Source organism: Paenibacillus tianjinensis (genome assembly GCF_017086365.1).
GTDB lineage: Bacteria > Bacillota > Bacilli > Paenibacillales > Paenibacillaceae > Paenibacillus_AQ > Paenibacillus_AQ tianjinensis.
This window is the reverse complement of sequence record NZ_CP070969.1, coordinates 3,342,261-3,455,217: the sequence shown is the minus strand read 5'-3', so window position 1 is coordinate 3,455,217 and position 112,957 is coordinate 3,342,261. Positions and strand designations below refer to the sequence as shown.

General features: G+C 49.0%; 139 protein-coding genes and 1 pseudogene (2 of these 140 only partly in view). 125 read left to right on the top strand and 15 right to left on the bottom strand.

Going from position 1 to position 112,957, the window contains the following annotated elements; genetic code table 11:
* The 20 genes from mutS to JRJ22_RS15490 form a co-directional block, all read left to right on the top strand.
* On the top strand, nt 1–2,327 hold the 3' portion of the coding sequence (gene mutS / locus JRJ22_RS15585) for a DNA mismatch repair protein MutS (protein ID WP_206100420.1). The gene continues 511 nt to the left of window position 1, outside the view; the window shows 2,327 of its 2,838 coding nt (coding positions 512–2,838); its start codon lies beyond the left edge, outside the window; the stop codon is at nt 2,325–2,327.
* 263 nt (nt 2,328–2,590) lie between these two features.
* Nucleotides 2,591–4,627, top strand: coding sequence for a DNA mismatch repair endonuclease MutL (gene mutL, locus JRJ22_RS15580; protein ID WP_206100419.1), 2,037 nt, complete (start codon nt 2,591–2,593; stop codon nt 4,625–4,627).
* 33 nt (nt 4,628–4,660) lie between these two features.
* Nucleotides 4,661–5,440 carry a class I SAM-dependent methyltransferase gene (locus JRJ22_RS15575; protein WP_206100418.1) on the top strand — a complete coding sequence of 260 codons (780 nt, stop codon included), beginning with the start codon at nt 4,661–4,663 and terminating at the stop codon, nt 5,438–5,440.
* A complete protein-coding gene (miaA, locus tag JRJ22_RS15570) occupies nt 5,430–6,386 on the top strand; it encodes a tRNA (adenosine(37)-N6)-dimethylallyltransferase MiaA (protein ID WP_206100417.1) in 957 nt (318 codons plus the stop codon). The genes JRJ22_RS15575 and miaA overlap by 11 nt, the downstream gene beginning before the upstream one ends.
* A 200-nt stretch (nt 6,387–6,586) precedes the next feature.
* A complete protein-coding gene (locus tag JRJ22_RS15565; protein ID WP_206100416.1) occupies nt 6,587–6,949 on the top strand; it encodes a YmaF family protein in 363 nt (120 codons plus the stop codon).
* 277 nt (nt 6,950–7,226) lie between these two features.
* On the top strand, nt 7,227–7,466 hold the full coding sequence (gene hfq / locus JRJ22_RS15560; protein ID WP_054940907.1) for an RNA chaperone Hfq: 240 nt from the start codon (nt 7,227–7,229) through the stop codon (nt 7,464–7,466).
* A 137-nt stretch (nt 7,467–7,603) separates the two neighbouring features.
* Nucleotides 7,604–10,222: a transglycosylase domain-containing protein gene (locus JRJ22_RS15555; protein WP_206100415.1), complete on the top strand. Its 2,619-nt coding sequence runs from the start codon at nt 7,604–7,606 to the stop codon at nt 10,220–10,222.
* A gap of 210 nt (nt 10,223–10,432) precedes the next feature.
* Nucleotides 10,433–10,987, top strand: coding sequence for a ribonuclease FAU-1 family protein (locus JRJ22_RS15550; RefSeq protein ID WP_206100414.1), 555 nt, complete (start codon nt 10,433–10,435; stop codon nt 10,985–10,987).
* Between the two features lie 2 nt (nt 10,988–10,989).
* The gene (locus tag JRJ22_RS15545; protein WP_206100413.1) at nt 10,990–11,646 is read left to right on the top strand and encodes a YdcF family protein; all 657 of its coding nucleotides are present in this window, start codon (nt 10,990–10,992) and stop codon (nt 11,644–11,646) included.
* Nucleotides 11,647–11,749: 103 nt separating this feature from the next.
* Entirely contained in the window at nt 11,750–12,721 is a 972-nt protein-coding gene (locus JRJ22_RS15540) for an AAA family ATPase (RefSeq protein ID WP_206100412.1), read from the top strand.
* 44 nt (nt 12,722–12,765) lie between these two features.
* Nucleotides 12,766–14,049, top strand: coding sequence for a GTPase HflX (gene hflX, locus JRJ22_RS15535; RefSeq protein WP_206100411.1), 1,284 nt, complete (start codon nt 12,766–12,768; stop codon nt 14,047–14,049).
* Nucleotides 14,050–14,094: 45 nt separating this feature from the next.
* Nucleotides 14,095–15,348 (top strand): methionine gamma-lyase family protein, encoded by a 1,254-nt coding sequence (locus JRJ22_RS15530; RefSeq protein ID WP_206100410.1) that lies wholly within the window; start codon nt 14,095–14,097, stop codon nt 15,346–15,348.
* 481 nt (nt 15,349–15,829) lie between these two features.
* Nucleotides 15,830–16,240: a MerR family transcriptional regulator gene (locus tag JRJ22_RS15525; RefSeq protein ID WP_019910684.1), complete on the top strand. Its 411-nt coding sequence runs from the start codon at nt 15,830–15,832 to the stop codon at nt 16,238–16,240.
* Nucleotides 16,241–16,276: 36 nt separating this feature from the next.
* Complete coding sequence (gene glnA / locus JRJ22_RS15520; RefSeq protein ID WP_206100409.1) at nt 16,277–17,605, top strand: type I glutamate--ammonia ligase; 1,329 nt, start codon at nt 16,277–16,279, stop codon at nt 17,603–17,605.
* Between the two features lie 507 nt (nt 17,606–18,112).
* Nucleotides 18,113–18,682, top strand: coding sequence for a GNAT family N-acetyltransferase (locus tag JRJ22_RS15515; RefSeq protein ID WP_206100408.1), 570 nt, complete (start codon nt 18,113–18,115; stop codon nt 18,680–18,682).
* A 504-nt stretch (nt 18,683–19,186) separates the two neighbouring features.
* Nucleotides 19,187–19,378, top strand: a complete 192-nt coding sequence (locus JRJ22_RS15510) for a sporulation protein Cse60 (RefSeq protein ID WP_054940896.1) — start codon at nt 19,187–19,189, stop codon at nt 19,376–19,378.
* A 315-nt stretch (nt 19,379–19,693) separates the two neighbouring features.
* Nucleotides 19,694–19,918, top strand: coding sequence for a DUF6199 family natural product biosynthesis protein (locus JRJ22_RS15505; RefSeq protein ID WP_206100407.1), 225 nt, complete (start codon nt 19,694–19,696; stop codon nt 19,916–19,918).
* Nucleotides 19,919–19,992: 74 nt separating this feature from the next.
* Nucleotides 19,993–20,205 carry a hypothetical protein gene (locus JRJ22_RS15500; protein ID WP_206105359.1) on the top strand — a complete coding sequence of 71 codons (213 nt, stop codon included), beginning with the start codon at nt 19,993–19,995 and terminating at the stop codon, nt 20,203–20,205.
* On the top strand, nt 20,202–20,423 hold the full coding sequence (locus tag JRJ22_RS15495; protein ID WP_206100406.1) for a hypothetical protein: 222 nt from the start codon (nt 20,202–20,204) through the stop codon (nt 20,421–20,423). The genes JRJ22_RS15500 and JRJ22_RS15495 overlap by 4 nt, the downstream gene beginning before the upstream one ends.
* 76 nt (nt 20,424–20,499) lie before the next feature.
* On the top strand, nt 20,500–20,718 hold the full coding sequence (locus tag JRJ22_RS15490; protein WP_206100405.1) for a hypothetical protein: 219 nt from the start codon (nt 20,500–20,502) through the stop codon (nt 20,716–20,718).
* 133 nt (nt 20,719–20,851) lie between these two features.
* Here the strand turns inward: JRJ22_RS15490 and JRJ22_RS15485 are convergent, their stop codons facing one another.
* Nucleotides 20,852–21,190, bottom strand: coding sequence for a L,D-transpeptidase (locus JRJ22_RS15485; protein WP_206105155.1), 339 nt, complete (start codon nt 21,188–21,190; stop codon nt 20,852–20,854).
* A 184-nt stretch (nt 21,191–21,374) separates the two neighbouring features.
* On the bottom strand, nt 21,375–22,001 hold the full coding sequence (lexA, locus tag JRJ22_RS15480; RefSeq protein WP_028530732.1) for a transcriptional repressor LexA: 627 nt from the start codon (nt 21,999–22,001) through the stop codon (nt 21,375–21,377).
* A 227-nt stretch (nt 22,002–22,228) separates the two neighbouring features.
* Here lexA and JRJ22_RS15475 point away from each other — a divergent pair, with 227 nt between their 5' ends.
* From JRJ22_RS15475 to JRJ22_RS15460, 4 genes are all read left to right on the top strand, one after another.
* Nucleotides 22,229–22,642, top strand: a complete 414-nt coding sequence (locus JRJ22_RS15475; protein WP_206100404.1) for a LysM peptidoglycan-binding domain-containing protein — start codon at nt 22,229–22,231, stop codon at nt 22,640–22,642.
* Nucleotides 22,643–22,752: 110 nt separating this feature from the next.
* Entirely contained in the window at nt 22,753–22,956 is a 204-nt protein-coding gene (locus JRJ22_RS15470) for a DUF896 domain-containing protein (RefSeq protein ID WP_206100403.1), read from the top strand.
* Between the two features lie 48 nt (nt 22,957–23,004).
* The gene (locus JRJ22_RS15465; protein WP_206100402.1) at nt 23,005–23,532 is read left to right on the top strand and encodes a hypothetical protein; all 528 of its coding nucleotides are present in this window, start codon (nt 23,005–23,007) and stop codon (nt 23,530–23,532) included.
* A gap of 35 nt (nt 23,533–23,567) precedes the next feature.
* Nucleotides 23,568–24,353: an HAD family hydrolase gene (locus JRJ22_RS15460; protein WP_206100401.1), complete on the top strand. Its 786-nt coding sequence runs from the start codon at nt 23,568–23,570 to the stop codon at nt 24,351–24,353.
* A gap of 193 nt (nt 24,354–24,546) precedes the next feature.
* Here the strand turns inward: JRJ22_RS15460 and JRJ22_RS15455 are convergent, their stop codons facing one another.
* The 3 genes from JRJ22_RS15455 to JRJ22_RS15445 are packed head-to-tail and all read right to left on the bottom strand — an operon-like array spanning nt 24,547 to nt 26,820.
* On the bottom strand, nt 24,547–25,809 hold the full coding sequence (locus JRJ22_RS15455; protein WP_206100400.1) for a tyrosine-type recombinase/integrase: 1,263 nt from the start codon (nt 25,807–25,809) through the stop codon (nt 24,547–24,549).
* A 17-nt stretch (nt 25,810–25,826) separates the two neighbouring features.
* A complete protein-coding gene (locus JRJ22_RS15450; RefSeq protein WP_206100399.1) occupies nt 25,827–26,372 on the bottom strand; it encodes an outer membrane protein assembly factor BamD in 546 nt (181 codons plus the stop codon).
* 10 nt (nt 26,373–26,382) lie between these two features.
* Nucleotides 26,383–26,820, bottom strand: a complete 438-nt coding sequence (locus JRJ22_RS15445; RefSeq protein WP_206100398.1) for a hypothetical protein — start codon at nt 26,818–26,820, stop codon at nt 26,383–26,385.
* 99 nt (nt 26,821–26,919) lie between these two features.
* Between JRJ22_RS15445 and JRJ22_RS15440 the strand changes: the two genes are divergently transcribed.
* The gene (locus JRJ22_RS15440; protein ID WP_206100397.1) at nt 26,920–27,252 is read left to right on the top strand and encodes a LytTR family transcriptional regulator DNA-binding domain-containing protein; all 333 of its coding nucleotides are present in this window, start codon (nt 26,920–26,922) and stop codon (nt 27,250–27,252) included.
* 191 nt (nt 27,253–27,443) lie between these two features.
* Here the strand turns inward: JRJ22_RS15440 and JRJ22_RS15435 are convergent, their stop codons facing one another.
* Together JRJ22_RS15435 and JRJ22_RS15430 are read right to left on the bottom strand one after the other, a co-directional pair.
* Entirely contained in the window at nt 27,444–27,689 is a 246-nt protein-coding gene (locus JRJ22_RS15435) for a helix-turn-helix domain-containing protein (RefSeq protein WP_206100396.1), read from the bottom strand.
* Nucleotides 27,690–27,892: 203 nt separating this feature from the next.
* A complete protein-coding gene (locus JRJ22_RS15430; RefSeq protein ID WP_206100395.1) occupies nt 27,893–28,300 on the bottom strand; it encodes a hypothetical protein in 408 nt (135 codons plus the stop codon).
* Nucleotides 28,301–28,458: 158 nt separating this feature from the next.
* Here JRJ22_RS15430 and JRJ22_RS15425 point away from each other — a divergent pair, with 158 nt between their 5' ends.
* The 28 genes from JRJ22_RS15425 (at nt 28,459) to JRJ22_RS15295 (ending at nt 44,775) form a co-directional block, all read left to right on the top strand.
* Nucleotides 28,459–28,707, top strand: coding sequence for a helix-turn-helix domain-containing protein (locus JRJ22_RS15425; protein ID WP_206100394.1), 249 nt, complete (start codon nt 28,459–28,461; stop codon nt 28,705–28,707).
* Nucleotides 28,708–28,722: 15 nt separating this feature from the next.
* Nucleotides 28,723–29,034: a hypothetical protein gene (locus JRJ22_RS15420; RefSeq protein ID WP_206100393.1), complete on the top strand. Its 312-nt coding sequence runs from the start codon at nt 28,723–28,725 to the stop codon at nt 29,032–29,034.
* A gap of 276 nt (nt 29,035–29,310) precedes the next feature.
* Nucleotides 29,311–29,679: an XRE family transcriptional regulator gene (locus JRJ22_RS15415; protein WP_232380857.1), complete on the top strand. Its 369-nt coding sequence runs from the start codon at nt 29,311–29,313 to the stop codon at nt 29,677–29,679.
* Between the two features lie 9 nt (nt 29,680–29,688).
* Complete coding sequence (locus JRJ22_RS15410) at nt 29,689–29,952, top strand: hypothetical protein (protein ID WP_206100391.1); 264 nt, start codon at nt 29,689–29,691, stop codon at nt 29,950–29,952.
* A complete protein-coding gene (locus JRJ22_RS15405) occupies nt 29,949–30,209 on the top strand; it encodes a hypothetical protein (protein WP_206100390.1) in 261 nt (86 codons plus the stop codon). Before JRJ22_RS15410 ends, JRJ22_RS15405 begins: the two co-directional genes overlap by 4 nt.
* 433 nt (nt 30,210–30,642) lie before the next feature.
* Nucleotides 30,643–30,903 (top strand): hypothetical protein, encoded by a 261-nt coding sequence (locus JRJ22_RS15400; protein WP_206100389.1) that lies wholly within the window; start codon nt 30,643–30,645, stop codon nt 30,901–30,903.
* Nucleotides 30,900–32,888 carry a hypothetical protein gene (locus JRJ22_RS15395; protein ID WP_206100388.1) on the top strand — a complete coding sequence of 663 codons (1,989 nt, stop codon included), beginning with the start codon at nt 30,900–30,902 and terminating at the stop codon, nt 32,886–32,888. Before JRJ22_RS15400 ends, JRJ22_RS15395 begins: the two co-directional genes overlap by 4 nt.
* Nucleotides 32,889–33,977 (top strand): hypothetical protein, encoded by a 1,089-nt coding sequence (locus JRJ22_RS15390; protein ID WP_206100387.1) that lies wholly within the window; start codon nt 32,889–32,891, stop codon nt 33,975–33,977.
* 3 nt (nt 33,978–33,980) lie between these two features.
* Nucleotides 33,981–34,688 carry an MBL fold metallo-hydrolase gene (locus tag JRJ22_RS15385; protein ID WP_206100386.1) on the top strand — a complete coding sequence of 236 codons (708 nt, stop codon included), beginning with the start codon at nt 33,981–33,983 and terminating at the stop codon, nt 34,686–34,688.
* 214 nt (nt 34,689–34,902) lie between these two features.
* Entirely contained in the window at nt 34,903–35,787 is an 885-nt protein-coding gene (locus tag JRJ22_RS15380; RefSeq protein ID WP_206100385.1) for a DeoR/GlpR family DNA-binding transcription regulator, read from the top strand.
* On the top strand, nt 35,765–36,103 hold the full coding sequence (locus tag JRJ22_RS15375) for a replicative helicase loader/inhibitor (protein WP_206100384.1): 339 nt from the start codon (nt 35,765–35,767) through the stop codon (nt 36,101–36,103). The genes JRJ22_RS15380 and JRJ22_RS15375 overlap by 23 nt, the downstream gene beginning before the upstream one ends.
* Complete coding sequence (gene dnaB / locus JRJ22_RS15370) at nt 36,078–37,472, top strand: replicative DNA helicase (protein WP_206100383.1); 1,395 nt, start codon at nt 36,078–36,080, stop codon at nt 37,470–37,472. The genes JRJ22_RS15375 and dnaB overlap by 26 nt, the downstream gene beginning before the upstream one ends.
* A 15-nt stretch (nt 37,473–37,487) precedes the next feature.
* Entirely contained in the window at nt 37,488–37,649 is a 162-nt protein-coding gene (locus JRJ22_RS15365) for a DUF6906 family protein (RefSeq protein WP_206100382.1), read from the top strand.
* Nucleotides 37,646–37,831, top strand: coding sequence for a hypothetical protein (locus JRJ22_RS15360; protein WP_206100381.1), 186 nt, complete (start codon nt 37,646–37,648; stop codon nt 37,829–37,831). The genes JRJ22_RS15365 and JRJ22_RS15360 overlap by 4 nt, the downstream gene beginning before the upstream one ends.
* A 138-nt stretch (nt 37,832–37,969) precedes the next feature.
* Nucleotides 37,970–38,503, top strand: a complete 534-nt coding sequence (locus JRJ22_RS15355) for a crossover junction endodeoxyribonuclease RuvC (protein WP_206100380.1) — start codon at nt 37,970–37,972, stop codon at nt 38,501–38,503.
* Between the two features lie 3 nt (nt 38,504–38,506).
* Nucleotides 38,507–39,532, top strand: coding sequence for a hypothetical protein (locus JRJ22_RS15350; RefSeq protein ID WP_206100379.1), 1,026 nt, complete (start codon nt 38,507–38,509; stop codon nt 39,530–39,532).
* A 33-nt stretch (nt 39,533–39,565) separates the two neighbouring features.
* Nucleotides 39,566–39,784 (top strand): IDEAL domain-containing protein, encoded by a 219-nt coding sequence (locus JRJ22_RS15345; protein WP_206100378.1) that lies wholly within the window; start codon nt 39,566–39,568, stop codon nt 39,782–39,784.
* Nucleotides 39,753–40,190 carry a hypothetical protein gene (locus tag JRJ22_RS15340; protein WP_206100377.1) on the top strand — a complete coding sequence of 146 codons (438 nt, stop codon included), beginning with the start codon at nt 39,753–39,755 and terminating at the stop codon, nt 40,188–40,190. The genes JRJ22_RS15345 and JRJ22_RS15340 overlap by 32 nt, the downstream gene beginning before the upstream one ends.
* 15 nt (nt 40,191–40,205) lie before the next feature.
* Complete coding sequence (locus JRJ22_RS15335; RefSeq protein WP_206100376.1) at nt 40,206–40,637, top strand: DUF5348 domain-containing protein; 432 nt, start codon at nt 40,206–40,208, stop codon at nt 40,635–40,637.
* A gap of 1 nt (nt 40,638) precedes the next feature.
* Complete coding sequence (locus JRJ22_RS15330; protein ID WP_206100375.1) at nt 40,639–40,836, top strand: zinc-finger domain-containing protein; 198 nt, start codon at nt 40,639–40,641, stop codon at nt 40,834–40,836.
* 154 nt (nt 40,837–40,990) lie between these two features.
* A complete protein-coding gene (locus tag JRJ22_RS15325; protein ID WP_206100374.1) occupies nt 40,991–41,680 on the top strand; it encodes a hypothetical protein in 690 nt (229 codons plus the stop codon).
* Between the two features lie 4 nt (nt 41,681–41,684).
* Nucleotides 41,685–41,828 (top strand): hypothetical protein, encoded by a 144-nt coding sequence (locus JRJ22_RS15320; RefSeq protein ID WP_206100373.1) that lies wholly within the window; start codon nt 41,685–41,687, stop codon nt 41,826–41,828.
* Between the two features lie 229 nt (nt 41,829–42,057).
* Complete coding sequence (locus JRJ22_RS15315; RefSeq protein ID WP_206100372.1) at nt 42,058–43,125, top strand: hypothetical protein; 1,068 nt, start codon at nt 42,058–42,060, stop codon at nt 43,123–43,125.
* A 22-nt stretch (nt 43,126–43,147) separates the two neighbouring features.
* Nucleotides 43,148–43,276 (top strand): hypothetical protein, encoded by a 129-nt coding sequence (locus tag JRJ22_RS29460; RefSeq protein WP_269751849.1) that lies wholly within the window; start codon nt 43,148–43,150, stop codon nt 43,274–43,276.
* 36 nt (nt 43,277–43,312) lie between these two features.
* Nucleotides 43,313–43,696 carry a YopX family protein gene (locus JRJ22_RS15310; protein ID WP_206100371.1) on the top strand — a complete coding sequence of 128 codons (384 nt, stop codon included), beginning with the start codon at nt 43,313–43,315 and terminating at the stop codon, nt 43,694–43,696.
* A 15-nt stretch (nt 43,697–43,711) separates the two neighbouring features.
* Complete coding sequence (locus tag JRJ22_RS15305; RefSeq protein WP_206100370.1) at nt 43,712–44,245, top strand: hypothetical protein; 534 nt, start codon at nt 43,712–43,714, stop codon at nt 44,243–44,245.
* 35 nt (nt 44,246–44,280) lie between these two features.
* Complete coding sequence (locus tag JRJ22_RS15300; RefSeq protein ID WP_206100369.1) at nt 44,281–44,436, top strand: hypothetical protein; 156 nt, start codon at nt 44,281–44,283, stop codon at nt 44,434–44,436.
* 18 nt (nt 44,437–44,454) lie between these two features.
* Nucleotides 44,455–44,775: a hypothetical protein gene (locus JRJ22_RS15295; protein ID WP_206100368.1), complete on the top strand. Its 321-nt coding sequence runs from the start codon at nt 44,455–44,457 to the stop codon at nt 44,773–44,775.
* Between the two features lie 146 nt (nt 44,776–44,921).
* On the opposite strand, the gene JRJ22_RS15290 is transcribed toward JRJ22_RS15295, so the two are convergent.
* The gene (locus JRJ22_RS15290) at nt 44,922–45,278 is read right to left on the bottom strand and encodes a DUF3889 domain-containing protein (protein WP_232380856.1); all 357 of its coding nucleotides are present in this window, start codon (nt 45,276–45,278) and stop codon (nt 44,922–44,924) included.
* 73 nt (nt 45,279–45,351) lie between these two features.
* Between JRJ22_RS15290 and JRJ22_RS15285 the strand changes: the two genes are divergently transcribed.
* From JRJ22_RS15285 to JRJ22_RS15145, 29 genes are all read left to right on the top strand, one after another.
* Nucleotides 45,352–45,498 carry a hypothetical protein gene (locus JRJ22_RS15285; RefSeq protein WP_206100367.1) on the top strand — a complete coding sequence of 49 codons (147 nt, stop codon included), beginning with the start codon at nt 45,352–45,354 and terminating at the stop codon, nt 45,496–45,498.
* A 37-nt stretch (nt 45,499–45,535) separates the two neighbouring features.
* Entirely contained in the window at nt 45,536–45,736 is a 201-nt protein-coding gene (locus JRJ22_RS15280) for a hypothetical protein (RefSeq protein WP_206105358.1), read from the top strand.
* Nucleotides 45,737–45,833: 97 nt separating this feature from the next.
* Nucleotides 45,834–46,325 carry a hypothetical protein gene (locus tag JRJ22_RS15275; protein WP_206100366.1) on the top strand — a complete coding sequence of 164 codons (492 nt, stop codon included), beginning with the start codon at nt 45,834–45,836 and terminating at the stop codon, nt 46,323–46,325.
* A 592-nt stretch (nt 46,326–46,917) separates the two neighbouring features.
* Nucleotides 46,918–47,163 (top strand): hypothetical protein, encoded by a 246-nt coding sequence (locus tag JRJ22_RS15270; RefSeq protein ID WP_206100365.1) that lies wholly within the window; start codon nt 46,918–46,920, stop codon nt 47,161–47,163.
* A 62-nt stretch (nt 47,164–47,225) separates the two neighbouring features.
* Entirely contained in the window at nt 47,226–47,582 is a 357-nt protein-coding gene (locus JRJ22_RS15265; RefSeq protein ID WP_206100364.1) for a hypothetical protein, read from the top strand.
* A 165-nt stretch (nt 47,583–47,747) separates the two neighbouring features.
* Entirely contained in the window at nt 47,748–48,101 is a 354-nt protein-coding gene (locus JRJ22_RS15260; RefSeq protein WP_206100363.1) for a hypothetical protein, read from the top strand.
* A gap of 256 nt (nt 48,102–48,357) precedes the next feature.
* Nucleotides 48,358–49,176 carry a hypothetical protein gene (locus JRJ22_RS15255; RefSeq protein WP_206100362.1) on the top strand — a complete coding sequence of 273 codons (819 nt, stop codon included), beginning with the start codon at nt 48,358–48,360 and terminating at the stop codon, nt 49,174–49,176.
* Nucleotides 49,177–49,234: 58 nt separating this feature from the next.
* Entirely contained in the window at nt 49,235–50,053 is an 819-nt protein-coding gene (gene terS / locus JRJ22_RS15250; RefSeq protein ID WP_206100361.1) for a phage terminase small subunit, read from the top strand.
* Nucleotides 50,050–51,312 carry a PBSX family phage terminase large subunit gene (locus JRJ22_RS15245; RefSeq protein ID WP_206100360.1) on the top strand — a complete coding sequence of 421 codons (1,263 nt, stop codon included), beginning with the start codon at nt 50,050–50,052 and terminating at the stop codon, nt 51,310–51,312. Before terS ends, JRJ22_RS15245 begins: the two co-directional genes overlap by 4 nt.
* A 143-nt stretch (nt 51,313–51,455) precedes the next feature.
* The gene (locus JRJ22_RS15240) at nt 51,456–52,955 is read left to right on the top strand and encodes a hypothetical protein (protein WP_206100359.1); all 1,500 of its coding nucleotides are present in this window, start codon (nt 51,456–51,458) and stop codon (nt 52,953–52,955) included.
* A gap of 1 nt (nt 52,956) precedes the next feature.
* The gene (locus JRJ22_RS15235) at nt 52,957–54,018 is read left to right on the top strand and encodes a phage minor capsid protein (RefSeq protein ID WP_206100358.1); all 1,062 of its coding nucleotides are present in this window, start codon (nt 52,957–52,959) and stop codon (nt 54,016–54,018) included.
* Between the two features lie 4 nt (nt 54,019–54,022).
* Nucleotides 54,023–54,142 carry an LPXTG cell wall anchor domain-containing protein gene (locus tag JRJ22_RS15230; protein WP_206100357.1) on the top strand — a complete coding sequence of 40 codons (120 nt, stop codon included), beginning with the start codon at nt 54,023–54,025 and terminating at the stop codon, nt 54,140–54,142.
* Nucleotides 54,143–54,145: 3 nt separating this feature from the next.
* A complete protein-coding gene (locus JRJ22_RS15225) occupies nt 54,146–54,376 on the top strand; it encodes a hypothetical protein (RefSeq protein WP_206100356.1) in 231 nt (76 codons plus the stop codon).
* Between the two features lie 26 nt (nt 54,377–54,402).
* Complete coding sequence (locus JRJ22_RS15220) at nt 54,403–55,149, top strand: scaffolding protein (RefSeq protein WP_232380855.1); 747 nt, start codon at nt 54,403–54,405, stop codon at nt 55,147–55,149.
* Nucleotides 55,150–55,164: 15 nt separating this feature from the next.
* Nucleotides 55,165–55,542, top strand: a complete 378-nt coding sequence (locus tag JRJ22_RS15215) for a head decoration protein (protein WP_206100355.1) — start codon at nt 55,165–55,167, stop codon at nt 55,540–55,542.
* Between the two features lie 25 nt (nt 55,543–55,567).
* Entirely contained in the window at nt 55,568–56,653 is a 1,086-nt protein-coding gene (locus JRJ22_RS15210; RefSeq protein WP_206100354.1) for a major capsid protein, read from the top strand.
* Between the two features lie 54 nt (nt 56,654–56,707).
* Nucleotides 56,708–57,061, top strand: coding sequence for a DUF7210 family protein (locus tag JRJ22_RS15205; RefSeq protein WP_206100353.1), 354 nt, complete (start codon nt 56,708–56,710; stop codon nt 57,059–57,061).
* A gap of 9 nt (nt 57,062–57,070) precedes the next feature.
* Nucleotides 57,071–57,454: a hypothetical protein gene (locus JRJ22_RS15200; protein WP_206100352.1), complete on the top strand. Its 384-nt coding sequence runs from the start codon at nt 57,071–57,073 to the stop codon at nt 57,452–57,454.
* A 44-nt stretch (nt 57,455–57,498) separates the two neighbouring features.
* A complete protein-coding gene (locus JRJ22_RS15195; RefSeq protein WP_232380854.1) occupies nt 57,499–57,768 on the top strand; it encodes a hypothetical protein in 270 nt (89 codons plus the stop codon).
* On the top strand, nt 57,761–58,213 hold the full coding sequence (locus tag JRJ22_RS15190; protein WP_206100350.1) for an HK97 gp10 family phage protein: 453 nt from the start codon (nt 57,761–57,763) through the stop codon (nt 58,211–58,213). The genes JRJ22_RS15195 and JRJ22_RS15190 overlap by 8 nt, the downstream gene beginning before the upstream one ends.
* Before the next feature lie 4 nt (nt 58,214–58,217).
* Nucleotides 58,218–58,619 (top strand): minor capsid protein, encoded by a 402-nt coding sequence (locus tag JRJ22_RS15185; protein ID WP_206100349.1) that lies wholly within the window; start codon nt 58,218–58,220, stop codon nt 58,617–58,619.
* A 3-nt stretch (nt 58,620–58,622) separates the two neighbouring features.
* Complete coding sequence (locus tag JRJ22_RS15180) at nt 58,623–58,958, top strand: hypothetical protein (RefSeq protein ID WP_206100348.1); 336 nt, start codon at nt 58,623–58,625, stop codon at nt 58,956–58,958.
* Nucleotides 58,959–58,977: 19 nt separating this feature from the next.
* Nucleotides 58,978–59,529, top strand: a complete 552-nt coding sequence (locus tag JRJ22_RS15175) for a hypothetical protein (protein WP_206100347.1) — start codon at nt 58,978–58,980, stop codon at nt 59,527–59,529.
* An 85-nt stretch (nt 59,530–59,614) separates the two neighbouring features.
* Complete coding sequence (locus JRJ22_RS15170) at nt 59,615–60,022, top strand: hypothetical protein (protein WP_206100346.1); 408 nt, start codon at nt 59,615–59,617, stop codon at nt 60,020–60,022.
* A gap of 35 nt (nt 60,023–60,057) precedes the next feature.
* Nucleotides 60,058–60,321 (top strand): hypothetical protein, encoded by a 264-nt coding sequence (locus JRJ22_RS15165; protein WP_206100345.1) that lies wholly within the window; start codon nt 60,058–60,060, stop codon nt 60,319–60,321.
* 3 nt (nt 60,322–60,324) lie between these two features.
* Entirely contained in the window at nt 60,325–64,800 is a 4,476-nt protein-coding gene (locus JRJ22_RS15160; RefSeq protein ID WP_206100344.1) for a phage tail tape measure protein, read from the top strand.
* Entirely contained in the window at nt 64,797–65,591 is a 795-nt protein-coding gene (locus JRJ22_RS15155) for a phage tail domain-containing protein (protein WP_206100343.1), read from the top strand. Before JRJ22_RS15160 ends, JRJ22_RS15155 begins: the two co-directional genes overlap by 4 nt.
* Nucleotides 65,592–65,606: 15 nt before the next feature.
* A complete protein-coding gene (locus JRJ22_RS15150) occupies nt 65,607–67,364 on the top strand; it encodes a hypothetical protein (protein WP_206100342.1) in 1,758 nt (585 codons plus the stop codon).
* Nucleotides 67,365–67,375: 11 nt separating this feature from the next.
* Entirely contained in the window at nt 67,376–67,654 is a 279-nt protein-coding gene (locus JRJ22_RS15145) for a hypothetical protein (RefSeq protein ID WP_206100341.1), read from the top strand.
* A 17-nt stretch (nt 67,655–67,671) separates the two neighbouring features.
* Here JRJ22_RS15145 and JRJ22_RS15140 read toward each other — a convergent pair whose 3' ends face one another.
* A complete protein-coding gene (locus tag JRJ22_RS15140; protein WP_206100340.1) occupies nt 67,672–68,388 on the bottom strand; it encodes a hypothetical protein in 717 nt (238 codons plus the stop codon).
* A gap of 42 nt (nt 68,389–68,430) precedes the next feature.
* On the opposite strand from JRJ22_RS15140, the gene JRJ22_RS15135 reads away from it, so the two are divergent.
* The 4 genes from JRJ22_RS15135 to JRJ22_RS15120 all read left to right on the top strand — a co-directional run bounded on the left by JRJ22_RS15135 (nt 68,431) and on the right by JRJ22_RS15120 (nt 69,534).
* Nucleotides 68,431–68,598 carry a hypothetical protein gene (locus tag JRJ22_RS15135; protein ID WP_206100339.1) on the top strand — a complete coding sequence of 56 codons (168 nt, stop codon included), beginning with the start codon at nt 68,431–68,433 and terminating at the stop codon, nt 68,596–68,598.
* A gap of 89 nt (nt 68,599–68,687) precedes the next feature.
* Nucleotides 68,688–68,855: a hypothetical protein gene (locus JRJ22_RS15130; protein WP_206100338.1), complete on the top strand. Its 168-nt coding sequence runs from the start codon at nt 68,688–68,690 to the stop codon at nt 68,853–68,855.
* Between the two features lie 38 nt (nt 68,856–68,893).
* Nucleotides 68,894–69,184 carry a DUF2829 domain-containing protein gene (locus JRJ22_RS15125; protein WP_206100337.1) on the top strand — a complete coding sequence of 97 codons (291 nt, stop codon included), beginning with the start codon at nt 68,894–68,896 and terminating at the stop codon, nt 69,182–69,184.
* Between the two features lie 197 nt (nt 69,185–69,381).
* Nucleotides 69,382–69,534, top strand: a complete 153-nt coding sequence (locus JRJ22_RS15120) for a hypothetical protein (RefSeq protein ID WP_206100336.1) — start codon at nt 69,382–69,384, stop codon at nt 69,532–69,534.
* A gap of 399 nt (nt 69,535–69,933) precedes the next feature.
* Here JRJ22_RS15120 and JRJ22_RS15115 read toward each other — a convergent pair whose 3' ends face one another.
* Nucleotides 69,934–70,146, bottom strand: coding sequence for a helix-turn-helix domain-containing protein (locus JRJ22_RS15115; protein WP_206100335.1), 213 nt, complete (start codon nt 70,144–70,146; stop codon nt 69,934–69,936).
* A 116-nt stretch (nt 70,147–70,262) separates the two neighbouring features.
* Here JRJ22_RS15115 and JRJ22_RS15110 point away from each other — a divergent pair, with 116 nt between their 5' ends.
* From JRJ22_RS15110 to JRJ22_RS15045, 14 genes are all read left to right on the top strand, one after another.
* The gene (locus JRJ22_RS15110; RefSeq protein WP_206100334.1) at nt 70,263–71,255 is read left to right on the top strand and encodes a tyrosine-type recombinase/integrase; all 993 of its coding nucleotides are present in this window, start codon (nt 70,263–70,265) and stop codon (nt 71,253–71,255) included.
* A 16-nt stretch (nt 71,256–71,271) separates the two neighbouring features.
* Complete coding sequence (locus tag JRJ22_RS15105; protein ID WP_206100333.1) at nt 71,272–73,278, top strand: phage tail protein; 2,007 nt, start codon at nt 71,272–71,274, stop codon at nt 73,276–73,278.
* Between the two features lie 73 nt (nt 73,279–73,351).
* A complete protein-coding gene (locus JRJ22_RS15100) occupies nt 73,352–73,894 on the top strand; it encodes a Z-ring associated ZapG family protein (protein WP_206100332.1) in 543 nt (180 codons plus the stop codon).
* 128 nt (nt 73,895–74,022) lie between these two features.
* Nucleotides 74,023–74,187 carry a hypothetical protein gene (locus JRJ22_RS15095; protein WP_206100331.1) on the top strand — a complete coding sequence of 55 codons (165 nt, stop codon included), beginning with the start codon at nt 74,023–74,025 and terminating at the stop codon, nt 74,185–74,187.
* 22 nt (nt 74,188–74,209) lie between these two features.
* Nucleotides 74,210–74,509 carry a hypothetical protein gene (locus JRJ22_RS15090; RefSeq protein WP_206100330.1) on the top strand — a complete coding sequence of 100 codons (300 nt, stop codon included), beginning with the start codon at nt 74,210–74,212 and terminating at the stop codon, nt 74,507–74,509.
* A gap of 167 nt (nt 74,510–74,676) precedes the next feature.
* The gene (locus JRJ22_RS15085) at nt 74,677–75,078 is read left to right on the top strand and encodes a hypothetical protein (protein ID WP_206100329.1); all 402 of its coding nucleotides are present in this window, start codon (nt 74,677–74,679) and stop codon (nt 75,076–75,078) included.
* A complete protein-coding gene (locus JRJ22_RS15080) occupies nt 75,065–75,982 on the top strand; it encodes a peptidoglycan recognition protein family protein (RefSeq protein ID WP_206100328.1) in 918 nt (305 codons plus the stop codon). The genes JRJ22_RS15085 and JRJ22_RS15080 overlap by 14 nt, the downstream gene beginning before the upstream one ends.
* A 12-nt stretch (nt 75,983–75,994) precedes the next feature.
* Entirely contained in the window at nt 75,995–76,357 is a 363-nt protein-coding gene (locus JRJ22_RS15075; RefSeq protein ID WP_206100327.1) for a phage holin, LLH family, read from the top strand.
* A 240-nt stretch (nt 76,358–76,597) separates the two neighbouring features.
* Nucleotides 76,598–77,068 carry a hypothetical protein gene (locus tag JRJ22_RS29290; protein ID WP_232380853.1) on the top strand — a complete coding sequence of 157 codons (471 nt, stop codon included), beginning with the start codon at nt 76,598–76,600 and terminating at the stop codon, nt 77,066–77,068.
* A gap of 491 nt (nt 77,069–77,559) precedes the next feature.
* Entirely contained in the window at nt 77,560–77,733 is a 174-nt protein-coding gene (locus JRJ22_RS15065; protein ID WP_206100326.1) for a hypothetical protein, read from the top strand.
* Nucleotides 77,733–78,353, top strand: a complete 621-nt coding sequence (locus tag JRJ22_RS15060) for a hypothetical protein (RefSeq protein ID WP_206100325.1) — start codon at nt 77,733–77,735, stop codon at nt 78,351–78,353. The genes JRJ22_RS15065 and JRJ22_RS15060 overlap by 1 nt, the downstream gene beginning before the upstream one ends.
* Nucleotides 78,354–78,504: 151 nt before the next feature.
* Nucleotides 78,505–78,702: a hypothetical protein gene (locus JRJ22_RS15055; protein ID WP_206100324.1), complete on the top strand. Its 198-nt coding sequence runs from the start codon at nt 78,505–78,507 to the stop codon at nt 78,700–78,702.
* On the top strand, nt 78,699–78,917 hold the full coding sequence (locus tag JRJ22_RS15050; RefSeq protein ID WP_206100323.1) for a LexA family protein: 219 nt from the start codon (nt 78,699–78,701) through the stop codon (nt 78,915–78,917). Before JRJ22_RS15055 ends, JRJ22_RS15050 begins: the two co-directional genes overlap by 4 nt.
* A 304-nt stretch (nt 78,918–79,221) precedes the next feature.
* The gene (locus JRJ22_RS15045; protein WP_206100322.1) at nt 79,222–79,704 is read left to right on the top strand and encodes a YhjD family protein; all 483 of its coding nucleotides are present in this window, start codon (nt 79,222–79,224) and stop codon (nt 79,702–79,704) included.
* A gap of 32 nt (nt 79,705–79,736) precedes the next feature.
* Here the strand turns inward: JRJ22_RS15045 and JRJ22_RS15040 are convergent, their stop codons facing one another.
* Nucleotides 79,737–79,958, bottom strand: coding sequence for a helix-turn-helix domain-containing protein (locus JRJ22_RS15040; RefSeq protein ID WP_206100321.1), 222 nt, complete (start codon nt 79,956–79,958; stop codon nt 79,737–79,739).
* 61 nt (nt 79,959–80,019) lie between these two features.
* Between JRJ22_RS15040 and JRJ22_RS29855 the strand changes: the two genes are divergently transcribed.
* The 15 genes from JRJ22_RS29855 to JRJ22_RS29285 all read left to right on the top strand — a co-directional run bounded on the left by JRJ22_RS29855 (nt 80,020) and on the right by JRJ22_RS29285 (nt 96,459).
* Nucleotides 80,020–80,328, top strand: a complete 309-nt coding sequence (locus JRJ22_RS29855; protein WP_456299714.1) for a DUF7667 family protein — start codon at nt 80,020–80,022, stop codon at nt 80,326–80,328.
* Nucleotides 80,329–80,599: 271 nt separating this feature from the next.
* On the top strand, nt 80,600–81,022 hold the full coding sequence (locus JRJ22_RS15035) for a FixH family protein (protein ID WP_206100320.1): 423 nt from the start codon (nt 80,600–80,602) through the stop codon (nt 81,020–81,022).
* Nucleotides 81,023–81,199: 177 nt separating this feature from the next.
* Nucleotides 81,200–84,577 carry a methionine synthase gene (metH, locus tag JRJ22_RS15030; protein ID WP_408637900.1) on the top strand — a complete coding sequence of 1,126 codons (3,378 nt, stop codon included), beginning with the start codon at nt 81,200–81,202 and terminating at the stop codon, nt 84,575–84,577.
* 212 nt (nt 84,578–84,789) lie between these two features.
* The gene (gene rnz, locus JRJ22_RS15025) at nt 84,790–85,719 is read left to right on the top strand and encodes a ribonuclease Z (protein WP_206100318.1); all 930 of its coding nucleotides are present in this window, start codon (nt 84,790–84,792) and stop codon (nt 85,717–85,719) included.
* A 348-nt stretch (nt 85,720–86,067) separates the two neighbouring features.
* The gene (locus JRJ22_RS15020) at nt 86,068–86,856 is read left to right on the top strand and encodes a TIGR01457 family HAD-type hydrolase (protein ID WP_206100317.1); all 789 of its coding nucleotides are present in this window, start codon (nt 86,068–86,070) and stop codon (nt 86,854–86,856) included.
* Nucleotides 86,857–86,902: 46 nt separating this feature from the next.
* Complete coding sequence (locus tag JRJ22_RS15015; RefSeq protein ID WP_206100316.1) at nt 86,903–87,718, top strand: Fpg/Nei family DNA glycosylase; 816 nt, start codon at nt 86,903–86,905, stop codon at nt 87,716–87,718.
* Nucleotides 87,708–88,565: a deoxyribonuclease IV gene (locus JRJ22_RS15010; protein ID WP_206100315.1), complete on the top strand. Its 858-nt coding sequence runs from the start codon at nt 87,708–87,710 to the stop codon at nt 88,563–88,565. The genes JRJ22_RS15015 and JRJ22_RS15010 overlap by 11 nt, the downstream gene beginning before the upstream one ends.
* Nucleotides 88,566–88,568: 3 nt before the next feature.
* The gene (locus JRJ22_RS15005) at nt 88,569–88,913 is read left to right on the top strand and encodes a cyclic-phosphate processing receiver domain-containing protein (RefSeq protein WP_206100314.1); all 345 of its coding nucleotides are present in this window, start codon (nt 88,569–88,571) and stop codon (nt 88,911–88,913) included.
* The gene (locus JRJ22_RS15000; protein WP_206100313.1) at nt 88,910–89,242 is read left to right on the top strand and encodes a thioredoxin family protein; all 333 of its coding nucleotides are present in this window, start codon (nt 88,910–88,912) and stop codon (nt 89,240–89,242) included. Before JRJ22_RS15005 ends, JRJ22_RS15000 begins: the two co-directional genes overlap by 4 nt.
* Nucleotides 89,243–90,019: an ABC transporter ATP-binding protein gene (locus JRJ22_RS14995; protein WP_206100312.1), complete on the top strand. Its 777-nt coding sequence runs from the start codon at nt 89,243–89,245 to the stop codon at nt 90,017–90,019.
* A gap of 1 nt (nt 90,020) precedes the next feature.
* Nucleotides 90,021–91,088, top strand: a complete 1,068-nt coding sequence (locus JRJ22_RS14990; protein ID WP_232380852.1) for an SAM-dependent methyltransferase — start codon at nt 90,021–90,023, stop codon at nt 91,086–91,088.
* Nucleotides 91,089–91,246: 158 nt separating this feature from the next.
* Nucleotides 91,247–92,746 (top strand): serine/threonine-protein kinase, encoded by a 1,500-nt coding sequence (locus JRJ22_RS14985; RefSeq protein ID WP_206100310.1) that lies wholly within the window; start codon nt 91,247–91,249, stop codon nt 92,744–92,746.
* Nucleotides 92,747–92,891: 145 nt separating this feature from the next.
* Nucleotides 92,892–94,451 carry an ABC-F family ATP-binding cassette domain-containing protein gene (locus JRJ22_RS14980; RefSeq protein WP_206100309.1) on the top strand — a complete coding sequence of 520 codons (1,560 nt, stop codon included), beginning with the start codon at nt 92,892–92,894 and terminating at the stop codon, nt 94,449–94,451.
* A gap of 76 nt (nt 94,452–94,527) precedes the next feature.
* A complete protein-coding gene (locus tag JRJ22_RS14975; protein ID WP_206100308.1) occupies nt 94,528–95,583 on the top strand; it encodes a ThiF family adenylyltransferase in 1,056 nt (351 codons plus the stop codon).
* Between the two features lie 126 nt (nt 95,584–95,709).
* On the top strand, nt 95,710–96,459 hold the full coding sequence (locus JRJ22_RS29285) for a winged helix-turn-helix domain-containing protein (RefSeq protein ID WP_232380851.1): 750 nt from the start codon (nt 95,710–95,712) through the stop codon (nt 96,457–96,459).
* A gap of 22 nt (nt 96,460–96,481) precedes the next feature.
* On the opposite strand, the gene JRJ22_RS14965 is transcribed toward JRJ22_RS29285, so the two are convergent.
* Both JRJ22_RS14965 and JRJ22_RS14960 read right to left on the bottom strand, forming a co-directional pair.
* On the bottom strand, nt 96,482–96,988 hold the full coding sequence (locus tag JRJ22_RS14965; protein ID WP_206100307.1) for a C40 family peptidase: 507 nt from the start codon (nt 96,986–96,988) through the stop codon (nt 96,482–96,484).
* A 279-nt stretch (nt 96,989–97,267) separates the two neighbouring features.
* Nucleotides 97,268–97,909: a thiamine diphosphokinase gene (locus tag JRJ22_RS14960; RefSeq protein WP_206100306.1), complete on the bottom strand. Its 642-nt coding sequence runs from the start codon at nt 97,907–97,909 to the stop codon at nt 97,268–97,270.
* 171 nt (nt 97,910–98,080) lie between these two features.
* On the opposite strand from JRJ22_RS14960, the gene JRJ22_RS14955 reads away from it, so the two are divergent.
* Nucleotides 98,081–98,545, top strand: a complete 465-nt coding sequence (locus JRJ22_RS14955; protein ID WP_206105150.1) for a low molecular weight protein-tyrosine-phosphatase — start codon at nt 98,081–98,083, stop codon at nt 98,543–98,545.
* A gap of 148 nt (nt 98,546–98,693) precedes the next feature.
* Here the strand turns inward: JRJ22_RS14955 and JRJ22_RS14950 are convergent, their stop codons facing one another.
* Nucleotides 98,694–99,425 (bottom strand): alpha/beta hydrolase, encoded by a 732-nt coding sequence (locus JRJ22_RS14950; RefSeq protein ID WP_206100305.1) that lies wholly within the window; start codon nt 99,423–99,425, stop codon nt 98,694–98,696.
* Nucleotides 99,426–99,690: 265 nt separating this feature from the next.
* Between JRJ22_RS14950 and pdhA the strand changes: the two genes are divergently transcribed.
* The 8 genes from pdhA (at nt 99,691) to JRJ22_RS14910 (ending at nt 109,465) form a co-directional block, all read left to right on the top strand.
* Nucleotides 99,691–100,758 carry a pyruvate dehydrogenase (acetyl-transferring) E1 component subunit alpha gene (gene pdhA / locus JRJ22_RS14945; protein ID WP_054940872.1) on the top strand — a complete coding sequence of 356 codons (1,068 nt, stop codon included), beginning with the start codon at nt 99,691–99,693 and terminating at the stop codon, nt 100,756–100,758.
* A 15-nt stretch (nt 100,759–100,773) separates the two neighbouring features.
* Complete coding sequence (locus JRJ22_RS14940) at nt 100,774–101,751, top strand: alpha-ketoacid dehydrogenase subunit beta (RefSeq protein WP_054940871.1); 978 nt, start codon at nt 100,774–100,776, stop codon at nt 101,749–101,751.
* A gap of 210 nt (nt 101,752–101,961) precedes the next feature.
* Nucleotides 101,962–103,629 carry a 2-oxo acid dehydrogenase subunit E2 gene (locus JRJ22_RS14935; protein ID WP_206100304.1) on the top strand — a complete coding sequence of 556 codons (1,668 nt, stop codon included), beginning with the start codon at nt 101,962–101,964 and terminating at the stop codon, nt 103,627–103,629.
* Between the two features lie 3 nt (nt 103,630–103,632).
* Nucleotides 103,633–105,045 carry a dihydrolipoyl dehydrogenase gene (lpdA, locus tag JRJ22_RS14930; RefSeq protein WP_054940869.1) on the top strand — a complete coding sequence of 471 codons (1,413 nt, stop codon included), beginning with the start codon at nt 103,633–103,635 and terminating at the stop codon, nt 105,043–105,045.
* A gap of 203 nt (nt 105,046–105,248) precedes the next feature.
* A complete protein-coding gene (locus tag JRJ22_RS14925) occupies nt 105,249–106,223 on the top strand; it encodes a S66 family peptidase (RefSeq protein WP_206105149.1) in 975 nt (324 codons plus the stop codon).
* Nucleotides 106,224–106,409: 186 nt separating this feature from the next.
* A complete protein-coding gene (gene thyA, locus JRJ22_RS14920) occupies nt 106,410–107,204 on the top strand; it encodes a thymidylate synthase (protein WP_206100303.1) in 795 nt (264 codons plus the stop codon).
* A 44-nt stretch (nt 107,205–107,248) separates the two neighbouring features.
* On the top strand, nt 107,249–107,740 hold the full coding sequence (locus JRJ22_RS14915) for a dihydrofolate reductase (RefSeq protein ID WP_206100302.1): 492 nt from the start codon (nt 107,249–107,251) through the stop codon (nt 107,738–107,740).
* 237 nt (nt 107,741–107,977) lie between these two features.
* Entirely contained in the window at nt 107,978–109,465 is a 1,488-nt protein-coding gene (locus JRJ22_RS14910; protein ID WP_206100301.1) for a glutamate synthase subunit beta, read from the top strand.
* Nucleotides 109,466–109,574: 109 nt separating this feature from the next.
* Here JRJ22_RS14910 and JRJ22_RS14905 read toward each other — a convergent pair whose 3' ends face one another.
* Nucleotides 109,575–111,575 (bottom strand): methyl-accepting chemotaxis protein, encoded by a 2,001-nt coding sequence (locus JRJ22_RS14905; protein WP_206100300.1) that lies wholly within the window; start codon nt 111,573–111,575, stop codon nt 109,575–109,577.
* A gap of 549 nt (nt 111,576–112,124) precedes the next feature.
* Here JRJ22_RS14905 and JRJ22_RS14900 point away from each other — a divergent pair.
* Nucleotides 112,125–112,957, top strand: a pseudogene (locus JRJ22_RS14900) (proline--tRNA ligase) (it continues 880 nt past the right edge of the window).

Here is a 112,957-nt window from a genome sequence, read left to right as displayed (position 1 = left end):
CGGAGATTATCGGGGATGCCGCACTGCTGGATCAGCTCCGCAGTGAAGCTTCATTGCTGGCCAAGCCTGTAGTGTACACCCCTTGGGATAAACGGGAAGAGGAATTGGCCCGCCGCCAGTTCGGTGAAGCAGCATGGGTGCGCCTGGAGAAGGAGCGTGGCCAATGTCTGGCGCTCCTGATCTCCTATTTAAGCGAAACCCAGCGCCGTTCGCTCGGTCAGCTGAGCCAGATTTCACCGTATGAACCCGGGAACTATATGATTCTTGATCCGTTCACCCGCCGCAATCTGGAATTGACCGAGACCGTGCGTGAACGCTCCAAAAAAGGCTCACTGCTCTGGCTGCTGGACCGCACCGAAACCTCGATGGGCGGCCGCCTGCTGCGCCGGAGAATTGATAAGCCGCTGCTGCAGCGCGCTCCGATTGAGCGGAGGCTGGAAGCTGTCGATTATTTATATAACCAGTTTATCGTACGCGAAGATCTCCGTGGAGCTCTCAAGGAGATTTATGACCTGGAACGGCTGGTCGGACGCATTGCATTCGGCAGTGCCAACGGCCGCGATATGAATGCACTCAAGCTGTCATTGGCGCAGATTCCGTCACTCAAGGATATGTGCCTGACCTCCGGGTCCGCGACACTACGGGAAATCGGAGCTTCTATGGATGAGTGCGCCGAACTGCGTGATGACATTGATATGGCCATTGTTGAAGATGCGCCGGTGTCGGTGCGGGACGGCGGAATCATCCGGACAGGCTATCATGAGCGTCTGGATGAGCTGCGGGAAGCCAGCACGAGCGGCAAGCGCTGGATTGCCGAGCTGGAGGCGAAGGAGCGGGTCGCAACAGGCATTAAGTCCCTGAAGATCGGCTATAACAAAATCTTCGGCTATTATATTGAAATCACCCGTTCGAACCTCTCTTCCCTGCCTGAAGGCAGATATGAGCGTAAGCAGACGCTGGCGAATGCCGAGCGCTATGTTACACCGGAACTCAAAGAGAAAGAAGCTTTAATTCTGGAAGCACAGGATAAGATGACTGATCTGGAATACAGTCTTTTTACCGAGCTGCGTGACCGAATTGCCGCACAAATTCCGCGCCTGCAGGCATTGGCTGAAAAAGTCGCGGAAATCGATGTTTATCAATGCCTCGCAGCTGTCAGCGCCGAGCATCGTTTTGTAAAGCCTAAGCTGTCGGACGGGTATGACCTGCGGCTGGAGGGCGGACGCCACCCTGTGGTGGAAGCGGTGCTGAAGGATTCTGCCTTTATTGCCAACGGCAGTACACTCAGTAAGGACGAAGGGAATATTCTGCTGATTACCGGACCCAATATGGCCGGTAAGAGCACCTATATGCGCCAAGTAGCTCTCATCTGTATCCTGGCGCAAATCGGTTGTTTCGTGCCGGCAACGAGTGCTGAGGTGCCGCTGATCGACCGGATCTTTACCCGGATCGGAGCAGCGGATGACCTGATCGGCGGGCAGAGCACTTTCATGGTGGAGATGGCTGATATTCAGGTCATGACCGAGAAAGCAACTTCACGCAGTCTGATTATCATCGACGAGCTGGGCCGGGGAACTTCGACCAGCGAGGGCATGGCGATTGCCCAGGCGGTTATTGAATATGTGCATGATACAATTGCCTGCAAAGCGCTTGTCTCCACGCATTTTCATGAGCTGGCTCATCTGGAGGAGAGTCTCCAGGGGCTGAGTAACTATTCAATGGCTGTTCAGGAAAGCGGGGACAAAGTAAACTTCCTGCGCAAGCTCGTGCCTGGAGCAGCTGACAGCAGTTACGGCATCTACTGCGCACGGCTGGCAGGACTGCCTGAAGGCATTATTGACCGGGCGTACGGATTACTCCAAAGCATTGAACAGGCCGCGCCTCAGGGAAGGAAAACGCTGAATTATGGCTCCGGGTATGAGGGACAGAGCCTGCCTGGCGAAGTCCGAGAGGAGGTTCAGCAATCACCTGGACAGCCGCAGGGCAGCTACGCTGTGCCGACAATGGATTCTTTGCAGACAGTGAATTCACACTCCGCTTCCGTAGCTCTTTCCAGTGGTTCGGCTTATGCCGAGTCTGCCGTTTCGCTTGCTTCCTTTGAAGATGCCGCAGAACAGGAAGTAGTCCAACTGTCGATTTTCGGGGAAGAAGAGCCGCGTAAGGGCCGGAAGGGCAGTGCTGAACCCGTGTCTGCACCTACAGTGAAGGAGAATCCTGTGGTAAAAGAGCTGGTCGCTGCCGTACAGGGCGCAGACCTGATGAATATGACCCCGCTGCAGGCCATGAGTCTGCTGAACGAGCTGAAATTGAAAGCTAAAGGACTATAATAGTGCGGCAGTTGCCTGATAAAAATTTCTATATAGATTGAACATGAAAATATGCATTTTTGGAAAAGTGGCCGAGGGGAATTTTGGAACAGTAGGAGCGTTAGCGTCCGCCTTTGTCTGCGGATTTCTACCGCTAATTATAGTAAAATCAAGAAATCTGCAGGCGGGCAGCGGACGAAAGTCCAAACATTCTCTGTAGTCACGGCTAATCCCAAAATAAATAATCATAGGTTCAATTTATATAACCGCGAGGTGAACGATTCATGGCCAAAATTCATGTGCTGGACGAGCATATTGCCAACCAGATTGCTGCCGGAGAGGTAGTGGAACGGCCTGCTTCTGTGGTAAAGGAGCTGGTGGAGAACGCGATTGATGCCGGCAGTACCCGTATCGAGGTTGCGGTCGAGGAAGGCGGCCTGCAGAGCATCCGGGTGAAAGACAACGGCTCAGGCATTGAGCCGGAGGATTGCGAGACTGCCTTCTACCGGCATGCAACGAGTAAGATTGCCAATGGCCGTGATTTGTTCCAGATCACCAGCCTCGGGTTCCGGGGCGAAGCACTGCCCAGTATCGCGGCTGTGTCTAAGGTATCCTTGCTGACCGCAAGCAGCGAAGACGGCAAAGGCAGAGTGATCGATATCGAAGGCGGTAAGCTGATCCGGAATGAAGATAATCCGTCCGGCAAGGGCAGTGATCTGGCTGTGCGGGAATTATTTTTCAATACACCGGCAAGGCTGAAATATATGAAGAGTATCCAGACTGAGCTCGGGCATATATCGGATGCAATGTACCGGATGGCTTTGGCACACCCGAATATCTCCTTTACATTGCATCATAACGGCAACCAGCTGCTTCATACCCTCGGCAACGGTGATCTGCTTCAGGTCATCGCTGCCGTCTACGGTACATCCGCTGCGAAGGCGATGCTGCCAGTGAGTGCAGAAGATCCGGATTACCGGATTTCCGGTTACATCAGCCGTCCGGAGTGGACCCGTTCCAACCGGAATGCGGTCACCACGATTGTGGGCGGCCGTTATATCCGCAGCAACGGCCTAAACGCGGCGATCCTGCGGGCGTATCATACGCTGCTGCCGATCAACCGTTTTCCCCTGCTCGTGCTGCAGTTTGATATGCATCCGTCGCTTGTGGATGTCAATGTGCATCCGGCGAAGCTGGAGGTCCGCTTCAGTAAGGAAAATGAGCTGTATGCCTTTGTTGAACATGAGCTCCGCAAGGTTCTGCTCGGCCAAAGTCTGATCCCCCGCCCCGGCAAAGAAATACTTGGGGGGAAAGGCAGCAGCTCGTTCATACAGGAGCAGTTCGCCTTCAATAAAGGAACTGCAATTCAGCCATCGGAATCTGCCGCAGGAACTCCAGGATCACAGGATGTGCCCGGCCCTGCAGGAGTGTCATATACACGCGTATCCGGCAACAACCCCACCTCACCGGAGGTTAGCCGTGGCGGCGGTGAGAGCAGCGCGCCGCTGTTCGGCAGCGTCCGCGATCAGCGGCCAAGGCAGGCTCAGCCTTTCCAGCCGCAGGCCAGGGAAAGTGCGTCCGCGTATAGTGGCAGCTATCCCCAGAACTCGGCACATCCCCGGCCAAGCGAGAGCGGTAGCAGCTACCGGCAGCCGGCAGCGGCAATGCCCGGGCGGGGAAGCCTGCCTTCGGCAGAAGAGCTTTACGCGCCAAGCGGGAATGGCGATTCCGGCCTGCCGCAGTTTCCTGAGCTGAACTACATTGGCCAGCATCACGGCACTTATATTATTGCCCAGAATGACAGCGGGCTGTATCTTATCGACCAGCACGCTGCACATGAACGGATTAACTACGAATATTACTATGAGAAGTTCGGTCGTCCGGAGGATGCCTCGCAGGAGCTGCTGCTGCCCATTACTCTGGAGTTTACTCCATCGGAGAGCCGCCAGCTCAGCGAGCGGCTTCACTGGTTCCAGCAGGCTGGAGTCTATCTGGAGCATTTCGGCGGCCAGACGTTCCTGGTCCGCTCTTTGCCTTACTGGTTCCCGGAGGGGGAAGAGAAGGCACTAGTGGAAGAGATGGCAGAATGGGTGCTGAGCGAACGTTCGATTGACCTGGCGAAGCTGCGCGAGAAATCATCTATTCTATGCTCCTGCAAGGCTTCAATTAAAGCTAACCAGAAATTGACGGAGCCGGAAGTAGAGGCGCTCTTATCACGGCTGGCAGCCTGTAAGCAGCCCTATACCTGCCCCCATGGACGGCCGATCGTTGTATCCTTCTCCGCTTATGATTTAGAGAAGCTGTTCAAACGTGTCATGTAATAAAGATAAAGAAGGCAGCAGATCGGAGGCATCATGATTATAACCACGGGCTTTGACCCGATACCGGAAATCGTTCAGCGGGCTGTAAGTCTGGCAGAGCATACCGGTGCAACATTTGCGCCGCGGGGCAAAATGTCCATGAAGAAGCTGGTGGACCGTTACAGGGATGAGGAGATCCTGGTAGTGCTCCAGGAGGCAGTCCGGCTGATTACACCGGGAATGCCTCCAATGGAGTTCCATCCCAGCATGGGCTTTGTCCGGGCGAAACGGATATTGAAAGGTGAGCCTGATCCTATGATTGAAGCTGCAGGAATGCAGCCGGGAGACAGTGTGCTGGACTGCACAGCAGGCCTTGGGAGTGACTCGCTTCTATTTGCCGTGCACGGAGGAGCAGAGTCGGCTGTAACAGCACTGGAGAGCTCTCTGCCGCTCTATGCCCTGCTCCTGGAAGGCATGAGGCACTATACCTCTGGACAAATTAAGGTAAATGAAGCGCTGCGCCGTATCCAGGTGGTACACAGCGAGCATTTGCAGTATTTACGCGCTATGCCGGACAATAGCGTCGATATCGTTTATTTTGACCCGATGTTTAGGGTTCCCTTAATGGATTCCTCAGCGATTTCGCCGCTGCGTCAATTTGCTAATACGGCAGCCCTTTCGGCAGAGAGTGTCACAGAAGCGGTCCGGATAGCCCGGAAAACCGTCCTGCTCAAGGAGAAGGCGTTAAGCAGCGAATTTGCCCGGCTTGGTTTTGAGGAACTTCTCCGGGGGAGTGCTAAAATATCGTACGGGGTGATACACATTGACAACTGAGACTAAACGCAAAGTTCTGGTGCTGCTGGGACCTACTGCTGTGGGCAAAACCAGGCTGAGCCTGGAGCTGGCGGCGGCTTATAACGCCGAAATCATTTCGGGAGATTCCATGCAGGTTTATCGCGGAATGGATATCGGCACAGCCAAGATCACATCCGCTGAAATGAAAGGCATTCCCCATCATCTGATCGATATTCATGACCCTGAGGATGCCTATTCGGCTGCCGAATTTCAGGAACAGGGCAAAAGGCTGATTGAAGAGATCAGTGCCAGAGGCAAGCTGCCCTTTATAGTTGGCGGAACGGGGCTGTATATCGAGTCCCTGTGCTACGGATTCCGCTTCTCTGAGGCGGTTGCTGATGAGGCTTTCCGGAGTGAGCAGGATGCGTTTGCAGAAGAGCACGGGGCAGAGGCGCTGCATGCCCGGCTTGCTGCCGTAGACCCGGCCAGTGCTGCCCGGCTTCATCCCAATGACCGACGCCGGATTATCCGCGCGCTGGAAATTCATCACCAGACCAAGGTCACCCTTTCTGCTGCCCAGGCAGACCAGAAGAAAGAATCCCCGTACGAGCTGTGTCTTATAGGTCTTACTATGGACCGAAAGATCCTATATAAGCGTATTGAGGACCGTATTGACCAGATGCTGGAACAGGGGTTAATCCAAGAAGTGCAAGGGCTGCTGGATAAGGGCTACAACAGAAGCCTGGTATCGATGCAGGGCCTGGGCTATAAGGAAATAGCGGCTTATCTGGCTGGAGAGCTTACTTACGACGAAGCAGTTACACTTCTCAAACGCGATACCCGCCGGTTCGCCAAAAGGCAGCTGTCCTGGTTCCGTCATATGAAGGAAATACAGTGGATTGAAGATTTTAATGAACAGAATTATCCGGAGAATCTTGTGAAAATACGTGAGATTATCTACCGCCGTTTTGAGAGTACACATTGATACAATAATTATTGCTAATATGATCTGCAGCATTGAGATGCCTGTAAAGTGTGTGTATGCGCACTCTAAGGCATCTTTTTTATTTTTATCAAAATAAGTTCAAAAGCAGCTATATTTCTCTGAAACTTGCCTAGCACTAACAACTAACTTTTTTAATAGAATGCTATTGGAATTCATAATTGTAAGGAGGCGGGCACAGGATGCAAAAGCGAAGTTCTACTCTTAAGCAAAAGCCAAAATATCCTAAACGGGCTCAGCGGCATGTGCACGAATTTGAAGGCAGTACGAAACTGGCCGAAGAAGGCGCGGATCGGCATAACCACCGCTTCGCAGGAGTTACCGGGCAGGCAATCCGGGTCGGAAGCAGTCATGTTCATGAAATTGATTTCAGCAGAACAGATTTCGCCGGTCATTTTCACAATCTGAAAAAGGTCCGGACAGGACCGGCAATATCCGTTGGCAATGGTAAGCACGTTCACTTTGTAACAGGACAGACCACACTGAACGACGGGCATGTCCACCCGTTTAATTTCGCGACATTAATCCAATCTCCGCTTCTTTAATCTATGAATGAAGCCCCACCAGTCCTTAGACAGGCGGGGTTATTGACGTTTAATCATCAGCCAAAAGCGGCGAGATTGACGGGAAGGGGGTCGAAGATTTAACATATACGTGAGAGAACAGATTATGATCAAACAATTATACACATCGAATAAGACAGTCCGCACTATCTGCTTAATTGATGTAACTGCATATTACGTGGTATAATAGCAGGAAAGTTTCTCTCAGGTGTTGAATATACTTCTGAACAATCTAATTGAACCATTGGGGGTACGTCATATGAACAAGTCCATTAACATCCAAGATACGTTCTTGAACCAGCTGCGTAAAGAGAATATCCCTGCTACAGTATATTTAACCAACGGCTTTCAAATCCGGGGAATCATTAAAGCGTTTGACAATTTTACAATTGTCATCGATAGTGACGGACGCCAGCAAATGGTGTACAAGCATGCCATCTCGACCTTCACACCGCAGCGCAGCGTCTCTTTGATGCAGGATAGCGGCAACGAAGAATAACATTTACTGTTTTAAAGCGAAACTTTTTTGTTTATAAACCGTTTGAATAGAGTGCGCGAGAGCAACCTGCGAAGGTTGTTCTTTTCATTCGTGCCGACAAATTTGAAGATATTTCCGAAAGGGAGTCAGGAGGCAGCATGTCCAGAGACGAAATATCCAGGACGAACAATAGAAACAGACAACCGAACCAGTCGAATTCCAAAGGGAAGTCTAAGAAAAAGAAAAAGTTTCTAACCAAGAAACGTGTGCTGTGGAGTTTATTTTTTGCAATGGCGCTGGCGATTTTCTGTGCGCTTGGAGGTTACCTGTTCATTATGCTCAATGGCCAGAAGCTGTTGAATGAGAATCAGGACAAACTAACGGTGAATCCGCCAACGCAAATTTTTGACCGGAATGCGAACCTGATCGGGGAGCTGTCGCTTGAGAAAAGCGATCCGGTCGAATACGAGGACATTCCGGAGCAGGTGATTAACGCCTTCGTCGCAACAGAGGATAAACGGTTCTTTGAACACAAGGGTGTAGATTTCTGGTCGATCGGCCGCGCAGCCGTAAAGGATATTGCAGCCCGCAGTATGGTGGAGGGCGGTAGTACCATTACCCAGCAGCTGGCCAAGAATATCTTCCTTACACGCGATAAGACCTTTTTCCGTAAAGCGACAGAGGTATCAATTGCTGTAGCTTTGGAGAATACAAAGACCAAACCTGAAATTATCACGATGTATCTTAACCGTATTCCCTTTGGCGGAACGGTGTACGGCATCAAGGCGGCATCGATCCGTTATTTCGGCAAGAGCAATCTGAAGGATCTGGAGCTGTGGCAAATTGCAACCCTGGCAGCGATGCCGAAGGGGCCTTCCCGCTACAACCCGCTCCGCAATCCTGAGCTCTCAAAAGAGCGCCGGGGAGTAGTCCTGCAGCTCATGTATGATCAGGGTTATATCACTAAGGAACAGATGGACGAGGCTAAAGTGGTGGATTACAACTACAAGCCGCCGGAAAGCAAGCAGCGCTATCAGGCATTTATTGATTTTGCCATTGATGAAGCAGAAGAGAAATTCGGACTGACAGAGGATGATTTGAACATCGGCGGCTACAAAATCTATACCACGATGGATAAGCATGCCCAGGAAACCGTGGAGGATGCTTTTGCCGACAGCGATAACTTTGAGGAAAGTGTGGACGATGAGCTTGTACAGGGCTCTATGACCATCATTAATCAGGAAAACGGCAGCATTGTCGCCCTGATGGGCGGACGCAATTATGAGAAAAAAGGCTTTAGCCGTGTTAACGGCAGCCGTCGTTCTCCGGGTTCCTCCTTTAAGCCGCTGGTTGCTTATGCGCCGGCTCTAGAATCTGGAAAGTTTACAAGCGAATCCATGCTCAGCAACGAGAAACAGTGCTTTGGCACCTACTGTCCGAACAACCTGCACGGGTACTCGTCAACGATCAGCATGAGCGCGGCGATTACGAAGTCAGAGAATATTCCGGCGGTTTGGCTGCTGAATGAAATCGGTGTGAACACCGGCTTCCAGTTTGCGAAAAAGCTTGGCATTAATCTGAGTGACGATGATAAGAATCTGTCGCTCGCGCTCGGTGGTATGAGTAAAGGAACGAATACACTGGAAATGGCCCAGGCCTACAGTTCTTTTGCCAACGGCGGGGAACTTAGGGAAGCCTATTCGATTAAGTCGATTGCCAACAGCGACGGAGAAACGGTCTATAAAGCGAACACTACACCTGAACGGGTAATGAGTGAGAATACGGCCTACCAGATGACACAAATGATGCAAGAGGTCGTAACTGACGGAACAGGTAAAAAAGCAAAAATCAACCGTCCAGTTGCCGGTAAGACCGGTACCACGCAAAGCGGTTACGAAGGAATCAGCTCTAACCGAGACGTCTGGTTCGTCGGGTATACACCGGAATGGACCGCAGCAGTCTGGATGGGGTATGACAAGCCCAACAAGACCCATCTGCTTAAGAACAGTAGCCCGCTTGCTGCTGCATTCTGGGGAAAGGTGATGGAAAAGGCGCTGGAGGGAGTTCCAAGCAAGTCGTTCCCTACACCTGAGGGTGCAGTGAAGACAGAACCAACAGCAACACCTGAAACGGTGCAGCCTGTGAACGGCTTAACTGCGGCATATGATCCATCCACGATGACCGTGAACCTCAGCTGGGAGCCTGCGCAGACGGAAGGCGTGGAATACCGCATCTACCGCCGCGAGACTTCAGAGGCTGATTATAGTCAGTTACTTAACACCATGTCTACCAGTGTAGGCGACATAAGTGCTATGCCTGGTTTGACGTATGAGTATTATGTGACGGCTTACTATCCTGAACTGGATACGGAAAGCGAGCCTTCCGGAGCTGTTACTGTTGCAGTACAGGATGAAGCCCCTACAACGGAGCCGGAACCGACGCTTGATCCCAATCAACCGACAGATAACCCTGGTAACGGTGAAAATAACGGGAACGGGAATGGTGCCGGAAACGGTGTTCCTGGCGGCAATAACGGTAATGGTAATGGTAATGGTAATGGTAATGGCAATGGCAATGGTGGAGGGAATGGGAACGGTAATGGTGCAGGGAATGGAGCCGGCAGCGGCGGAGCACCTACAAATCCCCCTGAGAGTACTACGACCCAGCCTCCGGCCACATTGGCACCGACTGCTACTCCGGTAGTTACACCGGGCAGCGGCAACGCCGGGCCGGTTGACGGTACCGAAGCGGGAGCGGATCCGGCAGCTCCATTGTAGAATTAAGTAGGAACATATATTAGAATGGCTTCTGCCAATCAGGCATAAATCCGGCGGCCGTACCTCTGAATCAATGGAGGTAGGGCTGCCCTTTTCTTTGTGCGGAGAACTGGGTGGTACAGATGGCAGTCGTATTTTGTAAGTCTTGTTTTGAGTGTGTCTGCCAAATGTGTTAAGCTGGATACACCATTATTCGAGAGGGTTATTCATATGAAACGTAAATTCGGAGACCGGGCCAACTGGCGCCGGATTACGCGCCGCCATTTTGCCTGCCGCTATGTGGAAACCCGGGAATTCAGCGGTTATATCACACTTTATACTATTTACGGGCTGAAGGAACCTCTGTGGAAGAGCTACGGCAGACATACATACCGTATCGCGGACAAAGGCTATTCATGGCTGCAGTATTTCCCCAAGGATAGTCATTATATTGTCACGGCAATGTTTGATGAACGGCAGAATATTGTACAATGGTACATAGACACCTGCAAGGTTCAGGGGGTTACAGATCAGGGAGTCCCCTGGTTTGATGATTTATATCTGGATGTTGTAGTACTGTGGAACGGTGAGGTATTTTTGCTCGATGAGGATGAGCTTGAGGAAGCACTGGAGCGGGAAGATATTACGGACAGTGACTATAATCTGGCCTGGGCAACAGCCAAGAGTATTCTGCGCAGCATAGACGCACACGCCTTTCCTTATTTTGCTCTTTCTCTGAAGCACCGTGCCGAATTGTTTCACCACGGAGAATTCAGGAGGAAATAGAAATGGAATGGTATGTATACCAAAAAGGCTCGTCTCCCATCCGCAAGGTATCCCGGAGAGGGCGTTCCAGACCGAAGCGCAACCTGCTGATCGCCTGTTTTATCCTGGTGGTTGCAGGTTTACTTTGGTGCGCGGCTGTCTTTAACATTATTAATAATGCGGAGACGACTACGCCGATGACGAAAGCGGATGCCGGCATTATTCTGGGGATGTCCATGTGGGGAGATGAACCTAGTCCGGGTCTCAAGGAGCGCCTGGATTATGGACTGAAGCTGTACAATGAAGGGATGTTCAGCCGCATTATCGTTTCCGGAGGTCTGGACAAGGCAGATTATAAATATACCGAGGCTCAAGGCATGAAGAATTATCTGGTGGCCCATGGTGTACCTGATGAGGCGATTCTGATGGAGAATGAATCTACCAGCACCTATGAGAATTTGAAATTCAGCCAAAAGATTATGCAGCAGGAGGGTATGAAGTCAGCTGTAGTCATTACCCATACTTTTCATGGGCAGCGTGCATTGGAGATCGCGAGGGAATTCGGCTATGCCTCACCGCAGCTGGGTCTGACAGAGTCTCAAACCATGTCCATGCTGAAATATAAGACCCGGGAAATTCTGGCTTATACCAAATGGAAAATGCAGCAGCTAACCATGTAATGAACGCAGTAAGTATAAATATCCCGAAACTGCTAATAAGACCTCAGTAGGCGGAATAGACTTGAGTTAGAGCAAGTCAGCCCTGGATAATGAGGTGAACAAGGTGAACGGACGCGTAGCAGCGGCAAGCGGACGGGAGGAAGGCAGACCGTCACGCCAGATTAATATTGTGCTGCGGAATCAAGAGCCACCTGCGGTAAACATTGCGGCAGGTGAACACAGCAGCGGGGCTGTGCCCACCAAAAATCACGGCCATAGCGGACTATTCCAGGAATTAAGCCGGGAACTTGATGCCCTTGTCGGCCTGGATAATATCAAGGAACTTGTATTTGAAATCTACGCGCTCCTGCAAGTCGCACAGATGCGCAGCGAGGCGGGGCTGGCCAGTGGCGGTCAGGCGTATCATATGGTTTTTAAGGGGAACCCCGGAACCGGTAAAACAACCGTGGCAAGGATCGTGGCTAAGCTGTTTCAACGGATGGGCGTATTGAGCAAAGGGCATCTGATCGAAGTAGAACGTGCGGATCTGGTAGGCGAATATATTGGACATACCGCACAAAAAACTCGAGACCTGGTAAAAAAGGCGCTTGGCGGCATCCTGTTTATCGATGAAGCCTACAGCCTCGCCCGGGGTGGAGATAAGGATTTTGGCAAGGAAGCCATAGATACTCTTGTTAAATCTATGGAAGATCACCGCAGCCAATTTGTGCTTATCCTGGCAGGGTATTCCGGTGAGATCGATTATTTCCTTATGAGTAATCCAGGCTTGCCATCGCGTTTTCCGATTCAGGTAGAGTTTCCCGACTACACGATCGATCAGCTGCTGCAGATTGCCGAGCTGATGGCCAAAGAGCGGGACTATATTTTAATGCCGCAGGCTATACTCAAACTAAAGCAGCATTTGCTGATTGAGAAGACGGAAAGTCTTCATGCTTTCAGTAATGCCCGTTATGTACGTAATTCCATTGAGAAGGCCGTACGGTCGCAAGCGGTGCGGCTGCTGAATCAATATGAGAGCAACAGCCCCGGCAAGCAAGAGCTAATGACGCTGCGGACAGAAGATTTCAAGCTATAGAAAAATAAATCCCAAGAGTTAAAAGGATAAGGAGTACTACATTCATGGCAATAACACATGATACGCAAACGGATGTTCAGGACCGGGCCATTCTGGTCAGTCTGGTCACAGACAAAATCAAACGCACGGGCTTCGATCCTGAGCTTTCACTGCAAGAATTGGTTCAACTGGCTGAGACGGCCGGGGTGGAGGTGCTGGATGTACTCCGCCAGAACAAGGAAACTCCCGATTCGAAATGGTTTATCGGCAAGGGCAAGGTAGAAGAGCTGCGGATGGCGGCAGACGGCCTAGGAGCCAATACGGCGATTTTTGACCAGGAGCTGTCAGGAGCCCAGGTCCGCAACCTTGAAGAAGCACTGGACCTAAAAATCATTGACCGTACGCAGCTGATCTTGGATATTTTTGCAGGGAGAGCTAAGACGCGGGAAGGTATCATCCAGGTGGAGCTGGCACAGCTCTCCTATCTGCTGCCCCGTCTGTCGGGTCACGGCAAGAATTTGTCCAGGCTTGGCGGCGGGATAGGCACCAGGGGTCCAGGGGAGAGCAAGCTGGAGACTGACCGCCGTCATATCCGGGACCGGATCACTGAACTGAAGCGCCAGCTGGATGATGTCGTCAAGACGCGTGAGCTGCACCGCGAACGCCGCCGCAAGAGCGGCGCTGTTCAGGTGGCGCTGGTCGGCTATACCAATGCCGGCAAATCCACGCTGCTGAAGCAGCTGACGGATGCCGATGTTTATATTGAGAACCAGCTGTTCGCTACACTGGATCCGACTTCGCGTGTCCTGCAGCTGCCTGCGGGCAAGGAAGTCGTGCTCACGGACACGGTAGGGTTCATTCAGAACCTGCCGCATGATTTGGTCGCCTCCTTCCGGGCAACTTTGGAAGAAGTAAACGAAGCCAATCTGGTGCTGCATGTAGTAGATGCCTCTTCCCCGATGCGTGAGGAGCAGATGGAGGTTGTGGATTCAATTCTCCAGGATCTCGGTGCTGCCGGCAAACCGAGGGTCGTTCTGTTTAATAAAAGCGATCTCTGCCAGCCGGAACAGCTGGAGATGCTGCCAACCGGTCAAGGCTATCTGAAGATCAGCGCTTTCAGCCCCGAGGATCTGACCCGTGTTACCGGACTGATCGCCGATGAGTTGGCTGGAGATACACTTGTCTTCCGGATTCCCGGAGACCGCGGGGACCTGTCTTCACTGCTGTACCGGGTCGGAGAGGTGCTGGAAACCAATTACGAAGAGAACGATGTGCTTTACAGCGTCCGCTTGAATAAAGAGGATTATGAAAAATGGGGATACAAGCTTGCTGAGTTTGTTGTACAGTAACTGTACGTGTTAAGTAAATGTAATGTTGGGAGAGAATAAGGGGAAATGGCTGTTTTTGCAGAGGATCTTTTACAGGCGGCAGAGGCCGCTGAGCTAGAAATTGAAAGTGCCGTTAAAGCACTGGATAAGATTGTGGACCATAACCAATGGAAGGTGATTGAAGCGTTCCAGCGCCAGCAAGTCAGCGACTTCCATTTCGCCGGATCTACCGGTTATGCCTATAATGACCGGGGCCGGGAGGTCCTGGATCTGGTGTATGCCGATATCTTCGGCGCAGAAAGCGCGCTGGTACGCCCGCATTTCGCTTCCGGGACACATACCATCTCCACGGCACTCTTTGGCGTGCTGCGTCCAGGAGATGAGCTGCTATATATCACAGGACGTCCCTATGACACGCTGCATAAGGTAGTGGGCAAACCGGGTGACGGAACAGGCTCATTAGCCGATTTTGGGATCGGCTACAAAGAGACTGCACTTACCTCTGATGGGAAAATTGACTGGGATGAAGTAGCGTTGTCTATTAACGATCAAACCAAAGTCATCGGGATTCAAAGATCCCGGGGTTATGACTGGCGTTCTTCCTTTACTGTTGCTGAAATCGGAGAAATGGTGACCAGAGTAAAAGCTTTGAAGCCTGAGCTTATTGTTTTTGTAGACAACTGCTATGGTGAATTCACCGAAATGCTGGAGCCGCCTCAGGTCGGGGCGGATCTTGTTGCCGGTTCGCTGATCAAAAACCCCGGCGGCGGGATTGCAGAGACCGGCGGCTATATTTGCGGGCGCAGCGACCTTGTAGAACTGGCAGCCTACCGGCTTACTGCACCGGGCATCGGCGGCGAAGTTGGCGCGATGCTCGGCACGACCCGCGGTCTTTTCCAGGGGCTGTTCATGGCGCCGCATACAGTTGGACAGGCTGTGAAGGGCAGTATCTTTGCTGCTGCGGTGTTCCAGCGCTGCGGGTTCACAACTAAGCCAGCCTGGAACGAGCGGCGTACCGATCTGATTCAGGCAGTCGCTTTTGATGGTCCTGAGCATCTTGTAGCCTTCGTGCAAGGGATTCAGCGTGCCGCGGCTGTAGACAGCCATGTCGTCCCTGAAGCGTGGGATATGCCGGGCTACGAGCATCCTGTCATTATGGCGGCAGGAACGTTCATCCAGGGCGGCAGCTTGGAGCTGTCAGCGGATGCGCCCATCCAGGCGCCGTATATCGGCTATATGCAGGGCGGATTAACTTATTCCCATGTGAAATTCGGCGTGTTGATGGCGCTGCAATGTATGCGGGAGCGCAAACTCCTGTAGCAGGTTCTTTTGGTTTTGTGGGAATATATGTTATATTATCAGTGAGAATGGAGCTGATAATGATGACAGCACTTATAAGTATTGGCATTTTGCTGCTAACTGTTCTACCTATGGCTTGGTATTATGCTGCTCTGGGCAAGCGGATCTCCGCTGAGGAGAAAAAAGCCGGAAGAGACCTTACGAATGAGATTAATCCTTTTACAGGCGGAAGTTAATACTTAATAACCCTGCTTATTGAAGCGGGGTTATTTTTTTTGAACAGGCTGTACGCATTTCTGCCACTTCAGCCTGCTTTTTTGCTTCTGGAATGTTCGATGTGATATACTGCGGTAGTCTTCATCCTTGGTAGCTAACACCCAGTTCACCTTCTGTTTCGCAGTAATCTACTAATGTTGTAAAGAAAACTAACATACCATTGACACGCCAAATTAAGAAATGTACAATGAGATGAGAAAAAGATCATTGGAAGGTTGGATGAGTCATGGGTGATGAAATCCGCAGAAATATGGCATTATTTCCTATAGGAATCGTAATGAAGCTAACCGATTTATCTGCTAGACAAATTCGTTATTATGAGCAGCACAGTCTGATCGTGCCCGCGCGTACTTCAGGCAACCAGCGTTTGTTCTCATTTAATGATGTAGAGCGCCTATTGGAAATCAAAGCATTAATTGAGAAAGGCGTTAATATTGCCGGCATTAAGCAGGTAATGAACCCTGTCTCGAAGGAATCTGAAGAAGCTACGGTAATTACCCCTGACACAGAGGTCCGCCGTAGAGAGTTGTCTGATTCACAGCTTCACCGTTTGCTTAAGCAGGAACTGGTTTCGGGTAAAAGACCGGGACAAGTATCTCTTATTCAAGGCGAGCTATCCCGGTTTTTTAATAAATAAACAACAACTAAAGAGAGTTGAAAGGGAGAGGGTAAAGTGAGCTTTTCTAAAGAGGATATTATCCGTATCGCCAAGGAAGAAAACGTCCGTTTTATTCGCCTGCAGTTCACCGACCTGCTCGGAACCATCAAAAACGTTGAGATTCCAGTAAGCCAGCTTGAAAAAGCGCTCGACAATAAAATGATGTTCGATGGATCGTCCATTGAAGGTTATGTGCGTATTGAGGAATCTGACATGTATCTCTATCCGGACCTCAGCACATGGGTGATTTTCCCTTGGGTGACGGACAGCCGGGTAGCACGTCTGATTTGTGATGTGTACATGCCTGATGGAACACCGTTTGCCGGCGATCCGCGCGGCATTCTCAAACGCTGTCTTGAGGAAGCAGAAGAAATGGGCTACACTGCCATGAACGTTGGACCAGAGCCGGAATTTTTCCTGTTCAGAACCGATGAGAAGGGTAATCCTACTACAGAATTGAATGACCAGGGTGGATATTTCGATTTGGCGCCGATGGATCTTGGGGAGAACTGCCGCCGCGAAATCGTATTGACTCTTGAAGAAATGGGCTTCGAAATTGAAGCTTCTCACCACGAAGTGGCTTCCGGCCAGCATGAAATTGACTTCAAATATGCGGATGCGATCAAAGCCGCTGACCAAATTCAAACCTTCAAGCTCGTTGTGAAGACGGTTGCCCGTCAGCACGGCCTGCATGCTACTTTTATGCCTAAGCCTCTATTTGGTATGAACGGATCCGGGATGCATGCCCACCAATCCTTGTTCAAAGGCAATGAGAATGTATTCTATGATGAAAGTGATACGCTCGGCCTGAGCAAAACTGCACGGTATTACATGGCTGGTATCCTGAAGCACGCACGTGCTTTTGCCGCCATCACGAATCCGACAGTGAACTCTTACAAACGTCTGGTTCCCGGTTATGAAGCCCCTTGTTACGTAGCCTGGTCTGCGAGCAACCGCAGCCCGATGATTCGTATTCCGGCTTCCAGAGGCCTCAGTACACGCATTGAAGTCCGCAATCCGGACCCTGCAGCTAACCCGTATCTTGCACTTGCTGTAATGTTGAAGGCAGGTCTTGACGGAATCAAGCGCCAGCTTGATCTGCCGGCTCCAATCGACCGGAACATCTATGTGATGTCTGAGGAAGAGCGGATTGAAGAAGGCATTCCAAGCTTGCCGTCCGATCTGAAAGAAGCACTAAATGAAATGATCCGCAGCCATGTCATCACTGAAGCCCTTGGTGAACATGCTTTGGCTCACTTCTATGAACTGAAGGAAATCGAATGGGACATCTATCGTACCCAGGTTCACGAGTGGGAAAGAGCTCAGTACATGACTCTTTACTAGTTGCAAGCAACCCCTGGCGCCTCTGGCGTCGGGGGTTTTTTGTGTGGGCGTAGGGGGTGCTATGAGCCCTTAATATGACGGTGCCCACAAATTGCCCGCAAAATTGTGAGGACTATTCGAGGATGGATTTCATATAAAGTGGAATTTCATATCCCGCTTAAACAGCGGAAAGGACGGACTGATTGTGGAAAAGCGGTAGCGGCCGCCTTGGTCACCGGATTTTCACCGCTAAGGGGAATGAGAAAAATCTGGAGACCAAAGCGATTGGAACAACGGTCCGTTCGCGCAGCGTCCACCTAAGTGCACAAGCCGATCCTACTCAAAAAAAGAGGTGTCCCAGAAAAGATTATATGGCTATTGGTGCAGGACCTTTTGTTTTTGCTGCCTAAGAGGTACCTCATTCTTTTTTTGGCGATTAGTTACAATACATAGAAAATTATAGAGATTTATGGTAAATTTACTGCACTTAGACTTTGATGAGACTTTAAACGGAGAGGCGCGGGATAAATGAGTAAAAGCCCATTTGAACAATTTCCACGAATTGAATCTGCAGCAATTACATTAAGAAAAATAACTGATTCTGATCTCGACGAGCTGTTTGACATCTATAGCAATGAAAAGCTGTTTGTGCATTCACCAGTAATGCTGAAGAAAAACAAAGAGACAGTGGCCAATATGATAGGACATTTTGAAAGAGATTTTCTTAAGAAGAAGACGATTTTCCTGGGAATCTGCTTGAACAAAGAGCCTGAACGTATTGTTGGCGTGGCAGAAATATTTGATTATGTGCAGGACGTAAATATGATCACCATAGGTTACAGGCTTGACGATAGATTTTGGGGTCAGGGGATTGCCACAGGAGCAGTTCAGGCGATGACGGAATATTTGTTCAAGGAGTTAGGGATCAATCGTATTCAAGCCTTTGTAATGCCGGAGAATATCAAATCCCAGAAGGTGCTGCTGAGGAATTATTTTAGACAAGAAGGCACGATCCGGCAAGGTCAGGTCTGGAAAGGACATGGCGTTGTGGATTTAGAGGTGTTCTCACGGCTGGATAGTGATGAGACCAAATATTAACTTAACGGAGCAGCGTACGCTTTCTTGACCATAATTTAACCCAAAGCCTTAGCTCGTCGTCCCGAAAAAACTTGATCCCAACCAACTTTAGAGGAGTCCATATTTCTTTAAAATAATAACTGGGCATAGAGAAATCCTCCTGATAATTTTTATTATATTATAATCTATTATGCATTATTTCCAACTTAAGATAGAATTGTTGCAGTTTATAAAGATTCCTAAAAATGGATGTATGCTTTAGCAACACGATTCTACTTTTTTCTGTCACTTCAATTGGAAAAATTGAGTAAATAAAGTTTGATTAATGTCAGATGGAATGGTAAGCTAGGCTGATAGTAAGGCATTTCGCAGAGAGCTGCGGAGTGCCTTGCTGTTCGTTTGGATGGATTTTACATTAAATGTTAGCCAAGGGGTGATGGGCCATGTGCATTTCGTCGCTTTTAAATATAGGGATTCCCATATGATCTTGATGCGGTTTTATGAATGCAATTAAAGGAGGATATTATGATACAGGTAAAAGAATTTGTGGACGGCGATAATTTTTATGCGGAGAACAAGGCAAATGAATTCCTCAAAGGGTTACGGGAAGAGCAGGTAGTCAACATCTGTTATGGCTCAGTCGTCAAATCTTCACGTGACGGTGCAGAGCATCAACGGAGCACAATATTGGTGGTATACAAGTCAGATGAAAAATAACTACTGGAAACATTTTTTCACGTGGTTGTCGTTCGCCTCATCCTTGACCATCGTGGTTTTGATTCTTTTGTATGCTATAGGTTGAATGCGGTTATAGTTTGCGGAGGTACTTCCGAAATCGAATATATAGGCATTATCAGAGGGCTCCCTTAACAGGAGAAGCTCATGGTAATGCCTTTTTGTATACATGGCTAGATGATTTCTCATTTACAGCCATTCGCATTTGGATTATATTGGAATGGCTGAGAAAATAGCTTCACTTCATGTGAATAAATGTATGAACATAGCTTTTAATTCAGAATGGGAGTGGTAGGGATGCCTGCAGGAATCGCCTGGTTTATGACCGCGTTTCTTGTGCTTTGGACGGGCACGGCGGTGTTTGCTACGATTAAACCACGTTATTTCTGGCAGATTACCCAAGGCTGGAAAGCTTTCAAAGAGCCGCCAAAAGCATATTTTGTCTTTTCTGCTATCGGCACAGGGATTTTTGCAGTTATTGGCCTAGCACTATTATTATTGCCTTTCTATCATAGCCGTTAGACGAACCTTGGCTACCGTATATATAAATATCATTTACAGGCCATTTTATGGCTTACCGAAGGAGTAGACGAACGATGAGTGTAACGCCAGGGGCTTATTTTCTGAGTGGATTCGGAGTATTTGCCGTGTTGATCTGGCTGGTATCTGCCGTGGCGTGTATCTACGCTTTTGTGTTGTTTGTTAAGCTTGCACGCAGAGGGATAACGGCACTAGACCTGTACAATTATTCCAAAAACCTTGAAATCCGCGCTAAATATGAATCAGCCAATAAGGAGGGACCGTATTGAATGCGACTTATAAGGTGCTGGTAACTGATGCTGATCTGTTCACTGCTGCGCTCGCTGAGGCGAATATATACGTAGTGCAGATGCTAGAAGGACAGCCGCATGTTATCGCTGATTACGCAGGACCTCTGCAAAAATGGACACCTGATTATATCATGCTGGCGGGAATGGCCTACAAACGTTCGGAGTATGAATTCCGGGTGCGTCTGCCCAAAAAATAACAACTGCCAGTTCACACAAACCGATGAAGCCGTAATTGCATCTCTTATACTATCAAACGTAAAAGAGGTGGAATTAATGACAGAAACAGAACGGTTAAGAATTCGCAGAGCGATCCGTGTATTGCTGGCACAAAGAGCGGTTTTACGGGAGCGGCTTGAGGAAATCAATGAGAATTTGCGCCGGGTGCCTAATCCAAGCCGGGCCAGACGTGAATTACTGGCTGCCAGGGTCTCGATCCGGGAAGCATTGCGCCTGAACCGTATCGCGATCAGACTATTGCGCAGTGTGCTGTAACCGTAGCTGTTGTTGGGGATTACTTTAATATGTAGTATGAACATCATATGAATAAATGAGAACACCTCTACCGGTGCAAGAGCGGGTAGAGGTGTTCTTTTGACATGGAGTGACGTACGAATTAGGCATAGATTTACTCCCTAATCGTCACACGCGTGCCAATGGGGACTATACGAGATAAAGCGAGAACATCATTGTTATACATCCGGATGCAGCCATGGGAGACCCTATGACCGATCGAAGCAGGGTCATTCGTTCCGTGAATGCCGTAATGCGGTTTAGACAGCCCCATCCAAAAGGCACCAAAAGGCCCGCCGGGATTAGGCTGCTTGTTAATGATAGTATACTCGCCTGTAGGTGAAACAGTCAGCATGGTGCCGATTCCAACGGGAAAACCACGGGTCACAATGTCGTTATCCAGCAAATACAGCATGCGCTGCGACAGATCAACAATTATCCGGTAATTGGGCAAAGTCATCAGCACTCCTTCTGCTACCAGGATATGTGTGGAATGCTGCAGGGGTTCCCGTTAGAAGAGGCTAATGGTGATGAATTTCACCGGTATGAACAAGTGTTCTGAAATGATAAAGTGGGCACAATAGAACGGAAAAAGCTGTTCCGCTTGGAGAGCGAAACAGCTTCTGTGAGGGGATTTTCTAGTGAATATCTCGGAAAAGTCCAATGACTCTACCTAAAATGGTAACACGGTTCAAGCGGAGAGGTTCATAAGCCGGATTCTCCGGCTGCAGGCGGATATGGTCTCGTTCTTTGTAGAATGTCTTAACAGTTGCTTCATCTTCTTCAGTCATCGCAACGACGATATCTCCATTGTCTGCTGTCTGCTGCTGGCGGACAATAACATAGTCGCCGTTCATAATTCCCGCATCAACCATGCTGTCTCCCAGTACAGAGAGCATGAAAACTTTGTTGTCGCCTACATAGTGGCTAGGTAGCGGGAAATAGTCTTCAATATTCTCTGTAGCTGTAATAGGCACCCCGGCGGTGACTTTACCTACAACAGGAATACGGGTTACTGTTTGTACAAATTGATGTACATTCTCAGAATCTTCCTGTCCAAGCAGTTCTATCGCACGCGGCTTCGTAGGGTCACGACGGATAAGGCCTTTCTTCTCAAGACGATCCAAATGACCATGTACTGTGGAGCTGGACGCAAGACCAACAGCTTCCCCGATTTCCCGGACAGACGGAGGATAACCCTTGCTGCGGACTTCGTTACGTATAAATTCCAGGATCGCCAGCTGACGACTCGAAATCTTTGACATTGGAATCAACCCCATATAGTATGTTTGGGAAAATTATAACATAGAACCTCCGTTCGTACAAACATTAGTTCTAAAATTTTCAAAAAGGCATAAAAACAGATGAACATGCACCTAAAGCTGCCTAATAAATTAAGGGGAACAATTGTTCGAAAAAACTATTGATCAAAACACTTGTTCGTGTTATATTATTTTTGAAATTAAGAACAAGTGTTTGGAGGTCGATGATAATGCTAAAATACAGTACATACCGCAGCATCTACGATGAAGCCCGCGAGGTTCAGTCTTCCGGAGATGATTCTGCTTCAACTTATGCATCAAGTCTAAAGAATTCTGCAGCGTTCGTATTCAATATGCTAATGAAGGTATTTGTGAAGGATAACTTTATAAAGCTAGCTTTAGTGTTTATGCTCGTTGTTTCAGGTTTTACAGTTGTAGGTAATGTTTTTGCCGGATCAGTCTCCTCTATGACAGAAGGTAAGCGGGTAGTGGTTGAACGCGGAGACACGCTCTGGAGCATTGCACGGGAACATAAACCGGATAACATGAGGACCGTCGTATATATAGAAGGAATTAAAGAGACAAGCGGACTGAAGAGCAGTGACATCCAGGCCGGAGATGTGTTAACCTTGCCTGTATATTAAATATAATTTCAGCACGATAGAATAACATGAAGAGCTTTCAGGGGGGAGACCTTGACAAGCTCTTTTTCTCATGGCAAAGTTAGAATGAATTTATAGGGGAGGGGAAAGCATTGAATATAGACGAATTGGTCGCACGCATCAATGAATTGGCTCGCAAACAGAAAAGCAGCGGCCTGAATGAAGAGGAATTAGCAGAACGCGCTAAGCTCCGCGAGATCTATCTGGGCAACATCCGCAGCAACTTCCGTGCACAGCTTGATACGATTGAAATCGTGGATAACGATGATCAAGGCAACAAGGGGCTTAAACATTAGTCCGGTGCCTTTGTCATAGATATTTTAGGACGACTAGGGGGAACTCACATGGCCCGTTCTTGGGAAAGAATGGTTCAACGCAACACACAGCAAGTCAATAAGCAACGGAAGAAGCAAGGTAAAGAAACCATCTATGCTTCAAAATCAGCGTCAGCTGCCAAAGAGAGCGATATCTTTAAAGGCCGCAATATCGTATTTCCAATAGTTCTGCTGCTCCTCGGCATCATGTTTTGGGTAGTCGGTTCTGTTGATGAAGCTAGAGGCAGCGGTGTTCTCGCCAACTGGCTGGGTGTTGTTCTTTACTTTTTACTGGCTGCACTTCTGTTCTTCCGCCGTCCATACCTGAAGGTTGAACGTGCCAGGGTTTCTACTATTAAATATAATCGTGAACGCTGGCTGCAGGCATCAGAGATTGAGAAGATTATTGTGTCCCGCAGTATGGTTTCCCTTAAATATAAAGGCAAGCGCAAGCAATGGGTGTTCTCCAGATTCCTGAACCGTTATGACACGGCGGCAATGGGTGAACGCCTTACAGAGTTCGCAAAAGCTAATAATATTGAAGTAGTGTACGAGTAGCAAGATAGACCAGCATAGGGAGAGGGAGCGTTATTATGCCGATTACCGCCGTACTATTTGACCTTGACGATACACTGCTCTGGGATGAACGGAGCGTTGAAGAAGCTTTTCGCGCGGCCTGCGAAGCAGCAGGAAACGATGTTGACCCTTTAGAGCTGGAAGCAGCTGTCCGCAGAGAAGCCAGAAGCCTTTACGAGACTTATGAGACGTTTCCATTTACGAAGATGATCGGAATCAATCCTTTCGAAGCGCTATGGGCGAATTTTACAGCCGGGGAGCAGCCGGAATTCCGGCAACTGGAGCAGCTTGCTCCGGCATACCGCAAAGAATCCTGGCGCCGCGGCTTGGCTTCCGTTGGAGTCAATGATGAAGCGCTGGCTGAACAACTAGCCGCCAAATTTGCCGAGGAACGCCGGAAGCGGCCTTATATGTATGAAGAAACGCTGCAAGTGTTGGATGAGCTCCGCGGTAAGGTGAAGCTGTTACTGCTCACAAACGGGTGTCCTGCTCTTCAGCAGGAGAAACTGGACGGTGTTCCGGAGCTTATCCCTTATTTTGATCATGTGGTCATCTCAGGGAGCTTTGGTAAAGGTAAGCCGGACAAGGATATTTTCGTACATGCGCTTGATCTGCTGGACATTGCTCCGGAACAAGGAGTTATGGTCGGTGATAAGCTTACGACGGATATTCTAGGCGGTCTGACTGCAGGTCTTACCACGGTCTGGATTAACCGGACGGGTAAAAAAGCTAATCCGGAGATTCGGCCGGACTATCAGATCGGGCATCTCTCCGAGCTTCTTCCGCTGGTACAATCGCTATAACAATTCTTTCAGAACCGGTCTCCCAATAGGGAGCCGGTTTTTTGTATGCTATGAATATGTGTGAAGAGGTAGTCATTCTCTGAAAAAGTGAATATTATGTGTATAATAAAAACCGTCAACTTATAAAACCCTTATAACACCAATGGTTATAAGGGTTTTATAGCGAATGTTCAAACTATAAATCACAAAAAAATCACAACGTCGGATTATTTCTCCTGTTTAGGATGTTTTCAAAGTGGAATTTCGCGATTTCAGAATTTTGTTGCTTCATACGTTCTGTGACATGAGTGTATATCCCTAAGGTGGTTTTTGAATCATCATGACCAACGCGATCCATAATTGTTTTCAAGTCAATTTGAGAGCCGGATTCCAAGCTTGCTTCAATTAACATTGTAATATGGGTATGACGGAAGATATGAGGGGTTGCATGCTTTTTGATATCTGTTAGTTTCAATAACCGTTCCATATATCTGACGAGCGTATTAGGACGATATGGGGTTCCATTAGTATTCGTAAATATAAACTGGGTTTCCACAAAATCATCATTAAGCTCTTTATATCTATTATATCTTTCTTCCTGTCTGATCTTAAGTTTCTTTAACATATTAATAATAAATTCATCTAAAAGAAATTTACGGATAGATTTCTTTGTCTTAGGTGGTGTTAATTCATATCGTCCTTTTTGACCTCGAGGAAAGAAAATCGTTTTATAGATATGACATTCGAAAGTCTCCGAGTTAATGTCAGGCCATTCCAGGGCGCATAGCTCTCCAGGACGAGTTCCACTAAATAGCAAAAAATAAAAAGCCTCCAGGTCATCACCTGTGCCATAATCCTCTAATACATCCAAAAAGTCATAAAGTTCATTCCGGTCAAGATATTTCTCATAGATCTCATTATCCTTAATTTCCTCTACAGTCAACTGTTTTTTAGGGTAGGAAATGCCAATACAAGGGTTATCATCTCGTATTTCTTCCTTTATAACCCACTTAAAAATTAAGTTTGTTGTAGTGTGATATTTCTTAATAGTGTTAAGGGAATATCCATCGTCATCAAGTTTGTTAATAATCTTTTGATATTGGTTGTGTTTGAACGAGGCCACAAGAACCTTTCCCATATACAAACACATCGTTTTAAAATCTTCTTCGCGAGTTTCGACAGTCTTGCCTTTCTTCCCTAGCTTAGAGTACGTCTTAATCCATTCTAAGCCAGCCTGTTCGAAAGTGAGGGTCTTAGCTCTCTTACTGTCAAAACCGGCTTCTAGCCGCTTATATTCGTCCTGACAGGCTGCTATAACTTCTTTCTGCGTATCACGGACTCGTGGGATTTGTTTTCTTTCACCTGTGATGGGATTAGGTGGTCCCTCAATGACAAGACGCCATTTGTATCCCTGTTTGTTATTGGCGGGTATTTTCTTGGGGACGGGGACGGATGATCGTTTTTTCTCAGTGGTCAATTTGGGACCTCCTTTAATTATTTATAATTGCTGATCGTCGAATACTCATCCAGAAACTTCTGAACTGATTTGTTCAATTTCACAGCATCCACCTCAATCCCTGATTGAGCACTGAGCGTAAACAATTCGACATCTGATTTAAGAAGGAAGAAGTTGTTGTCTTCTTTAATCCGGTCCAAATAGACAGTTATGCTTGAATAATCCGGAACTGGAACTTCAGTGAGCTCATTCAGGATTGAATCAATCTTGACGGATGTCTCATATAAGGCGGTAGGATCGATGTTTTGCTTCAATTCCTGGTTTGCAGCAGACAGATCACTCAGGTATTGCCTAACAGTTGCCAAAGCTGTGATTTCACTTTCAGTAAGTGTAAGCTTCTGGCGGATCTCCGCATCCTCTTTAATCTCCAATGATTTTTCATATACAGCTTTGGCACTCTGCAAGTCACCATCTTTGTAATGCTGTTCGGCTTGCGTGCTTAGTTCAGCTGCTTGATCTGCTTTGGAAGGGCCGCAGCCAGCCAAGAGCAACATGATGGACAATACCATGATAAATTTCCTCATTACACACCTCTTAAGAATTTTTTAAATACTCTTCCAATCGCTTCTCCATCCTCGCCAATCGTTCAGTATATCCTCCTATAGTGTAATCTCTGATCTCATATTCAATTGCTGCATAACAAATATCAATGGCCTCATAGAGAAGCTCTCTGTCATAGTAAAAACGCCAAAGAGTTTTAAATGATAGCGGATCGATAGGAAGTCTCTCGTTACGATAGCGGACCTTCCAGGCATCAATAAAGCGAAAATAATACTCAATATCCAGTCTGCAGACCATTACGAGTTTGTCCGCAGCGTCACTCTGATAATCCAAGTAATTGTTATAGAAGATGATCAAACTCTCGTACATAAAATGAAGATCACAGGGATCTTGAAGCACTTCTTCAGCTTTCCTCACCAGGTACTCTTCACCAAAGTCATAATCCTCTGATGAAAATTGCTCGTTGTTCAATCACTCACCTCATGAATGTAATATTTTATGTAATGCTGTATGTAGAACTTTGTCGTAAAATAATCTAAACCCATCCAGAATTCGGCAGAGGAGATACTAATGATAAGACGAATGAAGAGGCTTCAGGGCGATAAGAAGGATAAATTTGAGTGCAGGGACGTTGACCTTAAAGATGTGAACTATATAGATAAGTGGCAGCGTACGGGGAATTCACATTCTACGCTTGCTTACCACACCAGTGAAGGTTCTTATCAGGACCTTGATATTTTGGCTGAAGCAGCTGAAGCATATAAGGATCAAGGTTTCATTCTCATTGGAAGAACAGCGTTGGTTCAAGAATCAAAAATTGAGATTATCATTTCAGTAGAAAATAATGGATCGATCATAACCTTTAAAGATGGAACGAAATTGTATGTTATGAAGCAAATTTAGTAGCTAAAGTCAACCCCTTCATTGGGTTTTAGGGGGTGCTTTCGTTCGTCTTTTTTCGACAGCGTTTTCCTATTTAATCTGCTAGACTATGTATCACAGCAAGAGGATTACATGATTGTGAGGTGATCAAGTGAATTATTTGGGTACTTATATATCTGTACTTGTTCCTTAAGAGCGGCATCGCCACTCAGCTATCGCCATTCCCATTCAAACAGATCGTCGATTTGACAGTCGAGATGATAAGCAATCAACGCAGCTCGCTGAATGCTCATAATTCCAGTTCGAAGATTGATGTAATCAGACATCTGCTGTTTACTTATACCAATCTTATCCGCCAGCCACTGTTGATTGATCTTAATTTGACTTGTACTTGGTAGCCTTTTATCCAGCCTGACAAGCAACTCGGGAATGCGACAGCGCACAGGAACAAGTTCCATCGCACTGCCACCTCTAATATACCATTTTTATGGATCGTTTACGAACGATTGTTCTTATGTTAATATGAATTAAAATCCTTCCTAACTGGGCGGTGGTAATATGGATCAAGATATTTTGGACAGGATATCTTTGGTTAATGAACTTTCAATTCAATCTCCAGAAGAAATCGTTCTATTTATTGAAGAAAAATTAGTGGAGAAAATCATTCTTGAGTCTTACGATGAACGATCTTAATCAGATCCTCTAAGGTTTCAACAGTGCGGGGGTCAGTTAAATCAATATTGTACTTATTAACTAACTCCCTTAATACATATTCTGTTCGTTCTTTTGAAAGAGCGGACTCCTCTAATTTATCTCCGATATGGTTCACATCATTCCCATCCTCTATATATCCAGCTGCGATCATTAGATCAATATCTGAGACATTATTGTGAGCCTTACTTCCTAACTTACTAATTATTGCTGCACTAGGCGGAGTATCATTTTGACAGCGCAACAATCGAGAAATATACCCTGGATCTACTTGCGAAATCCTTCCAAAATTATTGATTGATCTATCGCCTTTTGCCTTGTTCAGCAATTCAGAAAACCTCTTCTTATCAAAAATCATCTTCACCACCTCTTCTCAATTAATAATAACTTTGGCGTTGTTTATAGGCAATAAAACAAGGAAAAAAGTATTGTTTAAAAACAATAAAACCTCTTGACCATTGTCTGTAGACATGGTATATTGATGTTGTCAGTAGACAACGGAAGGCGGTGAAACAAGTGAAAGTAAATGCAGATAAACTAATGGAACTTGCTCAAAAAGAAGGTTGGAGCATACCTGAACTTGCTAATCGTTTAGGGGTGGACTACTCTTACCTCTTCAGAGTACTGAAAAAGAGCAAAAACGGCGGAGGTAAGTTGTTCAACGGGTTGTATCAATTATGTAAGGAAAAGGATTTGAACATCGAAGAGTATATTTTTTTGCAAAAAACGTTGTCTACAAACAACGATAAAAAAGAGGTGATCTAAATGTCCCTTATAGTCATGGAAGAAGCTGATCTGGAGCGCCTACTTGATAAAGTCGTATCCCGTGCAATAGAAGCTTATGCCGTTCAAGTTCCGAGCTCATTACCACCGGCTCTTACTACTGTAGAATTCATGGAACTCCTAAAGATCAGCAGACCAACAGCCACAGAGGTTATGAAGAGACCTGGTTTTCCGGTTAATCGAGAGTTTGGAAATCCTCGTATACCGACAGGCTTGTTACTTCGCTGGATCGACGAAAACACTGAATGGGTCCAGAAAAATGCTGGTAAAGAGTTTAAAGCAAGACGACGCAAGCATGCTACTGGATAGAACAAGCCCGCCGAGCTGTACCGGCAGCGGCGGGAAGGGAAAGCGGGAAGGGGAATTGCTTAAGTCAATCATACATCAGGCCTCTGTCCGATATAACCCGCAAAAACGGACAAAGGAGAGGATTATAAGTTGGCAATCGGACAATTTGGACCAGCATTGGAACAAGTGTTGAAGCGGTCGGGAGATACGAGGGAAACGGCAGGACTAATCGTTCATGCTGATGCCTCCTTGATAGGAAAGATTGCAAGAGGATCTCGAAAAGCATCCAAACCAGTTATGAGAGCAGCAGCTGAACATTACGATGACGGTCAACTCTATCTAGCAGCGGCGGCGGAAGTCACCGGTGGTGCTTCTGCTCCATGGCTGGACAATGTGGACCTGCATCGGGCCAGTGTACTGTTCAAGACGATGGAGGAAGTTCAGGAAGTGCTTGAAGCTTCAAGCGACGCCCCAATCAGTAAGACGAATAAACAGCTAAACGAGTCGGAACGTAAGCAAATTAAACGATTGCTGATGGAGACGGTAGAGGCAATTACAGCGCTGACTCATCTGGCCGCAGTGCTCTGTAAGGAATACTGCTTCAGTTGGCTGGCGACTTGGAAAGAACACAGAGCGGATCTGAAAGCAAAACAATACATGAAATGAGGGTTTGAAATGGAATTCGATGCATTACGAGCAGCACGGACGCGGTTGTGCGAGTTGAGGAACATTCACCAAGAACTTTCAAAGACACAGCAGCCAGATGGAACATGGGATTGGTTCTTGGTAAATGAAATGCGGGAATTATCGATGGCAATTATCAATGAAAAAGAAAAAGCCCGCCTGGCAGGGCGGACCGGTTTGAGCACTCCATTAAAGCGACTCGTTATGCCCATTGTACCTTTGAAATTCATTGAAAGCAAGGGTGAGGCGGTATGACGGCGCAGGATAAGGCTGATTTCGCCGTAGCGATTGCGGAACTGTACTTAAAACGCAGGCAGGAATATTGGTCGGCCCTCGATCGGGTCCAGAAGATCCGGGCGGCCATTAAGGAATACACCCAGGCTTTCATTCTGCAGCAGGACCGGATCAAACAGCTTGCTACTGCAAAGTGGGATCAACTGGTTGAAGTGATTGATCTTCTGCCGGTAGACATCCGGGACGCGATCATGAAGGAAGTAACAAGACTTGAGTAAGCAGCGGCTTCGGCCCCTGTCTCCAAGCGTCGACCCTTAGAAATAACCTTTCCTCCGGGTTGGCGTTTGGAGATGCGGCTGACGCATCCAAGGTGGTGGCGGAATAGGTAGACGCTAACGTCTCACGGAGAGGGAATAGGTATGCAATAACAACTCCGAAACGAGGCATCCACGGATACCAAATTCGTTGGTTAGAAGGTAGTGGGGAAAAGTTTTCTCGTTGATTCCCATAAAGGTCGATTCCCTAAGTGGGACGGCGCTAAGAGCACGGTATACCATGCAAGGTGCAAATCCTTGCCCACCTTGAGAAATAAAAAAGCGCCCCGTTGCACCGGGACGCTCGCTCTTTGAAAACTAAATAGCAATAAATCTTAATCACTTGCCTTTATCTTACACGATGAAGGCCAAACCACACAAGAGGGAGGGAATGGAAATGTCAACAGCTTTTTCTGCTCACATCAGTGGGCAGCGCATCGAGGTTGAAATTGTGCCTCCAACGCATTACTCACCGTCGGTTCTTTCTATCCGGCAGCAGACCGGTACCTTTCAGCTGCATGCCGATCCGGACCAACTGGCTGAAGTTGAATATGCCATCCGCACTTACCTGGACGGCATCCGTTATCCCGAAACACCAGATCAGCAGTCGCTCCTGCATGATGAGTGCAGGGCGGCAATCGAGGGGGAGATCGCTTGAAGCGTATCGTTCTGGAGCGCCTGACGCTCCGTAATTTCAAAGGTGTTAAAGAACTTGTCCTCGCCGTCAACGGCGGGGACGCTGATGTCTTAGGTGACAATGCCACCGGCAAGACAACTGTGTTCGATGGATTTGTCTGGCTCCTGTTCGGTAAGGACAGCCAGAACAAGGCTGACTTCGAAATCAAAGGCTTGGACAGTACCGGTAAGGTGCTGCAGCACAAACTGGAGCATGAGGTCGAAGGAGTCTTCCTGATTGACGGCCGTCGCCGCTCCTTCCGCCGGGTCTATTCGGAGAAATGGACGAAGAAGCGCGGGTCCGCGACGGATGCATTCGAAGGTCATGAGACGACTTACTTCCTCGACGGTGTTCCCGTGAAAAAGGGAGAGTACACCGCTGAGGTGGATTCGGTCATTAAAGAGGAACTGTTCAAGCTCTTGACCAGCCCTTCTTACTTCAATGAAGTCCTTAAGAAAGAGGACCGCCGCAAGGTACTACTGGAAGTGTGCGGCGACCTGACGGACGCTGAGGTAATCCATGGCAATAAGGAGCTGGCTCCACTGCCGGGCATTCTCGGTGGGCGGGACCTTGACTCTCATAAAAAGGTCATAACCTCGCGTTGCACCGTGATTAACAAGGAGATCAAGGAGTTGCCGGTCCGGATCAGTGAGGTTCAGCGCCAGATGCCGGACATTGCCGAACTGGATGAAGAGCTGCTTAAGGAAGACATCGCCATCCTGCGCAACAGGGTAGAGGCAGGAGAAGCGGAGCTTACTCGTATCCTCTCCGGCGGTGAAGTGGCTGTGAAAGAGAAGCGGCTCCGCGAGATTGAAGGCGAGCTCATCTCCATAAAAGGCCAACTGCAATCAGATGTGCTGGACAAAGTCGCCCTTAAGCGGGATGCCGTCAACCAGATGCACATTGAAATTAACCGATACCGCCGGGATATCGAGGATAAGCAACAGCGCATCCAGCAGAATGAGCGGCAGGCGGCAGGGCGCCGGCAGGAAGCAGATCGGCTGCGGGCAGAGTTTGCTGAATTGAAGAGCTTAACTTTTGAGCCTGCAGGTGAGCATGATGCTCACTGCTCGGCCTGCGGGCAGTCTCTGCCAGAGGATCAGGTAAAGGCAGCTCATGATAAAGCGGAGGCTGACTTTAACCGCAGGCTGGCTGAGCAGAAGGAACGCATCAATGCTTCTGGAAAAGCTGCTGTGGCTGCTGCTCAGCAATATGAGCATGAGAATATTCGCTTCCACGAAGAAATTGAGAATTTGAAAAGCGCTCTGACACTACTTCAATCGGAGTTGACGGCTGCCGAGGATGAGCTGACCGACCTGCGAGCAGGCGTGAAAGATCCTGCTGCTGATCCGAATTACGCCAGTAAGCAAGCTGAAGCAGCGACAGTACAGCAGCAGATCAGAGTTCTCAAAGCCTCATCAGATGATTCGGCTGCAGCAGCTCGGGCAGACATTCGCCGGCTGCGTTCAGAGATCGAAGAGATGGAGCGGGATCTTGCTAAGTTTGAAGGTGTCCGTCGCGCGCAGCAGCGTGTGAAAGAGCTGGAGGATCAAGAGCGGGAGCTTGCTGCTGAATATGAGCGCCTGCAGCATGAGCTGTTCCTCTGCGAAGAGTTCACCAAAACCAAGGTCAGCATGCTGGACGCTAAGATCAACAGCAAATTCAAGCTTGCCCGGTTCCGGCTTTTCGAAGATCAGATTAACGGCGGAATCAAGGAGGTCTGCGACACGCTGTATAAGGGCGTTCCGTATGACGGTGGCCTGAACAACGCAGCCCGCATTAATGTTGGCCTGGACATTATCAATACTCTGGGCGAGCATTATGGATTCTCTGCTCCGATCTTCGTGGACAACGCAGAAGCCGTGACGAAGTTGATCGGAACGGATGCTCAGGTGATCCGGCTGGTTGTTAGTGAGAAAGACAAGAAGCTGCGGATTGAGACGGCAGCTATACAGGAGGCGATTTAAATGGGCGAACCGTTCCAAACAGGATTGGCGAAGATAACGAACACCTTTGCTCCTATGATTGAAAGCCAGCTCATGAATAATGGTGTCAACATGGATCAGTATTCGAAACAATGTGTGATCAATGCGATTTCCGCTATTAACACTGTGCTTGATGGCAAAGGGATAACCTGGAGTGACGAACAGCTTGATCGAAATAACATCACTGAAATTCTGCTGCGAGTAGCATCCTTAAAGCTGAATGCATCAGCCAGTCCCAAGGAAGTGTTCTTTCAACTCCGGAATGTCAAAATCAAGGTCGGAGATAAAGATATATGGAAAAAGCAAATCGAAATGGGTATTGAGGGTGATGGTAACGATGCTATCCTTGCCAACTTTGGGCGGAATGTATCGAAGGTTTACCCTTACTGGCTTGTCCGGGAACACGATCAGTTCGTTTATCCGAAATTCCGCGGTGTCGAATATGAGCCGCCAGAGTGGTCTCCTACAGGACAAGGTGAAGTTATCCGAATTGTATATCCAATCCTTCATACCGACAAGACTCTGCATTATTACATCTCCGAGCGTGCTGACGTTGTAAAAAACCTGATCGCTCATATGAACAACAATATGATGAATGAGACTTTCGGCGTATGTCAGGACCGTTTCAAAGCTACTACGGATCAGAAGAAACAGATCGCAGTGAAGAAATCTGAGGTACTTAAACGAGCCAAGGAGTTGGGGCTCGGTGCTTTAGATGAACCAGACCTGCAGCAATATATCAGCCCGGCATGGAGTGAGTACCAAAGCCGTGAATCCATGCTGATCCGTAAGATGCGGAATAACATCGTCAAGAAAATCCCTAAAGACTTCGGAAGTGCGTTTGTCGAGATGCTGCACGATGATGTCATTGATCCAGATTATGCAGAGGTTCGCCGGGAGATCAATGAGAACGCCAATACCGAGCTTATTGATATTCCTGATTCAACTGCAACTCAGCCATTAAAAGAGGAGACGTACACTAGTACATCAGAATCTAAGTCTCCACCGGGGGATGAAGATATTTCTGGTGATGACCCTCAGATTGAATCGAACGATGAAGTACTCTTTTAGCCCATGATCGACATCCAATGCCTCGGCTCCAGCAGCGCCGGTAATGCCTACCGAATATCGGACGGTCTCACCGCGCTCCTGCTGGAAGCCGGTTTTCCTTATAAGTCGATCCAGCGGGCACTTAACTTCGGGATGTCGGACATTGCCGGATGCCTCATCACACACGAGCATCTGGATCATAGCAAGGCTGCTCCTGACATTATGAGAGCAGGCATCAACATTTACACCAGTGCAGGGACTGCGGCTGCCAGAGGGCTGTCAGGCCATCGCTTGAAGGTGATCAAAGCGTTGGAGCAGTTCACGATTGGTACCTGGACGATTCTGCCCTTCGATATTCAGCACGATGTAGAGGAGCCGCTGGGCTTCCTGCTGGCGAATACAGCGGGAGATAAGCTGGTCTTTCTTACAGACACCTACTACTGCCGTCATCGCTTCAGCGGCCTGACTCACATCATGGTGGAGTGCAATTACTCCCGGGATATCGTTAATGAGCGTGTGGCTGCTGGCCACTTGCACCCAGCACAGAAGAAGCGGTTGATGCGCTCACACTTCTCTCTGGAGAACGTGAAGGAAATGTTGAAAGCCAATGATACCCGGAATGTCGAGGAGATCTGGCTGCTGCATTTATCTGACGGCAACAGCGACGCTGAGCGCTTTAAGCAGGAGATACAGGAGACCACCGGCGCCCTAGTGCGGGTAGCAGATCGATGAACGGGCCGCTGGGAGAGCGGATTTGGAAGAGCATGATTGCAGAGCATGTATGGCAATTGCGATCCTCCAATCCGGACGCTTTCAAGGAGGCAGTCAAAGCACACTTTGCTCGCGGTCACCCTGGCTTTACAGTGGTCCGGGCGAAGTACCCGCACATTTATATTCAGGACTATAGAGATAAAAACAGAAATGAAGATTCTTAGGGGATGATTTAATGCCCGAAGGCAGTTACCCTTTTCCAACATACTCAGGGCTTTTGGAGCCGCGACATTACAAACAAATAGGCACAGCGATATGGCTTTTCCTGTGGTGTATAAGCTCCACGACAGCGGAGAAGGAAAAAGACGGAACTGTCTGGGGCATCGTCCTTGGGAATAAGCCTATCCGAATCAATGAGCTTGAAGAGACCTTTGAAGTCAGTAATCGTACCATCCGCTCTTGGATAAAGACACTTGAAGATCATGGTTACATCCGAGTCACAAGAGCACCATATGGCCTTATTTTCAGTGTTAGAAACTCTAAAAAATATCAAAACAGATCGGCAGAAAACTTCCAATCACTTGAAGGAGATCGGCAGAATATTGCCACTCTGGATAGTAGTGATCGGCAGAATATTGCCGATCTCGCGGCAGAAAACTGCCGATCTAATAAAGATATTACAGAGATATATAATGCTTCTTCTTCTGCTTCTGACGAAGAACACATTTTGAACCAAGTCTCTCAAATCGAAAAACACTTCTGCCAGAGACGAGGTAAGGGGTTCAGTGTTTCCCCTTCAGACTTCAGTGAGATCAGGCAGATGGTTGTCGATGGCCTGCCGGTTGACCTTGTCAACCGAGTAGTAGACGAATCCTTTGATAGCTACAAGCCGAAGCATAAGCGTGATGAGATTCGGAGCATTACTTACTGCGTCCCTCGCTGCTATGACGAGTGGACGAAGTTGCAGCAGGAAGAGCCCATAACAGTTGCGGTGCCGCACGTACCTGTCGCCATTGGGAGTCCTAGCCCGCAGCGCATAACGAAGCAGCAGCAAGAGATTGATGATCTGGACCGCTGGATCAGAGAGGAGGAAGCCCGTGAACAAGCTGGAAGTCGCTAAGCTGTATAAGACAATCAAGAAGCGCTATAGCAACTTTGACGCCAGCCTGCAGGCGGTGGAGGAAGACCTGGATATGCTTAAGGACATTCCCTATGATGTCGCGGTGTCCAATATTCGCCAGCACATCATGACCAGTGACTTCCCGCCAAAGATATCGCAGATCCGGGGCCGATTGGGGGAGCAGTTGGAGCGCGAGCGAATGCGCCGGCAAACTGAAGATCTGGTGCACAAAATGGCAGATGCCCGATCAAAGGCAGTTCCGCCGCCTCCAGGTATGAAGGAGGCGCTTTATGCAAGGCTTAATATCCAGCATTAAAATGCCGCAGAACCCGGAAGCTGAAGCTGCTGTCCTGGGGGCGGTATTGATCGACAAGGAAGGCGATGCACTGGAGGCAATGCTGGAGCTGCCGGTTGATGCTTTTTATAACCCGGAGCATCGGTTCATCTTCGAAGCCATCGAGCAAATCACTGAGGAAGGCCAGCCGATCGACTTGGTTACCCTGACTTCCAGGATTCAGGATAATGGCCAGCTCGAGAATATCGGCGGTGTCAGCTACTTATCGAAGATCGCTCGCAGCGTTCCGACTGCGGCCAACGTGGCCTATTATATCGGGATTCTGAAGGAGAAACATCTGCTTCGAGAATTGATTCGAACGGGCCTTGAACAAGCGCAGATGGCTTCTGAGAGTGAGGATCCGGCTCAGGTTCTGGCATCCGCTCAGGTCAATGCCTCACGCTTATCCGACCAGGCTGCACCGAAGCAGGAGTTCAAACGGATCGGTGAAGTAGCTGTCCAGGTTTACGAGGATATGGAGCATCGAGCCGTAAACAAGGCTGAGAATGGTGTCAGCGGTATCCCTTCGGGATTCGTTGATCTTGATCTTTTGACCGCCGGGTTCCAGAGAAGTGACCTGATCATCGTGGCAGCTCGCCCTTCCGTTGGCAAAACAGCATTCGCCTTGAATGTCGCTCAAAATGTAGCGGTTCGGGCGAAGGAGACTGTAGCAATCTTCAGTCTTGAAATGTCAGCGCCGCAGCTTGTGCAACGGATGATATGTGCTGAAGCGAATCTGGACGCGAATCATATGCGGACAGCGGACTTTGCTGAAGAAGATTGGCGGAAAGGTGCTGATGCGATTGGTATTCTGGGGAACAGCAATATCTTTATCGACGACTCGCCGTCGCTGACGGTTCATGAGATCCGGAATAAATGCCGCAGGCTGAAAAAACAGCAGGGCCTTGGATTGATCCTGATTGATTACCTGCAGCTGATATCCGGAGCTGGCAAGCGCAATGAGAACAGGCAGCAGGAAGTATCCGAGATTTCACGGACCCTTAAGCAGATCGCCCGGGAGCTGGATGTCCCGGTGGTCGCACTCTCCCAGCTCAGCCGCGGTGTAGAGCAGCGGCAGGATAAACGGCCGATGCTTTCAGACCTGCGAGAATCCGGCTCTATCGAACAGGATGCTGACATCGTAGCCTTCCTGTACCGGGATGACTACTACGACCAGCAAACTGAGAAGAAAAACATCATCGAGATCATTATTGCGAAACAGCGGAATGGCCCACTGGGAACAGCTGAGCTTGTGTTCTTGAAGCAGTACAACAAATTCGTCAACTACGAGCGAGCACATAGTAGTGTTCCGGCTCCTCCGGACGATGTTGATAAACGAAAATGGGCTTAAGAAAGGGGAATTGCAATGAAGCAGGGGAAGCGGCCGACACGTCGGCAGAAGGAAGAAATTAAAGCAAATGGATTGATCATGGATAACTGGTTTGTTGAGCGAGATACTCGTGAGGAATTAGTACTGATAAACCGGTACTCCGGCAAGCCCCGGACGATCCGGAGAGCCGTATCATGAGCGCCTGGAATTACTGGCATGTGTACAATCACATGCGGAATGTGTACCTCAGCACCGGAGTAGCCCCGAGCAGGGACGACTTGTTGGATAAGTTCGCGGAACTGGACTCTCGTCAGATCGATGAAGGTATCGAGGAGTTTGATCTCGCAATCGGGAATCGGAAGCGAGGTGAAGCCGGATGAGAACCCGTAAGCTGGTTGATCCACTCTTTCAACAAACCAATTATTTCACCGTCTGGCATGACAACGGCAAGATCGCGGGGCTGGTGTTCGTACTGGATTCAGAGCTGAAACCGCCGCGGCAGCAGGGAGGGAAGGGTCATGAAGATCATGGGAATCGACCACGGCACGAATTACGCCGGATGGGCAACGATGAAAAACGGAAGGCCAATTGAGTTCGGACTGCGCGATTACAGCAACATCAAAATGCCGAATGTGCTTGATGCCATCTATCAGGACACCTTCCGGATGCTCGAGCAGGAGCGGCCGGAAATCATCATCCTGGAGCGGCCGGTGCATTTCAAGAATGCGAACAGCGTTCTGGCTCTGGTCGGGGCATTTTCTATGGTCACACTGGCTGCCTTGCATCTCGGTATCCGGATTGCTGAGATTCGCCCTTCTGAGCTGAAGATGCAGACCGGCAAAGGTAATGCAGACAAGGAAACCGTTGCTGTCGAAATGCAGATGTTGTTCGACCTGGATTATGACGATCTCGCCGTTCCCGTTCTCTACAAGACGAGCGATCCTAAAGGAAAGTACAAGAAGGGCGATGTGCAGCAGCGATTGTTTGACCCTTCTGATGCCTTGGCGCTCTGCTGGGCCTACCACCAAAAATATATCAAGGGAGTTGCTTAGACCATGAGTTACGCAAATTTCAACGCACTGCTGAAAAAGATCAATCTGAAGCCGAAGGGAGTCAAGGAGATCGTTCTTGAAATCTCTGACGGTGCTCTGGACGGAAAGATCGATCTGCTTTCCGAGATGATCGATACTAAAATCGAAGTGGCTGTTGACTCACAGATTGTCCGTTACAACGTCGACGTTAACGCCATGACCAACAAACCTATCAGAACCTTCCGTGTTGATGATAAGGGCGTGGTACAGGAAGTGAAGCCGGAAGGCGAGCAGCTTGCCATGGATCTGGGTCTCCCCGCAGAAAAGGTAGAGATCAAGCAGCAGCCGGCAGAAATTGATCTGTCCGTGATTGAGCAGTTCATCCAAAGCGGCCTGGCACCGACATTCGAGGATTTGAATTATGACTTCGTTTCCTTCTCCAAGCGGCTGGCCGGCGGTGAGACCTACATGAAGCTCGCTTCCGAGCTTGGGATCAGCAGCGGGAAGATCGTTGAAAAGATTGACGAATACCGCAAGCGTGTAGCCCCTTCTGCAGCAGCTTGGCATGAGTGGATGCAAAGACAGGGGGTAGCCCCTTCTGCAGCAGCAGAGCAGGCTACAGCATCTGAAGATGGAAGCGCCGGTGATGCAGGCGACACCGAAAGTCAACATGAAAGCGGCGAATCTGGACATAGCGACAACGCGGACGGGTTTACTCCGGATTGGGAAGCTGAGGGAAGCCAGCCTGCAGGAGATTCTGCGGGCGGCGATGGACAGAGAGAGGCTGATCCAGAAGCTGGAGAAGAAGACGTAGACAAGGAACAACTCGACGAATTCATCCTTACTGACCGCCCGATCTTTGCCGAAGTGGAGTTCGATGGCCAGCCCGTTCCGTTCCCGGACTTGCTGGAGAAGCGCTTGAGAGAAAATAAGACCTGGAGGGAAATCGCTATTGAGAACGGTATGAGAAGCGGGCAGCTCTCTTCACGGTATAACACTTATCGCAAGCTGGCAGCAAAGAAAATGAAGGGTGGAGGAGGAGCAGCGTAAGCTGCTTCTTCTTCTCTTACAAAGGAGGCTGGCATGCGAATCCTCTTACTATATGCACTGGCACTGGATAAGTACATCGAAGTGGTTTGGGAGGCTGCCGTCCTGAAATACCGGATTGAGCAGCTGCAGCAACTGATAGATCAGGCACTGGACAACTGGGATGCAGAAGCATTCTACCAATACTCGGCTGAGCTGGCCGGACTTAAGGCGGTGCAGGGACATGGGCAAGTCAAAGCAGGGGCGGGAACCTAAAGATGAATCCATCCGCAGACTGGCCGACCGGATCACCAGGGCGGTGAAAGCCCGGGGCATCACGGTACAGCGGTATGATGCTTACACTACGAACAGCGTTTATCTAAAATTTGATTACGGCGTGGCAAACAGCGTCCGGATTAGCGATCACAATGGCAAGAAGCACTTATCCTATCGATTCAATCTGCTGACGACGCTTGATGACAGCTTCGCGGAGCTGGAGGGTGAGCACCCGCGTTACTATTACTCTCCAGATGATTTCGACCGGTTGGTCAAGGCGATCATCGGGAACCGGGATGCTCAAATGGAAAAGTACGGGCCACGGCATTATGAGTTCCTCATGAACCGTAATAAAGCAACTAACACCGACACTAAGGGATTTTGGAGTAAAGCGAGGATTATATAAATGGGAGGGGCTTTTATGAAGGAAAAGATCAAGATGGCTCTGATCAAGCTGGAGCCAGAGCTGAAGCGGGTAGCGAAACTGATGGAGGATGCTGAGAACGAAGGCGTTTACGGTGACACTCCTCAAGAACATTATCTCCGGTCAATGAACAATAAGATCGGCAGCAAACTGGACGATGCCCGCCGGTTGCTCCGGCAAGTCAATGCTCCGGTGATTGAAGAAGGGACACTCCGGAAAAATGCTTCTGGCCGCTATGAACTGCCAAGCGGGGATTATTTCACATCAGGATCATCGATTGAATTCCTTCACTCTTACTCTGACGGCGATCAAATCTGGGTTTACTCCAGTGTCGAGCATAACGGTGAGGATTACTACATCACAAACATTCCTGATACTCCGATGTCCGGGCTGCGGGTACGAATCAAACAGTTGCCTCTTTGGGATTAACATGAACCGGATCGACACGCTGCACCAGATCAGTCGCATCTCAGAGGACAACTGCAAGGGCTGCATGCAGCGGGCTGAGATTATCCGGGAGCATGGCCACATTCACTTCTATGTGGATAGGCACTGCACGAAGGTTTGCCCGATCGGGGCGGAACTCAAACGGCTGGGCAGCCTGTTGGAAGGGAGGCGGAAGGGATGAACTGGCGCGCTGCGACTCCCCAGCAGTTAAGGATGATCGTGTGGGACACCGGCGCGCACCCGGTTCTGCGGCAGGAAGCTGCCGCTGAGCTATCCCGGCGCCGCCGGTCGATATACGGCAAGATCAATTACAAGGTGAGGAAGGTGTATCGAAGATGAGTTGGTATGATGAAGAATTTTACCGGGAACCGAGCGAATTCGAAGAACAGATTGATGCTCTGAAGGAATCCCTAATGAATGCCATTAAGGATGAACATAAAGCAGAGCTTGATAAGCTCCGGAAAGAAAACGCAGAGCTGGAGGTTATCAAACGTGACTTCGCACAGATCAAGGAGGATTATCGCGCGAAGGAGCGGGGTCTTGAATTAAAGATGAAAGAGGCTCAGACGGAAGCTCGGCGGACACGACTATCCGCACTTCTGGAATCGTTCGGCGTGACTCTGTTTCAAGCAAAACGCACATCAATACTCGGATCTAAATGTGATAAGTGCGATGATAACCGTCAAATTCACTATTCAACTCCTTCTGGTAAGCCCGCTCAAGAGTATTGTGAGTGCAGAGTTTATAGCATTCTTTATGTCCCTGAGGAGAGAATCTGCTGTGAATTCAAAATCGAGCGCGGTGGACAGAAAATGAAAGCTTGGTACGATGTGATGCCAAGTAAACACGATGATGAGGATTACGGCTCTTATAGAAGCAGTACGCATTTGGATGCTCTCTATGAAGATGGAATGTCATTTGAAAAATTGAAGCAGCATGGAACATTTTTTAAAGAAAAAGCGGACTGCCAACGTTACTGCGACTGGCTTAATGAGCAGGAAGCCAATAAGGCAAAGGAGGGCTGATCCCATGAAAACAGTCATTCGCTTCAGAGACGACAGTGGTCGGATCATGACAGCGCGGCAAGAGGAGCTGCCGAGCCCAACCCGGGTGCTTGCCCGGTTTAGCGTATCGATGTTTATACTATGGCTGCTGCTCAGCTGGCTTATATAGGAGGGGCTGAGATGATGACCAGACTGCAGGCAGTTCATGCGATAAACGATATCCTTCAGCACTGTGCGGACTGCCCGCAGCGGGAGGAGCTCAACCAGACTTAAGGTAATACCTATTCCAAGATAGACGGGTACTGCAACCGGGAATGCCCCGTGGGCGGACTGCTGCAGTTGCAGGGAAAAGAACTTGTACGTGATCGTACGTGATATAGGACGGGGAGGGAACAGACATGCAGCCCGAACAGCTTGAGCTCTTCGAGATCGCTCCCGACTACCGTGACCATAAGAAATACCGCGATGGGATATTCAGGACCAAAGCACAGCTCAAGGAGGAACTGCAGCAGCTAGGCCGGGATCGCATTTACCATGTCCTCTCCTTCGGCGGCGGCACGCAGTCAGCTCACTTGCTTGAGCAGCATCTGCAGGGCCTTATCCATTATGACTACATCATATTTTCAGATACCGGAGCGGAGCCGCAGTTCATCCATGAGCAGGTTGCCTGGTGGCAGCAGCGGCAGCGGGCCTGCGGGAACAGTACGCCGTTCCTGATCACCCATCACAGTAGCATGGAGCGCGGGCTTGAAGAGATGCTGATGCGCTACATCCATACGGAGTATCAGCGGTTTCAGATGCCGGTATACTGCAGCACGCTGGACCCAGCGACCGGAGAGATTAAGGCGGCAGGCATGATGCCCCGGCAGTGTACGGTGGACTTCAAGATCGTTCCCGTCAAGCAGGCAGCCCGCCGGGCGGTGATGGACCTCCACGGGTTGGGATACCGGCAGCAGATGCCGGACAACATCGGATTCATTATTGATATCGGTTTTAGTTATGACGAGATCCGCCGGATCAACACCAGCCAATCACCACAATTCAAGTACGTCCGGCTGGCTTACCCGCTGGTCGAGCAGAACGAGACCACGGCCAACAGCATCCGGTTTCTGGAGGACAACGGATTCCCGACACGGCGCTCCCGCTGTTACCTCTGCCCCTTCAATTGTGACGGAGTACGGGATATTGGGATGGACTGGGACGAGATCATTGAGAGCGAGCCCCTGTCCTTCCTGAAAGCCTGCTACTTTGACAGGGTGCTCCGGGAGGTGCAGCAGACTGGCAGCAAGATCATGCGGAGTATCCCTTATCTGCATTACAGCCGGCGGCCTCTGATTGAGGTTTACACAGCTGAGTATGAACGGATAAGCGCGGAATATGGGGCGGAGCTGGTTGAGTGGGTCAGCAGTTGGGAGGCGGCGATTCGTGAGAAATGGAATCCGGACGAGCAATTAATCAGGGCATAGCCCCTATAAGGAGAGATACGTGATGAATGAAAAGAGCAGCCGGGAGATCCTTCGTGATGATTATGGATATGAGGAGCATGTGCTTGCTGGAATGACTGACGAGGAGTGCACAGATCACCTGGAAGCAATCGAAATGTACCCAGAGGGCTAACCACCCTCTTCCCTTATAAAGGAGCTGATAAGCAATATGAGCAGAGAAATAAAGTTCCGGGCGTGGTTAAAAAACGAAAAGCGAATGCTTGATAAAGTTGCACTCACTTGGCCGGGGTCAGAAATGATCATTCAGTGGTACGACAGCCTGGAAGATTATTATGCTGGAGCATTATCTGATTGCAGTGAACGGGATGCAGAAGTCATGCAATACACAGGCCTGAATGATCGCAACGGCCAGGAAATATACGAAGGTGATATTGTAAAACACGCAGTAGGCTGGTTTGGTAAAGTGCAGTACTTTGAAGGCACATTCGAGATCGAGGCAAGGCATCAAAGCTGGCCCATTAATTGCACAAGATCCGGAAAAATCGAAGTTGTCGGCAACATCTGCGATAATCCAGAACTACTAGAGGTATAAGGGGGAGAAGAGGATATGAGCACTGATATTGTGTTTTTGAAGGAACTTCAGGCGGAATTAAATAGTCAGGACAATGATTCTCAGGCAGCTCCTAGGTTCTGGACAGTTGGAGATTACCGTTGGGTGGAGTGTAATGAGGGCAATGCAGAAAGATATTCAGTGTATCTTCCGAACGACGGCGAATCGTACGAGATCAATTATTTTCTGACTGATGTTCTGGACAAAGAGGAGCTTTCAGAAGAAGCCCTGGAAGAGTTTGGAGAGATCAGCTGCGAGGATAGTGCCTTCGAGTGGATTCAGGAGCATTATGATGATGGAGCAAGTCTCCACCCTGAGAAGAAGGAACATTTCATTCGAGAGAATACCATGTTCTTAACCAAAGCTGAGGCCAAGCAGCATATCAAGTCTAACCACTATCACTACACCGATGAAGCTCACACTTATGCGATGACAGCCTGGAGAGCGCCGAAGGTGGAAAGGCTCTTGAAGATCTTGAGCGAATTTGATTTTGATTCTTTGCGCGGCAGCGCCATCTTACCGACAGAATAATCCTAGCGGAGCGGTAGCCGAAGGAGGTTATTACTTTGAACTGGAGAACAGCAACCCACCAAGAACTATATACAGTCCTTCAAGATAAGTACGCCCGGCGCTGGGAGCGGGAAGCAGCTGAGACTGAGATTCTGAGACGCTGCAAGCCCAAATTTGGCAGGGTGCAATACAAAATCAAGGAGCGGGCTTAGGCCCATAAGGAGGATGACATGCCAAACGAACAAGGGAGATTCAACCGTCAAGAGGTGCTGGAAAGCGGGCTGCCGTATTTCATCCCGCGCACCGGCAGATGGAACGGAACCACTTATCCATTCGCGGTGCTGCTGAGCAAGACACGCTGCAAGGAATTGGGTGTTCCTATCCTCGCAGATAGACACGAGAAGCCATCAGCTTTCCTGTATTCTGCTAATGCCGGCGCGGGCACAAATGATACCAGTCACCGTTATCACGCCCTGTACGACCGGACAGATGCTTATGAGGAGATCAAGGACAGGCTGCATAAGCGCGAGATTATGGGTACGCCGCAGTAGACGCAAACTGCTCACAAGCATTTTCCATGAGAGTTCTCTTTTAGGATCCCGATATAAAAACCAACAGTTGTCTAGCTGAATTATACATGCTTAGACCACTGTTGGTTATTGAACTGACATTTCTCGTTATCGTTAGATTTATTAAACTATCGATTAGTTTCAGAAAACTGAATCGATTGAACTATTTCAGTTGACGGGTTAAATTGGATTGTTACAATAACCCCAAATTCGTTACCTGCTTTGTTCCTAATCCATAGTTTGAATTTCTCTTCAGACTTTTTTGGTGTTAGTTCAGTACGACCGATGTGCTTATAATCGATTATGGCTGCTTTATAATGTTTTTGGGTTTCCTCTACTGCAATTTTACCCCATTTTGCGTATTCAGGCATAGCCTCTATTGAAGCAGTGGGAAACATGAGCATAACTAAAATCAATATCACTAATTGTTTCATAATAACCGCCCATCTCAAGAAGTTTTCAATAATATCTCCTACTTGATCCATATGTATTCATAAATAAATATACCCGATAGCTGATGCACAGTACGAAGAAACAATGCACGAAAGGAGAATGTTTATGGTTTGGGAAGTTTCTGTAGAAAAATCAAGACATTCGGTGTTCGGATACTTAATTGAAGCCGACACGATTCAACAAGCGATACAAGAAGCAGAAGAGTTTGGAACTGTTATAGGCGCTAAAATCAGCGAAACAATGAACAATTAGTATTGCTGTCCGAAGATACCATCAAGGAGTTGAGACGATGAAAATTGATGTTTATGAAAATCATGAAGGTAGCAAGCTGGTTGCTATGTTGGTAGCGGATGATGGATCCGAAAGTGAACTGGTAAGATCGGAAGTAGGCAATGACGATCTGCTCAATAAGATCGATGCTATGAATTTATCTTATCTTACCGTTACATTTCATTGGGCATCTGCTAAGAAACAAGATTCCGAGCAGTAAACAAAGCAAAGACCCCCATATCCTTGGCCGGGGCGGGGGTCATAAACGGTTAAACATTCCTCTCGACATTATAACATGACAAAGGGGAATGAGGGGAATGGCGATGGTATACACACAGGATGAACTGTTTCCAACGGCAGATAAGAAGGAACTTAAGCGTACAAAATTCCTCCTCGGCAAATATAAAGTGATGACATTGCTGATTGCGGATTATGAAAGAAACACCAAGGACCTTCAGCAAGTGGGCATTGATGGGGAAGTAGCTCGCCGGATTGATCAGGACGAACTGCATGCGGACAAGACTGCCAATGCGGTCATTCTGATCGATAAGCAAAGATGGGTCTATGAACAGTACCGGCTGTACACAGACTCACTCCAACGGGCTCACTCTCTAATTCTCAGTGATGACATTAAGAAAGCGATTCGGTTCAGGTATCTGGAAGGTCACTCACTTAAGGAAACATGTTTATTCTTCGGTTATGACGAGAAAAGCAGCACTATTCGTGGCTGGATTGATACGGGCATTGCCACTATCGCAAATAACTTGAGGTTGCTTGGATTCTTCGAATTAGACAATGATCAGTTTTAGCATAAAATCGCACTTTTCAAGCGATTATTCAGCACAAGTCAGGCACCATACTAGCACTTCTCCATGGTATATTGATAACGTGGAAATCAGGCGAGAGTGACACGCACGGCTGCAGTAATGCAGCATTAACCGGGGCGTACCTCCTCTCGCTTTTCTATTTACTCCGTTCTTGTGGGTTTGTCATTTCCCTTGTTCCCCTAGAGCCGTGACCACATCGGTTAAAGTTCGGATCGTGGAGGTTTCCGGCCGCCTGAGTAAGTGCCGGATTATTATGCGGGGTGTCTGGACGCAACGCCAGCAAGAACCGGGCCGAAGCCGGGGTTCAAATCCCTGCCCCCGCTATTATCGAATAAGTGAGCATTGAAGAGAGAGAATAAGAATTTCTGGAGTGAATCGTCCGTGATCGTCTGCAGCTACTTTGACTCCGATTTCTCCAGCTCAGTAAAATGGTCTTGTTCTCCTCTGTAACTATGGAGATAAAGATTTAAGCAAAGAGCGCAGCGCATTTGCTGCGGATGCGGAGCGGACGCCGTCCTTTATGTTTGCAGGATTTTTATTCCTTCTGTCGAAATACAGAGGCAGGAGGTGTTTTATGCCAGATATTGGTGGTATGATGAGTGGCGCAATCTGGGCAGTGATTAAATCAATTGCTCTGTATATGGTCTTGCCGACGTTCGCTGTAGGTTTGATTCTTAAGTTATTCCGTGTTAATGGAGGAGCAGTGAAGTTCTTGATGGGCGCCGTTGCGCTTGTAGGACTCTACTTTTTATTTACTCACGGCTTCCCTGGTTTGTTGGATAGAATACAGGAGGGTATAGAACAAGGTAGTTCAAAATAATACATATTCCGAAGTCGCTCATTATTGGGCGGCTTTTTTATTATGCCGAAAGGGTGATCTCATTGGAGACAGCAGCAGAACTTCGTGATCTGGAAATGACATGTGAAGAGGTTGTGGCTGAAATTGCAGGACCCTATAGGCTCAATAAGAAAGAGCAGCGCCTGCTCGCGTATCTCCTGGATGAAAGCAAGAGTAAGAACATTGGCGATATCTGCAAAGCGCTTAAAACCACTCCTGTCACCTTATACACCAAGACGAAGCCTCAGCTGGAGCGGAAAATAGATGCCGTTGGTTCTGAAGCATGGAAACGAGATCTGGAAGCGGCACTGAAAAATAGCTCAGTATCCAAGCGCGAATTCAGCCAATGGGTATATCTATTCTCACGAAAGGAAGACGATCATGGCGAGAAAGAAGAATAGCATCCGGCCTCCATTGATAAAAGAGCATCCGAATCAGCCAGCGAAGTGTGCACGTTGTATATGGGGGCGTTGGGAAGGAACAAGGCAGTTTTGTGGCAGGCCAGTTTGTCAGAAGGGAAAATCTTCCTAGATGTCGAAATGTGATGTCGAAGGGAGGTGAAAGTATTGAGTGATTGGATAGACGAGATTAAAAGTCATGTAGAAACTTATGCAGGAGAAAAAACCAAGGTCACAACAGCATTAAACAGTGTACTTGGTGAGTTGAAATATTCTACACTGGGCTATGGTTACTCCGTCGAATTAACTAACTTAGCTCCTTTATTGTGGACAATCGCAATATCGATTACTAATGTAGGCAGAATTACATTTGAAATTGAATATGATGACATCCTTGCTGAAGGTGGCTCCCAAAACGTAATTGGAGATTTCATTCCTGGATTCCCTGAAGACTTGGAAGGAGCCTTACGCAACTTAATAACTAAAAAGGTTAAGAGCACATTAGTGTATAAAAGAGATTAGCACCTTCGGGTGCTTTTTTATGTCGATAAATGGCCTTCTGTGAGTCTATGTAAGGCGTTGGAATTTAGAGCGTCCGTTTGTGAGGACAGAGCTGGATAATGGCAGGGCGGAGCAAGCAATGCAGTGTGCTGGCGCATATGAGCCTGACCCTGCCGCAAAACCGACATAACATAAACAAGGGTGCTTACCCTTGACCATAGTCGTACCGTAACCGATAATATAAGAGAATGCATGTTCGGTATGGAGGGATGGAATAATGACATTTAAGGGAATCGGCATTTCAGAAGAATGGCAAAAAACGGCGATGGGTTTCTCCAATGCTTATACTCATATTAATAAAATTAATCAGTTGGCACTTTCTCCAGCATTTGAAATGGCCAGAAGACTTGGTGAAGTTGCCAGTTCTATTAAAATTCCTAATATAGAAATCCCAAAGTTTCAGTTTCCGAAGTTATTAGAAGTTGATTGGGAAGAGTTTTACGAAAATTTTTCTGAAGAGTGTAAAAGTAATGCTAAGTATGGTTGGTGTATTTCTTCTTGCATGCCATTCGCAGCTTACAGAAAAATTGGTCGTACGGAAGATAGGCAAGAAGTTCGAGATGACCTATTTACCAAAATGTTCGAGGAAAATAATCACAATTTGTATGAGGAAGAGAAGGATTATATTATAAACGAAAGCAGCGGTGCCTGGTCTGAGTTTTATAGACAATGTTTTGACTCAGTTGAAAACAATAATATTATGGTTGCGATTCCGTCTCTTGTGATGGCTGTTGAACATGAATTAACTAATGGCAATGATGCAGATATATCTGGAAAGCCGCTGGTCAGAAGTGTTCAGTCAACTTTGGTGAAAGAAAAAGAACAGGGCAAGCTAGCATCAATTATCGCAGCATCATTGTTCACTTTGTTGGAGAACGGAATCTTCGAAAGGGGTATTACTGGCCCCCGTGCTCAATTGATCAACCGCAATAGAATATTGCACGGCAGAGATGATCCTTCAAAATGGACAAAAATCGATGCGTATAGATTGATTTCAATTATTTCTACTTTGAAATTGCTCCAAAACTATGAATAAAGAAAACGGACGGATCCTTCGATCACGTCCGTTTTCTTTTGGGGGTGGTGAGATGTAAATGCCAAGAGAAAGAGACCCAAAAAGGGCAGAAGCTGAAAAGTTATGGTTGGACAGCGGCGGTCAGCTCGACCTTGTAGAAATTGCTGCTCAGCTAAATGTATCTGCGGGAACGGTCCGGGGATGGAAGAGTAAAGATAACTGGTCCGATCAATTAAACGGAACGCTCCAAACTGATGAAGGGAACGCTCCAAATAAACCGGAACGTTCTAAAAGAAAGAAAGGCGCGCCAAAGGGCAACAAAAACGCCGTCGGCAACCGTGGCGGCGCTCCTCCCGGCAGCAAGAATGCTCTGGGTAACAAGGGCGGCCATGGCGGCCCATATCGAAACGATAAGGCCGTCACTCATGGCTTCTTTCGTAAGTTCCTACCGGACGACACTGCCGAGATCATGGAGCAGCTTGAAACCCGTTCTCCCATTGATATGATGTGGGATCAGATCACGATTCAGTATGCTGCCATACTCAGGGCGCAGCAGATCATGCTGGTGAAGGACCGGGATGATCTTACAAAGGAATTGAAGAAATCCAAATTGGTCACTACGGAGAAATCTGATAATGAGGAAACCGAGTGGGAGATTCAGTTCGCCTGGGATAAGCAGGCTTCCTTCTTAACAGCGCAGAGCCGGGCCATGACCACGCTGCAGAACCTTATCCGTCAATATGACGAGATGTGCCGGCAGGGCAAAGCAGATACAGAGCAGGAGCTGCGTGTACAGAAGCTGAAGAAGGAGATCTCGCTGCTTGATCAGAAGGGCGCGAGCGACGGAAGCAAGCCGCCTCTTCACATCATCGTTGATTATGGGGATGATGCATCATGAGTGCCCCGGTAGTCGTGGCGTTCAATTCTCATTTCAAGATCATTAACTGTTCCAAGCATCGGTACCGGGTTATGCGTGGGAGCGCCGGATCTGGCAAATCCGTTAATATAGCGCAGGACTTCATATTGAAGCTTGGCGATCCAAAGTATGAGGGCGCTAACCTGCTGTGTGTTCGGAAAGTCAATGAGACCAACCGAAACAGCACCTATGCGGAGCTGGTCGGTGCGATCAACCGGATTTACGGTGATCGAGCTGATGAATATTGGGAAGTCCTTCGTTCGCCGCTGATGATCCGCAGCCGGGTAACCGGCAATGAAATCATATTCCGCGGTATGAATGATGTGCGGGACCGTGAAAAGGTCAAATCCATCACCTTCACGAAGGGAAAGCTGGTCTGGATCTGGGTGGAGGAAGCAACCGAGCTGCAGGAATCGGATGTTGATATCCTGGATGACCGGCTGCGCGGGGTTTTGCTGAATCCATATCTCTATTATCAGATCACCTTCAGTTTCAACCCTGTGTCGGCATCCCATTGGATTAAGAGGAAGTACTTCGATTACTCGAGCCCGGACATCCTCACGCACCATTCTACGTATCTACAGAACCGGTTCATTGATGAAGCCTACCATCGCCGTATGATGATGCGTAAGGAACAGGATCCGGAAGGATACGAGGTTTACGGCCTGGGAGAATGGGGTGAGCTTGGCGGCCTGATTTTCAAAAATTTCATAGTGCATGACTTTGATACTTCCTTCGGGATGTTCGACAGCATGCATCATGCGCAGGACTTTGGTTTCAACCATGCAAATGCCATTCTCACGGTCGGTGTCAAAGACGGTGAGTTTTTTGTGTGCAATGAGATATACGTCCATGAGATGGCGACAGACGGGATCATTGAGTTGGCTGATCGGCAGGGCCTCAGCAAGTATCTGGCGATGTACTGCGATTCTGCCGAGCCTGACCGCATTCAGATGTGGCAGAACGCTGGCTACAATGCTTCCGGTGTCATGAAGGAGCCCGGCAGCGTGCAGGCTCAGATTGATTACTTGAAGCAGCGGAAGATTCATATTCATCCCGATTGCGTCAATACCATCAAAGAGATACAGCAGTGGTCATGGCGGAAGGATAAGAAGACAGGGCTTTATCTTGATGAGCCAGTTAATGTGTTCGATGATGCGATGGCTGCACTTCGCTATTCGGCTGAGCCGCTGCGTCGTCCTGAGCTGATTTATACAAATCAACGGCCTTCAGGCTGGTAATAGGAAGGTGAGTGAATTGAAGAAGAAAGGCATTAAGGTAGGCTCTTTCAGTATTGACAACAAAGGTAATGTAAGAGCATATTCCTGTACGGTGACCGACAAATGATCGGTCTTTTTTATTGCCCAGAAAGGAGGACTGAACCGTGACCATCATCTACAGCAAGAAGCGTTTCCCACCGCCGCCCTACGACACCGAAGTCGAGGACATGAAATACTACCGTGACTTGTACAACGGCGATCATGACTTGATCTTCCCGCGGGCTCGCAGCATCCAGACTACAGAGCGGGTGATCCGGCGGTCACGGCCGGGGTTAATCCGCCGAGGCATGAGCGCAGACATCAAGATTACTTCTGAGCATCAGTATGTTGTTGTCAACTTCGCCAGCCTGGTTGCTGAGGTGCCAGCTGATCTAATTAACCGGGCGCTCGGGAACGTGTCTGCTGATGTGGAATCAGGTCCGGAGTTGGAGTTTGTTTCCTCCGTGGTCACAGCTTCGAAGCCGAATGACAAGATATGGGCCGCAGTCACGCAGCATCAAGTCGATGGCCTGATCGCTTACCGGATCCGGCGGAGTGTCAAGGGGAAGGTCTGGTTCGAGTGGATGCCAGCTGACCGATACTTCCCACACGAGGATGGAGGCGGCGCTGATCTCGCTTGGATCGAAGAGTGGGACAATGGCAATGGCGGCAAACTGAAGTTCCTTCGGGTGGAGCGGCAGGAGATGAGTGATGAGGGCCTTGTTATCCAGCAGATGGTATTCAAAATGGACGGCGAGACTGTAGGAGATGAGATCGATATCAACCAGTACGCTGCCGCTTATGAAATTGAGATTCCGGATAATGAGACACTGAAGGATGTCACTGAGCTGCTCTGTGGCTTTGTCATCAACGATGAAACCCTGCTGCATCCCCGGGGCCGTTCGGCTCTGCGGAACATTGACACTATCCAGGAGGAAATCAACTGGACAATCACCCGGGACAGCATTGTCTTTGACAAGCATGGGAAACCGAAGCTTGCGATCCCCCGTGCTCTTTGGGATACGGTCGCAAACCAGAACCAGCGGGATTATGGCGCTCGGTTTGTTCGCGGAGCTGATCTTGAAGTTGTTTCATTCGATGAGAGAACCGGAGCGGTTCCGCAGTACATCACCTGGGACGCGAAGACGGATCAGTCCTTCAAACATGTCGAACGCTTGATTCGGTATATGCTTGCTGTCTCAAAGACATCCATCCAAGCGGCCGGACTGGAGGATGCCAAAGGGGATACCGGAATTGCACTGCTGTACCTATGGATTCAGTCCGTTATTAAGGCTGAAGCAATTAAGGATAAGTTTGATGCTGCCATTAAGGATGCCATTCGGAAGTGCATGCTGCTGGAGAATGCGATCAGCGGGGCAGCACTTAAGCCAGTAAACCCAGTTATAGAGTGGGGCGACATGCTGCCGAAAGCTGAATCGGAGAAAGACGGGGAAGAAAGCAAGAAGTACGTCGATGGTGTGCAGTCGCTTGAGACAACCGTCCGCCGCCTGCATCCTGATTGGTCAGAGGAAGCAATTCAGGCTGAAATCCAGAAGATTCAGGATGAAAAAGCGGTCGATACCTTGAACCCGACATTCACCCAGCCACCCCGGGTAACGGTGTAGGATGGCTACGGCAGAAGAACTGATTGCTCTGTATGTCCAGACGGACCAGCGCCTGCGTGATCTGGTCCAAGCGCTGCAGGATGGGAACATCTCCAATCGTCGAAAACAGCAGCTACTGCAGCAGGTGGACATGATTATCGCCGAACTGATAAATGATGCTGGGCAAGGCCTTGCCGTTCTGATAGGCGAGGAGTACCGCAATGGAGCGACTACAGCTGTTGAGCAGCTTATTGCTGCTGGGATCGCGCGGGAAGCGCTGGATGTTACTGTGCAAGCAATTGTTCACCAGGGAGCGGCACAGGCGATCTCAGACGAGGGGTTTTACAGCATCCTTGAAGCTTCTGAACACATGAGCCGCGATTCAAAGCAGCGCATTGAAGATGCCGTCAGGATTGCGAATGAGCAGTCATTACTCGAGGGAGTCAGCCGCCGGCAGGCTACACAGAATGCTGTCGCTGCTGTTAATAAGCAGGGCATCACCGGCATGATCGCCAAGAATGGCTCCCGCATCCCTGCAGACAAGTACATGGCCGGGGTGGTTCAGTACCATCAACGGAAAGCTCACGTCACTGGTGTAGAAAACATGGCGGTGCAGAACAAGCAAGACTTGGTGTATATCAACTCCGTCGGCATCACCTGTCCGATATGCGCAGTCTATCAGGGGCGGGTTTACAGCATCAGTGGAAACGATTCGCGCTTCCCGAGGTTGGAGCGGCGTCCGCCGTATCATAGCCATTGTGTGCACTCCATGTCTGTATGGGTTGAGGAGTATACGCCGACAGCTGAAATCGAGCAAACTATCAAGGATTCCAACCGACCGTTTAAGGATAATCGCACCGAGGCCAACATGCGGCGCTATGATGAGTTGCAGCGGGAAAAGTCCCGGAAGAATGAGACCCGCAAACAGTGGATCCGGTACAAGGCTGTGCTGCCAAACGATACACCTGATCTGAAGCAGTTCGCTAGCAATAAGGTACGCGGGACTGCGAAGTACGGTGAGCTGCAGGAGCTTTACCGGAAGGTCAATATTGAGATCAAGAGAGCGGGTGAACCCAGTGGATGAATTTATGGATGACATGATCCATATGACGGAAGGCGAGAAGCTGCTGCATTACTGGCCGCTCTGGCTGGGAATCATCGTAGTGGTTGTGCTTGGCAGCATTCTTTCGAAACGGAAGGAGCGCTGATCCGTGGATGAGATTAAGGAACGGAGAGACCTTCGCGCAGGCAAGGTCACTCCGCTGGCATGCGCAGGTAGTCTGCAGCAGGCAGCAGAGCAAGGGCGCATTGAAGCATTTGTTGCCGTAGTAAAGCTGGCCGATGGAAGCATTCAGACAGTTTGGAGTCATATTCAGAACACTGAAGCGCTTGGCCTGTTGGAATGTGGAAAGGATGATGTAATGCAACAAATGAGGGAGTAGGTCGCTCGAAAGAGCGGCCTTTTCTTTTGTCCAAACCGTGGCATGACGTTAAACTGCCTACCGAGGAAGCCTACCCGGGCATAAAACAGGAGGTCAATACCGTGAAAGAATATATCGCTAAAAAAGCATCACGTTTTCCTTTGGACTTGCAGTTCTTTGCAGAGGACCCGCCTGCTGATCCACCAGCAGACCCGCCCGCCGATCCGCCGGGCAAAACCTTTACGCAGGCTGAACTTGACGCGAAAGTTCAGTCCCGCCTTTCCCGTGCTGAGAAGGCTGCAAATCTGGCTCTTGCCAAAGACTTGGGCTATGACTCCGTTGAAGCCATGCAGGCTGCCCTGAAGCCGAAGGAGAAGGACAAAGACGGGAAACTTGATCCCGCAGAAGTCGACCGCCTGGTCGAGGACAAAATCAAGGCACGTGAGAAGGAGCAGAACGACAAAACCTTCAAGCGCTTGCTCAATGCCGAGGTGAAGGTACTGGCGAACGAAATCGGGTTTGCCGATTGGGAGGATGCTGCCGCGCTGTCTGACTTAACCGGTGTTAAGGAAAACGACAAGGGCGAGCTGGAGGGCGTTAAGGAAGCGCTGGAGGCACTAGCAAAGAAGAAGCCGCATCTGCTGAAGACCAAGCAGGGCAGCGGGAAATTCGGAGCTGACATTGGCGGCAATGGTGCGGAAACTTCCAAGAAAGATCGTCTCGAACGCATGAAGAAGTTGGCTCAAGGTGAGGGAACTACAAATCAAACGGGCAATGACCCGTGGAAACGATAAGGAGAGTGGAATCACATGAGATTACAGCCGAGAAACCGGTTTGAAGTCGATTCGGATTATGAAATCCTTGCATCTCTTGAAGTGGTGCGGGAAGTAAATAACGGCATTACCATTGATTCGGCAGCAATTACCGCTGACGGGAATGGTGACAAGATCATCAAAAAAGGTATGCCGATGGCGAAGCTGACAGCTTCCGGGAAGTTCGTTCCTTACAACTCTGCCGGTGCAGACGGCAGCCAAAACCCCACTGTTATCCTCAAGCGCACTGTCAACGTTAAGGACGGAGATCATGTCGTGGGCGGATACGAAATCGCTAAGGTTATCGCCGCACGTATCCCTGTCACAGTGGACGCTACGCTGCGCGGAAAAATGCCGCAAATTGTCTTTGTCTAAACCAAATTGAAAGGATGAATTGAACATGGATGAAGAATTATTGTTACTTGAAGAAGCGTTGTCTGGCGAGGAACTCCTTACTTATGCCAGTAACATCACCGTACCGAATGATTACTGGCAGAACGTGCTGTTTCCGCCGCAACAGACAGATGAGCTGACTGTCGAAGTCATTAAAGCATCATCCCGCCTGCCGGTTATGGCGCAGATCGCCGAGTTGGGTACCGAAACTCGTTACGGATCCAGGGAAGGCGTAAGTGGAATGCAAGTTGAGATTCCAAAAATTCAGCGCGGACGTTGGATGGATGAGAAACTGATTCGCCTTTTGTTGCAGGCCAACCAAGGCGGTGGGCTGAGACGTCAAGAAATTTCCCGCATCGTGCGTGAACAACTGAACGATGGCAAATATGCAGTTGATGCGATCCGCGCTCGGCGTGAGTGGATCGCAATGCAGGCGGTATCGGTTGGTGCTATTTCCTATGCGGAGGGCGACGTAAAGATCAGTGTGGATTATGGTTTCGTCAACGACCAAAAGCCTGTGCTCTCTGGAACAGATCGCTGGAGCGACACTGAAAACTCCCGCCCGCTCGAAGATATTCAAACATGGTTTAATTATCAGAAAGATCGCGGTGTGAGTTTGACCCGCGCCTTCACTACTCAGGCGATTGTCTCTTTGTTGCTGCAGAATAAGTCTGCTCGAATTGCATACCATGGCGATCCGTCGGGCAGCGCCAACCCGCCACAGTTGACTCAAGCTCAGCTGAATTCTGTAACTGATTCGTTACAGCTTCCGCGAATTGTTGCGTATGATACGCAGGCGCGGACAGAAAATGATGCACTTACGGATGGTAAGGTGGCGTTTTCGAATGTACGCATGGCGCCGCAGAACCGTTTCGTCATGCTGCCGGATGGTCCGCTGGGTAACTATCTATGGGCTGAGACTACAGAGTCTATGGTCGATGGTATTGAAGCGGAACTAACTGGGGATATGGGCATCTACGTGTTCCGTGATTTGGTCAGCAGACATCCTCTGCGGCTGCGTACAGTCGGTGTGAACTTGGCCTTCCCTGTATTCCCTTATGCAGATAGTGTAATGTCGGCAACCGTTATCTAAGGAGCTCCTTCCGGGGCTCCTTTTCTTTTAACCAGAACAGAAAGGGTGAATGAAGTGGATATCAAACTGAAGGGCGTCGTAAAGAACGGTGGTAAGTGGAAGAAGCCAGGGGATATTATCCGTAAAGTGGATGATGAGATCGCCGAAGATCTGATTGCTCAAGGATATGCCGAGGAAATCGAAGCTTTACCGGATGATGATGCTGCAGAGCTGCAGGAGCTGCGCGAACGGGCCAAACTGCTCGGCGTGTCCAATGCAGGCCGTCTCGGGAAGGAAAAGCTGCTGGAGGGTATCTCAGAGAAGCATTCCGATCTGCAGATGAAGGCAGCGGAGCTTGGAATTGAGGGCACCGAAGACAAATCAGTCGAGGACCTGATTTCTGCGATCGCTGAAGCTGAAAAGAAGTAGGTGATGGCCATGTTTTCACCCGAAGAGGTCGGCGCATGGATCGCAGTCAACGTGCTTGACTCTGAGGCTTGGGACAAAGCCAAGAAGCCGGCAGTTGCCGTCACGCAGGCAGAGCGGAACCTTACTCGCTGGTATCCTTCGATTGTGCTGACAGTGCCGGTGGTGGGGATGCAAGCCATTTGGGAACTGCAGGGCATCGATCCGGCGCTGAAATATCAAAAGCACAATGTCAAAACGGTAACCGACAACGGGGAGTCCGTCAGCTATAAAGACGGAGCCCGGCCTGCTGTTGCCCCTGACGTCCGTGACATGCTTGGCCCTACTGCTGATGAACTGGCGGATGAAGAGGCTGCAGCAGACCTACAGGAACAGTATGGCGGGTACTTGTTATGAGTCTCTTCGGATACCCGGCGACGGTGACACATTATCACCCCGGCGTGGATGAATGGGGGCGGCCTATCCCGGCCGATCCCGTCGTTAAGGATGCCAAGGTGGTCGAGGAGCAGAAGCTCGTTAAGAACGCCAGAGGAGAGGACATTCAGGTCGCTTACACCGTTTACTTGGAGGGTGTCAACGCTGTCGGCATGGATGACTGGCTTATGTACACCAATGCTCTCGACATCGAAATTCGGATTGAAGTGAAGCATTACGAGATCCGGAAGTACCTCGGCACCGATGATGTGAAGGAAGTGGTGCTCTATGGCTAATACAGGCGGATTCTCCTTAGACTTGACCGGGCTGGAGACGGTCATTGCCCGGCTGGATCAGTTGGAAGATGATCTCGACCGCCGGCTGGACGAGACACTTACCAAGATTGCTTTAAAAATCATTCATGACGCACGGCGATTGGCTCCATTGGATGAAGGAGATTTAGAGGCGGCGTTGGAGATTGATAAGGTCAAGCATCTCATCGGGCTGGCATACATTGATTTCGGGACTACACCTGATGTCAATGCTTATGCTGTTATCCAGCATGAGGGCTTCAACAAGACACCGTCCGGTGCCATTGTGCAGCTGCAGCCCGGTGAGAAGACCCTTAGCAAAGGTAATTACAACGGATACTCCCCAGGGAAGAAGTTTCTGGAGAATGCAATTAAGATGAATGAGAAATGGATTATGGAGGAGCTGTCCGGGATCCTGAAAGGATGGTGATGCCGTGCTTGCATCTGAATTGATTGCTTACCTGACCGCTACCGGATACACCGTCTATCCGGATGCCAATTATATTCCGGCCGATATGCCCGAAACCAAGCTGCCTTGTCTGTTTGTAATGGATTCTGGAGGCCGCCCACCACATGACTACGTTCCGACGGAGCGGCCCTCCTACCAGATCATCGTCAAGGGCAAGTCTTACAAGACTCTGCCCGCGAACATGGCTGCAACTGAGGCGTTGGCCAAGACCTTGGGGAAGCTGCTGCACCGCAAATCGAACTATATGATTGGCAGCACCCATGTCTTTTCCAGCACCGAAGCTATGCCGCCGATTTATTTAGGACAAGACACCTATAATCATCCCATGTATTCAACCAATTTTGAGTTTTACACGAAGGAGGAGTAAATCGTGGCAAGAGCAACCATAACGAGATCAACCGCTAGCTTAGCGAGTGTGGAGTTGGCTACTCAAGCGGCAAATTCGGCCGATGATATGCAATTTCAAAATAACGGGAGCCAACTGCTTTATGTTGATAATGGATCTGGCAGTGCGGTTAACGTGACAATTCCGATGGCCGCCGACAAATATGGTCGTACCGGACAGAAGGTTATTGCTGTGCCGGCGGGCGAACAACGATTCATCGGACCGTTTGATCCTGAATTGTACAATCAAGCTGGTTATGTCCTTGTCGATTTTTCAGTAAGTGCTGATATTTTGGTGGGTGTTCTCAGCCTGCAATCATAATATAAGGAGTGAATAGAATATGAGTGATGTAAATAAGATCTATGCGGGTCCCGGAATTTTCATCTGGGGCGTTGATGAGAATGGTGTCGAGGAGCCCGATGCAATTACAATCGACTTGACGCAAGGAGGGATTAACTTCACCACGACGACAACTTACTACGAACCGACTACGGATCAGACAGGTACGGCTCCGGTTGATTCCATCGTTACAGGCACTACCGGTGCTGTTACCTTTGAAACTCCTGACACTGACTTTGAGAAGGTAGTCAGTTTTAATCCCAATGCCACAAAGGTTGTTGATGGAGTTGATGCGACAAAGGTCAAATACCAAGTGACAGGTTTGGCTGGTAAGAAGCTGCCGAAAAAGCGCTCCGTGATTAAGCCTTTGGGCGTAACAGATCCGAGCAGATTCATTTACCTAGAATCCACAGCAATTAAATTTGACGTGAACGCAGCATTTGTTTTGGATAACAACCTGCGCTTCCCGATCTCAGCAACAGCATATCCGGACCTTAATGCAACACCGAGGGGTCTGCTTTATACCTGGGGAGACATCACAGCCACAGCGTAACAAATAAATGAATAGAACCATTCAGGGAGAGGGCATTTTGCCTTCTCCCTTTTTTCGTATTCCAAAGTATGAGAGGGGAAGTTACATGTTTCCACTTACCAAAAAAGAGAAGTTAAAGCTCGGCAACAGGACGGTATCTGTTCCGAAGCTGACGCGTAATCGCTTGAAGAGACTGACGGATCACATCGGCACGATCGGGGATCTACTCGTTAAAGTATTTCTTGTTCCGGCGGTTGACCGGTCTGTAATGATTGTTGCCGGCGCGGAAGTTATGATCGACGAGATTTACGAGCTAACCTCACTGCTCAGCGACATCGACATAGATGAACTCAGCGAGCAGGCAAGTCTGGCTGAGTGTACCGAGTACCTGAATTTAACCTGGTCCAAGAACGACATGAATGCAGCACTAAAAAACTTGAGCGGCCTGATTCCACCGATGGCACAGCAGTTCGTGACCAGCATCGCGCAGCGGATGGGTCAGGCCGTGGATTAACCCATGATGAATTCGTGCTCCGGTGCTGTGTGGCGTTGGGGAAGACCCAGCATGAGGTGGAGAACGAATACTACTTCGTCGACCTTCCCGAGCTCCTGCTGCTGGAGGAGCGGAGGCATGCAACCGAAATGATCGAGCAATTGGAAGCTGAATCTTATCCGCACATCATGGACAAGGAGGTTCGAACGGATATTCTGCAGCGGTATGTCCGTCGACTTCCTAAGGCACCGGTACCGAAGCAGTTGACAGCAGAAGAACAATACCAGGCACAACTCGCACGCATGAAGGGAGGGGGATGACAGGTGGCAGGGAATCTTGGAGAATTGAAAGCCCGGCTTACAGCTGATGCCAACGGGATAAAACGAGAAATCAAGAATGTGAAAAAAGATTTCACCGACATGGGCACGCAGGCAAAGCAAACGGCCGAAGATATGCAGAAGCTAAATAAGGCCCTGGCCGATGCCGGATTAAGTGCAGAGCAAATCAGCAACATCAATCAAGCAATGGCTCAAGCGACGAAGAGTACGAATATTGCATCTGATGCTGCAAAAAAAATGGGCAATCATGCTCATGAGGCGACAGGCAGCTTTATGAAGTTGAATATGGCATTGCAGGATGTCGGCGCCAACTCTAAAAGCATTGAGGCAATTAATGAATCTATTCGAAGGGCGAATCCCGAAATCCTCGAACAGCAACTCTCAAGCGTGCGCACAGAGCTTGAAAATCTTGGCGTAAGCGGATCAGCGATAGATGACATTATTGAACGTATGCGCGAGTTGACCGATGCTACAAGCGGAGTCGAAGTCGAGCTCGAATCAATGGGTGCCGCCTATGCTGCCATGGCAATCGCAGTTGGTGCGACTATTGGTAAGTCTATACAAACCGCAGCAGAATTTGAACAGGCCATGCAGAACGTTAAGGCCATAACAGAAGCCGTCGGTGAGGATTTCGAAGCCTTAAGGTTAAATGCGATTAAGCTTGGGGCACAGACGGTATTTTCTGCTTCCCAGGCTGCGGATGCGATGGCAGAACTTGGACAGGCAGGTTTTGACACGAAAGAGATCATTGCTGCAATGCCTGGCGTGCTTGCGCTGGCAGCGGCAGGCAACGTTGACCTCGCAACAACGGCAGACATCGCATCATCCATTTTGCGAGGTTTTGGAATCGCAGCTACGGAAACTTCCCGAGTAGTCGACGTTCTTGCAAAATCCAGCATTGACACTAACGCTGACGTGCAAGATCTCGGCCTATCCATGAAGTATGTGGCTCCAGTAGCTGCTGCCATGGGATTATCAATCGAGGAAGCAACAGCGGCAATAGGGGAATTGAGTAATGCAGGAATGAAGGGTGAGACTGCGGGTACGTCACTTCGGGCTATCCTGCTCGCACTCGCTTCTCCGTCAAAGGAAGCGGCATTTTACATGCAGCGCTTAGGTGTCAGCATTAAGGATAGCGCGGGTAATATCGTACCGTTGTCAAATCTGATTGGACAGTTTACCACAGTATGGAGCCGTTTAACCGAAGCGCAGCAAGCTGATGTAGCAGCAACGCTGGTGGGTCGTGAGGCCGCGAGCGGATTTATTACGCTAATTCAGCAAGGGCAGGGGACACTCGATAATTATACGGAGTCCCTAAAAAATGCAGGAGGCACAGCTGAACGTGTAGCTGGTACGCAAATGGATACGCTGAAAGGCGCTGCAGACAACATGAGCAGTGCTTTTGAATCCGCAGGCATTGTTATTGGGGATATGTTTTTGCCAGCGGTTCGTGAGGCAGTCGAGGGAGTTACGACGCTGCTAAACGGATTCACGGAGCTCGACAAGCCGACGCAGGCTGCTATTCTCACATTCACAGCGTTGCCTCCGCTCTTGCTTGGTGCCGCGACTACCGCATTCGCGCTCAAAAAAGCCATCGATGCAGTAAAAGCATCGATTGATGCAGCAGTCTTGGCAGGTCGAATAGCTCAGTCAACGATACCAATTCTTGGGGCGATAGCATTGGCAATTGGAGCAGTTGCGGCAGGAGCTTCATTTCTAATCAGCAAGTATAAAGAGAGCAAGGAAGCAACCAAAAATTTCGAGGAAGCACAGAAGGCACTTAATGACACATTGAACGATTCGCCGGTAAAAAGAACCGCCGATGAGTTAACGGATCTTCGTACGAAAACGGAGGAGTTAACGAAGACACTCCATGAACGTGCGCTGTTACAGGAGCGTTTAAATAAGTTCCAGGCTGCATGGGATAAGAGTGAAGGTACTCCACAAATGATGTCCGAAGCAATGGATATCAATGAACAACTAGAGAAGATTGACAAGAAGTTGCGAAGTATGGGTTTTGATGGTGTCGAGGTCGCAACTGCTAAGCTTGAGGAAATGAATAAGGCGGTCAGACAATCGATCAGCGCACTCTTTGACGAGCAGAAGGCAGAAGTGGCAGATCTGGCTGCTAAGAATCAGAAGGTGAAGTCCATGGAGACTGCACTTGCCTCATACAAAAAGCTCTCGTCTTCCCAGAAACTCAACCGGGAACAGCTGCAGGAAATGGTCGATGTAACTAATATACTGAAGCGGGAGTATCCCGGTCTTAATGCAATGCAGGAAGAAGATGGTAGGATCCGTATCCTAAATGTAGGTTTTATCGAAGATCAAATATCTGCAGATAAGACCATGACCGCAAATGCAGCCGCCAACGCTCAAACTCGAATTGATAACCTGGCTGCAGAAGCTGATGCGCAAAGGACTTCCGTGGAAGCTCAGATCAAGAATTATAGTAGGCTGCTGGATGCGATGGCCGCAGTTAACGGAGCTAAAGCTTCTACCTTTGCTGATTCGGTCAAACAAGGCCAGGCGCGTATGAGTGGTAAAACTCCAAGTGTAATAGACATTGTGACAAACACTGCACAGGCTCAGGCAGAAAGCGAACTCAACAAATTAACTACTGAGCAAAGGGCTATTGCTGAGAAACAGAAGGAGATTGAAAAAGCAGCGGCTTCATTATCTTCGGGAGACTTCACCCTTGGTGCAAATAAAGGCGACCCGATTGATCTGACAGATCCAACCAAAACAAAAAAAGAGAAAGAAGGGAAAACAGCCGCTGAATTGGCTGCCGAAGCCCGGAAAGCTGCGTATGAAGCGGATTTGAAAACAATTCAGTTCCAGGCGGACTATTACGACCTCACAGCTGATAAGCAGATGGAAAAATACGAGGCTCTTCGAAAAAAACACGCTAAGTTCCTGAGTGAGTCAGTGGATGATGCCCGTACGCTGCAATTACAGCTCAAGCGGCTGGGAGAGGATTCGGTCAAGTCACGGTATGATTTCAGCGCTACCTGGATCGATGCTGAGTCTAAACGGATGGAAGACAACGGGAAGTCAGAACTGCAGATTGCGCAGATGAAGCTGGATTCCTGGACCCGCCTGCGAGATCGATATCAGAAGGACTCCGAGCAGTATAAGGCCGCAGACGATCAGGTTCGTCAATCACGCAAGGATGTTGCAACTGAGACAGAGAATGAGATTAGTGAACTATACGACAAGCGCACTAAGCTTATCGATAAGGAAGTCCGCCGGCTAGAGGAGTCTGGTGCAGCCGAAGCGGACATCGCTGCTTATAAAGTTAAGGCTTGGACTGGGCTGCGAAATCAATACGCCGTTGATACGAAATACTATGAGCAGGCTGACCAGGAGCTCTATCAGTCCCGGAAGGACCTGACGGACAAAACTCTGGATATGACCAAGGAGCTTGTCGATGCTGAGAAGGATCGCATTGAGGAAGCGCAGAAAGCAGAGTTGGCTGCCATTGAGGTCCGCAAGGATGCTTATGTATCCGCACAGGATGCGAAGATCAAGGCGATTGACGTTCTTCTAGCGAAGGAAGCTGAAGCGAATGAGGACCTGGATTACGAGGAAGAACTCGCCAAGAAGAACGCCCGCATTGATCTGCTTTCCTCTGCTGTAGGTAATTCAGGCCGGGAAGAGCGGAAGAAATTGATCGAGGAGCGCGACAAATTCGTTCTTGATCATGAGCGGGAGCTTCGGAAGCGGGAACTCACTTCGCAGAAGGATGCCCTTCAGAATGAAAAGGATACTAAACTTCAGGCATTTGAGGATGAGAAGGACGCCACCGAAGCCCATTATGATGATTTGAAGGAGGCCTTCGATAGCTATTCGGACGATATTAAGGTTATCGAAGCGGGTATCGCCGATTTCAGGGTATCATCCGCCGGCACTGCCAACACTCAGATTCTTACTGAGCTAGACGCCTTTATTGTACAGTACCAGTCGAAGATGTCCGCTATCAGCGCTGCCAAGGAAGCAGCCAAGAAGGATGCGGATCTCGCCGAGTACAATGCCAACAAGGACGCTTACGCCACAGCTGCTGCCGCGGGCAACCGTGCGGAGATGCAGCGGCTGGCCGCCCGAAATCAGGCGCTTCGCGATCTGTACGGGATTGACAAGGACACTGGACAGAAGTTGCAGAGCTTTGATGTCGGCGGCATTATCCCTGGTCCTGCTGGGATGCCTGTTCCAATCATAGCTCATGGCGAGGAAGCGATCTTCAATACTACTCAGCTGAACGGCTTGTTCCGTATTTTGGACAATCCAAACCTGCTCGGAGGGGCTGCCGCCGTTGCAAAGTCCGAGACCAAGGTAGAGAATCACATCGATATGTCCGTAAATGGAATCACCTTAGAAGACCGGGCAGACACAGAAATTCTGTATACTGAGCGCGAGAAGTCAGCCCGCAGGCTACAGACGATGGGAGTGAAATCCGGATGAATGACGTGTCTGTAAATGGGGTGTGGCTATCGACGCTGGATATTCTGCTAGTGAGCCGGGAAATTCCGGCATTACCGGATACAGAGGAGAACACGGTCAAGATCGCCGGCAGGGACGGCGTCAAGAACTTTGGCAGCACCTACGCGGCCCGGACAATCGGCCTGGGTTTATTTATCATGGGTGATGATTACGACGGCACTGTGGCGAAGCTGGCAGCTTTGTTCAACATCCGACGAGGACCCTTGGTTATTATCTTTGACGACAGGCCGGATAAGCGGTACATCGCAGAATATCGCGGGTCTATGTCATTCGATACTTCGACAGGCAACCGGTTGATCAGTGTACCCTTAAAGATGGATGATCCATGGGTGGAGTCGGTGCAGAACACGGAGCAGCATGAATACGGAGCTGGCCTTTCCTTCGGGGAAGGCTATTTTTATATCTCGGATTCCTCTTTCCCGATTATTGCGAGCGGCCAGACCGTCACAGTCGACAATATTGGTTCTGAAACGGCTTACCCGTTGATCCGTATCACCGGTTCGTTCACAGACCTGTCGATCAGTGACAGTACCCATAGCTTCACGTTCTCTGGCAGCATCGGTGCGAATGATGTTCTGGAAATTGATTGTGATCCAGACAAATGTACAGTGCGCTTGAATGGAGCAAATGCTTATTCCCGTAGTAATGGGGTATTCTTTGAGCTTCCGCCTGGCGCAACGACCTTCACGATCAACGCCACATCTCCGTCATTTACGCTGGAGATTATTTATCGATATAAATATCTATTTTAGAGAGGAGAGAAAGAGATGGCTTTTGCACGGAGAGTTATAACAAAGACGCTGGATCTGTTGAATCTTCAGCGGCATAATGACAACTTTGCAGATATCGAAACGGATCTGACTGAGCATCGCGGCCGGATCAGTACAGCGGAAACCAATATTAATACGCTGGACGGTCGTGTTGATAATATTGTAGCGAGTAGCGGCGAAAGTAACCTGGAGATCGTTGATGCACGCGAGGATTATACAACGCTGCGGGAACGGCTGGACACGGAGCATGGCGCGGTTAGTGCGCAGTTGGCGGATATAGTGACGCTTAAGCCCAGCGGTGGCGATGACGCAGCACTTGTGCAAATACTCCTTAATCTAGGCCGTAAGGTAGCACTTGCGAAAGATGCAGGATCGTTTCATTTTAATTCGATCATTACCGTTCCCAGTAATGCCTACCTTGACGGCCAAAATGCAGAGATTATTACAAATACAAGTAGAGTATTTTACTTCGCATCCGGTACGCAAAAACCAACAATTATCAATATTACGCTTAATAACGTCAGAAGCGGTACGACACATGTATTTTACATCGACGGCGAAAATACGAGCTACGCCACATCTATTAAAGATGTCTTTATTGAAAATATTGTAGCCAACAACTATACGTGGTTCGCCTATTGCAAATGCCTACGCAAATCTACGTTTAACCAAATCAATTCATATGCCGCAAATGGGATTTATTATACTGACAAATCTGCAGAAGTTAATATAACAAACTCTTACTTTGTAAATGATGAAGCACAGTCACGGACAGGCACTAAGGGACTGTATGCAATCGCAAATGGGACACACTATCCGGAGGGCCTTGTGCTCAGTAATACGCTGTTCTACCATTTCGAGCGCAATTACCAGATCAATGATCTATTCATAGGTATGTTCAGTAATGTTTATTTCGACTGCGGAGGCGTGGGGTGCTTGCCTCTCTTGGTTGATCGAAATGAAAAAATTGACGGTCTCAAATTTAATAACGTATGGATATATACGTTGGGAATGGAGTTTGGGCATATCGGACCTACGTCTCCACAATCATACCGATCAAGCTTTAATGGCATTCATTTTCAGCTGCAAAAAGCCGGAACAACTATCATGATGCACCCTTGGGTACAAGATATCGTCATGAGTGACCTCCACTTTGATAGCGACATAACGGGCACTCACATCGGCATCGTACTTGAGAATCAGAACAGTTACGTGAATATCAACAATGCTAATTTCCGCTATTATGAAAGCTACGTGCAGTGCAAAGGCTTAGCCCACGATGTCTCGCTTAGTAATGTACCGAATGCCGACAACTTAGCGTATCCGTTTTACTTTGAATATGCGGTGAACGGGAATTTAACAAATAATTCTCAAGAGCACCAATGGTCACCTATCTCTCAATCATCTATCATCGCAGCTGGAACGACGATCAAGCAGTTATCAGCGATATGGTTAGGAAGAGGCAGGTATATGCTAAGAACGAGCCTTAACACAGTTGCTTTAACGGCTGGAGGGACATGTCGCCTTGAGATCAATACAACGGGTGTGACTACGCCGGGGGTTGCGGTGAGTGCTGGAGGGTCTGGCTACGATAGTAGATATTTTGATGTCGATGTTTCTGAAAAGAATATCCGGTTTTCGAATGTTTTCGAGGTTACAAGTGAAGGGCAATTCAATTTGATTTTAAAGTCGGAAGATACACCGGCCGGCACGGTAAATGGGTATCACAGCATCGTAGAAATAATAAAATTGTAGGAGGATGCCGAATGGCGCTGAAAATGAACATATCAAGAACCGTCCAAGGTGAGGTAGTTACTTTCGAAAACTGTTATGTAAAAATAACGAACTCAGTTATCGAAGCAACTACCCCCACAAAAACTCAAAAGATTAGTGTTACGGCTTACGATGAGACTCAGATAATTGTTATAGATCGTGACATGGTTATGTTTGAGCCTGACTTGTCAGACAATTCTGACAACAATCTGAAGCAGGGATACGAGCATTTGAAGATTCTTGACAAGTACATTCAGGCTGTGGATTGTTAATTTGAATGGAATGATTGCTATTTATTCAATAACATATTGATCTCATTCACTACTGAGTTTGCCCCTATGTATATTGATGTTAGAGCTGGAAGAACCGGAGTATTAAGAGATTTAAAAATAAAATCCACTCTAACTGTTGCATCAAGAAAACGTATATGAGGATGATTATTAAACGTTCTGAGATTGACTTCATTACCATCAATTTTCATATCAGCGCTGAATCCCTGGAATGTCACATTGGTGAATGTATTTCCATTTGCATCGATCATATTGTGAATTGTTGATGTAGAAGATATTCTTTGCTTTTCCAGTTCTCGGTGTTTATTATTGTTCACTAATTTATTAAATAAAGGTAACCAATACTCACCTGGATGATTATAGGGTTGGCACTTCTCAAAAACATCAATTATATCCGGATTGTTTGTTCGCAAATCTGGAAATACCTTATCAATTTTTCTGGTAAACTCAGTTTCCTTGTGAAGTGGGAAATTAACAGCCCTTTTGGCAGATTCTATTTTTGCTGGATCGGTTATTGTCATCAAACAATATTTATTGAAAACTTCAAATGCTATGTAGTCTAATGCTGATTCAATGTTATTCAAAAAGTTCCTTACATCATTTAATAGTGAACGGGGGATATCTTCGGCTCGAATTAGTTTTTGATAAGAATTTTGTACCCTGTGAAGTATATCACGAGCATCATTCATCATAAATATATGTTCTGGTGTAGTCATAGAAATCATCTCCTTTACTTTAATAATAAGGGACTGAAGACAATGAATAAAGAAGATTTGGAAAAGATTTTCTTTGAACTCTTAGAAGATTTTGAATTTTCGGAAGGCATAGTAATTCACGATAGAGGTTGTTTTGAGGATAATATCTTGCTGCAGGTAAAGATTGATAACTACAAACTACGGTTTAAATCCATTCTTGATTCAGAGTAGGACCCTACTGCGTACTAGTGTGTATTGATGTGTATTGATCTTTACTGGTGGATATTGGACAATACTCCTATACATTAGGAGGTGGGGTATTGGCTACGTCCAGACACAACATCACACTAGATCCAGAAGTTTACGAAGAGTTTTGTAGATATGCTGGAAAGAAAGGTATTAAGATTTCAACCTGGGTTAACCAACAAATGAAAGAGTTCATTGAAGAAGAGAAGATGATTGAGGAGTTCCGGAAGAAGCGCTCATAATGGGTGCTTCTTTTATTTTATTTTAGGAGGAGTAATCCATGAATTTTGGTCAAGCAATAGAAGCATTGAAGGCAGGCAAGAAAGTCGCTAGGGCGGGGTGGAACGGTAAGGGGATGTTTGTTTATATGGTCCATGGAACATTGGTTGACAAGGACCGTTTGCGCAATGAGGCGTACACACATCTGAAGGATTGCGATTCATGCGGAGATCATACCGGAGTAGTAACGATCAACTCGCATATCGATATGAAGGCGGCTGACGGTTCGATTGTAGTCGGATGGCTTGCGTCACAAACCGACATGCTGGCTGAGGATTGGGTAAACGTCTAATTTTAATGCGCAGTAGTAATTATTCACCCTTATAAGTGCCAATAAATGCTGATATATCAACGTTTATGGATATGTCAGGGAGACGGACCATACTGTTCAATAGCCAAACTGAATAAACGTTGTGAAAAGAGCTCCGTAATAAGTTAATCGGCAGCTCTTTTTATGTTCTAAACGACCCATAAAAAGGAGCGATTTACATGAACGATCAAGAAATCGAAAGAGAGATTGAATCAGCTAGAAGCGAGGATGGGACTTATCCCGTTGAGTGGGTAGTGAAGATGAATAATGCAGGAGTCTGGTTCTCCTTTATGGCCGATGGCGTAAGATGGAAAAGAGAACCTTTCATTTAGTAGAATGAAGCCGCTATTCTGAGTAGCGGCTTCGCCAGTTTAAAAAGTATCTAATCCACGGAACCCGCCATCGACGGATCGTACACGCATGTTTTCTTTATTGCATGGTGTCATTTGACCACAATGAGGACATTGAGCTTTATTTCCAATAAGCGTTGATGACATTAGACTTTCCATATCACCAAAGAAAATAGGCGATCTGAACCACTTAACACATTTGTAATTCAGACATAGAATCTGTATTTCGGTTATTTTTTCCAAAATCGTTCCTCCTCTCCATAAAATGACAACGCATGTCCATTCTATAGGGATTGGAGGATTTTTACTATTAAAAAAATCAAGGACCATACTGCGCACTACCGGACAACTGAAAATGAGCATTAAAAAAGAGCTGCCGGATTAATCCAGCGGCTCTTTTTTGTACTCAATGATATCGGACAATTCGCAGTCCAATTCGCTACAGATTTTGTCCAGGTTCTCTACCGGTAATGACTTTGATTTGTTGAGGCACATCTCACTTATGGTCGGATGCCTAATACCAGTTCTTCTAGCGATCTCACGCTGTGAGATGTTTTTTAACTTTAGCAAGTCATCAAGCTTAATAAGAATCACATTAATCGCCTCCTGATGGTTGTTACGAAAATAGTACCATTATCCCATTGTTACGTAAATAGTAACATTGTATTATGGGGATGTGATAACGAATTTCGTAACAATAGGAGGACAACATGAATAATGTGAGTGAGCAACTATTGTCCGATGTCGTGGCCGTCATATACGAATCATATCCAGACCTGAACGCAGAGCGGACGAAATCAGTCCTTTCAGCAGTCGTTGCAAAATACCATATCCAAAGAGTTGAAGAAGACGAACCACATCCTGACGCCGAAGAGAAGGTCCGTATGTTCCTTTCATCGAAGCGGCTAGAAGGGTTGAGCCCTCTTACGCTTGATGGATACGCCTTAGACTTAGATATATTCTTCTGCCATGTACGCAAGCGCACAGACGCTGTCACAGCGGCAGACATCCGGGCCTATCTAGGGAAGTTTGATAAGCTCAAAATGAGCACCATCGGCAAGAAGCTGTCCGTGTTGAAAAGCTTCTTCGGCTGGCTGACTGCGGAAGAAATCCTGCCGAGGGACCCGTCCGCAAAGCTGAAGACTCCGAAGTTGGAGAAGCGGCTGCCTAAGGCGCTGACGATCCCTGAGCTGGAGATGCTGCGCGAGGCTTGCAAAACAGTCCGGCAGCGGGCATTTATCGAAATCATGTATGCTACTGGCTGCCGGCTGTCAGAAGTCTATGGTATGGACCGGGACGCGATCAATCACCAGTCCATGAGCTGCCGTGTTATTGGTAAAGGCAATAAGGAACGCGAGGTGTATTTCAGTTTCAAGGCAATGTACCATTTGACGAAATATCTGAAATCGCGGGCAGATGACTGCGAAGCGCTGATGGTGACTGAGCGGAAGCCGCACCGGCGCCTGACCAAGCGAGGCATCCAGAGGGAGATCGCAGTCATCGCCCGGGCTGCTGGTTTGCAGGATAAAGTGAGCCCGCACGTGCTGCGGCATACCTTCGCTACATTGACCCTTAATAATGGTGCGGAGCTAGTAGCAGTGCAGGAATTGATGGGTCATTCAGACCCCCAAACAACACTAAGATATGCTCGAATCACGGAGGAACGTAAACGCGAGCAGCACAAGCGGTACCTGGTTCAATAGTGAGAGGAGTGTCAACATGCAAAAACACCTGAAATCTTTCGATCGCAACCGTTCACCCACCGGCCTGCTGGTCGCATCCACCGACGTCCAGCGCCGCCGCCGGCTGAACAGCGACTACGAAATATCTTTTACGGTCCCGATGACCAGTGACGACTACAAAGAGAAGATTATCCCAAAAGGCCACGTTCAAGACGAGCGTGGCCAGTTTTATATCATCCAGTCGCGTGCCCGGGATCGCAGCAACAAGGTTATCAGCGCCCAGGTCATCTGTACTCACATCATGTTCAAAATGGTGGACTTCAAAATGCCGTATGGGGATTACATTGATGAGGCATACGGCGTCCACATCAGCGTGCTGCTGGACAAGATCAGCGCAGCAACCGGCGGCGTGTACACCTTCGTCACGCATGACAGCTTCGATCTCCGGGACATTAAGGACTGGGGAGCGACCACGGCACTGGCAGCCCTGCAGGATGCCGTGAACCTTTACGGCTGCGAAATCGAGCCGGATAACACCGTAATCCACCTTTACAAGCGGATTGGCAGCAATGACGGCTTTGAATACAGGTTCCGAAAGAACATAATCAGTGATAGCTTCAAGGATGATGCTTCTAACCTGACAACCCGGCTATTCAGCCAGATGAAAGACGGCCGGACGTTCATCGGTTTGTCCGCCGAATTCCTAACCACAGAGGAGCGCAGCCTGCTGGATTCTGTTCCAGGCGCCATCATCGATAACAAACTGGTCGTCAATTACCTGATCTCTCCGTATGCTCAGTATTGGACCAACAATGTGAACACCTTCTACGACGGGGAACTAATCGACCAAAACATCGAGGATCCGGAAGAGCTGCTGATCGCTACCCGTGAAGCACTCCGTAAGAGGGAAATGCCGGAGTTTGAGATCAGCGTCAGCGCGGCGGACATTTACAAGATTGATCCAGATGAGCAACAGGCGGGGCTAGGAGACACGGTTTATGCGTATGACCCGGAAATGGAGTTGCAGCGTGTGAGTTGTAGGGTGATGGAGATTACGGAGTATCCGTTCTCTATGGAGCAGCACAGCCAGGTCACACTGTCCAACTACCAAATGCGGGATGACACGCAGGTACTGGCCGATCTGGAGCGCAGCAAGCAGATCTTGAATGATCTCCTGTCCGGAGGCCGGGTGCGAGCAGCAGCCTTCGAGGAGTTTGCTAAGCAGGCTGTCATCGATATCAATGCATCCAAGAGCGAGATTATTTACGACAGCCGGGGGATCGTCCTGCAAGAAGTGGATCATCCGAATGTGCAAATGGTCATGACATCCCGCGGGATTATCATCACAGAGGACGGTGGGGTCACGGCACGAACGGCCATGACAGGTAGAGGGATATCAGCTGAAGTTATTGCGGGGGTGTTAGGTAATTTCGTTTCCATGGAGATCGGCAGCGGGAACAACATCACCAAGATCAACACGAACGGGATCAGCTCGGGGCATGCAGACTTCAACAGCGCTCCGTTCCGGGTGGATATGGCCGGGAATGTCGTGGCGAGGTCGATTACACTGACCGGGTTAATTGAAGAGAGCACAATGACTTATTCGGATATTGTAGCCGGGACAATTACAGGCTCACTTATTCGGACGGCAGACTCTGGAATATATCCGCGTGTAGAAATTGATCCGTCAAGTATTGCGTTCGGGGTATATGCAGATCCAGACAGCGGAATTCTGATTCCAGCGTATGATGGGGGCGCAAGCAAGATTAGGTTCTTAGCCAATGGAAATGAATCTACTATATATAACTCTCCCGGGGTTGGTCTAGCATTGAGTGCGTTTGGAAATGCGACCATATCAGGACAGAATGTCGATCTCTTTGCGACAAGCGGTTATGTAAGAATCACATCATGGAGCAGTTTGTACAGTCAATCTTCTCTAACTACGCTGCAATCCGAGCTTTCAAATCTTCAATCTCAAATTTCATCGCTCCAGTCATCTGTAGATGCTATTTGGACTTATCTCGCAAGTGAACCGTGGGTTTGATAGACAAAACAAGCCTCCTTAATCTCCTAGCGTATGGTATTATTGGGTAAAAAGATTGGGAGGTTTGATAATTTTGAAGAAATTTTTCGTAGGGGTTATCGTCGGGGTACTGATATTTGCTAGTGCTTCAGCTTTTGCAGATTCGGTAGGGATAATCGGAAAAAAAGTAACAGGGATTTACACCGTGGTGCAGGGCGGTAAATCAATCGCAGAGGCAGGCATTATAAATGGTTCAGCCTATGCTCCTGTACGGGCCGTATCGCAGGCAGCAGGCGTAGAGCTGACAGTGGAAGGAAAGAAAATAATTATGAGCGAGAATGAAAATACAAGTGTTACACCAAAATCAGCACTGCTGTTAAATCTAAACAGCCAGAGAGATCAAATTGTTAGAGAGATTGCAAAAAGAGAAGCTGGTATTCAAAACATCCAATCGGATGTGATACCAACGCATGAGCAGCTGGCTAAAGAGCTTGCCAACAATGGCACGCTGGGGCAACAGCAGCTGCAGTTAGTAGAATCTCTTAAACAGCAGATCGAACAGATGAAAGCCGAATTGGTTACTTACAACAAACAGTTGGTTGATATCGATGCAAAGATTGCCGAGCTTCTAAAATAATTATTTATTGAAAAGAGTCTTGCTTCCGGCAAGGCTCTTTTTTATTCCCTTGAAAGGAGGTGATCCCTCTGGCTAAAGTAACCAAGCTCGATGTATCCATTGACCTCACTCATCCAGTGCAGGAGGCGGTGGAAGTTGTATTGCTCCTTGTCAACTCACATCCCGGCCGGCAGCATGAGCTGCTTCAGCAGATCGACATGCAGATCGGTGAAGCGCTGGCGGCACTAGACGAAGCCCGCAAGAAGGCAGCAGACGCTAAGGTGGAAGCAGATTTAAGCGTACCAATTAAATAGAGAGAGAAGGGAGCGCGGGGGAATGAATAGCACTGATGTAACGAATATCAAGGAACTGCTGCCGCTGGCGGATAGGTACGGCCTGGCCTACATTGTAGCGCTGGTCCTGCTCTTCATCGTAATTTACTTTCTGAGGGCAATTTCCCGTGGTGATTTGGTGCCGCGGGAGCTTCTCGATCGAGCGGAAGAAGACCGGGATCGGCTGCAGGCGATCCTAGATAAAGAGCGGGCCGACTTTATGGCTCCGACACTCGAAGTGCTGCAAAGGCTCAAAATTGATCATGCTGCCAGCAGCGGCAATGATGAGGATAGGGGAGGATAACGTGCTGAGTAATTGGATCAAACGGCTATCACCCCGGCATAGAGAAAAAGAGCAGGAGCTGAATAGAGCATCCGGCCGGGTCACGGTCTCAATACGGCGTTATAAAGATGCGTCCAAAGAGATCCAGGAAGAGATTCGGAATAATGGCTTTGCCGAATTCTTAATTTATGATCGAGGTGTTAATCATGGGGGGCATTGATATCTTACTGCTGATTGCTTATGGAATATCGTTTATCTGTGCGCTGTTGCTTATAGCTGCGCTTTTTTTATACTTCCGGAAAAGATTCCGCGCCCGGGTGGTGAGCCTGTTCATGTTGGCGGCGTTCTTCTTTTTGGGAGCCTATACGGTGAAAATGGCTGTGGCCTTCTGGATTCGCTTTAGTGATGTAACTGCCGGTGATTCTGTATTCGCGGCTCTTAAATCTCAAGCATGGGCAACTGCTCAGGTCGGCACTACTCTGGGACTCGTAATCTTGACGGTGCTTATGTACACCAAGCGGCAGGACTTGTTCTTGTCCTTTCCGGCAGTAAAGCGAGAGGGGGATATTGAAGAAAATGATCAAAGATAAATACTCCATCGAACGGCGTTACATTGACAAGCGCCAAAACGTTCGGCCCGGCACCCGGTTAGTATCCGGCACGCCGGGCTTTTTAGTTGCTCATGATACCGGAAACCCCGGGGCAACAGCGGATAATCATTTCACCTATTTCCAAAACCTGAAGGACCGTTCTGCCTCAGCTCAAGTTTTTATTGACGACACGAAGATCCTGGAGATTATCCCGACAGGAACTGGGACGGATCCGGCCGAGAAAGCTTGGCATGTGATCTACAACGTGACCGCGGATAATAAGTTATACGGTGATGACGCCAATGACATCGCACTGGGTGTGGAGCTGTGTTTCGGCGGAGAGATCGACTTTACCGAAGCATACAACCGCATAGTGTGGTATCTGGCTTATTGCTGTGACAAGTGGGGGCTGAACCCTCTTACGCATATTCCATCGCACAAGCAGCTGGACCCAACACGTAAAAGTGATATTGACCAGGCGTTGAAGACTGCCGGCAAGACGCTCAAGGATCTGCTGTATGACGTGGTCAAAGAAATGCAGTGGGAACCTACCGTAATCGTTGCTCCTGCTGCTGTGCAGCTGCCAGCCAATGTCGCTCAGATACTTATTGATGAGCATGTATCTCCGGCATGGTACGCAGCCAGGAAGGCTGGCGACTCGGCGGGCGCCCTACATTTGCACAACCTGGCGAATAACCTGCGGCTGGCTGCTAGGATACCCTTACAACCAGGATCGTTAGCACCGTTCACACAACTGCCTAAGAGCAACGTCCAGGAGCTCGTGTTTAGGTGGCTTTCACCGGGCTGGACTGCGGCAAAGGTGAAGGGCGATAAGACGGCAATGGCTTATTACAACAATACGGCAAATCACCTGCGGGCAGCTGCAGGAATGCCCAAAGAATAGGAGAGGTTTAATATGCAAACTGTAATTGATCAAGCCCAGCCGTACATCACAACCGTTGTGCTGGCCGTTGTCGGCATTTTGGCCGCAGTGATCCTGCGGGCAGTAGCACTACTACAGGTAAAGGCAGATACTTGGTTTGATGCTAAGCTGTCGGTGTCTCAGCGGGAGCTGCTGCATAAGATTGCCACGGAGGGATTCGCCTATGCACAGACGGTCTACAAGGAATTGGGCGGGGAGGATAAGCTACAGCAGGCTTTGGCGTATGCTTCTGATCAGTTGAATGTGCGAGGTATTAAGGTTTCTAAAGAGGAAATCCGTGCTGCGATTGAAAATGCGTATCTCAAATACAAAGCGACAGTTCTGACAAAACAGTAATAACTGCCCACTGGCTCCAGCTGGTGGGCTTTTTTTGTCGTTTACAGACACAATAGCATCCGGTAATATAAAGGCAACGGAAGCACCGTACCCTGCCGGTAAGGGTATGGTATTTCTTTGCGTTCAGGAAAATTTTCCTAATCGTCACATACATAATGTGGAAAATGGATTATATTGGGGTAATACGTAATCACCGATACTATACAGTGGGGTGGGTAGTTTATCTTAAGGAGTGTAACGATGAAAAAAACCTTAAGAGCCTTGGGTGTCCATTTAAGTGCAGCAGCTATTATTCTAGGCATATCTTTATTAACTGATGATTATGATGGTGGGGATCAGAGACAATCAGTAATCATGGCAATGATGGGTGGGGCGCTTTTATCTATTGGGGGATATTACTATTTGAAAAACAGAAAAGGGATTGTGATGATGATAGTAGGAGTTATTGTTTTAGGAATAGTTCTATTAACATTCTTTTTTGGGAGTGAATTATTTTTGAGTAATGCATACAAAGTATTAAAAACAGATGCGGAATTTCTTGCTGCTGCATTAAGCCAGAAACGGGTTACCATATTTGAGACCTGTGGGGATCTGGCTGGCTGCATTGTTGATTATGGTGGACCGGTCCGGAAATGGAGTAGGGAAAGCGTGAAGATCGCAGATGCTTATTATCTTCGTGGAGAGTTTGAGTTTAGGATGTTGCTGGCATAATATCATACATAAAATGCAATGAATCTCATTCTGCCCACTGGCTTCGGCTGGTGGCATTTTCTTGTTCTCGTGGTTGTTAACTTGTCTAGTGTTTGCCCTATATTTATAAATACGAATTAATTCAAGTTGCTACAAAAAGGGTTTTTATTCTTACTTGTCGAAGATTCTTTAATTAAACAACCCTGTAAGATGAACGAAGCTATAGATCCGGTAACTATTTTAGCTGTTCATGGTAATTGGGAATTGGAGGCGCGATTATGTATACTCTAAGTTAGAAGGAGGAGTTCGGATTACTTAAAATTAGTTTATCTATATATTGATTTTTTAATACATCGTTCTACTACATACAGTTATGGATAATTCGCCCTTCACAAAATAGTCAAATTTAGTGGCATATCCTGTTTACTTTCAGCGTAGTGAAGCTATAATAAGGTACATAAAGCAAGGGATGCTGCATATAATAACTAACGACAGAAAGGAGGTCAACAGTTATGGCGACTAGCAGTATCACACAAAATATTGTCATCAGGGATAAAAAAGGAAGCCAACAGTTGATTTCAGCGCTTGAAAATGCGGACGGGAAACGGAGCAAAAAAGTTTCTTATTCTAAAGCGCATAGTGAAATAAGAGGAGATAAAATTAAGGAGATATTTAAACCGCGATAATGAAAGGCTTCGTCGAAGTCCCCTTGCTTGATATGATACAACAATTAGGAGAGGAGCAAACAAAACAAATCCTCTCTGATTTTTCATGTCCTAAAGGCGAAGATGTAGAATATTTTCTAAAAAGCCGAGCAATTGAATTTGCTAAGCAGAGCATTACGCAGACTCAACTGGTTTTCTTACAGTATAAACAAGAAGTTCGTCTTGCGGGTTATTATTCCCTTACCACTAAGTCGATATCCGTTAAAGATTCAGGATTATCCAAATCATTACGGAAGAGAATAAGTAAATTTGGGACTCGTGATACCTCAAACAAAGGATATGTTATCCCGGCGCCTTTAATAGCGCAGTTAGGAAAAAACTTTACCGATAAATTAAATGAACAGTTGTCGGGTGCTGAATTACTAAAGATGGCATTGGATAGAATAGCGGCTGCACAATTCTATCTCGGTGGGAAAATCGTTTATATCGAATGTGAGAATGAACCTCGTTTATTAGAATTTTATACTCAAAATGGATTTGTACAATTTGCAGAGAGAGACAAAGAACCGAATGAAGACGGAATAATTAAAGGCGATTTTTTAGTGCAATTATTAAAAGTACATAACCCTTCTCGTGTGTGAGTACATATCTGTTTGACATGGTAGCGAGAACCTATTTTCCGATAATGGAAAATAGGTTCTTTTTTGTTGTTTGGGAAATCACTCCATTGCTAAATATTGAGCATTGGACATATAATACAAACAAACGTTCTTATTTTAGGAGGCGATCATCATGAAAATGGGCATCGGGCAGACAGTAGAAATCGTTTATCAGGCGAAAGACGGTAAGATCACACAACGCAAGATTGAGATCCTTGGTATCCGTGACGGTCGCATTCGAGCGACTTGTCTGACTTCCGATGCTCCGCGGGTATTCCTTGCTGATAATATCCTCGCTTGGCGACTTGTAAAGAGGGGTGTTGTAGCATGATGGAATTAACCAAAAGAGAACAGGATGCACTCAATGCGATTATTAGCCTATATGATCAATTAAAGTATTCACCGACAATCAGGGAGATAGGCGTAGAAATGGGTCTGTCCTCGGTTTCAACGACATTCCGTTATATTGAGAAACTGGAGGAGAAGGGATACATTGAACGAAAGGAGAGCTCTCCGCGGGCGCTTAAGGTGCTGCGCCGTGCTTGAGGACACTCCCCGGAAGCTGCTACGGATCATATTTCAGTTCCAGTACCATTTTAAACGAATGCCTAACATCAAGGAGTTGGGGAGATTGAGCGGTCGACGCCCTGCGGATATCTACAAGGGATTCAAGGCTCTGGCCGCAGAAAATTACATACAATGGAACACGACAGAGCCCATAGAGACAGCCTTTATTATCACGGGGTGGGAAAGGGACATACCTTATGATATTTCGCCGCAGCAGGGCGTACACAGGGGCAAGGATGGGAATAACATAGATTATTGGCTTTACCATTAAGGAGTGGTCACAGTGACTAAATTGGACGGCAATAATCGATGGCAAAATAAGATGCTATTAACCGATCATGTGGAGCAGTATGAGCAGCAGCGACAGGAAGAGGATAGCGGCAGTAAGATGCTCACAACCTTGGAACGTACTATGGTCCGGGATCTCATTTTGCTGCCTTACATAGATACAATGGTCGATAAGAGCATTAAGGAAATAGAGCAGTCGGGAAATGTGCTCAGCAAGATGTACTTGATGACCGGACGGTATATCCAAAACCAAGTGATGAAGGACACCTACCAACTGCAAAAGGAACTGAAGCAGCGGAATGTACGGTTTATAGCTGATGAGCAAGATGACTTTATCTCGTACTACAAAATCTTTTACCGCGGTTACCAAGAGCGATTCGGGCTGACGCGTGATGTGATGAGGTCAGAGATCAGCCTGCGGTTAACCAAGTACACGACTGAGCTGGGAACGATATTAAAAGAAGCTTCATTAAAGTGAGGCAATGACCTACATAATAAATCCCCGACGGACTAAACCGTCGGGGATTCTTCATCTTCTATGTATTCAAGTAATTCTCCGATGTTGACCTTCAAAAGCTTGCAGAGCTTGTCCAGCGTCTCCACATCCACTCTCTTGGAGGTATCGTGATATAGCCCCGAAACTGTATTTATGGCAAGCCCCGTTTCCCGAGCGACTCCCCGGATGGTCTTCCTTTGCTGATCCATTATCTCTTTGACATGATTAACGATCACGGACAAACCTCCTTTACCAGAAGTATACAGCAGCAAAATAAATGTATCAACTAGCTCATACATGAATCAACATTCTGATACACTTCGCATACAATGTATTAGGAAGATAATACAGGGAGTGATTAAGATGTTGCCCGTACATTTACGATTGGCAGAAATCTTTCATATTAACATGGCTGGTCCCCTTACACTGGAGGAGGCCAAGGAGTTGCAGTATTGCCTGCGAGAGAATGCCAAGTATTGCTGGGACTGCCTGATGATCGATAACCAGTCTAGACTGGCGAGTGTGACACATGATCATGAGTGGCAGTTGGAATTGCAGCGAAAGTTGGAGGTGCTGAGGTTGACGGGGAGGATCCCGAAGATTTAGCACTTATATAGAAGAAGATGAATTGGATCTGAATTTTGTTATGTGATTTTGGATAATGAAATCACAAAAAAATCACTACAATGATTTCCAACGCTTTATATTGAGTGATAAAAATGGCTAGTTAATGTCCATAGGCAGCAAAAATGATTACTCTTTTTATATTGGTTTATGCCAGGTCACACGTTAAACATATGTGTATAATAGAGAAAGAATGGATTACTCGCGCTGTAAGCTTCATAAGGAACCCGACTATCCGACTGGAGGATGCCCGATGATCAAACCTAAGCAGTTCATTGCAATATTATTTATTGTTATGATGTCAACACTAGGAGGATGTTCCGAAAACAGTGCAGAGCATAACCATATGCACGCTGCAGACAATGTCTCTATGGAGCCCATTAAGGTCGAGCTGAGCTGGAGTCCGGAGCAAGGCAAGGTAAATGAGCCGGTGAGCTTTAAAGCGGTGGTGACGCAGGCGGGTGAAGCGGTAGATGATGCCAAAGAAGTGCTCTTTGAAATCGTGAACACAAACGATGGATCTATAAAGCTGGAGCTGAAAGGAACATCCTCCGGGAGCGGTACATATGAGGCTGAAGGCAGCTTTGCTCAAGAGGGCGAATATAGCGTTACATCGCATGTAACGGCCCGCACACAGCATTCCATGCCGAGTAAAGAACTCACTGTATTACCTTGATAATGTTCAAGAGGATAGCCTACAAATAATAACAATTATGCAGAGTGGAAAGGAAGGCTTTCCGATTTTGCTTTATTCTGCTAAACTTACTCTAACGTTTTTCTGGGGGGATATGAAGTGGCTAAATATACACTTGCTGAAAGCTTGCAGCAGCGCATACTGATTTTAGATGGAGCAATGGGTACAATGATTCAACAAGTGCCCCTTACCGGTGAGGATTTTGGCGGAGAAGACTTGGATGGCTGTAATGAAATGCTGGTGCTTACTCGTCCTGAGGTGATTCAGGATATTCATGAGAAATATCTTGAAGCCGGCGCGGATCTAATCGAGACAAACACATTTGGGGCGACTTCTGTGGTGCTTGCTGAATATGATATTCCTCAGCGGGCACGGGAGATTAATCTGGAGGCAGCAAGACTTGCCCGGAACGCCGTAGACAAATACGATACGCCTGAACATCCCCGTTATGTGATCGGCGCAATGGGGCCAACCACGAAGACGCTCTCCGTGACCGGAGGTGTGACTTTTCAAGAGCTGGTTAGCAGCTATCAGGAGCAGGCTGTTGCACTTATTGACGGGAAAGTGGATGCTCTGCTGCTGGAGACTTCCCAGGATACATTAAATGTGAAGGCAGGCAGTATCGGGATCAAAAATGCTTTTGAGCAGACGGGAATTACACTGCCTGTTATGATCTCGGGAACGATTGAACCCATGGGAACAACCCTGGCGGGTCAGAATATTGAAGCCTTTTACATCTCGCTTGAGCACCTGAAGCCGATCTCCATCGGACTTAACTGTGCGACAGGACCGGAGTTCATGCGCGATCATATCCGCTCACTGTCAGCGATTTCTTCGGCGGCTGTGAGCTGTTATCCGAATGCCGGATTACCGGATGAGAACGGGAACTATCACGAATCTCCGGATTCGCTGGCCCGTAAGCTGGCAGGCTTTGCTGAAAAGGGCTGGCTGAACATCGCCGGGGGCTGCTGCGGAACAACTCCGGATCATATCCGGGCAATGGCCGAGCTGCTAACTACCTACGAACCCCGCAAGCTGGATGGATCTCACCCTCCGGCATTGTCAGGGATTGAGCCTGTGTATGTAGAGAGTGACAATCGTCCTTACATGGTCGGTGAACGCACGAACGTGCTGGGCTCGCGGAAATTCAAACGTCTGATCGTGGAAGGCAAATATGAGGAAGCTTCGGAAATAGCCCGTGCTCAGGTTAAGAGCGGTGCGCAGGTGATCGATGTCTGTGTGCAGGACCCGGACCGCGATGAGAGCGAAGACATTAAGCAATTTCTGGAACTGGTAGTCAAAAAGGTAAAGGTTCCGCTGATGATCGATACCACCGATCCCAAGGTGATCGATCTTGCGCTGCAATATTGCCAGGGAAAGGTGATTATTAACTCCATTAACCTTGAAGATGGTGAAGAAAAGTTCGAGCTGGTAACTCCGCTGATCCATAAATACGGGGCGGCAATTGTCGTTGGGACGATTGATGAAACCGGACAGGCGATCAAAGCGTCAGACAAGCTAGAGGTTGCCAAACGCTCCTATGATCTGCTGGTGAACAAGTACGGACTGGCTGCAGAGGATCTGATCTTTGATACGCTAGTGTTTCCTGTGGGTACCGGAGATGAGCAGTATATCGGCTCCGCCAAAGAAACGATTGATGGCATCCGCCTGATCAAGGAAGCTTTACCTGCAGTGCATACGATTCTGGGGATCAGTAACGTTTCGTTCGGGCTTCCGGAAGCTGGACGCGAGGTCCTGAACTCAGTCTTTCTGTATGAATGCACCAAGGCCGGACTGGATTATGCGATTGTAAATACGGAGAAGGTTGAACGGTATGCCTCCATTCCGGAAGAAGAGCGCCATCTGGCCGAGGAATTGATCTACAACACCAATGACGAGACGCTGGCGGCGTTCGTTGCTGCTTTTCGTGAGAAGAAAGTGGAGAAGAAAGAGAAGATATCCAATCTTTCACTGGAGGAACGGCTCGCCTCTTACGTTGTAGAAGGTACCAAGGAAGGTTTGATTCCTGACCTGAATGAAGCCTTGACGAAAAGCGGCCCGCTAGAGATCATTAATGGTCCGCTGATGGCCGGAATGTCTGAGGTTGGCAGACTGTTTAATAACAATGAATTGATCGTCGCTGAGGTGCTGCAAAGCGCTGAAGTGATGAAGGCTTCTGTCGGACATCTGGAGCAATTTATGCAGAAGGATGAGACCTCTGTGAAGGGGAAGATTATGCTGGCCACCGTCAAAGGGGATGTGCATGATATCGGCAAAAATCTGGTGGAGATTATCCTGTCCAACAACGGTTATGAGATCATCAATCTGGGTATAAAGGTACCACCGGAGAATATCATTGAAGCATTCCGGCGGGAAAAGGCCGATGCGATCGGGCTCTCGGGCCTCTTGGTCAAATCAGCGCAGCAGATGGTTACAACCGCTCAGGATCTGCGTTCTGCAGGAATTGATGTGCCGATTATGGTAGGCGGTGCGGCGCTGACACGTAAATTCACCAAAACACGCATCCGCCCGGAATATGATGGCCTTGTCCTGTACGCCAAGGATGCTATGGATGGATTGGATATCGCTAACCGGCTGATGAATCCGGAGGAACGGGTCAAGATTGAGGAAGAAGTGCGCCAGGAAGCAGAGGCGGCTGTCGCTGTGGCTCCGCAGCAGGAGCTTCCGGTCCTGACCCGGGCTGTCCGTTCGAAGATCTCAGCAGACGCGCCTGTGTTCACCCCGCCGGATCTGGAACGCCATGTACTGCGCAGCTATCCGCTGGGCCATATTGTTCCTTATGTGAATATGCAGATGCTGCTTGGCCATCACCTGGGTCTGCGCGGTTCAGTGGAAGCCCAGCTTGCGGCCGGGGATCCGCGTACGGTAGAGCTTAAGGAAACGGTGGACGATATTCTGCATCAGGCAATTCTTGAAGGTACGATTACGCCGCATGCGATGTACCAGTTCTTTCCGGCACAATCCCGGGGCAATGATATTCTGATCTACGATCCGCAGAACACCGCCAACATTCTGCATACCTTTACGTTTCCGCGGCAGAACGTTGAGCCTTACCTTTGCCTCGCCGATTTCCTGAAATCGGTGGACAGCGGCATCATGGACTACGTCGGGTTCCTGGTCGTGACCGCGGGCCATGGGGTCCGTGAAATGTCGACAGAGCTGAAGGAAAAAGGCGACTATCTCCGCTCCCATGCCTTGCAGGCCGTGGCGCTGGAGGTTGCCGAAGGCCTGGCCGAGCGGGTCCATCATATGATGCGGGATACCTGGGGCTTCCCTGATCCTGCCGATATGACCATGAAGCAGAGACATGGTGCACGCTACCAGGGAATCCGCGTATCCTTCGGTTATCCGGCTTGTCCGGATCTTGAGGATCAGGGGCCGCTGTTTAAGCTCCTCTCTCCGGAGGATATCGGCGTTCATCTGACTGAAGGCTTCATGATGGAGCCGGAAGCTTCAGTATCGGCAATGGTCTTTGCCCATCCGGAAGCACAGTATTTTAATGTGGAGAAGCTATAGACTCTCTTGAGGATACACAACTGATCGGAAGGGGGAGAACCCCTTCCTAGCGGACCTCCCGTACAGGGAGGTTTTTTGCTGGAGCATGAAGTTATTTGGGGAAGGATACAGGTAAAGATGATTTCCTCTCCCAAAAAGGGTAAAATTCATTTCAGAGATGCAGCGGCAAAGGCCGCGTGTTCATTCGAAAAAAAAGGAAAGGAGGATTTAGGATGGAAATTTATTTTCTCGGCACGAATGCCGGTGTTCCCACACTGCAGCGCAATGTAACCTCGATTGCCCTCAGACTGATGGAGGAACGCCGCAGCTTCTGGATGTTCGATTGCGGAGAAGGGACACAGCATCAGGTGCTGCGTTCACCGCTGCGGCTGGGCAAGCTGGAGAAGCTGTTTATTACCCATTTGCATGGTGATCATCTTTTCGGCTTGCCGGGGCTGCTGTCCAGCCGGGGGTATCAGGGCGGTACGGCTCCGCTGACAGTGTATGGTCCTCCGGGACTGAAGGCTTTCCTGGATGTTTCCTTGTCCGTAAGCCAATCACGCATGCCTTACAAGCTTGAGATTGTGGAGCATACCGGCGGGCTGGTATTTGAGGATGAAACCTTTAAGGTTGAGGCGGGTCTGCTGGAGCACCGGATTGACAGCTATGGATACCGGGTAACCGAGAAAGACAGCCCGGGCAGTCTGAACACGGAGCTGCTCCAGAGCTATGGACTTAAGCCTGGCCCGTTATATGGCAAGCTCAAGAAGGGCGAAGATGTGACTACGGAGAGCGGAGTAGTAATCCGGGCTTCCGAAGTGGTCCATGAGCCCAAAAAAGGGCGCATCGTAACCATACTTGGGGATACCAGACCCTGCCCGGGGAGTCTGCCGCTGGCGCAGGAGGCTGATCTGATTATCCATGAAGCAACCTTTGCCCATGATCTGGCGGAGATGGCTTACCAATATCACCACAGCACTGCTGTCCAGGCGGCAGAACTGGCCCGGGAAGCGGAAGGCCGTGAACTGTTGCTGACTCACTTCAGTTCGCGTTACGTTTCACAGGAGGAGCTGACTCCATTACTGGAAGAAGCACAGGCGATCTTCCCTCAAACCCTGCTTGCGGAAGAGTTCTGCACCTTCCCTGTATACCGGAGAAAGTAAGCAGAGAAGCTGGGAAATCCCCGGGGAAATGGCTGAGGAAATCAAATTATTTTCCGGGAAAGCGCAGGAAATGACAGGGGAGTGTCAAAAATAGCCCGGCTCTGCAGCGGTTCGCTATCGTTCGACTAAGTATGTTAAATTTTAATTAAAACAACCTTGGTAAACCTAAGAAGCAGGGGAGAATATGGCGAAATGAGGACGGATTATCCTGCCTCTTAACAACATATAAGCCTGTGTTCTGTAACGGCACAGCTGAAATTAGAGCGGTAATAAAAGCTGTTTTTTAAAATTAATGAGATTACTTATTAATAGCATTAATTAAATATCCGGAGGAACTGGAGGGGGATTATGAAGGATTTCGGAGGCTTACTCATTGATCTGGACGGAACTTTATTTCACGGTGGCCGGATGATCCCCGGCGCTGATAAATTGATAACAGGGCTTCGTGCGGCAGGTGTACCTTTTTTGTTCGTAACGAACAATTCTTCGCGGACACCCGCTAATGTAGCCGCACATCTGAGCGGAATGGGCATTGAAGCCAAGGCGGAGGAAGTCTGCACTTCCTCGCTGGCAGCTGCACGCTATATCGCTGAGGAATCACCGGAAGCAAGGGTGGCGATACTTGGAGAAGAGGGCCTTATCGAAGCCTGCACCGCAGCTGGCTTGACGATTGTCACAGATGACCCGCAATATGTTGTACAGGGCATCTACAGATCTTTTACATATGATTCACTGGCACAGGCTTCACGCTGGATCATGGGCGGAGCGAAATTTGTGCTGACCAATCCGGATCTGATGCTGCCGTCGGATGACGGAGTAATGCCGGGGGCGGGAACGCTTGGTGCTGCCATCGAAGCTGCAAGCGGTGTGTCGCCAGTAGTTATCGGCAAACCGGAATCATACCTGATCAATTATGCCGTGTCGATGCTGGGTATTAAGCAGCATGAGGCTGTTGTGGTCGGCGATAACATGCGGACGGATATTTCAGCGGGGGCCAATGCGGGCTGCCGGACGATCCTTGTGCTGACAGGCTTGACTACACAGGACAATCTTGAACACTATAAGACGGTCACCGGCGTGACACCGGATGTAATTTGCAGCGATTTAGCTGAACTTATATCGATGCTCGGTGTATAATGGCAAAGGTGTGAGTTTTTTACCAACCTAGAAGGGACGATGAACAATGCCGGAACTGCCGGAAATGGAGAATTACAGAAAGCTGCTCAGTCAGCATCTTATAAATGTTCCGATTACAGGTGTGACCGTGAACAGAGAGAAAACCATCAACATGGAGGCCGGGGACTTTAAGAACGCATTACTGGGTGCCCGTATCGTTTTTGTGGAACGCCGGGCGAAGCATATTCTGTTCCACCTGCATGACGGGCGCAGATTACTGCTTCACCTGATGCTGGGCGGCATATTGTATTACGGCACGGAAGAGGAGCGTCCTGAACGGAGCACACAGGTGGAATTGGCATTTGGTGACCATATTCTATACTTCATGGGGCTGCGTCTGGGTTACCTGCATCTGTTGTCGGTGAAGGAAAGTGAAGCGGCCATGGGCAAGCTGGGACCTGAGCTGCTGGACCGCCGGATGACCGCGGAGCGATTCGCTGCGCTGCTGAAGGGCCGGAGAGGGGCGCTAAAAAGTCTGCTTGTGAATCAGCAGGTTATGGCCGGTATCGGCAACTGCTACGCGGATGAGATTGCTTTTGAAGCCAGACTGCTGCCTTCCACGCTGGTGCAGAATCTGTCGCCGGAGGCCGTCACCCGCTTATACGAGAGTATGCGCAAAGTACTGACGGAAGCAACCGAAATCGGCGGCTACATGGAGATGCCGTTTATGGCCGGCGATACCGTTACCGGCTCGTATAATGATCAGTGTAAAGTATATGACCGGGAAGGCGAACCATGCCTGCGCGGCGGGGGAACCATTGTCAAAACAGAGCTGACCGGACGCAAGGTGTTCTATTGCCCGGACTGCCAGCATGAAGGGTAGCCCCAAAATCGGGGCTCATGTCAGCATCCGCGGCGGATACGGCCGAGCGGCCCGTTTTGCCTGGGAGAGCGGTGCGGCATGCTTTCAATATTTTCCGAAAAATCCGCGCAGTCTGAAGCCGAAACCGCTTGATAGGCGGGATGCGGAGGACTGCGCCGCCTTTTGCCGCAAGCACAATATGGTCTCCATTGCCCACACCCCTTATCCGACTAATATGGCGGCTGATACAACTGGTGCTGCATCCAGATCGGTAATGGTGGCGTCACTGCGCAATGATCTGGAGATTGCTGAGGCTTGCGGCTCGCTTGGTATTGTAGTGCATTTTGGACATTTTGCCGGAATGGAGCCGTTACAAGGCTACCAAAATATTATACAATGTATGAATGATACCCTTAGCTCCTGGGATGGCCGGGCAAAGCTGCTGATTGAGAATCAGGCCGGTAATCACGGAAGTGAAGGCATGACACTGGAAGAACTGGTCAAAGTCCGTGAGCTTAGCCGCTTTCCGGAGAAGATCGGGTTCTGCTTCGACACATGCCATGCTTTTGCCGCCGGGATCTGGAATCCGGACCAGACAGCGAAGCTGCTGCAGTGGGGAACTGAACTGGATTATTGGCGTAATCTTACTGCAGTTCATCTGAACGATTCATTATTTCCCTTCGGTTTGCGGAGGGACAGGCATGCCGGGGTCGGGGAGGGGTATATCGGGGAGTACAGCCTGCGGGAGCTGCTGCTCTCAGAGCCCATCCGTCATGCGGTTGTTGCCTTGGAGACCGCCAAAGGGCCTGACGGCAGCCACCGTCAGGAAATTGCAGCCGTACTGAAATGGTATGAAGCGGAGGAGTAGCCGTTGATTAATATATTTATGGACGATTGCCGCAAGCTGCCGCGGGGTTTTACGCTGGCAAGAACAACTGAAGAATGCCTGCTGCTCTTGCGTGAGTGCGAGGTTAATATATTGTCGCTCGATTATGACATGGGGCCTGATGATTACAGCGGGGATGAGGTATGCAGACGTATGGTGCTTGAGGGGCTGTTTCCGCGCCAAATCTATCTGCATACCTCCAGTAGCTGGGGCCGCAAAGAAATGTATGAGCTTCTCTATACCGCAAGACCAGTGGGAACCGAATTGTATAATGGCCCGATTAGTGTTGAAGTGCTTGCCGGAATCGCTGCAGGAGCGGCCGGCAAATGACAGAATTTAAGAGCTTGAACGAGCAGGAGCTGATGAAGGCCCTGCTACAGTCCGGTGATCCCTTGGTTGTATTCCTGCATACACCGCTGTGCGGTACCTGCAAGGCCGCCCGGCGCATGCTGGAGGTTGCGTCCCATCTGCTGCCGGCCGAACTAGTTATAGCTGAGGCTAATATAAATTTGCTGCCGGGTCTGGTCAGCCAGTACCGTATATCCAGCGTTCCTGCACTTCTGGTAGCCCCTGCTGACCGGATTGCTGAACCGGAAATCTATTATTCAATGGGCTCTGTAGAACGGATGCTGGAATACATAAGGAGAGTGACCTCATAAATGATATCATTACAACATCTAACGCTGCGGAGAGAACAAAGCCTGATTCTTGATGATGTATCACTGGAAATGAAGCAGGGCGAGAACTGGGTCATTCTTGGGCGCAACGGTTCCGGAAAGACTACTATTCTGGAGATGATTACCGGATATTTGTTCCCGAGCAGCGGCTCCGTTGAGGTGCTCGGTTATAAATACGGCCAGTGCGATCTGCGTGAGGTACGCAAGGAGATTGGTTACATCGGCCCTTCGCTGATGGAAAAGCTGTCGCTCAGCGATCCTGTATGGGAAGTGGTTGCCACCGGCGCCTATGCCTATCTTCGCTTCTATCAGGCGATTCCGCAGCAGGTACAAGAGCAGGCGGTTATGCTGCTTGAAGAGATGAATCTGGGCGAGCTGGCCTATCATCCGTTCGGTACCCTGTCTCAGGGTGAACGCAAAAAGGCAATGCTGGCGAGATGCCTGATGGCCAACCCTAAGCTGCTCATCATGGACGAGCCTTGTGCCGGACTTGATCTGTACGAACGTGAGAAAATGCTTGCGGAGATTGATAAGCTGAAGCAGCGCAATGTTTCGGTAGTCTATGTCACGCATCATGTTGAGGAAATCGTACCGCTTTTCTCCCATGTGGCGCTGATCCGTGACGGAAAGCTGGCGGGCTCAGGCCCCAAAGAAGAAGTGTTAACGAAAGATATGATCTTGGCTACTTTTGATATTCCCGTCGATGTTGAATGGGATAACGGTCGTCCCTGGATTAAAATCAGACCTGGAGGCAGATGATTTGAACGATTTAACACAAACAACCGGAGAGCAGGCTGCTGCTCCGGAAGAAAAGATTCTTTCACGTTATATCTGCACGGCCAATCACGGCTTTGCCCCATACGCTCAGGAAGAGCTTCGCCGCCTGTTCGGGGCGGTGAAAAGCACGCTGCTGCTGCCGGGGGAGATTTTCCTGGCCACGCTGGAAGGTGAACCGGAAGAGGTATCACGGGTGCTTAGCGCGAATCTGCCGATCTTCCTGCGGCATATTCAGCCGGTACAGTTTCAGGATCAGGGAGATCTCTCGGCGCTGGACCGGTTGGCCGTATATTTAAGCCGCCGCAGTGAACTGGAAGGTGAGAAGGTGTCGCTGCATGTCCGCAAGGGAGCAGCCTCGTTCTGGCAGGACAGCCCTGGTGAGCTGCGCGAGTGGCTGCAGGAGCGGCTGCAGAGCCTGGAGGCTGATTTCACCGTACAGGACCCTGCCTGGGTGATTTCCGTCTATGCGGACGGAGATGCGCTGTATGCCGGGGTGTCCCGGCCTGAGGACAATCTGTCCAGCTGGAACGGCGGCATGATCCGTTTCCGCAAGGAAGACGGACAGATCTCGCGGGCAAAATTCAAGCTGATGGAGGCGGAGAAGGAATTTGCCATTCCGTTCTCAAACTTCCGCAATGCTGTTGATATTGGTGCTTCACCCGGCGGATGGACCTCATTCCTGCTGGAACGCGGTCTCAAGGTAACGGCGGTTGATCCTGCGCTGATGCATGAGTCGCTCCGCAATCTGCCCGGACTGAAGATCCTGCGCAAAAATGCCGGGGAAGTCAAATTCCGGGATAATGAATTTGATCTGCTGGTCTGTGATATGAGCTGGAGTCCCAAGCTGATGGCGAAGCTGGTCACCGGCCTGCTCCACAGCCTTTCACCGGGCGGAACAGCAGTGGTCACAGTGAAGCTGATGCACAAGAAGCCACTGGCTGTAATTAAGGAGATTATCGCCATGTTTGAAGGTGAGCGGATGCAGGTTCAGCGGGCGAAGCAGCTGTTTCATAACCGTGACGAGATAACACTTTATATGATTAAATATTAATCAAATGAAATAGTATCACTCAATTGTATCACCTAAAGGGAAAGTATCCCGTTGTCTGCACCACCGGCCTCGTGCCGGATGGTATCAACAGCGGCGTGCTTTCTCTTTTTTGTTATAAAGTAGGGTTTTGTATGAGTTTTATTAGGGGGATGTTGACGATGATCTTTCAAACAAAACTGGCACCCGGACAGTTAATTGGAGAGCGGTACCGGATTATGAGCCTGATCGGCTCCGGCGGAATGAGCCATGTTTATCTGGCCGAGGATACGCGGCTGCCAGGGCAGCGGTGGGCGGTGAAGGAAAGCATCAGCCATCATAAGACAGCGGGAGCTGTGGAGGCGGAGGCGGAGCTGCTGATCTCTTTGAACCACCGTCTGCTTCCGAGAGTTGCCGATTTTTTTGCGCCGGATGAAGAAGGCTACTGGTATATGATCATGGATTATATTGAGGGGGTGACGCTGGCGGAAGCTATAAAGGCAAATACAGAGCCGATGGATGCGGGACGTATTATTTCCTATACCCGCCAGCTGCTGGAAGTGCTTGCGTTCTTGCACGGGCAGCAGCCGCCGATTATATACCGCGATCTGAAGCCGGCTAATATTATGCTGACCGGAGCAGGCGGGCTGATGCTGATAGACTTCGGAATCGCCCGCAGCTATAGAAAGGGAGCCGGAGAGGATACAGAGAAGCTAGGTACCGCCGGTTTCGCGGCTCCCGAGCAATACGGCAGCGGGCAGAGCGGACCTTCGTCGGATCTGTACGGCCTGGGAGCGATTATGCTGTATATGGTTTCCGGCGGGTTGTACAGCCGCTGGGTGCCGGGAATGGAAGCCAGGCTAAACGCCAAAATTCCGGAGGCCTTAATTCCTGTTATCCGGCGGCTTCTGCGCTATCATCCGGAGGAAAGATTTCAAAGCGCGGAAGAAGTATTACAGGCGCTTGAGCCTCTTACAGATTCTGTAGATGAACCGTCTAAAAGCGGGATGCGGCCGGCATTATCCGTAAAGCGCCACACTGCTGTTGTTGCACTGCTCGGCGTATCCGCTGGTCTTGGAACGACGCATACCTCTCTGGCAGTAAGCAGCGGGCTGGCCCGAAAGGGGACCACCGCATGGGTTGACTTCAGCCCGGAATCTTCCGTGTATGACCGGATCTGCAGCCTGCTTGATTATCCGGTACATCCAGGGCAACCGGGCCTGCCTGAGGCACCGCTTAGCTGGAAAGGAATTGATTACTGGCGGCGTCCGGTGCAGGGTGATTTAACAGACCTGCTAAATAAAAACTATACATACCTCGTGCTGGATCTCGGAACCGGCGGATACGCAGGGGCACTTGAAGAGTTTACAGGCAGTGATATACCGCTGCTGCTGGCTTCCGGATCCACCTGGCGGCTGGAGGATACGCTGCACTGGCTGCGTCGGAGCAGACTTCCGGTTCATGCGAACTGGCAGATTTGCCTGCCGCTGGCTGGTGGCGCAGCAGCGGAGCTGCTGAGTTCAGCATTGGGCGGACAGGTGAAGGTGGGTAGCCTGCCACTGCAACAGGACCCTTTTCAGCATAACGGGAGGCTGGTTCAAGCGCTTGGACAGCTTCTGGCGGAGACTGGCAGACTTCCTATTCCTGCAAAACGCAGCGGATTATTTCAGAAAAAAATGTAAAAATATCAAATTAATTTTCTTAGGAGGCGCGGAACAGGTAAATCTTTATTTAAGTGGGGCCCTGACTTGTGTTAAAATGGTCGTTATATGTACTGACAGAATATTGGCCTCATGTTAAAAATAGATAGGAGCTTACTGAGAATTTATGAGTTTACTTACAGTAGAAGACGTTTCCCACAACTTTGGAGAACGGCAGTTATTCACGAATGTGTCGTTTCGCCTGCTGGCCGGCGAGCATGTTGGACTGGTGGGAGCGAATGGCGTCGGCAAATCGACGCTGATGAATATTTTGACCGGAACCCTGCTGAAGGATAGCGGAAAAGTAGAATGGACACCGAGAGTGCGCTACGGTTATCTGGATCAGCACACGAACCTTACACCTGGAAAAACGGTGCGTGACGTGCTGAAGGATGCTTTCCTGCCGCTGCTTGAGCTGGAGAGTGAAATGATGGAGATTACCGGCAAAATGGGCGATGTCTCGCCGGAAGAGCTCGAGCTGCTGCTGGAGCAAATGGGTGAAATTCAGGAACAGCTGGATATGGGAGATTTCTATCTGATTGATGTAAAAGTCGAGGAAATGGGCAACGGTCTGGGTTTGTCGGCAATCGGACTCGATCGGGATGTAGCTTCCTTAAGCGGGGGACAACGGACCAAGGTTCTGCTGGCCAAGCTGCTGCTGGAGAAACCGAATGTGTTACTGCTTGATGAGCCTACCAACTACTTGGATGTCGAGCACATCGATTGGCTGACGAACTACCTGAAGCAATATCCTTATGCTTTTTTGCTGATTTCTCATGATACAGAGTTTATGAATAAAGTCGTTAATGTGGTGTACCATCTGGAATTCGCCAAGCTGACCCGTTATACGGCGAACTATGAGAAATTTCTGGATATGGCGGAAATGAACAAGGCCCAGCATATCGAGGCATATGAGAAGCAGCGGGATTACATCAAGAAGCAGGAGGATTTCATCCAGCGAAACAAAGCGCGTGCTTCCACTTCTGGCCGGGCGAAAAGCCGTGAAAAGCAGCTTGACCGCATTGAGCGGATTGACCGGCCGGAGGAGGCAGCGAAGCCTAGTTTCTCGTTCAAAGAGAGCCGCTCCAGCGGCAAAACCGTATTCGAGGGCATTGACTTCGAAATCGGCTATGACCGTCCGCTGCTGCCTAAGCTGAATATGACGATTGAACGCGGGGACAAGATTGCGATTGTCGGTTGCAATGGTGTAGGTAAATCCACGCTGCTGAAGTCGATTCTGGGCGTAATTCCGGTATACAGCGGTAAAACTTACTTAGGTGATTATCTGAATGCAGCCTACTTCCAGCAGGAGGTTAAGGCAGCCAATATTACACCGATAGATGACGTGTGGAACGAATTTTCCAGTCTTACTCAGAATGAAGTGCGCGGCCATCTGGCCCGCTGCGGTCTGAAAAACGAGCATATTACCCGTCCGCTGAGCATGCTGAGCGGGGGGGAGCAGGCTAAGGTGCGTCTTTGCAAGCTGATGATGCGGGAGAGCAACTGGGTTCTGTTCGATGAACCTACGAACCATCTGGACATCGTTGCCAAGGCGGAGCTGAAGCGGGCATTGCAGGAGTATAAAGGCACGATTCTGCTTGTCTCTCATGAACCTGATTTCTACGAGGATTGGGTCACGAAGATTTGGGATGTTGAGCAGTGGTCAGCACAGGTACAGACGGTATAGTTTAATTTAAAATCCGGGGATGGGCAGTGGACCAGCTGCTATTTCCGGGCTTTTCAATATGGGGGGATTGTTAGGGATGAGCCATAGTGAAGATATCAATAGTTCAGGTAGAGACGGCCGATATTCGCGCCAAGTCCGCTTTACGCCGTTTGGGGCAGAGGGGCAGGCGGGCCTCGCCCGTTCGAGTGTGTTAATCATCGGTGCAGGTGCGCTCGGTACCGGCATTGCTGAGACGCTCGCCCGCTGCGGTGTCGGAAGACTGATTCTTGCCGACCGGGACTATGTGGAGTGGAGTAATCTACAGCGGCAGCAGCTGTATACAGAAGCAGATGCCAGCAGCAGAATGCCTAAGGCTGAGGCTGCAAAAGCGCGGCTGGAGCAGATTAATTCCGGGATCGTGATCGAGGCCCATGTGTTGGATGTTCGTGCGGAAGAGCTGGAAGGCCTGCTGCCCGGAGTGGATCTCATTATGGACGGCACAGATAACTTTGATACACGGCTGATAATCAATGATATGGCTCAGAAACACGGAATTCCCTGGATTTATGGAGCATGTGTAGGCAGTTACGGAATAACCTACACGATTTTGCCGGGAGAGACACCTTGTCTGAACTGTCTGCTGGGAACGGTTCCGTTAGGTGGAGATACCTGTGACACTGCAGGCATTCTGCCGCAGGCGGTGCAGCTAGTTACGGCTAACGGAACTGCTGAAGCGCTCAAATTGCTGGGGGGGCGGCAGGGCCAGCTGCGGGACAAGCTGCTGAGCTTTGATGTGTGGCGCAATGAGCACCAGGAGATTGGGGTAAAGGCAGCTAAGAAGGAAGATTGCCCGTCCTGTGGCAGCCATGCGATTTATCCTTACCTGACCGCGGCCAATACGGAACGCAGTGATGTGCTGTGCGGCAGGGATACTGTTCAAATCCGGCCGGCACACCGCCAAAAGCTGGATTTACAGGAGACGGCTGCCCGGCTCTCCAGGTTGGGGAGTGGAAGGGTCGAGAGTAATCCTTATCTCGTTTCCTTTACGGAGGAACCTTACCGTCTGGTGATTTTTGCAGACGGGCGGGCTCTGATTCATGGGACCAGTGATGTAGCCGCCGCCCGCAGCGTATATCACCGATATTTTGGATAATGTAGTAGAACTTAATGTGAAGACCATTCCCATCTGGAATGGTCTTTTTGCTTTGGGGGAATTCTAAGTTTGATCTGAGGCGGGATTCTGCCGCAAGGCTGATAATGATGCGGGGAGGGGAGATCCATGAACGAAATCATCGCCTGGTACATATCTGGGACTGCCCGTGAAGCCGGTGAATCAAAGGAAAGCGTCCGTAATAGGGAAGAGGTACGTTCGCAGATTGAAGAAGCACTGGGCCAACTTGGACTGCAAACAGCAATAAGCGAAGATCTCGAGGATCTTCGCTTATTGTTAGCCAGAGTTCATCCCGTTCTGCTTCTGGCGGAGCTGCTGAATCCCGGGGAATGGGCCGGTTGGAGCATCGTTTCGGAGTTCCGGGCACAGGGGACCTTTTTACCGGTGATGGTAATTGCAAGTGAAGGTGCTGGCGAAGATGCCGTTGGGGTATTTGAAGCGGGTGGAAATGAATATATGCAACAGCCGCTGCACACAGGTGAGTTCAGATGCAGAGTAATGAATCTGCTCTGGCTTACGGGACGACGGCGCAGCCTTGAATCCCTGCTTAAGGTCGATGGCCTACTGCTGGACTCCAGCCGCCGGCTGGTCAGCCGGGATGGAATCGAGCTCATGCTGACCCCCAAAGAATTTGATCTGCTCTATTATCTCGCTCTGCATCAAGGGGAAATTTGTCCCCGGGACGAAATCTTAAAGCAGGTGTGGGGGTATCACTTTCCTGCGGACACCAATGTGGTAGATGTCTATATTAGACATATCCGCATGAAGGTTGATAAAGGTCATCGCAATAAGCTGATTCATACGGTACGCGGAACCGGATATATCATGAGGGCGCCCGAAGGCGGCCCTACAGGCTGATTGTCCTTAATAAGGAGAAGTTCTACAGTACGCGGCGTGCTTTCAGGTAGGTTCTTTTCCAGTTGCCGGAATTCAGGTTTGACACTGTGACGCCGGGGGAACCGTACGTGTGTAGAATCTTGCCGTTGCCGGCGTATACTGCTACGTGGGTCACGTTTTTACCATTAGCTCTGCTGCCGCTGGAGAAGAAGACCAGATCGCCAACACGGAGATTCGCTTTGGATACGGCTTTTCCGACTTTTGATTGAGCAACAGAAGTACGCGGCAGGTTAATGCCATATTTGGCAAAGATATATTTAGTAAAAGAGGAGCAGTCAAAATATCTTGTAGTAGAAGTAGATGCGCCGAACTGATAACGCACACCCAAGTATTTTTTGCCTAAGTTTACAATGCTTTGTCCAGTAGAGGACGATACAGATGCGGCAGCAACAGGTGCTGTGCCGGCTCCTGTAGCCATCAGAGTGCTCAGGCCAATTGTAGTGCTTATCCCCACGATAATCGCTTGTTTGAACCATTGGTGCTTTTTCATGTTGTAATACCTCCCAGGTTTGTATCTATCATGTATTCTTCTTTCTCTGTTTCGTAGTATATCAGTTAATTTGACGCCTATATTTTTCCATAAATGTCTTAGATTCAAGCTGGGCATGGGTTGGAAGCGTTTTATTAAAAAATCATTAAAAGTTACAAAAAATTAATATTTATCGGTCTGATGAGCACAAAAAAACCGGAAACTCCTTTGCTGGCAAGGGATTCCCGGTTTTTAGGTTTTGAAACAAAGGTTACAACGATGTCTCCGAATTTCTATGTATTAATCCCTGCTTTGGATGATCAGCAGCAGTCCGCTTTGGATAGTAACCGTGCCGGACTCCCCGATCAGCCGGTTGCTGACAGCCAGGGATTGGCCCAGTTTCAGCGTGGCATTCTCCAAAGGATATTGAAAGCCCTGCAGGGTGATTCCTGTTACTTCCGGTGTCAAGGGGAGCAGGGAGACATAGGTGAATCCGCGTTCCTGAACAAGAGCTTGCGACCCGGTAAGGGTGATATAATTATGTGAATCCATCACAGAACAGCTCACCTGCCGCTGCATTGCTCTCGTCATCATCTGGATGCCGGCCAGAGTGTGGTCCATTCGTGTGCCTGTTACACCCATCAGCAGGATGGATTCAGGCTGGGTGCCTAGTGCCAGGTCAAGCGCCATTTCACTGTCGGTCAAATCCTTGTCGATCGGGTCGCAGGTAATTGTTTGTTTACTGCCTGCTTGAATCTGTTCCAGCGCTTCCGGGCTGACGGAATCAAAGTCACCAACAGCAATATCCGGTGTAATACCATGGGAGACAAGGAACAAAGCTCCGCGATCAGCACCGATTATAAAATCATCTTCGTCTATTTGGTGCAGCAAGTCCTCGGACAGCGCACCGCCGGCGAATATAACAACTCGTTTGGATGGCAAAACAATCCCCCTCCTTCTTCTGATGTATAGTTTGTCATCCTGAACAAGTATAATGCAGATCGAAAAGTTGTACAATTGGACCAGGCAGCGGTAAAATGTATAGAGCGGGTTTCTTCTATATAGAAGCCGCACAGTTTAGCTGGCCAAAAAGATCTCCGGGAGGTGAGAGAAATCGTAAATGTGTTATTCGTATGTCTGGGGAATATCTGCCGTTCACCTATGGCTGAGGCAGTTCTCCGCAGCAAAATCGCAGAACGCCATCTGTCAGAGCGTATCGGTGTAGATTCAGCAGGAACAGGGGATTGGCATATTGGTAAAGTGCCGCATGAAGGGACCCGGCGTATTCTCGACCAGAAGGGGATTAGCTATGAGAATATGACAGCACGTCTGGTGAGCAGCGGTGATTTTGAGAAGTTTCAATATATCGTCTGCATGGACAACTCCAATGGCGTGAATGTCCGCAAGCTTCCCGGCGGAGATAAGGCAGAGCTGCTGTTTTTCATGGATTTGCTGCCGGACGAAGAGCTGCGTGAGGTACCGGATCCTTATTTTACAGGAAATTTTGAGCAGGTCTATGACCTTATCAATGCCGGCTGCGATGTTTTGCTGGAGCGTATTATTAAAGAAAAGCTATAGCTATAGTACACTGAAATACGGGCTTAACCGGCTGCCATCCTAAAAAAGAGGACGGGCACCGTGTGCCCGCCGCAAAATGGAAGCGCAAACAAGCTGTGGATATACATACTCCGGCATAATGTTCACGTTTTCGCCTTTTTATGCTGTTTCATGGGGTAAAGAAATAGAGTAATGATTCTGGGAGTTCTTTTTGCCAAAATCCCCAAAGATGCTTGCCGTCCTTTTCACGGTAGGAAACTGTTGCACCGCGGGATTCAAGCAGAGCCTTGGTGTCCCGGTTCATCTGGACGAAATCGTATACTCCGGTATCCGTCTGATAATCTGTCTCCTGCAGTCCTACTACCATATTAATGTCCAGCCAGGATAGATCCTCTTCCAGAGCGATGATGTCGCGGGACTCCGGATAATAGGCGCCTGAAAGGCTCAGGACTCGGTTGAACAGACGGGGGTAGGCAAGGGCCAGGTGCAGGGAAACGCTGCCTCCCAGGGAGTCTCCGGCAATGATCCGTTCATCCGGGGTACGGCGGACCGGATAATTATGTTCAATGAAGGGAATAATCTCTTCGGCAAAGCAGGCAAGGTATTGTCTGAACCGGCTGCCAAAGGGAGCATACTCCTGTGTCCGGACGGCGACATTCACTTCAACGCCTACGATGATGAACGGCTCAATGTCTTCCTCTATAATGAGCTGCCCGGCGAGGGTGGCGATCCGGCCGAAATTAAAGAATTCCTCTCCGTCCTGGCAATAGACAACAGGATAGCTGAGTACTTCATTATAGCCTGGGGGAAGATAAATCCGGAGCTTGCGTTCTTCCTGCAGATGTTCGCTCCAAAGTGTTTGTTTAACGATTGTACGTTTCAGAAAAACAGGTTCGCTCATCACTGAATCGTCACCTTTCTTGTCGAATTTTGCATTAACCGTGTGCTTGCGTTAAAATTACCCAAGTGGTAAATGTGCCAAAAATCATTTACCTGCTTGAAAAAAGCAAATCTGTTATAGAGAATTTCATCACCTGTTATACATACATAATTTATGGAAACATAAATTTTATGCGTATTTCTTTGACGAAACAGATAAAACAGGTGTATAATAATTCTATAACAGAGACCACTGATATTCAAATTTTTTTATTGAGGTGAAGATGATGACTAGAGTTCCTTATGAAGTGTATACAGAGGACGTGGAGGCCCTTACGGTGCTTTCTCCGGATGGAGAAGTTATCAACAAGGACATGATGCCTGCACTTACCGATGATCAACTGAAAGAAATTATGTACCGTATGGTATTTACCCGTACATGGGATGACCGTGCCGTCAATCTTGGCCGTCAAGGCCGCCTTGGTTTCTATGCGCCGGTATCCGGCCAGGAAGCAACCATGATCGGCAGTGAGTTCGCACTTCAGAAAGAAGACTTCGTGTGCCCGGGCTACCGTGATATTCCACAGCTGGTATGGCACGGACTTCCATTATATCAGGCTTTCCTTTATTCCCGCGGCCACCAGCACGGCGGTCAGATTCCGGATGGTGTTAATGTATTAATGCCACAAATCATCATCGGTGCGCAAATTCTGCACGCTACCGGGATCGCAATGGGCTTCAAGCTGAAGAAGCAACAGAATGTTGCAATTACTTATACAGGTGACGGGGGTTCTTCCGAAGGCGACTTCTATGAAGGCCTGAACTTTGCCGGACGCTTCAAATTACCGGTTATTTTCTTTGTACAGAACAACGGCTATGCGATTACGACTCCGTTCGCTAAGCAGACGGCTTCCAAATCTATTGCCCACAAAGCAGTAGCAGCCGGTATCCCTGGTATTAAAGTAGACGGTATGGATGTCTTCGCAGTTATTGCAGCAGTGCAGGAAGCTGCAGAACGTGCACGTAAAGGCGAAGGTGCTACGCTGATTGAAGCTGTGACTTACCGTTTCCGTCCGCATTCCCTGTCTGATGACGCCAGCAAATACCGTTCCAAGGATGAAGAAGGCCAGTGGAACGAGAAGGATCCTATCGCCCGTCTTGCCAAGTATTTGGAGAAGAAAGGCCTATGGACCGAAGAAGACACGCTGCGCGTAAGAGAAGAAGCGAAAGCGACTGTGAACGAGCAGATCAAAAAAGCAGAGCAAACCGAAAAAATGACCGTTTCAGGCTTGATCGACAGCATGTTCGAGGTAACTCCGAAACATCTGGAAGAGCAAAAAGCCGATTTTGAATAAGGGGGATATCAGGCAATGGCACAAATGAATATGAAAGAAGCAATCCGTGACGCAATGCGCGTTGAACTGAATCGTGACCCTAATGTTATGATCTTTGGAGAAGACGTTGGTAATGTAGGCGGCGTTTTCCGTGTAACAGAAGGGCTGCAGAAAGAATTTGGCGAAGACCGTGTGTTCGATACACCGCTTGCCGAGTCCGCAATCGGCGGTCTGGCATTTGGTCTCGGGGTACAGGGCTTCCGTCCAATCGCTGAAATCCAGTTTGTCGGCTTCATTTTTGAAGCCCTCGACCAGATCGTTATTCAGGCTGCACGCCTGCGCTACCGTTCCGGCGGCAAATATAATGCTCCAGTCGTGTTCCGTACTCCTTTTGGCGGCGGCGTCAAAGCTGCTGAGCTTCACACTGACTCTCTTGAAGGCCTGATTGCCCAAAGCCCGGGGATCAAAGTTGTTATTCCTTCTAACCCGTATGATGCCAAGGGACTGATGATCGCTTCGATCCGCGACAATGACCCTGTATTCTTCATGGAGCACTTGAACCTGTACCATGCGTTCCGCGCAGAAGTACCGGAAGGTGAGTATACCGTCGAACTGGGCAAAGCAAACGTTGTCCGCGAAGGTTCGGATGTTACTATTATCTCTTACGGTCTGATGGTACATACTGCCACCAAAGCCGCTGATCAGCTTGAAAAGGAAGGCATCAAGGCTGAAATTATCGATCTGCGTACGGTTAGCCCGATTGACATCGACACCATTGTTGCTTCTGTGAAGAAGACCAATCGTGCCATTGTAGTTCAAGAAGCACAAAAGAGCTCCGGCGTTGCTGCCGAAGTCATCGCTCAAATTAATGAAAAAGCAATTCTGCATCTTGAAGCGCCTGTTCTTCGTGTAGCAGGTCCGGATACCATCTATCCATTCGCACAAATCGAGGATACCTGGATTCCTACACCGGCACGCGTCATTGCAGCCGTGAAGAAAGTAATGGAATTCTAAATAAGTTTCAAGCTGCCGTCCTTATTTAAGGGCGGCACCCGTTTCTGCAATACATTTAAGATACTTACTAGGCGGATGCTTTCGAAGCAAGTTTTGCGGAGTGATTCGAAGAAGCAGATGCTAACAAAACTAAGCGTATGCTTTCGAAGCGAGTTTTGCGGAGTGAATACAGGAAGCTTATGCTAACAAAACTTTTGGGAGGTTATCAAGGTGGCAAAATTTGAGTACCGGTTCCCTGAGCTGGGCGAAGGTTTGCATGAGGGCGAAATTATCAAAATGCATATCAAAGCCGGCGATAAAGTAACCGATGACGATATCGTAATGGAAGTTCAGAATGACAAGGCAGTAGTAGAGGTTCCTTGCCCGGTCAACGGCACAGTGCTTGAAGTCTTCACTAAAGACGGTCAAGTCTGCCGCGTAGGTGAAGTTGTGGCAATTATCGATGCAGAAGGCGATGTTCCTGAGCAGGAACCAAGCCATGCAGAACCGCAGTCCACTCAAGAGGCAGATGCAGCTAAAGGCGGAGCGGATACTACTTCTTCTCCTGCAACAAGCACCCCGGCAAACGGCGGCGCTGTGAACTTTGAATACCGTTTCCCTGAATTGGGTGAAGGTCTGCACGAAGGCGAAATCATCAAAATGCATATCAAAGTCGGCGATAAAGTAACTGACGACGATATCGTAATGGAAGTGCAGAATGATAAGGCAGTAGTAGAGGTTCCTTGCCCGGTCAACGGTACTGTCCTTGAAGTGCGTGTGAAAGACGGACAGGTATGCCGCGTAGGCGAAGTTGTAGCAATTATTGCTGCTGAAGGCGAAGTTCCACAGCAGGAAGGCGGCCACGCTGAAGCTCCTGCAGCCCAGGAAGCTGCACCGGCACCAGCTGCTGCACCGGCTGCTGCTCCAGCGCCTAACCGTGACATTCTGGCTACACCAAGTGTACGCAAATTCGCCCGTGACCAAAGCGTTGACATCTCCAAAGTGAATGGCTCCGGCAAGAACGGCAAGATCACTCACGAAGATGTTGAAGCCTTCCTGAAGGGCGGCTCCGCAGCATCTGCGGCGGCACCAGCAGCGGCAGCACCTGCAGCATCTGTGGCAGCAACTACGGCTCCAGCGGCAGCAGCGCCTGCAGCAAAAGCAGCAGCTCCAGCTGCAGCATCCGGCAATGTGAGCCTGGAAGAAGAACGCGTACCATTCAAGGGTATCCGTAAAGCTATCGCTAATGCTATGGTTAAATCGGCTTACACTGCACCGCATGTTACGATCATGGACGAAGTGGATGTTACCGAGCTGGTAGCCTTCCGTGCCCGCATGAAGCCTGTTGCCGAGAAGAAAGGCGTGAAGGTTACTTACCTTCCGTTCATCGTCAAAGCACTGGTTGCAGCTTCCCGTCAATTCCCTGCGCTTAATGCGATGATTGACGAAACCACTAACGAAATTGTCTACAAGAAATACTACAACATCGGTATCGCAACAGATACAGACAACGGCCTGATTGTTCCGGTTATCAAGGATGCTGACCGTAAGAGCATCTGGATGATCGCTAGTGCCATCACTGATCTGGCTGTTCGCGGACGCGACGGCAAACTGGCTCCTAATGAAATGAAAGGCAGCACGATCTCCATCAGTAACATCGGCTCCGCCGGCGGTATGTTCTTCACTCCGATTATCAACTTCCCTGAAGTTGCCATTCTGGGTACCGGACGTATCACTGAGAAACCGGTTGTTAAGAACGGCGAAATCGTAGCAGCTCCTGTAATGGCCCTGTCCTTGAGCTTTGACCACCGGATTATCGATGGTGCAACAGCCCAGAACTTCATGAATTACATTAAGACCCTGCTTGCAAATCCTGATATGTTAGTTATGGAGGTGTAATAAATGGTAGTCGGAGACGCTTCAATCGAAATCGACACATTGGTAATTGGTGCAGGTCCCGGCGGGTATGTGGCGGCAATTCGTGCCGCCCAGCTCGGCCAGAAGGTACTGATCGTGGATAAATCGGAGCTCGGCGGTGTCTGCTTGAACCGCGGATGTATTCCGTCCAAAGCCCTGATCTCTGCAGCCCATCAATATGAAGCTGCGCAGCACGGCGAAGTTTTCGGTGTAACTGCTGAGAACGTAAAGGTAGACTGGTCCAAAACTATGGAATTCAAAAACGGTGTCGTGAAAAGAATGACTACCGGTGTTACCAGCCTGATGAAGGGTAACAAAATCGAAGTATTTAGCGGAGAAGCTATGTTCATCAGCACAAACGAAGCCCGTTTGTTCAATGAGCATGAATCCCCGCGCTACAAATTCAATAACTGCATCATCGCGACAGGTTCCCGTCCGATTGAACTGAAGCCTTTCCCGTTCGGCGGACGTATCCTGTCCTCGACAGAAGCTCTGGATCTGCCTGAGATCCCTAAGAGCATGATCGTTATCGGCGGCGGCTACATCGGTGCCGAGCTTGGCCAGATGTACTCCAAATTCGGTACTAAAGTAACGATCATTGAAGGTCTGGATACTGTACTTCCAGGCTTCGATAAAGATATGACCCGTCTGGTTGCCAAGAACATGGCGAAGACAGGCATTGAGATCGTAACGAATGCCAAAGCGGAAAGCGCTGTTCAGAACGACAAGGAAGTAACCGTGAAGTACTCCGTGGGCGGCGAGTCCAAAGAGATTACAGCGGATTACCTGCTCGTTACTGTAGGACGCCGTCCAAACACAGATGGCGAACTAGGTCTTGATCTGATCGGTGTAGAGCTTGATGAACGCGGTCTGATCAAAGTTGACCACCAAGGCCGCACTAATATTCCTAACATCTATGCTATCGGCGATATCGTTCCAGGGCTGGCCCTGGCACACAAAGCTTCCTATGAAGGCAAGATCGCTGCAGAAGCGATTTCCGGCCACAAATCAGTTGTCGACTACAAAGTCATTCCGGCGGTTGTATTTACCGATCCTGAATGCTCCAGCGTAGGTCTGACTGAAAAAGAAGCTAAAGACAAGGGCTACAAAGTAAAAGCCGGCAAATTCCCGTTCGCGGGCAATGGCCGTGCGGTTTCCTTGAACGCTCCGGAAGGCTTCATCAAGATTGTGGCTAACAGCGAGAACAACCTCGTACTGGGCGCACAAATCGTCGGTATTGAAGCATCCAACCTAATTGCTGAGCTGGGTCTGGCGATTGAAATGGGCGCTACGCTCGAAGACATCGCTTTGACAATCCACGCGCATCCTACCCTTGGCGAAATTGTCATGGAAGCGGCTGAGCTGGTTGAAGGCCACCCAATCCACGTTGTGAAATAATAAATCACCATCTGCTTAAGCGACACATCATAGAAGGGACTTCCAATGTCATAATAATGGCGGAGGGAGTCCCTTTTTTGAGAATTATACTTTTATTTTGGAGGGCTTAATGAATGCAAAGAATTTCTGAACAAGAAGCCCGTACTTTCGGCAGTGAAACGAAACACGACCTTCTGGATAGCGGAGAGCGCAGTTTGAAAGCTATGAAAGCAGCTAAACTGAAAGCAGGAGACGAAATCCGCATCATTTCACCATCCAATAGTCTTGGAATCATAGCCCCTGAACAAATTGAGGCATCTAAAGGGCTGCTCCAGGGGCTCGGGTTCACGGTTTCTTTTGCCGAACATGCTTATGAGTTGGATGTGTTCTCATCCTCTTCTGTCAGCTCCAGAGTAGAGGATATCCATGAGGCTTTTCGTGACCCTAAGGTTAAGGGGATACTGACCACCCTGGGGGGCCACAACTGTAACCAGCTGCTGCGTGAGCTTGATTATGAGCTGATTGCCGCTAATCCCAAACGTCTCTGCGGATACTCGGATATTACTGCGCTAGGAAGTGCGATATACACCCGAACCGGACTGATTACGTATTCGGGTCCTCATTTTTCGACGTTAGCCATGCAGTACGGGAATGAATATACGATCCGGCACTTTATCCAGATGATGACGGAGGACGTGGAGATCCTTGTACAACCCTCTGCACAGTGGAGTGACGATGCTTGGTTCTTGGATCAGGAAAATCGTACGTTTGAGCCTAATGCTGGTCCGGTTACGATCTATCCAGGATCTGCGGAAGGAATCATTATCGGCGGCAATCTGTGTACGTTGAATTTGCTTCAAGGTACGGAGTTTATGCCAAGCCTTAAGGATGCAATTCTGTTTCTGGAGGATGACTTTGAATCCAGTCCGGAAACCTTCGACCGGGATCTGCAATCTCTGATTCATCAGCCGGGCTTTGAGCAGGTCAGAGGGCTGGTAGTCGGCAGATTTCAAAGGGCATCGCGGATAACGCCGGATTTACTGTCTACGATCATTAGGAGTAAAAAGGAGCTGCAGCAGCTGCCGGTCATCGCCGACGTGAATTTTGGACACACCTCGCCGCTGATCACTTTTCCGATAGGAGGACAGGCTAAGCTGATCGCTGAAGAGGGACGTGTGGAGCTGAAGATCTGGGAGTAGCTGAAATTGGCGGAATTGGATTTTATAAGCAGCGTGGTTTCCACTATTTACAGGAAGAGGCAATCGCTGTGCGGGTGACCGTGAGGGATCATCAGGAAATTGCATTTTCTGCGCTTTAGGAAGTTACAAGGGCGGTCAGGTCATGGTAAACTGGGAGAAGAAAAAAAGGGGAGGGGAGCGAATACCTTGCGTAAATATTTGGATTTACTTCAGGATGTACTCGATCATGGCACGACAAAAAGCGACCGCACAGGAACCGGCACAATTTCCGTATTTGGGCGTCAGCTTCGCTTTGATCTGTCCGAAGGGTTCCCGCTGGTTACAACCAAGCGAATCCATCTGAAATCAGTAGTATACGAGCTCCTGTGGTTCTTAAAGGGAGATACAAATACTTCGTACCTGAAGGAGAACGGTGTCTCCATCTGGGATGAATGGGCCGACGAGAACGGTGAGCTGGGACCGGTGTACGGTTCGCAGTGGCGTGCCTGGGAGAGTAAGGATGGCCGGACGATTGACCAGATTTCCGCAGTGATCGAATCGATCAAGCACAACCCGGACTCCCGCCGCCATATCGTCAGTGCCTGGAATGTAGGCGAGATTGAGGAGATGAAGCTGCCGCCTTGCCACTTTGTCTTCCAGTTCTATGTAGCGGACGGCAAGCTCTCCTGCATGCTGACCATGCGGTCTGTAGATACCTTCCTTGGACTGCCCTTTAATATTGCCAGCTACGCACTGCTTACACATATGGTAGCGCAGCAGACGGGATTAGAGGTTGGCGACTTCATTTGGTCCGGCGGCGATGTGCACATTTATACAAATCATCTGGAACAGGTGGCTACCCAATTGTCCAGGGAACCGCATCCGTTGCCGAAGCTGAATATTCGCAGAAAGCCGGAGAGTATTTTTGACTATACTTTTGAAGATTTCGAGTTTGAGAATTATGTATACCATCCGGGAATTAAAGCTCCGGTCGCAATCTAATCTTTTTGGGGACATGATGTTTCTTTGACAAGGAGGGCATAAATATGAGTATCAGCATGATTTGGGCGATGGGCGCTAATGGCGTTATCGGCAAGGATAATGATATGCCATGGCATCTGCCGCGGGATTTCGCCTACTTCAAAGAGCAGACTCTCGGTAAACGGATGCTTATGGGCCGCAAAACTTGGGAATCGCTCGGCGGGAAGCCGCTAAAAGGCAGAAAGAGTATCGTGATTACACGGGATACCAGCTTTCAGCCGGAAGGGGCGGAAGTGATTCATTCACTGGAGGAAGCGCTGGCCGAAGGACGCAAAGAAGATGAACTGATGGTCATCGGCGGAGCTGAGATTTACCGGATGATGCTCCCGTATGCCGATAAGCTGATCGTGACCCGAATTGATGAGGAATTTGCGGGAGAGACGAAGTTTCCTGAAGTAGAGTGGGATGAATGGGAAGAGGTGTCCAATATACCGGGGATTCGCGATGAGCAGAACCCGTATGATTACCGATTCTACGTTTATCAACGTACGGTTTAACGAAAAAGCGTTTTCTCTGACACAACATGTGAAATAGTACAAATAATCAGCAGATTAATCCATTACAGTGCGAAAGTATTGAATGCTAATATAGTTAAAATTAGAATTGCTAAACTTAAAAATAGTATAGTATAGAATGTGCAGGTACTTCATTGCGCTGGATCGACATGAATCTGCCGCAGTATGCTACAATGTACTATAATCAACACGAAGAGAACGGATGGGGGAAACGTAAATATGTCTACACCTACTGGATTTATGGAGTATAAGCGCCAGCTCCCAGGTGACCGGGATCCTGAACAGCGCGTCAAAGACTGGGAAGAATTCCATCATCATCTTACCGAGGACGAGCTTCGGACGCAGGGCGCCCGCTGCATGGACTGCGGAACCCCCTATTGCCATACCGGCATTGACATGTCCGGCGGCACATCGGGCTGCCCGGTCCACAACCTGATTCCCGAGTGGAACAATCTGGTTTACCGGGGACTGTGGAAGGAAGCGCTGGAGCGTCTGCACAAGACGAATAATTTCCCTGAATTTACGGGCAGCATCTGTCCTGCACCTTGTGAAGGTTCCTGTACCGTCGGCCTGATCGGCCAGCCGGTTACAATTAAGACGATTGAGCTTGCAATCATTGATAAAGGCTTTGAGGAAGGCTGGGTAGTCCCTAATCCTCCTGAGAAACGCACCGGTAAAAGAGTAGCCATCGTCGGCTCCGGCCCGGCAGGCCTTGCAGCAGCCGCTCAGCTTAACAAAGCCGGACATACAGTGACTGTATTTGAACGCAGCGACCGCGTCGGCGGTTTGTTGACATATGGTATTCCTACCATGAAGCTTGATAAGCGCGTGGTACAGCGCCGGGTTGATCTGCTGGCTGCTGAAGGCATCAACTTCGTAGTGAATACAGAGATTGGCAAGGATATCCCTGCCCAGCAGCTGGTTGACGAATACGATGCTGTTGTCCTGTGCGGCGGAGCGACCAAAGCGCGCCGGTTCAATGTAGAAGGCAGCGAGCTGAACGGTGTAATGTACGCGATGGATTACCTGAACGGCACGATTAAGAGCTATTTGAACTCCAATCTGGAGGATGGCAATTACGTATCTGCGGCAGGCAAAGATGTGATTGTACTGGGCGGCGGGGATACAGGTTCCGACTGTGTGGCGACTTCTCTGCGGCATGGCTGCAATAGCATCACTCAGTTCGGTACGCATGAAAAAGCACCGCTGGAGCGCGACCCGATCGCGAACCCGTGGCCGCAATTCCCGAATGTGTACACACTTGACTATGCACAGCAGGAAGCCAAAGCAATCTTTGGCGATGATCCGCGTGAATTCTCCATCATGACTACTAAATTCGTCGGTGATGAGGAAGGCAACCTGAAAGAGCTGCACACCGTGCAAATCCGCCGCATGGTGGATGAAACGGGCCGCAAGATCTATCAGCCTATTCCGGGAACAGAAGCGGTATATCCGGCTCAGCTCGCGCTGATCGCGATCGGCTTCGACGGACCGGAACAGGATATCATTCAGGAGCTGAACCTGGATACGGACCGCCGCAGCAATGTGAAAGCCCGTTACGGCAAGTTCAACACGAATGTGGATAAGGTCTTTGCCGCCGGCGACATGCGCCGTGGGCAAAGTCTCGTGGTCTGGGCCATTAATGAAGGCCGCGAAGCCGCTCGTGAGGTTGACAAATATTTGATGGGATCGACCGTTCTCGTCTAAATTATATTTCAGCCGGATCTAAAAAAGCCGTCCCCCCAATGGAATTGGAGGGACGGCTTTTTGCGGTATGGCGGATCCGCCGGAAGGAGAGGAAGGATAGGCGATTTGCCTACTCCTCCAGCTTGAAGCGTTCGATTTTTTGCTGCAGGTCACCGGCCATTTTGGACAGCTCACCGGAAGAAGCGGTGATCTCATCCATCGAGGCGAGCTGCTGCTCTGTTGCCGCCGTAACATTCTGTAGAGCGTCGGAAGTGGTACGTGAGATGTTAGAGATTTCTTCGACCGCAGCAGCAACTTGCTCAGCGCCGGCGGACATTTCTTCGGTAATTGCCGAGATGTCATGGATCTGGCCGTTGATTCTGGCAGTGGATTGTTCAATATTCACGAAAGCTGCCTTAGCTTCATCCATCACTTGGATGCCCAGATCCACATCTGCCGCAACCCGGTGATGAATCGCTTCATAGGTTTGGTCAATCAGCACTGTCATTTGCTCAATCGTTTCCTGAATATTACCGGCGGTGGACTTGGACTGATCGGCAAGTTTGCGCACTTCGGTTGCAACTACGGCGAATCCTCTGCCGTGTTCTCCGGCGCGTGCAGCTTCAATCCCGGCATTGAGTGACAACAGATTAGTCTGTACAGCAATGTTAGAGATCGCACTGCTCATCGCCGACACCTGTGTGTTTAAACCGTTCAATTGTCCAATCAGCTCCGAAGACAGGTGAGTGGACTCGCGGATAGCATCCATTTGGCGGCTGACCTGTTCGATCTTCTGGCTGCCGCTGTGGACATCGGCTTCGGTGTCTCCCGAGGAATCGACGATGGAAGCTGCGGCTTCGGCGATTTTTTGGATTCCGGCGGACATTTCCTCCATGGCCCGGGAAGTCTCGATCATCGCCGAAGTCTGTGTATCGGCTCCGGCGGCTGAATCCTGAACGAGCTCAGCCACATAGGCGGTAGCCTTAGCATTCTCTTCGGTCGTAGCCGTCAGCTGCTGGCTGGATGCGGCCAAGAGACCGGAAGTATCCGAGATGTCTGTCACGATATTTCGCAGCGATTCCACCATGAGATTATAGTTCTTGGCTAACTCGCCGATTTCATCGGCACGGTCAATCTTAATCTGTTCATTCAGGTACCCCTCACTCACACGGCGGGCGGAGTGGTTCAGCCTGCTGATCGGCCGGGAGATTGCTCTTACGACAAAGAACATCAGGATCAGGGAGATAACCAGCGCGATTCCCAGGACAATTGAGCTCGTGTAGACAATCGGCAAAGCAGCATCCGAGAACTCTTGGGCGGGAAGCACACCAACGACAATAAAGCCTGTCGTAGGGTCGGTAGTATAATAACCGCGCATCTCCACCCCGGTATCGGGAGCGGTATAGGATAAGCTGCCGCTGTCATTAACCAAAAGCTTAGCGACATCATCCACAATATCATCGCCGGCTTTTTTGACCGGGTGGGAGACGAACTTGTTATTCCGGTCAACCACAAAGTAATAGCCGTCTTTGCCAAGCTTAATATTGCTGATCCGTTCACCTATCACTTTCAGATTGAGAGTGGTAGCAACGGCCCCCTTGCCGTCTTTTAGTGATTCTGAGATGAACAGGGTGTAGTTGCCGGTAGTTACAGATATGCTTGGACCGGTGAGTGTGACTTTACCGGGATTTTTCATCGATTCGATGTACCAGTCGCGGGTGCGCGGATCATAATCCTGCTTGCCGGGGTCAGGTGATTTCATCCAGGCTCCGTTCTCATTTCCTGAAGTAAGAATTTCAAGCTCCGGATGTTCCTTCACGAACAAATCAATCAGCGTACGGGTCTCGGCTGTCTTGTTGTCAAGATCAGCGGAGGTCAGCTGCTGGCTAAGCTGCTGTACATTCTCCTTGGCAGCAGTTACTGTTTCACTGATATTATTCGCCAGCATGTCAACGCTTGTGTGTGTGGCTTCCTGCATTCTGAACTCCAATTGCTTGCTGGAGGTGGTATAGGAAAAGTAGCTTACCGTGACGATTGGTATAATCAGCATGACGGCGAAGAGCAGCATCATTTTCCTTTGCAGCGAATGTGACGTGAATTGGCGGGTAAGGCGTTTTATTTTTGTATACATAGCAATGACTCCCCCTTGGATGCATAAAGGCTGAAGTAGCCCCGGATATGCTCTAATCATATTTTCGGTATATAGTCACAATAATTTCATATGTAAGATCATGAATAAGAAAAATTTTAGTTACAATTTTTTACTTTCATTGTTCCGAGCCATTAAAAACTTCGGGATGAGCGGCTCCGTTCATGGCATTTTCATGACAGGCTTGACGCGTTCCGCAATATCATATACATTAAATACCATATTAATCACGTAACAGCGTTGATCAAGGATCTGCGTTATCGGAATTCGCTAGAACAGAGAGAGGACTCACCGGCTGAAAGGTCCTTCAATTAGCGATGGAAGCGCACCCTGCCTTGGAAGCTGCAGTATTGAGTTTTGAAGTGCTGCCGGCCCCGGCCGTTATCCGGATAGAGGACTGTCAGGCTTGGCCTGACGGTTGAACTAGGGTGGTAACACGACATATTCGTCCCTGACGGATGTGTCTTTTTTGCGTTCCAGACCATAAGGCAGACCAAGACAGGTCTGATCCAATCAGAGAGGCTGATTATTATGCGCCAAAGTAAACTATTAGTGACTACTCTCCGCGAAGCGCCGGCTGAAGCCGAAACAGCAAGCCATCAGCTGCTGCTGCGGGCCGGATACATCCGCATGCTCGCGGCCGGGATTTATACCTATCTGCCGCTGGGACGCCGGGTGCTGCGCAAGATCGAGAATATTGTGCGGGAGGAAATGGAACTTACCGGAGCCCAGGAGGTGCTGCTCCCCTCCATGCTGCCCGCTGAGCTGTGGAAGGAGTAAGAACGCTATGAGGTATACGGCAAAGACCTGATCAAGCTTCAGGACCGCCATGAGCGGGAATTTGTGCTTGGACCGACCCACGAGGAAGTGATCACCGCACTCGTCCGTGGTGAAATCAGTTCTTACCGCAGGCTGCCGGTTACATTGTACCAGATTCAGACCAAGTTCCGTGATGAACGCCGGCCGCGGTCCGGTCTGCTGCGGGGCAGGGAATTTTTGATGAAGGATGCGTATTCCTTCGATACGGATTGGGAAGGGCTGGATGCTGCCTATGTGGTGATGTATGAGGCGTACCGGCGGATATTTGCCCGCTGCGGGCTGCATTTCAAGGCCGTCCAGGCGAATGCGGGAGCGATCGGCGGTGAAGGGGAGAATCACGAATTTATGGCGCTGTCCGATATCGGTGAGGATACGATCGCTGTTTGCTCTGCTTGTGATTATGCGGCTAATCTTGAGCAGGCTGAGGTAAGCAGGCCGGATGCTGCGATCTATGCGGACCTGGCGGAGCGGGCGGCTGTGGAGAAATTCCATACACCAGGACTGCGGACGATTGCCCAGCTGGAAGAGCAGCTGCAGATTAAGCC

Coding starts and splice junctions, on each gene's coding strand:
- mutL (WP_206100419.1), top strand. CDS start 2,591: ATGGCCAAAATTCATGTGCTGGACGAGCATATTGCCAACCAGATTGCT.
- JRJ22_RS15575 (WP_206100418.1), top strand. CDS start 4,661: ATGATTATAACCACGGGCTTTGACCCGATACCGGAAATCGTTCAGCGG.
- JRJ22_RS15565 (WP_206100416.1), top strand. CDS start 6,587: ATGCAAAAGCGAAGTTCTACTCTTAAGCAAAAGCCAAAATATCCTAAA.
- hfq (WP_054940907.1), top strand. CDS start 7,227: ATGAACAAGTCCATTAACATCCAAGATACGTTCTTGAACCAGCTGCGT.
- JRJ22_RS15555 (WP_206100415.1), top strand. CDS start 7,604: ATGTCCAGAGACGAAATATCCAGGACGAACAATAGAAACAGACAACCG.
- JRJ22_RS15550 (WP_206100414.1), top strand. CDS start 10,433: ATGAAACGTAAATTCGGAGACCGGGCCAACTGGCGCCGGATTACGCGC.
- JRJ22_RS15545 (WP_206100413.1), top strand. CDS start 10,990: ATGGAATGGTATGTATACCAAAAAGGCTCGTCTCCCATCCGCAAGGTA.
- hflX (WP_206100411.1), top strand. CDS start 12,766: ATGGCAATAACACATGATACGCAAACGGATGTTCAGGACCGGGCCATT.
- JRJ22_RS15530 (WP_206100410.1), top strand. CDS start 14,095: ATGGCTGTTTTTGCAGAGGATCTTTTACAGGCGGCAGAGGCCGCTGAG.
- JRJ22_RS15525 (WP_019910684.1), top strand. CDS start 15,830: ATGGGTGATGAAATCCGCAGAAATATGGCATTATTTCCTATAGGAATC.
- JRJ22_RS15515 (WP_206100408.1), top strand. CDS start 18,113: ATGAGTAAAAGCCCATTTGAACAATTTCCACGAATTGAATCTGCAGCA.
- JRJ22_RS15510 (WP_054940896.1), top strand. CDS start 19,187: ATGATACAGGTAAAAGAATTTGTGGACGGCGATAATTTTTATGCGGAG.
- JRJ22_RS15505 (WP_206100407.1), top strand. CDS start 19,694: ATGCCTGCAGGAATCGCCTGGTTTATGACCGCGTTTCTTGTGCTTTGG.
- JRJ22_RS15500 (WP_206105359.1), top strand. CDS start 19,993: ATGAGTGTAACGCCAGGGGCTTATTTTCTGAGTGGATTCGGAGTATTT.
- JRJ22_RS15490 (WP_206100405.1), top strand. CDS start 20,500: ATGACAGAAACAGAACGGTTAAGAATTCGCAGAGCGATCCGTGTATTG.
- lexA (WP_028530732.1), bottom strand. CDS start 22,001: ATGTCAAAGATTTCGAGTCGTCAGCTGGCGATCCTGGAATTTATACGT.
- JRJ22_RS15475 (WP_206100404.1), top strand. CDS start 22,229: ATGCTAAAATACAGTACATACCGCAGCATCTACGATGAAGCCCGCGAG.
- JRJ22_RS15465 (WP_206100402.1), top strand. CDS start 23,005: ATGGCCCGTTCTTGGGAAAGAATGGTTCAACGCAACACACAGCAAGTC.
- JRJ22_RS15460 (WP_206100401.1), top strand. CDS start 23,568: ATGCCGATTACCGCCGTACTATTTGACCTTGACGATACACTGCTCTGG.
- JRJ22_RS15450 (WP_206100399.1), bottom strand. CDS start 26,372: ATGAGGAAATTTATCATGGTATTGTCCATCATGTTGCTCTTGGCTGGC.
- JRJ22_RS15440 (WP_206100397.1), top strand. CDS start 26,920: ATGATAAGACGAATGAAGAGGCTTCAGGGCGATAAGAAGGATAAATTT.
- JRJ22_RS15435 (WP_206100396.1), bottom strand. CDS start 27,689: ATGGAACTTGTTCCTGTGCGCTGTCGCATTCCCGAGTTGCTTGTCAGG.
- JRJ22_RS15430 (WP_206100395.1), bottom strand. CDS start 28,300: ATGATTTTTGATAAGAAGAGGTTTTCTGAATTGCTGAACAAGGCAAAA.
- JRJ22_RS15420 (WP_206100393.1), top strand. CDS start 28,723: ATGGAAGAAGCTGATCTGGAGCGCCTACTTGATAAAGTCGTATCCCGT.
- JRJ22_RS15415 (WP_232380857.1), top strand. CDS start 29,311: ATGAGAGCAGCAGCTGAACATTACGATGACGGTCAACTCTATCTAGCA.
- JRJ22_RS15410 (WP_206100391.1), top strand. CDS start 29,689: ATGGAATTCGATGCATTACGAGCAGCACGGACGCGGTTGTGCGAGTTG.
- JRJ22_RS15405 (WP_206100390.1), top strand. CDS start 29,949: ATGACGGCGCAGGATAAGGCTGATTTCGCCGTAGCGATTGCGGAACTG.
- JRJ22_RS15400 (WP_206100389.1), top strand. CDS start 30,643: ATGTCAACAGCTTTTTCTGCTCACATCAGTGGGCAGCGCATCGAGGTT.
- JRJ22_RS15390 (WP_206100387.1), top strand. CDS start 32,889: ATGGGCGAACCGTTCCAAACAGGATTGGCGAAGATAACGAACACCTTT.
- JRJ22_RS15385 (WP_206100386.1), top strand. CDS start 33,981: ATGATCGACATCCAATGCCTCGGCTCCAGCAGCGCCGGTAATGCCTAC.
- JRJ22_RS15380 (WP_206100385.1), top strand. CDS start 34,903: ATGCCCGAAGGCAGTTACCCTTTTCCAACATACTCAGGGCTTTTGGAG.
- dnaB (WP_206100383.1), top strand. CDS start 36,078: ATGCAAGGCTTAATATCCAGCATTAAAATGCCGCAGAACCCGGAAGCT.
- JRJ22_RS15365 (WP_206100382.1), top strand. CDS start 37,488: ATGAAGCAGGGGAAGCGGCCGACACGTCGGCAGAAGGAAGAAATTAAA.
- JRJ22_RS15360 (WP_206100381.1), top strand. CDS start 37,646: ATGAGCGCCTGGAATTACTGGCATGTGTACAATCACATGCGGAATGTG.
- JRJ22_RS15355 (WP_206100380.1), top strand. CDS start 37,970: ATGAAGATCATGGGAATCGACCACGGCACGAATTACGCCGGATGGGCA.
- JRJ22_RS15350 (WP_206100379.1), top strand. CDS start 38,507: ATGAGTTACGCAAATTTCAACGCACTGCTGAAAAAGATCAATCTGAAG.
- JRJ22_RS15345 (WP_206100378.1), top strand. CDS start 39,566: ATGCGAATCCTCTTACTATATGCACTGGCACTGGATAAGTACATCGAA.
- JRJ22_RS15340 (WP_206100377.1), top strand. CDS start 39,753: ATGGGCAAGTCAAAGCAGGGGCGGGAACCTAAAGATGAATCCATCCGC.
- JRJ22_RS15335 (WP_206100376.1), top strand. CDS start 40,206: ATGAAGGAAAAGATCAAGATGGCTCTGATCAAGCTGGAGCCAGAGCTG.
- JRJ22_RS15330 (WP_206100375.1), top strand. CDS start 40,639: ATGAACCGGATCGACACGCTGCACCAGATCAGTCGCATCTCAGAGGAC.
- JRJ22_RS15325 (WP_206100374.1), top strand. CDS start 40,991: ATGAGTTGGTATGATGAAGAATTTTACCGGGAACCGAGCGAATTCGAA.
- JRJ22_RS15320 (WP_206100373.1), top strand. CDS start 41,685: ATGAAAACAGTCATTCGCTTCAGAGACGACAGTGGTCGGATCATGACA.
- JRJ22_RS15315 (WP_206100372.1), top strand. CDS start 42,058: ATGCAGCCCGAACAGCTTGAGCTCTTCGAGATCGCTCCCGACTACCGT.
- JRJ22_RS29460 (WP_269751849.1), top strand. CDS start 43,148: ATGAATGAAAAGAGCAGCCGGGAGATCCTTCGTGATGATTATGGATAT.
- JRJ22_RS15310 (WP_206100371.1), top strand. CDS start 43,313: ATGAGCAGAGAAATAAAGTTCCGGGCGTGGTTAAAAAACGAAAAGCGA.
- JRJ22_RS15305 (WP_206100370.1), top strand. CDS start 43,712: ATGAGCACTGATATTGTGTTTTTGAAGGAACTTCAGGCGGAATTAAAT.
- JRJ22_RS15295 (WP_206100368.1), top strand. CDS start 44,455: ATGCCAAACGAACAAGGGAGATTCAACCGTCAAGAGGTGCTGGAAAGC.
- JRJ22_RS15290 (WP_232380856.1), bottom strand. CDS start 45,278: ATGGATCAAGTAGGAGATATTATTGAAAACTTCTTGAGATGGGCGGTT.
- JRJ22_RS15285 (WP_206100367.1), top strand. CDS start 45,352: ATGGTTTGGGAAGTTTCTGTAGAAAAATCAAGACATTCGGTGTTCGGA.
- JRJ22_RS15280 (WP_206105358.1), top strand. CDS start 45,536: ATGAAAATTGATGTTTATGAAAATCATGAAGGTAGCAAGCTGGTTGCT.
- JRJ22_RS15275 (WP_206100366.1), top strand. CDS start 45,834: ATGGCGATGGTATACACACAGGATGAACTGTTTCCAACGGCAGATAAG.
- JRJ22_RS15270 (WP_206100365.1), top strand. CDS start 46,918: ATGCCAGATATTGGTGGTATGATGAGTGGCGCAATCTGGGCAGTGATT.
- JRJ22_RS15255 (WP_206100362.1), top strand. CDS start 48,358: ATGACATTTAAGGGAATCGGCATTTCAGAAGAATGGCAAAAAACGGCG.
- terS (WP_206100361.1), top strand. CDS start 49,235: ATGCCAAGAGAAAGAGACCCAAAAAGGGCAGAAGCTGAAAAGTTATGG.
- JRJ22_RS15245 (WP_206100360.1), top strand. CDS start 50,050: ATGAGTGCCCCGGTAGTCGTGGCGTTCAATTCTCATTTCAAGATCATT.
- JRJ22_RS15235 (WP_206100358.1), top strand. CDS start 52,957: ATGGCTACGGCAGAAGAACTGATTGCTCTGTATGTCCAGACGGACCAG.
- JRJ22_RS15230 (WP_206100357.1), top strand. CDS start 54,023: ATGGATGACATGATCCATATGACGGAAGGCGAGAAGCTGCTGCATTAC.
- JRJ22_RS15215 (WP_206100355.1), top strand. CDS start 55,165: ATGAGATTACAGCCGAGAAACCGGTTTGAAGTCGATTCGGATTATGAA.
- JRJ22_RS15210 (WP_206100354.1), top strand. CDS start 55,568: ATGGATGAAGAATTATTGTTACTTGAAGAAGCGTTGTCTGGCGAGGAA.
- JRJ22_RS15200 (WP_206100352.1), top strand. CDS start 57,071: ATGTTTTCACCCGAAGAGGTCGGCGCATGGATCGCAGTCAACGTGCTT.
- JRJ22_RS15190 (WP_206100350.1), top strand. CDS start 57,761: ATGGCTAATACAGGCGGATTCTCCTTAGACTTGACCGGGCTGGAGACG.
- JRJ22_RS15175 (WP_206100347.1), top strand. CDS start 58,978: ATGAGTGATGTAAATAAGATCTATGCGGGTCCCGGAATTTTCATCTGG.
- JRJ22_RS15170 (WP_206100346.1), top strand. CDS start 59,615: ATGTTTCCACTTACCAAAAAAGAGAAGTTAAAGCTCGGCAACAGGACG.
- JRJ22_RS15155 (WP_206100343.1), top strand. CDS start 64,797: ATGAATGACGTGTCTGTAAATGGGGTGTGGCTATCGACGCTGGATATT.
- JRJ22_RS15150 (WP_206100342.1), top strand. CDS start 65,607: ATGGCTTTTGCACGGAGAGTTATAACAAAGACGCTGGATCTGTTGAAT.
- JRJ22_RS15145 (WP_206100341.1), top strand. CDS start 67,376: ATGGCGCTGAAAATGAACATATCAAGAACCGTCCAAGGTGAGGTAGTT.
- JRJ22_RS15140 (WP_206100340.1), bottom strand. CDS start 68,388: ATGACTACACCAGAACATATATTTATGATGAATGATGCTCGTGATATA.
- JRJ22_RS15135 (WP_206100339.1), top strand. CDS start 68,431: ATGAATAAAGAAGATTTGGAAAAGATTTTCTTTGAACTCTTAGAAGAT.
- JRJ22_RS15125 (WP_206100337.1), top strand. CDS start 68,894: ATGAATTTTGGTCAAGCAATAGAAGCATTGAAGGCAGGCAAGAAAGTC.
- JRJ22_RS15120 (WP_206100336.1), top strand. CDS start 69,382: ATGAACGATCAAGAAATCGAAAGAGAGATTGAATCAGCTAGAAGCGAG.
- JRJ22_RS15110 (WP_206100334.1), top strand. CDS start 70,263: ATGAATAATGTGAGTGAGCAACTATTGTCCGATGTCGTGGCCGTCATA.
- JRJ22_RS15105 (WP_206100333.1), top strand. CDS start 71,272: ATGCAAAAACACCTGAAATCTTTCGATCGCAACCGTTCACCCACCGGC.
- JRJ22_RS15090 (WP_206100330.1), top strand. CDS start 74,210: ATGAATAGCACTGATGTAACGAATATCAAGGAACTGCTGCCGCTGGCG.
- JRJ22_RS15085 (WP_206100329.1), top strand. CDS start 74,677: ATGATCGAGGTGTTAATCATGGGGGGCATTGATATCTTACTGCTGATT.
- JRJ22_RS15080 (WP_206100328.1), top strand. CDS start 75,065: ATGATCAAAGATAAATACTCCATCGAACGGCGTTACATTGACAAGCGC.
- JRJ22_RS15075 (WP_206100327.1), top strand. CDS start 75,995: ATGCAAACTGTAATTGATCAAGCCCAGCCGTACATCACAACCGTTGTG.
- JRJ22_RS29290 (WP_232380853.1), top strand. CDS start 76,598: ATGAAAAAAACCTTAAGAGCCTTGGGTGTCCATTTAAGTGCAGCAGCT.
- JRJ22_RS15065 (WP_206100326.1), top strand. CDS start 77,560: ATGGCGACTAGCAGTATCACACAAAATATTGTCATCAGGGATAAAAAA.
- JRJ22_RS15060 (WP_206100325.1), top strand. CDS start 77,733: ATGAAAGGCTTCGTCGAAGTCCCCTTGCTTGATATGATACAACAATTA.
- JRJ22_RS15055 (WP_206100324.1), top strand. CDS start 78,505: ATGAAAATGGGCATCGGGCAGACAGTAGAAATCGTTTATCAGGCGAAA.
- JRJ22_RS15050 (WP_206100323.1), top strand. CDS start 78,699: ATGATGGAATTAACCAAAAGAGAACAGGATGCACTCAATGCGATTATT.
- JRJ22_RS29855 (WP_456299714.1), top strand. CDS start 80,020: ATGAATCAACATTCTGATACACTTCGCATACAATGTATTAGGAAGATA.
- JRJ22_RS15035 (WP_206100320.1), top strand. CDS start 80,600: ATGATCAAACCTAAGCAGTTCATTGCAATATTATTTATTGTTATGATG.
- metH (WP_408637900.1), top strand. CDS start 81,200: ATGGGTACAATGATTCAACAAGTGCCCCTTACCGGTGAGGATTTTGGC.
- rnz (WP_206100318.1), top strand. CDS start 84,790: ATGGAAATTTATTTTCTCGGCACGAATGCCGGTGTTCCCACACTGCAG.
- JRJ22_RS15020 (WP_206100317.1), top strand. CDS start 86,068: ATGAAGGATTTCGGAGGCTTACTCATTGATCTGGACGGAACTTTATTT.
- JRJ22_RS15015 (WP_206100316.1), top strand. CDS start 86,903: ATGCCGGAACTGCCGGAAATGGAGAATTACAGAAAGCTGCTCAGTCAG.
- JRJ22_RS15010 (WP_206100315.1), top strand. CDS start 87,708: ATGAAGGGTAGCCCCAAAATCGGGGCTCATGTCAGCATCCGCGGCGGA.
- JRJ22_RS15000 (WP_206100313.1), top strand. CDS start 88,910: ATGACAGAATTTAAGAGCTTGAACGAGCAGGAGCTGATGAAGGCCCTG.
- JRJ22_RS14995 (WP_206100312.1), top strand. CDS start 89,243: ATGATATCATTACAACATCTAACGCTGCGGAGAGAACAAAGCCTGATT.
- JRJ22_RS14985 (WP_206100310.1), top strand. CDS start 91,247: ATGATCTTTCAAACAAAACTGGCACCCGGACAGTTAATTGGAGAGCGG.
- JRJ22_RS14980 (WP_206100309.1), top strand. CDS start 92,892: ATGAGTTTACTTACAGTAGAAGACGTTTCCCACAACTTTGGAGAACGG.
- JRJ22_RS14975 (WP_206100308.1), top strand. CDS start 94,528: ATGAGCCATAGTGAAGATATCAATAGTTCAGGTAGAGACGGCCGATAT.
- JRJ22_RS29285 (WP_232380851.1), top strand. CDS start 95,710: ATGAACGAAATCATCGCCTGGTACATATCTGGGACTGCCCGTGAAGCC.
- JRJ22_RS14965 (WP_206100307.1), bottom strand. CDS start 96,988: ATGAAAAAGCACCAATGGTTCAAACAAGCGATTATCGTGGGGATAAGC.
- JRJ22_RS14950 (WP_206100305.1), bottom strand. CDS start 99,425: ATGAGCGAACCTGTTTTTCTGAAACGTACAATCGTTAAACAAACACTT.
- pdhA (WP_054940872.1), top strand. CDS start 99,691: ATGACTAGAGTTCCTTATGAAGTGTATACAGAGGACGTGGAGGCCCTT.
- JRJ22_RS14940 (WP_054940871.1), top strand. CDS start 100,774: ATGGCACAAATGAATATGAAAGAAGCAATCCGTGACGCAATGCGCGTT.
- lpdA (WP_054940869.1), top strand. CDS start 103,633: ATGGTAGTCGGAGACGCTTCAATCGAAATCGACACATTGGTAATTGGT.
- JRJ22_RS14925 (WP_206105149.1), top strand. CDS start 105,249: ATGAAAGCAGCTAAACTGAAAGCAGGAGACGAAATCCGCATCATTTCA.
- JRJ22_RS14915 (WP_206100302.1), top strand. CDS start 107,249: ATGAGTATCAGCATGATTTGGGCGATGGGCGCTAATGGCGTTATCGGC.
- JRJ22_RS14910 (WP_206100301.1), top strand. CDS start 107,978: ATGTCTACACCTACTGGATTTATGGAGTATAAGCGCCAGCTCCCAGGT.
- JRJ22_RS14905 (WP_206100300.1), bottom strand. CDS start 111,575: ATGTATACAAAAATAAAACGCCTTACCCGCCAATTCACGTCACATTCG.